116 protein-coding genes, 2 tRNA genes and 1 pseudogene (1 of these 119 cut by a window edge) are annotated in these 109,828 nt (G+C 67.4%); 48 read left to right on the forward strand and 71 right to left on the reverse strand.

From position 1 onward, the window contains the following. Positions 1–546, forward strand: a pseudogene (locus E6N53_RS01905) (thioredoxin reductase); the annotation flags it as partial. 96 nt (positions 547–642) lie between these two features. Continuing rightward, positions 643–1,827 (forward strand): bifunctional phosphopantothenoylcysteine decarboxylase/phosphopantothenate--cysteine ligase CoaBC, encoded by a 1,185-nt coding sequence (coaBC, locus tag E6N53_RS01910; RefSeq protein WP_142856460.1) that lies wholly within the window; start codon positions 643–645, stop codon positions 1,825–1,827. 30 nt (positions 1,828–1,857) lie between these two features. Here the strand turns inward: coaBC and E6N53_RS01915 are convergent, their stop codons facing one another. The 17 genes from E6N53_RS01915 to hpt form a co-directional block, all read right to left on the reverse strand. After that, a complete protein-coding gene (locus E6N53_RS01915) occupies positions 1,858–2,259 on the reverse strand; it encodes a DUF7322 domain-containing protein (protein ID WP_142856462.1) in 402 nt (133 codons plus the stop codon). 106 nt (positions 2,260–2,365) lie between these two features. After that, positions 2,366–4,132 (reverse strand): Na(+)/H(+) antiporter subunit D, encoded by a 1,767-nt coding sequence (locus tag E6N53_RS01920; RefSeq protein ID WP_142856464.1) that lies wholly within the window; start codon positions 4,130–4,132, stop codon positions 2,366–2,368. Continuing rightward, the gene (locus tag E6N53_RS01925; protein WP_142856466.1) at positions 4,132–5,856 is read right to left on the reverse strand and encodes a cation:proton antiporter; all 1,725 of its coding nucleotides are present in this window, start codon (positions 5,854–5,856) and stop codon (positions 4,132–4,134) included. The genes E6N53_RS01920 and E6N53_RS01925 overlap by 1 nt, the downstream gene beginning before the upstream one ends. Next, complete coding sequence (locus E6N53_RS01930; protein ID WP_142856468.1) at positions 5,853–7,394, reverse strand: monovalent cation/H+ antiporter subunit D family protein; 1,542 nt, start codon at positions 7,392–7,394, stop codon at positions 5,853–5,855. Before E6N53_RS01930 ends, E6N53_RS01925 begins: the two co-directional genes overlap by 4 nt. After that, positions 7,387–7,743: a cation:proton antiporter subunit C gene (locus E6N53_RS01935; protein WP_136588761.1), complete on the reverse strand. Its 357-nt coding sequence runs from the start codon at positions 7,741–7,743 to the stop codon at positions 7,387–7,389. The genes E6N53_RS01930 and E6N53_RS01935 overlap by 8 nt, the downstream gene beginning before the upstream one ends. Continuing rightward, positions 7,740–8,234, reverse strand: coding sequence for an MnhB domain-containing protein (locus tag E6N53_RS01940; protein WP_136588762.1), 495 nt, complete (start codon positions 8,232–8,234; stop codon positions 7,740–7,742). The genes E6N53_RS01935 and E6N53_RS01940 overlap by 4 nt, the downstream gene beginning before the upstream one ends. Then, positions 8,231–8,767, reverse strand: coding sequence for a DUF4040 domain-containing protein (locus E6N53_RS01945; protein WP_142856470.1), 537 nt, complete (start codon positions 8,765–8,767; stop codon positions 8,231–8,233). The genes E6N53_RS01940 and E6N53_RS01945 overlap by 4 nt, the downstream gene beginning before the upstream one ends. Then, a complete protein-coding gene (gene mnhG, locus E6N53_RS01950) occupies positions 8,764–9,156 on the reverse strand; it encodes a monovalent cation/H(+) antiporter subunit G (RefSeq protein WP_142856472.1) in 393 nt (130 codons plus the stop codon). The genes E6N53_RS01945 and mnhG overlap by 4 nt, the downstream gene beginning before the upstream one ends. Positions 9,157–9,159: 3 nt before the next feature. Then, positions 9,160–9,435, reverse strand: a complete 276-nt coding sequence (locus E6N53_RS01955; RefSeq protein ID WP_136588765.1) for a cation:proton antiporter — start codon at positions 9,433–9,435, stop codon at positions 9,160–9,162. Further along, entirely contained in the window at positions 9,432–10,478 is a 1,047-nt protein-coding gene (locus tag E6N53_RS01960) for a monovalent cation/H+ antiporter subunit E (protein WP_201741053.1), read from the reverse strand. The genes E6N53_RS01955 and E6N53_RS01960 overlap by 4 nt, the downstream gene beginning before the upstream one ends. A 233-nt stretch (positions 10,479–10,711) precedes the next feature. Then, on the reverse strand, positions 10,712–11,404 hold the full coding sequence (locus tag E6N53_RS01965; protein ID WP_142856474.1) for a type 1 glutamine amidotransferase domain-containing protein: 693 nt from the start codon (positions 11,402–11,404) through the stop codon (positions 10,712–10,714). A 68-nt stretch (positions 11,405–11,472) separates the two neighbouring features. Beyond that, the gene (locus E6N53_RS01970; protein ID WP_142856476.1) at positions 11,473–12,786 is read right to left on the reverse strand and encodes an ABC transporter ATP-binding protein; all 1,314 of its coding nucleotides are present in this window, start codon (positions 12,784–12,786) and stop codon (positions 11,473–11,475) included. After that, the gene (locus tag E6N53_RS01975) at positions 12,786–13,862 is read right to left on the reverse strand and encodes an ABC transporter ATP-binding protein (RefSeq protein ID WP_142856478.1); all 1,077 of its coding nucleotides are present in this window, start codon (positions 13,860–13,862) and stop codon (positions 12,786–12,788) included. Before E6N53_RS01975 ends, E6N53_RS01970 begins: the two co-directional genes overlap by 1 nt. After that, entirely contained in the window at positions 13,859–15,094 is a 1,236-nt protein-coding gene (locus E6N53_RS01980; RefSeq protein WP_142856480.1) for an ABC transporter permease, read from the reverse strand. The genes E6N53_RS01975 and E6N53_RS01980 overlap by 4 nt, the downstream gene beginning before the upstream one ends. Beyond that, a complete protein-coding gene (locus tag E6N53_RS01985) occupies positions 15,094–16,062 on the reverse strand; it encodes an ABC transporter permease (RefSeq protein ID WP_142857244.1) in 969 nt (322 codons plus the stop codon). The genes E6N53_RS01980 and E6N53_RS01985 overlap by 1 nt, the downstream gene beginning before the upstream one ends. Positions 16,063–16,099: 37 nt before the next feature. Further along, positions 16,100–17,992, reverse strand: a complete 1,893-nt coding sequence (locus tag E6N53_RS01990) for an ABC transporter substrate-binding protein (protein ID WP_142856482.1) — start codon at positions 17,990–17,992, stop codon at positions 16,100–16,102. A 141-nt stretch (positions 17,993–18,133) separates the two neighbouring features. Then, on the reverse strand, positions 18,134–18,700 hold the full coding sequence (gene hpt, locus E6N53_RS01995) for a hypoxanthine/guanine phosphoribosyltransferase (protein WP_142856484.1): 567 nt from the start codon (positions 18,698–18,700) through the stop codon (positions 18,134–18,136). Positions 18,701–18,960: 260 nt separating this feature from the next. Here hpt and E6N53_RS02000 point away from each other — a divergent pair, with 260 nt between their 5' ends. After that, a complete protein-coding gene (locus tag E6N53_RS02000) occupies positions 18,961–19,806 on the forward strand; it encodes an SRA domain-containing endonuclease (RefSeq protein ID WP_142856486.1) in 846 nt (281 codons plus the stop codon). Between the two features lie 6 nt (positions 19,807–19,812). On the opposite strand, the gene E6N53_RS02005 is transcribed toward E6N53_RS02000, so the two are convergent. Then, on the reverse strand, positions 19,813–20,100 hold the full coding sequence (locus E6N53_RS02005) for a transcriptional regulator (protein WP_142856488.1): 288 nt from the start codon (positions 20,098–20,100) through the stop codon (positions 19,813–19,815). A gap of 147 nt (positions 20,101–20,247) precedes the next feature. Here E6N53_RS02005 and E6N53_RS02010 point away from each other — a divergent pair, with 147 nt between their 5' ends. The 4 genes from E6N53_RS02010 (at position 20,248) to E6N53_RS02025 (ending at position 22,752) form a co-directional block, all read left to right on the forward strand. Beyond that, positions 20,248–21,213 (forward strand): nucleotidyltransferase family protein, encoded by a 966-nt coding sequence (locus E6N53_RS02010; protein WP_142856490.1) that lies wholly within the window; start codon positions 20,248–20,250, stop codon positions 21,211–21,213. Between the two features lie 168 nt (positions 21,214–21,381). Continuing rightward, positions 21,382–21,639, forward strand: coding sequence for a DUF8028 family protein (locus E6N53_RS02015; protein WP_201740101.1), 258 nt, complete (start codon positions 21,382–21,384; stop codon positions 21,637–21,639). Continuing rightward, on the forward strand, positions 21,636–21,875 hold the full coding sequence (locus E6N53_RS02020) for a DUF7123 family protein (protein ID WP_136588775.1): 240 nt from the start codon (positions 21,636–21,638) through the stop codon (positions 21,873–21,875). Before E6N53_RS02015 ends, E6N53_RS02020 begins: the two co-directional genes overlap by 4 nt. Before the next feature lie 55 nt (positions 21,876–21,930). Continuing rightward, positions 21,931–22,752: a cytochrome c oxidase subunit 3 gene (locus E6N53_RS02025; RefSeq protein ID WP_136588776.1), complete on the forward strand. Its 822-nt coding sequence runs from the start codon at positions 21,931–21,933 to the stop codon at positions 22,750–22,752. Positions 22,753–22,788: 36 nt separating this feature from the next. Here the strand turns inward: E6N53_RS02025 and E6N53_RS02030 are convergent, their stop codons facing one another. Next, a complete protein-coding gene (locus tag E6N53_RS02030) occupies positions 22,789–23,316 on the reverse strand; it encodes a DUF7979 domain-containing protein (RefSeq protein WP_136588777.1) in 528 nt (175 codons plus the stop codon). Between the two features lie 2 nt (positions 23,317–23,318). Then, on the reverse strand, positions 23,319–25,595 hold the full coding sequence (locus E6N53_RS02035) for a DUF6789 family protein (protein WP_142856492.1): 2,277 nt from the start codon (positions 25,593–25,595) through the stop codon (positions 23,319–23,321). Between the two features lie 177 nt (positions 25,596–25,772). Between E6N53_RS02035 and coxB the strand changes: the two genes are divergently transcribed. Further along, on the forward strand, positions 25,773–26,504 hold the full coding sequence (gene coxB / locus E6N53_RS02040; protein WP_142856494.1) for a cytochrome c oxidase subunit II: 732 nt from the start codon (positions 25,773–25,775) through the stop codon (positions 26,502–26,504). 46 nt (positions 26,505–26,550) lie between these two features. Here coxB and E6N53_RS02045 read toward each other — a convergent pair whose 3' ends face one another. From E6N53_RS02045 to E6N53_RS02055, 4 genes are all read right to left on the reverse strand, one after another. After that, entirely contained in the window at positions 26,551–27,267 is a 717-nt protein-coding gene (locus tag E6N53_RS02045; RefSeq protein ID WP_142856496.1) for a diphthine--ammonia ligase, read from the reverse strand. Positions 27,268–27,308: 41 nt separating this feature from the next. Further along, on the reverse strand, positions 27,309–27,449 hold the full coding sequence (locus E6N53_RS20605) for a hypothetical protein (protein ID WP_161570067.1): 141 nt from the start codon (positions 27,447–27,449) through the stop codon (positions 27,309–27,311). Between the two features lie 99 nt (positions 27,450–27,548). Continuing rightward, a complete protein-coding gene (locus E6N53_RS02050; RefSeq protein WP_142856499.1) occupies positions 27,549–28,496 on the reverse strand; it encodes a phosphoadenosine phosphosulfate reductase family protein in 948 nt (315 codons plus the stop codon). Between the two features lie 282 nt (positions 28,497–28,778). Then, positions 28,779–29,744, reverse strand: coding sequence for a phosphoadenosine phosphosulfate reductase family protein (locus E6N53_RS02055; RefSeq protein ID WP_142856501.1), 966 nt, complete (start codon positions 29,742–29,744; stop codon positions 28,779–28,781). A gap of 245 nt (positions 29,745–29,989) precedes the next feature. On the opposite strand from E6N53_RS02055, the gene E6N53_RS02060 reads away from it, so the two are divergent. Beyond that, entirely contained in the window at positions 29,990–31,681 is a 1,692-nt protein-coding gene (locus E6N53_RS02060; RefSeq protein ID WP_142856503.1) for a DUF4013 domain-containing protein, read from the forward strand. Positions 31,682–31,687: 6 nt separating this feature from the next. Here E6N53_RS02060 and E6N53_RS02065 read toward each other — a convergent pair whose 3' ends face one another. The 5 genes from E6N53_RS02065 to purB all read right to left on the reverse strand — a co-directional run bounded on the left by E6N53_RS02065 (position 31,688) and on the right by purB (position 36,226). Continuing rightward, a complete protein-coding gene (locus tag E6N53_RS02065; RefSeq protein ID WP_136588784.1) occupies positions 31,688–32,251 on the reverse strand; it encodes a DUF7110 family protein in 564 nt (187 codons plus the stop codon). 160 nt (positions 32,252–32,411) lie between these two features. After that, positions 32,412–32,753 carry a glutaredoxin family protein gene (locus tag E6N53_RS02070; RefSeq protein ID WP_136588785.1) on the reverse strand — a complete coding sequence of 114 codons (342 nt, stop codon included), beginning with the start codon at positions 32,751–32,753 and terminating at the stop codon, positions 32,412–32,414. Between the two features lie 95 nt (positions 32,754–32,848). Then, the gene (gene gfcR / locus E6N53_RS02075) at positions 32,849–33,499 is read right to left on the reverse strand and encodes a transcriptional regulator GfcR (RefSeq protein ID WP_136588786.1); all 651 of its coding nucleotides are present in this window, start codon (positions 33,497–33,499) and stop codon (positions 32,849–32,851) included. Further along, entirely contained in the window at positions 33,486–34,556 is a 1,071-nt protein-coding gene (locus E6N53_RS02080; protein WP_142856505.1) for a glucose 1-dehydrogenase, read from the reverse strand. The genes gfcR and E6N53_RS02080 overlap by 14 nt, the downstream gene beginning before the upstream one ends. 254 nt (positions 34,557–34,810) lie before the next feature. Further along, complete coding sequence (gene purB, locus E6N53_RS02085; protein WP_142856507.1) at positions 34,811–36,226, reverse strand: adenylosuccinate lyase; 1,416 nt, start codon at positions 36,224–36,226, stop codon at positions 34,811–34,813. Between the two features lie 168 nt (positions 36,227–36,394). Here purB and purH point away from each other — a divergent pair, with 168 nt between their 5' ends. The 6 genes from purH (at position 36,395) to E6N53_RS02115 (ending at position 43,372) form a co-directional block, all read left to right on the forward strand. Then, the gene (purH, locus tag E6N53_RS02090) at positions 36,395–37,969 is read left to right on the forward strand and encodes a bifunctional phosphoribosylaminoimidazolecarboxamide formyltransferase/IMP cyclohydrolase (RefSeq protein WP_142856509.1); all 1,575 of its coding nucleotides are present in this window, start codon (positions 36,395–36,397) and stop codon (positions 37,967–37,969) included. A 297-nt stretch (positions 37,970–38,266) separates the two neighbouring features. Next, positions 38,267–38,806 (forward strand): universal stress protein, encoded by a 540-nt coding sequence (locus E6N53_RS02095; protein ID WP_142856512.1) that lies wholly within the window; start codon positions 38,267–38,269, stop codon positions 38,804–38,806. A 153-nt stretch (positions 38,807–38,959) separates the two neighbouring features. Further along, positions 38,960–39,397 carry a universal stress protein gene (locus tag E6N53_RS02100; protein ID WP_136588791.1) on the forward strand — a complete coding sequence of 146 codons (438 nt, stop codon included), beginning with the start codon at positions 38,960–38,962 and terminating at the stop codon, positions 39,395–39,397. A 110-nt stretch (positions 39,398–39,507) separates the two neighbouring features. Then, the gene (gene folP / locus E6N53_RS02105; protein ID WP_142856515.1) at positions 39,508–42,003 is read left to right on the forward strand and encodes a dihydropteroate synthase; all 2,496 of its coding nucleotides are present in this window, start codon (positions 39,508–39,510) and stop codon (positions 42,001–42,003) included. A 195-nt stretch (positions 42,004–42,198) separates the two neighbouring features. Further along, on the forward strand, positions 42,199–42,987 hold the full coding sequence (locus tag E6N53_RS02110; protein WP_142856517.1) for an NRDE family protein: 789 nt from the start codon (positions 42,199–42,201) through the stop codon (positions 42,985–42,987). Between the two features lie 25 nt (positions 42,988–43,012). Then, on the forward strand, positions 43,013–43,372 hold the full coding sequence (locus E6N53_RS02115; RefSeq protein WP_136588794.1) for a helix-turn-helix transcriptional regulator: 360 nt from the start codon (positions 43,013–43,015) through the stop codon (positions 43,370–43,372). Between the two features lie 104 nt (positions 43,373–43,476). Here the strand turns inward: E6N53_RS02115 and psmA are convergent, their stop codons facing one another. From psmA to dapA, 10 genes are read right to left on the reverse strand one after another with little or no spacing between them, the layout of a single operon-like run. Then, positions 43,477–44,241 (reverse strand): archaeal proteasome endopeptidase complex subunit alpha, encoded by a 765-nt coding sequence (gene psmA / locus E6N53_RS02120; RefSeq protein WP_142856519.1) that lies wholly within the window; start codon positions 44,239–44,241, stop codon positions 43,477–43,479. Positions 44,242–44,257: 16 nt separating this feature from the next. Next, a complete protein-coding gene (locus tag E6N53_RS02125; protein ID WP_136602286.1) occupies positions 44,258–44,737 on the reverse strand; it encodes an Rpp14/Pop5 family protein in 480 nt (159 codons plus the stop codon). Positions 44,738–44,744: 7 nt separating this feature from the next. Beyond that, positions 44,745–45,371: a class I SAM-dependent methyltransferase gene (locus E6N53_RS02130; RefSeq protein WP_142856521.1), complete on the reverse strand. Its 627-nt coding sequence runs from the start codon at positions 45,369–45,371 to the stop codon at positions 44,745–44,747. Further along, complete coding sequence (locus E6N53_RS02135; RefSeq protein WP_142856523.1) at positions 45,355–46,053, reverse strand: RNase P subunit p30 family protein; 699 nt, start codon at positions 46,051–46,053, stop codon at positions 45,355–45,357. The genes E6N53_RS02130 and E6N53_RS02135 overlap by 17 nt, the downstream gene beginning before the upstream one ends. A gap of 32 nt (positions 46,054–46,085) precedes the next feature. Then, positions 46,086–47,186, reverse strand: a complete 1,101-nt coding sequence (locus E6N53_RS02140) for a M20 family metallopeptidase (RefSeq protein ID WP_142856532.1) — start codon at positions 47,184–47,186, stop codon at positions 46,086–46,088. A gap of 2 nt (positions 47,187–47,188) precedes the next feature. Next, positions 47,189–48,052: a diaminopimelate epimerase gene (gene dapF, locus E6N53_RS02145; RefSeq protein WP_142856534.1), complete on the reverse strand. Its 864-nt coding sequence runs from the start codon at positions 48,050–48,052 to the stop codon at positions 47,189–47,191. Further along, positions 48,049–49,317: a diaminopimelate decarboxylase gene (gene lysA, locus E6N53_RS02150; RefSeq protein ID WP_142856536.1), complete on the reverse strand. Its 1,269-nt coding sequence runs from the start codon at positions 49,315–49,317 to the stop codon at positions 48,049–48,051. The genes dapF and lysA overlap by 4 nt, the downstream gene beginning before the upstream one ends. Next, a complete protein-coding gene (locus E6N53_RS02155) occupies positions 49,314–50,156 on the reverse strand; it encodes a 2,3,4,5-tetrahydropyridine-2,6-dicarboxylate N-succinyltransferase (protein WP_142856539.1) in 843 nt (280 codons plus the stop codon). The genes lysA and E6N53_RS02155 overlap by 4 nt, the downstream gene beginning before the upstream one ends. Before the next feature lie 9 nt (positions 50,157–50,165). Next, positions 50,166–50,942: a 4-hydroxy-tetrahydrodipicolinate reductase gene (gene dapB, locus E6N53_RS02160; RefSeq protein WP_142856541.1), complete on the reverse strand. Its 777-nt coding sequence runs from the start codon at positions 50,940–50,942 to the stop codon at positions 50,166–50,168. After that, positions 50,939–51,856 (reverse strand): 4-hydroxy-tetrahydrodipicolinate synthase, encoded by a 918-nt coding sequence (dapA, locus tag E6N53_RS02165; RefSeq protein ID WP_142856543.1) that lies wholly within the window; start codon positions 51,854–51,856, stop codon positions 50,939–50,941. The genes dapB and dapA overlap by 4 nt, the downstream gene beginning before the upstream one ends. Before the next feature lie 553 nt (positions 51,857–52,409). On the opposite strand from dapA, the gene E6N53_RS02170 reads away from it, so the two are divergent. Further along, positions 52,410–52,907, forward strand: coding sequence for a LabA-like NYN domain-containing protein (locus E6N53_RS02170; protein WP_136588805.1), 498 nt, complete (start codon positions 52,410–52,412; stop codon positions 52,905–52,907). Positions 52,908–52,931: 24 nt separating this feature from the next. On the opposite strand, the gene E6N53_RS20895 is transcribed toward E6N53_RS02170, so the two are convergent. Further along, entirely contained in the window at positions 52,932–53,102 is a 171-nt protein-coding gene (locus E6N53_RS20895; RefSeq protein ID WP_201740102.1) for a hypothetical protein, read from the reverse strand. A gap of 116 nt (positions 53,103–53,218) precedes the next feature. Here E6N53_RS20895 and E6N53_RS02175 point away from each other — a divergent pair, with 116 nt between their 5' ends. After that, positions 53,219–53,701, forward strand: coding sequence for a PUA domain-containing protein (locus E6N53_RS02175; protein WP_142856545.1), 483 nt, complete (start codon positions 53,219–53,221; stop codon positions 53,699–53,701). Positions 53,702–53,861: 160 nt separating this feature from the next. On the opposite strand, the gene E6N53_RS02180 is transcribed toward E6N53_RS02175, so the two are convergent. From E6N53_RS02180 to srp19, 3 genes are all read right to left on the reverse strand, one after another. After that, positions 53,862–54,881: a presenilin family intramembrane aspartyl protease PSH gene (locus E6N53_RS02180; protein ID WP_142856548.1), complete on the reverse strand. Its 1,020-nt coding sequence runs from the start codon at positions 54,879–54,881 to the stop codon at positions 53,862–53,864. A 71-nt stretch (positions 54,882–54,952) separates the two neighbouring features. Then, a complete protein-coding gene (locus E6N53_RS02185; protein ID WP_136589254.1) occupies positions 54,953–55,177 on the reverse strand; it encodes an H/ACA ribonucleoprotein complex subunit GAR1 in 225 nt (74 codons plus the stop codon). Between the two features lie 13 nt (positions 55,178–55,190). After that, on the reverse strand, positions 55,191–55,469 hold the full coding sequence (gene srp19, locus E6N53_RS02190; protein WP_136588808.1) for a signal recognition particle subunit SRP19: 279 nt from the start codon (positions 55,467–55,469) through the stop codon (positions 55,191–55,193). A gap of 154 nt (positions 55,470–55,623) precedes the next feature. Between srp19 and btuC the strand changes: the two genes are divergently transcribed. Together btuC and E6N53_RS02200 are read left to right on the forward strand one after the other, a co-directional pair. After that, the gene (gene btuC / locus E6N53_RS02195) at positions 55,624–56,643 is read left to right on the forward strand and encodes a vitamin B12 ABC transporter permease BtuC (protein WP_142856551.1); all 1,020 of its coding nucleotides are present in this window, start codon (positions 55,624–55,626) and stop codon (positions 56,641–56,643) included. Next, complete coding sequence (locus tag E6N53_RS02200) at positions 56,640–57,977, forward strand: heme ABC transporter ATP-binding protein (RefSeq protein ID WP_142856553.1); 1,338 nt, start codon at positions 56,640–56,642, stop codon at positions 57,975–57,977. Before btuC ends, E6N53_RS02200 begins: the two co-directional genes overlap by 4 nt. Here the strand turns inward: E6N53_RS02200 and E6N53_RS02205 are convergent. Beyond that, positions 57,950–58,231, reverse strand: coding sequence for a hypothetical protein (locus E6N53_RS02205; protein ID WP_142856555.1), 282 nt, complete (start codon positions 58,229–58,231; stop codon positions 57,950–57,952). The two genes, E6N53_RS02200 and E6N53_RS02205, sit on opposite strands and share 28 nt — an antisense overlap. A gap of 96 nt (positions 58,232–58,327) precedes the next feature. On the opposite strand from E6N53_RS02205, the gene E6N53_RS02210 reads away from it, so the two are divergent. Next, positions 58,328–59,488 carry a tubulin/FtsZ family protein gene (locus E6N53_RS02210; protein WP_142856557.1) on the forward strand — a complete coding sequence of 387 codons (1,161 nt, stop codon included), beginning with the start codon at positions 58,328–58,330 and terminating at the stop codon, positions 59,486–59,488. 100 nt (positions 59,489–59,588) lie between these two features. Further along, on the forward strand, positions 59,589–60,431 hold the full coding sequence (locus tag E6N53_RS02215) for a ZIP family metal transporter (protein ID WP_142856559.1): 843 nt from the start codon (positions 59,589–59,591) through the stop codon (positions 60,429–60,431). Positions 60,432–60,503: 72 nt separating this feature from the next. Here the strand turns inward: E6N53_RS02215 and E6N53_RS02220 are convergent, their stop codons facing one another. Continuing rightward, complete coding sequence (locus tag E6N53_RS02220; protein ID WP_142856561.1) at positions 60,504–61,493, reverse strand: ring-cleaving dioxygenase; 990 nt, start codon at positions 61,491–61,493, stop codon at positions 60,504–60,506. Positions 61,494–61,652: 159 nt separating this feature from the next. Here E6N53_RS02220 and E6N53_RS20900 point away from each other — a divergent pair, with 159 nt between their 5' ends. Further along, positions 61,653–61,817: a hypothetical protein gene (locus E6N53_RS20900; RefSeq protein WP_201741055.1), complete on the forward strand. Its 165-nt coding sequence runs from the start codon at positions 61,653–61,655 to the stop codon at positions 61,815–61,817. A 196-nt stretch (positions 61,818–62,013) separates the two neighbouring features. Here the strand turns inward: E6N53_RS20900 and E6N53_RS02225 are convergent, their stop codons facing one another. Together E6N53_RS02225 and E6N53_RS02230 are read right to left on the reverse strand one after the other, a co-directional pair. Beyond that, positions 62,014–62,298: a DUF7545 family protein gene (locus tag E6N53_RS02225; protein ID WP_142856563.1), complete on the reverse strand. Its 285-nt coding sequence runs from the start codon at positions 62,296–62,298 to the stop codon at positions 62,014–62,016. Positions 62,299–62,436: 138 nt separating this feature from the next. Beyond that, positions 62,437–63,504, reverse strand: coding sequence for an NAD(P)/FAD-dependent oxidoreductase (locus E6N53_RS02230; RefSeq protein ID WP_142856565.1), 1,068 nt, complete (start codon positions 63,502–63,504; stop codon positions 62,437–62,439). A 152-nt stretch (positions 63,505–63,656) separates the two neighbouring features. Here E6N53_RS02230 and E6N53_RS02235 point away from each other — a divergent pair, with 152 nt between their 5' ends. The 3 genes from E6N53_RS02235 to E6N53_RS02245 all read left to right on the forward strand — a co-directional run bounded on the left by E6N53_RS02235 (position 63,657) and on the right by E6N53_RS02245 (position 64,703). After that, on the forward strand, positions 63,657–63,938 hold the full coding sequence (locus E6N53_RS02235; protein ID WP_136588817.1) for a DUF357 domain-containing protein: 282 nt from the start codon (positions 63,657–63,659) through the stop codon (positions 63,936–63,938). An 83-nt stretch (positions 63,939–64,021) separates the two neighbouring features. Continuing rightward, the gene (locus tag E6N53_RS02240) at positions 64,022–64,297 is read left to right on the forward strand and encodes a winged helix-turn-helix domain-containing protein (protein ID WP_136589255.1); all 276 of its coding nucleotides are present in this window, start codon (positions 64,022–64,024) and stop codon (positions 64,295–64,297) included. Between the two features lie 100 nt (positions 64,298–64,397). Next, positions 64,398–64,703, forward strand: coding sequence for a DUF8036 family membrane protein (locus tag E6N53_RS02245; RefSeq protein ID WP_136588818.1), 306 nt, complete (start codon positions 64,398–64,400; stop codon positions 64,701–64,703). Between the two features lie 31 nt (positions 64,704–64,734). Here the strand turns inward: E6N53_RS02245 and cysS are convergent, their stop codons facing one another. From cysS to E6N53_RS02260, 3 genes are all read right to left on the reverse strand, one after another. Beyond that, a complete protein-coding gene (gene cysS / locus E6N53_RS02250; RefSeq protein ID WP_142856567.1) occupies positions 64,735–66,213 on the reverse strand; it encodes a cysteine--tRNA ligase in 1,479 nt (492 codons plus the stop codon). 246 nt (positions 66,214–66,459) lie between these two features. Continuing rightward, on the reverse strand, positions 66,460–68,190 hold the full coding sequence (locus E6N53_RS02255; protein ID WP_142856569.1) for a globin-coupled sensor protein: 1,731 nt from the start codon (positions 68,188–68,190) through the stop codon (positions 66,460–66,462). A gap of 123 nt (positions 68,191–68,313) precedes the next feature. After that, a complete protein-coding gene (locus tag E6N53_RS02260) occupies positions 68,314–68,814 on the reverse strand; it encodes a DUF7523 family protein (RefSeq protein WP_142856571.1) in 501 nt (166 codons plus the stop codon). A gap of 131 nt (positions 68,815–68,945) precedes the next feature. On the opposite strand from E6N53_RS02260, the gene E6N53_RS02265 reads away from it, so the two are divergent. Together E6N53_RS02265 and E6N53_RS02270 are read left to right on the forward strand one after the other, a co-directional pair. Next, positions 68,946–69,821 carry a CbiX/SirB N-terminal domain-containing protein gene (locus tag E6N53_RS02265; RefSeq protein ID WP_142856573.1) on the forward strand — a complete coding sequence of 292 codons (876 nt, stop codon included), beginning with the start codon at positions 68,946–68,948 and terminating at the stop codon, positions 69,819–69,821. Between the two features lie 194 nt (positions 69,822–70,015). Further along, positions 70,016–71,119: a DR2241 family protein gene (locus tag E6N53_RS02270; protein WP_142856575.1), complete on the forward strand. Its 1,104-nt coding sequence runs from the start codon at positions 70,016–70,018 to the stop codon at positions 71,117–71,119. A gap of 6 nt (positions 71,120–71,125) precedes the next feature. Here E6N53_RS02270 and E6N53_RS02275 read toward each other — a convergent pair whose 3' ends face one another. The 3 genes from E6N53_RS02275 to E6N53_RS02285 all read right to left on the reverse strand — a co-directional run bounded on the left by E6N53_RS02275 (position 71,126) and on the right by E6N53_RS02285 (position 73,380). After that, positions 71,126–71,707, reverse strand: a complete 582-nt coding sequence (locus tag E6N53_RS02275; RefSeq protein WP_142856577.1) for a DUF7524 family protein — start codon at positions 71,705–71,707, stop codon at positions 71,126–71,128. 93 nt (positions 71,708–71,800) lie between these two features. Continuing rightward, positions 71,801–71,986, reverse strand: coding sequence for a methytransferase partner Trm112 (locus tag E6N53_RS02280; RefSeq protein ID WP_136588825.1), 186 nt, complete (start codon positions 71,984–71,986; stop codon positions 71,801–71,803). 62 nt (positions 71,987–72,048) lie between these two features. Continuing rightward, complete coding sequence (locus E6N53_RS02285; RefSeq protein ID WP_142856579.1) at positions 72,049–73,380, reverse strand: adenylosuccinate synthase; 1,332 nt, start codon at positions 73,378–73,380, stop codon at positions 72,049–72,051. Between the two features lie 272 nt (positions 73,381–73,652). Between E6N53_RS02285 and E6N53_RS02290 the strand changes: the two genes are divergently transcribed. Next, positions 73,653–73,958 carry a hypothetical protein gene (locus E6N53_RS02290; protein WP_103425160.1) on the forward strand — a complete coding sequence of 102 codons (306 nt, stop codon included), beginning with the start codon at positions 73,653–73,655 and terminating at the stop codon, positions 73,956–73,958. Positions 73,959–74,034: 76 nt separating this feature from the next. On the opposite strand, the gene E6N53_RS02295 is transcribed toward E6N53_RS02290, so the two are convergent. From E6N53_RS02295 to E6N53_RS02305, 3 genes are all read right to left on the reverse strand, one after another. Next, positions 74,035–76,488: a DUF7527 domain-containing protein gene (locus E6N53_RS02295; protein ID WP_142856581.1), complete on the reverse strand. Its 2,454-nt coding sequence runs from the start codon at positions 76,486–76,488 to the stop codon at positions 74,035–74,037. Positions 76,489–76,615: 127 nt separating this feature from the next. Then, positions 76,616–76,891 carry a CDGSH iron-sulfur domain-containing protein gene (locus tag E6N53_RS02300; protein ID WP_142856583.1) on the reverse strand — a complete coding sequence of 92 codons (276 nt, stop codon included), beginning with the start codon at positions 76,889–76,891 and terminating at the stop codon, positions 76,616–76,618. 25 nt (positions 76,892–76,916) lie between these two features. Then, positions 76,917–77,279 carry a hypothetical protein gene (locus tag E6N53_RS02305; RefSeq protein WP_142856585.1) on the reverse strand — a complete coding sequence of 121 codons (363 nt, stop codon included), beginning with the start codon at positions 77,277–77,279 and terminating at the stop codon, positions 76,917–76,919. Between the two features lie 52 nt (positions 77,280–77,331). Between E6N53_RS02305 and E6N53_RS02310 the strand changes: the two genes are divergently transcribed. Next, positions 77,332–78,987, forward strand: coding sequence for a potassium channel family protein (locus E6N53_RS02310; RefSeq protein WP_142856587.1), 1,656 nt, complete (start codon positions 77,332–77,334; stop codon positions 78,985–78,987). 275 nt (positions 78,988–79,262) lie between these two features. Here the strand turns inward: E6N53_RS02310 and E6N53_RS02315 are convergent, their stop codons facing one another. Then, complete coding sequence (locus E6N53_RS02315) at positions 79,263–80,120, reverse strand: cytochrome c oxidase subunit 3 (protein WP_142856589.1); 858 nt, start codon at positions 80,118–80,120, stop codon at positions 79,263–79,265. Positions 80,121–80,208: 88 nt separating this feature from the next. Between E6N53_RS02315 and E6N53_RS02320 the strand changes: the two genes are divergently transcribed. Then, positions 80,209–81,633 carry a hypothetical protein gene (locus tag E6N53_RS02320; protein WP_201741056.1) on the forward strand — a complete coding sequence of 475 codons (1,425 nt, stop codon included), beginning with the start codon at positions 80,209–80,211 and terminating at the stop codon, positions 81,631–81,633. Position 81,634: 1 nt separating this feature from the next. Continuing rightward, positions 81,635–81,979, forward strand: a complete 345-nt coding sequence (locus E6N53_RS02325; protein WP_236639677.1) for a DUF7410 domain-containing protein — start codon at positions 81,635–81,637, stop codon at positions 81,977–81,979. A 32-nt stretch (positions 81,980–82,011) separates the two neighbouring features. Here E6N53_RS02325 and E6N53_RS02330 read toward each other — a convergent pair whose 3' ends face one another. Beyond that, positions 82,012–83,229, reverse strand: a complete 1,218-nt coding sequence (locus tag E6N53_RS02330; RefSeq protein WP_142856591.1) for a TolC family protein — start codon at positions 83,227–83,229, stop codon at positions 82,012–82,014. A 149-nt stretch (positions 83,230–83,378) separates the two neighbouring features. Then, complete coding sequence (locus tag E6N53_RS02335; protein WP_136602311.1) at positions 83,379–84,455, reverse strand: phytoene/squalene synthase family protein; 1,077 nt, start codon at positions 84,453–84,455, stop codon at positions 83,379–83,381. A gap of 164 nt (positions 84,456–84,619) precedes the next feature. Here E6N53_RS02335 and E6N53_RS02340 point away from each other — a divergent pair, with 164 nt between their 5' ends. Next, on the forward strand, positions 84,620–85,765 hold the full coding sequence (locus E6N53_RS02340; RefSeq protein ID WP_136602312.1) for an acyl-CoA dehydrogenase: 1,146 nt from the start codon (positions 84,620–84,622) through the stop codon (positions 85,763–85,765). Positions 85,766–85,793: 28 nt separating this feature from the next. Here E6N53_RS02340 and E6N53_RS02345 read toward each other — a convergent pair whose 3' ends face one another. Beyond that, positions 85,794–87,293, reverse strand: coding sequence for an ATPase domain-containing protein (locus E6N53_RS02345; RefSeq protein ID WP_142856593.1), 1,500 nt, complete (start codon positions 87,291–87,293; stop codon positions 85,794–85,796). Between the two features lie 122 nt (positions 87,294–87,415). Here E6N53_RS02345 and E6N53_RS02350 point away from each other — a divergent pair, with 122 nt between their 5' ends. Continuing rightward, positions 87,416–87,691 (forward strand): DUF7111 family protein, encoded by a 276-nt coding sequence (locus E6N53_RS02350; RefSeq protein ID WP_142856595.1) that lies wholly within the window; start codon positions 87,416–87,418, stop codon positions 87,689–87,691. Between the two features lie 20 nt (positions 87,692–87,711). Here E6N53_RS02350 and E6N53_RS02355 read toward each other — a convergent pair whose 3' ends face one another. After that, positions 87,712–88,392, reverse strand: a complete 681-nt coding sequence (locus tag E6N53_RS02355) for a protein sorting system archaetidylserine synthase (RefSeq protein WP_142856597.1) — start codon at positions 88,390–88,392, stop codon at positions 87,712–87,714. Between the two features lie 122 nt (positions 88,393–88,514). Between E6N53_RS02355 and E6N53_RS02360 the strand changes: the two genes are divergently transcribed. After that, positions 88,515–88,958 carry a plastocyanin/azurin family copper-binding protein gene (locus E6N53_RS02360; RefSeq protein WP_136588837.1) on the forward strand — a complete coding sequence of 148 codons (444 nt, stop codon included), beginning with the start codon at positions 88,515–88,517 and terminating at the stop codon, positions 88,956–88,958. A 523-nt stretch (positions 88,959–89,481) separates the two neighbouring features. Here E6N53_RS02360 and E6N53_RS02365 read toward each other — a convergent pair. From E6N53_RS02365 to E6N53_RS02380, 4 genes are read right to left on the reverse strand one after another with little or no spacing between them, the layout of a single operon-like run. Then, positions 89,482–90,126 carry a 30S ribosomal protein S3ae gene (locus tag E6N53_RS02365; RefSeq protein WP_136602316.1) on the reverse strand — a complete coding sequence of 215 codons (645 nt, stop codon included), beginning with the start codon at positions 90,124–90,126 and terminating at the stop codon, positions 89,482–89,484. Continuing rightward, positions 90,119–90,436 carry a KEOPS complex subunit Pcc1 gene (locus E6N53_RS02370; protein WP_142856600.1) on the reverse strand — a complete coding sequence of 106 codons (318 nt, stop codon included), beginning with the start codon at positions 90,434–90,436 and terminating at the stop codon, positions 90,119–90,121. Before E6N53_RS02370 ends, E6N53_RS02365 begins: the two co-directional genes overlap by 8 nt. Continuing rightward, positions 90,433–91,626 carry a hypothetical protein gene (locus tag E6N53_RS02375; RefSeq protein WP_142856602.1) on the reverse strand — a complete coding sequence of 398 codons (1,194 nt, stop codon included), beginning with the start codon at positions 91,624–91,626 and terminating at the stop codon, positions 90,433–90,435. Before E6N53_RS02375 ends, E6N53_RS02370 begins: the two co-directional genes overlap by 4 nt. After that, positions 91,627–92,091 (reverse strand): 30S ribosomal protein S15, encoded by a 465-nt coding sequence (locus tag E6N53_RS02380; protein WP_136588841.1) that lies wholly within the window; start codon positions 92,089–92,091, stop codon positions 91,627–91,629. It abuts the gene before it with no gap. A 256-nt stretch (positions 92,092–92,347) separates the two neighbouring features. On the opposite strand from E6N53_RS02380, the gene E6N53_RS02385 reads away from it, so the two are divergent. Together E6N53_RS02385 and E6N53_RS02390 are read left to right on the forward strand one after the other, a co-directional pair. Continuing rightward, positions 92,348–92,632 carry a hypothetical protein gene (locus E6N53_RS02385; protein WP_136588842.1) on the forward strand — a complete coding sequence of 95 codons (285 nt, stop codon included), beginning with the start codon at positions 92,348–92,350 and terminating at the stop codon, positions 92,630–92,632. 86 nt (positions 92,633–92,718) lie between these two features. Beyond that, positions 92,719–92,790 (forward strand) — tRNA-Ala (locus E6N53_RS02390). Positions 92,791–93,007: 217 nt separating this feature from the next. On the opposite strand, the gene E6N53_RS02395 is transcribed toward E6N53_RS02390, so the two are convergent. Both E6N53_RS02395 and E6N53_RS02400 read right to left on the reverse strand, forming a co-directional pair. Next, positions 93,008–93,925: a hypothetical protein gene (locus E6N53_RS02395; RefSeq protein ID WP_142856604.1), complete on the reverse strand. Its 918-nt coding sequence runs from the start codon at positions 93,923–93,925 to the stop codon at positions 93,008–93,010. A 285-nt stretch (positions 93,926–94,210) separates the two neighbouring features. Then, positions 94,211–95,185 carry a hypothetical protein gene (locus E6N53_RS02400; RefSeq protein WP_142856606.1) on the reverse strand — a complete coding sequence of 325 codons (975 nt, stop codon included), beginning with the start codon at positions 95,183–95,185 and terminating at the stop codon, positions 94,211–94,213. 107 nt (positions 95,186–95,292) lie between these two features. Here E6N53_RS02400 and E6N53_RS02405 point away from each other — a divergent pair, with 107 nt between their 5' ends. Then, complete coding sequence (locus E6N53_RS02405; RefSeq protein WP_142856608.1) at positions 95,293–95,736, forward strand: hypothetical protein; 444 nt, start codon at positions 95,293–95,295, stop codon at positions 95,734–95,736. Positions 95,737–95,781: 45 nt separating this feature from the next. Here the strand turns inward: E6N53_RS02405 and E6N53_RS02410 are convergent, their stop codons facing one another. Next, positions 95,782–96,915 carry a glycosyltransferase gene (locus E6N53_RS02410; protein WP_142856610.1) on the reverse strand — a complete coding sequence of 378 codons (1,134 nt, stop codon included), beginning with the start codon at positions 96,913–96,915 and terminating at the stop codon, positions 95,782–95,784. A gap of 64 nt (positions 96,916–96,979) precedes the next feature. Next, positions 96,980–98,038, reverse strand: a complete 1,059-nt coding sequence (locus tag E6N53_RS02415) for a glycosyltransferase family 4 protein (protein WP_142856612.1) — start codon at positions 98,036–98,038, stop codon at positions 96,980–96,982. A 96-nt stretch (positions 98,039–98,134) separates the two neighbouring features. On the opposite strand from E6N53_RS02415, the gene E6N53_RS02420 reads away from it, so the two are divergent. The 3 genes from E6N53_RS02420 to E6N53_RS02430 all read left to right on the forward strand — a co-directional run bounded on the left by E6N53_RS02420 (position 98,135) and on the right by E6N53_RS02430 (position 99,690). After that, positions 98,135–98,410: a ribonuclease P protein component 4 gene (locus E6N53_RS02420; RefSeq protein ID WP_142856615.1), complete on the forward strand. Its 276-nt coding sequence runs from the start codon at positions 98,135–98,137 to the stop codon at positions 98,408–98,410. 126 nt (positions 98,411–98,536) lie between these two features. Next, entirely contained in the window at positions 98,537–98,785 is a 249-nt protein-coding gene (locus E6N53_RS02425; RefSeq protein WP_142856617.1) for a YhbY family RNA-binding protein, read from the forward strand. Further along, the gene (locus tag E6N53_RS02430; protein ID WP_136602321.1) at positions 98,782–99,690 is read left to right on the forward strand and encodes a mechanosensitive ion channel family protein; all 909 of its coding nucleotides are present in this window, start codon (positions 98,782–98,784) and stop codon (positions 99,688–99,690) included. The genes E6N53_RS02425 and E6N53_RS02430 overlap by 4 nt, the downstream gene beginning before the upstream one ends. 18 nt (positions 99,691–99,708) lie before the next feature. Here the strand turns inward: E6N53_RS02430 and E6N53_RS02435 are convergent, their stop codons facing one another. After that, positions 99,709–100,512 carry an HD domain-containing protein gene (locus E6N53_RS02435; RefSeq protein WP_142856619.1) on the reverse strand — a complete coding sequence of 268 codons (804 nt, stop codon included), beginning with the start codon at positions 100,510–100,512 and terminating at the stop codon, positions 99,709–99,711. 80 nt (positions 100,513–100,592) lie between these two features. Next, positions 100,593–101,069 carry a redoxin domain-containing protein gene (locus E6N53_RS02440; protein ID WP_136588851.1) on the reverse strand — a complete coding sequence of 159 codons (477 nt, stop codon included), beginning with the start codon at positions 101,067–101,069 and terminating at the stop codon, positions 100,593–100,595. Positions 101,070–101,224: 155 nt separating this feature from the next. Here E6N53_RS02440 and E6N53_RS02445 point away from each other — a divergent pair, with 155 nt between their 5' ends. From E6N53_RS02445 to E6N53_RS02480, 8 genes are all read left to right on the forward strand, one after another. Continuing rightward, entirely contained in the window at positions 101,225–101,848 is a 624-nt protein-coding gene (locus E6N53_RS02445) for a class I SAM-dependent methyltransferase (RefSeq protein ID WP_142856621.1), read from the forward strand. A 141-nt stretch (positions 101,849–101,989) separates the two neighbouring features. Beyond that, positions 101,990–102,274 (forward strand): Sec-independent protein translocase subunit TatA/TatB, encoded by a 285-nt coding sequence (locus E6N53_RS02450; protein WP_136588853.1) that lies wholly within the window; start codon positions 101,990–101,992, stop codon positions 102,272–102,274. Positions 102,275–102,347: 73 nt separating this feature from the next. After that, a tRNA-Arg gene (locus E6N53_RS02455) sits at positions 102,348–102,420 on the forward strand. Between the two features lie 544 nt (positions 102,421–102,964). Beyond that, complete coding sequence (locus tag E6N53_RS02460; protein ID WP_142856623.1) at positions 102,965–105,640, forward strand: type II/IV secretion system ATPase subunit; 2,676 nt, start codon at positions 102,965–102,967, stop codon at positions 105,638–105,640. Between the two features lie 3 nt (positions 105,641–105,643). Continuing rightward, the gene (locus E6N53_RS02465; RefSeq protein ID WP_142856625.1) at positions 105,644–107,662 is read left to right on the forward strand and encodes a type II secretion system F family protein; all 2,019 of its coding nucleotides are present in this window, start codon (positions 105,644–105,646) and stop codon (positions 107,660–107,662) included. Further along, complete coding sequence (locus tag E6N53_RS02470) at positions 107,662–108,174, forward strand: DUF7287 family protein (RefSeq protein ID WP_142856627.1); 513 nt, start codon at positions 107,662–107,664, stop codon at positions 108,172–108,174. Before E6N53_RS02465 ends, E6N53_RS02470 begins: the two co-directional genes overlap by 1 nt. Positions 108,175–108,177: 3 nt before the next feature. Continuing rightward, a complete protein-coding gene (locus E6N53_RS02475; protein ID WP_236642295.1) occupies positions 108,178–108,831 on the forward strand; it encodes a DUF7288 family protein in 654 nt (217 codons plus the stop codon). Beyond that, positions 108,819–109,828, forward strand: the 5' portion of a protein-coding gene (locus E6N53_RS02480; protein ID WP_142856629.1) for a DUF7261 family protein. It continues 40 nt past the right edge of the window; the window shows 1,010 of its 1,050 coding nt (coding positions 1–1,010); it begins with the start codon at positions 108,819–108,821; the stop codon falls past the right edge of the window. The genes E6N53_RS02475 and E6N53_RS02480 overlap by 13 nt, the downstream gene beginning before the upstream one ends.

Here is a 109,828-nt window from a genome sequence, read left to right on the forward strand (position 1 = left end):
ATCGAACCGGGCCGCGTCGAACGAGTCGTCTCGACGGCGTCGGGCTTCCGGGTCTCGACCGCCGCGGGCGACTCGTTCGACGCCCGGTACGTCGTCGCCGCTTCGTGGAGCGATGCCTCGTATCTCCCCGAGGACGTCGCGGCGCGTGCACGAGGCTCGAAGACGTTCGTTGACGAGGACGGCGTCGGCCGAACCTCGGTCGCGGGCCTCTACGCCACGGGTCGCCTCGCCGACACGTACCATCAGGCGGTCGTCGCCGCGGGTCACGGGGCGGCCGTGGGCATCACGCTCGTCCACGACTCGAACACGCCCTTCTACAACGACTGGGTCACGCCCGAGGGGTACTTCACCGACCGGGGAAGAGACGTTCCTCCCGGATGTGAGGAAATCGACGCCGAAGAACAGGCGCGGCGGCAGGCCGAATCGAGAGCGGTTATGCGCGAACAGTTCGCCGAACCACACGAGCAGCGACAACGGACTCACCCCTCGCTCGTCGACGACGACCGGGGGCGCGTCGACCCGTCGTGGGACGTGACGGTCGACTGATAGCTCTTCGTACGCGAGGGCGCAGGCGCGACCGTCGGGGGGTCCCCCTCGACCGACCCGACGGTTTTTATCGGGGACCGACCCACTTCGTGGTAGATGCTCGAAGGAGTCAACGTCGCGCTCGGCGTCTCGGGCTCGATTGCGGCCGTGAAGTGCGTCGAACTCGCGCACGAACTCCGCCGCCACGGTGCCTCGGTTCGAGGCGTGATGACGCCCGCAGCCCGTGGCATCATCCACCCCTGGGCGCTGGAGTTCGCCACCGAGCGCGACGTCGTCACCGAGATTACGGGACGCGTCGAGCACGTCGAGTTGTGCGGCAGAGAGGGCTGGGCCGACGTCCTCCTCCTCGCGCCGGCCACCGCCAACACGGTCGGGAAGGTCGCCGGTGCGGTCGACGACACGCCGGTGACCACCTGTGCGACGACGGCTCTCGGGGCCGGCGTGCCGGTCGTCTGCGCGCCGGCGATGCACGAACCGATGTACGACCACCCGGGCGTGATGGACGCGCTGGGCCAGTTAGACGAGTGGGGCGTCGAGTTCGTCGACCCTCGTCTCGAAGAGGGGAAGGCGAAGATCGCGACCGAGGACGCCATCGTCACGGGCGTCGCCCGCGCGGTTTCGGAGCGACCCCTCGCTGGCCGGCACGTCGTCGTCACGGCGGGAGCCACTGCCGAGTCGGTCGACCCGGTCCGCCTCTTGACGAACCGTTCCTCGGGGAAGATGGGCCGGGCGCTCGCCCGAGCGTGCCACGCTCGGGGTGCGACCGTCACCCTCGTCCACGGCACGGGGAGCACGAAACCCGACGTCGATACTCACTACGCCGACGTCGAGTGGGTCGAGTCGAGCGAGGAGATGCTCGACGCGACGCTCGACGCCTGTGCGGGCGCGGACGTGCTGGCGTCGGCGGCGGCGATTTCGGACTTCACGGTCGAGATGGCGGACGAGAAGATTCGCTCGGGCGAAGCCCGCACGCTCGACCTCCACCCCGCGCCGAAGCTCATCGACACGGTCCGAGAGCGGTATCCTGACCTCGCCATCGTCGGCTTCAAAACCGAGACGTCGGGGGACGACGAGGCGATGGTCGAGGAAGCCCGGCGCATCATGGACCGGTCGGCCCTCGCGTTCGTCGTCGCCAACGACGCGAGCGTGATGGGGAGTGAGGAGACCCGGGCGCTCTTCGTCTCGCGCGACTCCTCGGACGCGTTCGTGGGGTCGAAGCTGGCGCTCGGTGTCGAGATTACCGACGAACTGGTCCGCGTGCTGGCGGACGGGACGCCGTGACCGGCGACCACCCGTGAGGCCACGTGCGACTCAGGACTCGACCGTCGCGTCTTCTTCGGCCGGGGGGTCGCCGGCGTCCGCCCCGGCTGACTCGCTCTCGCCGTCGGCTTCGCCCTCTTCGCTCTCGCCGTCGGCTTCGTCTTCACGCGGCCACCGGTAGAGGCCGTAGAGGGACAGGATGCCGCCGGCGACGAGCAGCCGGCCGCCGGTCGTCCAGTCGTTGCGGAAGTAGATCAGCATCGCGCCGAGGCTCACGAGCAAGACGACGGCGTTCCAGACGAACACGTGCAGGACGAACAGTCGAGCGATCTCCGAGCGCTGGAAGACGTCACCCGTCGCGGACGGGACGTCGACGGACGGGGTCTTGACCCTCGGTCCGTCCATCCCCTCCGGATACAGGCTCTCGGAATCGTCGAACCAGTCATCGTCCATCATCGAGGGATGTGAGGCGGAGCTAATCAGGGTTCGGGTTCACTCGTCGGGTCAGGGGCCGTGTCGGCGACCGTCGGTCCCGAGTGTCGTGAACGGTGCATTCGAATCAGATGAGTAACACGGCGACGGTCACCGCGAGGACGAGCGTCACGAGCACGATACTCGTCCCGATGTCGGCAGTCAGTCGGGTCGGCTCCCCGTCGCCGAGCCGTGCGAGCACCGACCGGGGGTCGGTGACCACGGTGTGTGCGAGGCGCGTCGTCGCCACGGCCGCCCGGTCGACCGCCGCGTACAGCTCCGTCGTCCCGACGACGAGGGCGCGGCTCCCGTACAACACGGCCGGGTTGTAGAGGTCGTCGACGTCGGGCACCCGTTTCACTCGGGACAGCGGTTTCTTGACGAGGACGAAGCCCACGAGTCCAGCCACCGCGAGGGCCAGTCCCTCCACGATGTGGTCGACCGTGTACGTCGTGTACGCGTGCGAGACGACCGCCTCGGAGGTCACGTCGTACGGCAAGAGCCCGAACAGCGCCGAGTCGACGACGCCGAAGAAGACACAGAGGACGGCCACGGTGACCATCGCGACCGACTGACCGATGTTGGCGTCGGCGACGCTGCCCTCGTACTCGCCGTGGAAGAAGGCGTAGTAGCCGAACTTGATGAACGACATGAACGTCCCGACGCCCCCGACGAGGAGAAGCCACTCGAGGGTGGTCCGCCCGCCCACGTAGAGCGGTCCCTTGGCGAAGTCGTAGTGGCTGGCCGCGATGACGATTCCCTTGCTGACGAAGCCGTTGAACAGGGGAAAGCCCGCGATGGAGAGCGCGGCGACGACGAACGCGACGGCGGTCAGCGGCATCTCGCGACCCAGCCCGCCGAGTTTCTTGAGGCTCTCGGTCCCGGTCCGGTAGACGACGACGCCGGCGGTCATGAACAACAGCCCCTTGTAGAGGATGTGGTTGAACACGTGCGCCATCGCACCCGCCTGTGCCAGCGTCGTCCCGATGCCGACGCCGGCGATCATGTAGCCGACCTGTGACTGGATGTGGTACGAGAGGAGCCGCCGCATGTCGTTCTGGAACAGCGCCATCGTCGCGCCGAAGACGGCCATGATGCCGCCCATGTACGCGATGGCGAGCTGTCCCTCGGGGAACGCCCGGTACATCCCGTAGACGCCGGTCTTGGTGGTGAACACACAGAGGAAGACGCTCGCGGCGATGTGCGGCCGCGGGTAGGTGTCGGGCAACCAGGCGTGCAGACCGACGAACCCGACGTTGACGCCGATGCCGACGGCCGCGAGAATCGGCGCGACGGGGCCCGCGATGCCGCCGTCGGTCGCGGTGAAGAGGAACGAGCCGACCTCGACGTAGTGCCAGATGACGGCTCCCAAGAGGAGCGTCCCGCCGATGCCGTGCAGTATCGCGTATCGGTAGCCCGCTCGCACCGCCCGGCCGCCGTAGTGCCAGACGAGCAGCGTGCTCGTGACCGCCATGAGCTCCCAGAAGAAGACGAGCGACAGCCAGTCGCCACCGAAGACGGCCCCGAGGCTCGTCCCGACGTACGAGAGCGCGAAGGCCGTCTGGAGCGAGTCGGCCTCCGAGTACCACGAGTAGAGCACGGCGACCGCGCCGATGAGGCCGAAGACGAGCCCCATCAGCGTCGAGAACGCGTCGACGTTGTACAGCACCGCGTCGAACCCGAACAGCGCGACGGGGAGGTGCTGTCCCGCCGGCGACAGCCAGACGTACGGGACGACGACGCCCGTCGCGACGATTCCGAGGACGTGGCCGGCTCGCCGACCGAGGAACGGGATGACGAGCGCCGCCAGCAGGACCGGCACGAACGGCGGGAGGAACGGTTCGACCGAGACCATCAGACGCTCACCCCCGTCGCGCCGGCGACGACGAGCCTGACGATTCGCAGGAAGACCGCGGTGTCGGGGACGATGCCGAGCACGAGCGAGCCGGTCGCCGCGAAGAGGATGGGGCCGAGCATGAACCAGGTCGACTCCGCCCCGTTCCACGCGCGGTGTTCCCACGCGAGGCCCGAGTCGTGACCGTGGTCGCGCTCGATCTGTGCTGCGGCCTCCGCGTCGTCGACAACCCCCTGGCCCTCGTGGTCTGCGGCGTAGCCGTGGTCGTCACGGACACCGTCGTCGTCCGGTGTCGAGCCACCGTCGGGTGCCGTCTCCGGTGCGCCGTACCGGCCGCCCAGCACGTTCTCGACGACGGGCTTCGGGTCGGCCTCGCCGGGTGACTCGAAGAACGCCGTGTACACGACCGGCCAGAAGTACGCGATGTTGAGGACGCCCGAGACGAGGAGTGCAACGGTGAACACGATGCCGCCGGACGACACCGTGCCGATGAGGAGGAAGTACTTGCTGACGAAGCCTGCGACCAGCGGGATGCCGGCCATCCCTAGCGCCGCCACGCCGAACGCGGCCATCGTCAACGGCATCCGCCGCCCGATGCCCGCCATGTTACTGATGTCGTCGGTGTGGGTCTCGACGTGGAGCGCGCCGGCACAGAAGAACAGCGTGAGCTTCATGAACGCGTGAGCGGGGATGTGGAGGAGTCCCCCGACGAGCGACAGGGGGTTGAGCACCGCGAGGCCGAGCACGATGTACGACAGCTGACTCACCGTCGAGAACGCCAGCCGGCGCTTGAGGTTGTCCTGTCGGAGCGCGATGACGCTCGAGACGACGAGCGTGAACGCCGCCACGGCCGCCAGGATGACGCCGACGCCGAGGTCGGCGACGAGGTCGGGGCCGAACACGTCGAGCACCACGCGCGCGATGCCGAACACGCCGGACTTGACGACGGCCACCGCGTGTAGCAGTCCGGAGACGGGCGTCGGCGCGACCATCGCGTCCGGCAGCCACGAGTGCATGGGCATGAGCGCGGCCTTCACGCCGAAGCCGACGACCAGCAGCGCGAACGCGGCGCGGGCGAACACCGGGTCGGCAGCGGCCAACGCGGCGATGCCACCGGCGGAGAACGCCGTCGTCCCCGGCACGCCGGGCGCTCCCGTGAGCCAGAAGACGAGGATCGCGCCGGAGAGGACCGCGACGCCGCCGCCGAACGTGTACGCGAGGTACTTCCGGCCGGCCGCCCGCGCCTCGTCGGTCTCGTCGTGGGTGACGAGCGGGTAGGTCGCGACGGTGAGGAGTTCGTAGAAGACGAACAGCACGAGCAGGTTCGAGGCGAAGGCGATTCCGATTGCGGCCGAGAGGCTGCCGGCGAACGCCGCGAAGTACCGCGTCTGTGCGTGCTCGTCGAGGCCGCGCATGTAGCCGATGCTGTAGAAGCTCGTCACGAGCCACAGCATGCTCGCGAGCAGGCCGAAGAGGATGCCGAGCGGGTCGGCTCGGAGCGCGAACTCCACCCCGGGGACGAACGTCCCGAGGTTCGTCACGTACACGTCGCCGGCGAGGACGCCGGGGACCATGCTGGCGACGAGGCCGAACTTCGTCACGGCCGCGAGGACGGTCCAGGCCTCCCGCAGGTTCGGCCGTCCGCGCGACGCGAGAATCGGGACGATGATCACTGCTGAGACGAGCACCGCGGCGAGTGGTCTGAGAGACGTGAGTTCAGTCATGCGAGAAGCCGTTCGATGGTTGGTTCGAGGAGCTGTCCGTATTCGAACGCGGCGACGCCGAGGACGACGGCCAGAACGGCCGCCGCCAGCACCGTCGCCCGCATCCCGGTCGACACCCGCGCGGCCCGGGTGACGGTCTCAGTGCCGACCCCGTCGGTGACGACGGTCCGGGGCTGCCCGGTGTCGGTGTCCACGTCGGCGCTGGCCCCGTCGACTGTCGCCGACGCCGCGTCGCGGAAGTATATCCGTTCGAGGACCCGCGCGAAGTACGCGAGCGTCAACAGCGTGCTCGCGAGGATGACGACCGCGAGCGGCCACGCGCGCCCCTCGACCGCGCCGAGCGCGATGTACCACTTGCCGACGAAGCCGACCGCGGGCGGGACGCCGACCATCCCGAGCGCGAGGACGCCGAACGCGGCCGCACCTATCGGCGTCCGCTCCGCGAGCCCCTCGTAGGCGTCGATGGTTCGCGCGTCGGTCTCGTCGGCGATGAGTCCGCTCGTCAGGAACAGCCCGCCCTTCATGATGGCGTGGCCGACCAGGTGGATCATCGCGCCCGTCAGCGCGGTCCCGTTGGCCACCGCGATCGCGCCGACGACGAGGCCGAACTGCGAGACCGACGAGTACGCCAGCATCCGTTTGATCTCGCGCTGGGTGACCGCGAGGACGCTCCCGACGACGATGCTCACCACGGCCCCGGCCACGAGCACGGTCTGGGCGAACTCGTTCGCGGCGAGGAAGTCGACGGTGAACACGGTGAAGACGATGCGGATGAGGGCGTACGCCGCGACGGTCGAGACGAGCGCCGAGATGAGCCCGCTCACCGAGTCGGGCGACCCGGCGTACGCGGCCGGCTGCCAGGTGTGGACGGGGAAGACGGCGATTTTGACGAACAGACCGACGACCAGCAGGCCGAACGACGCCCGGACGAGCGGCGAGGTGTAGCCCACCGCCGCGAGTTGCGCCGAGAGGTCGGCCATGTTGAGCGTCCCCGTTGCCACGTACGCGTAGCCGATGCCGAGGAGGAACAGCGACGCACCCACGGTCCCGACGAGGAGGTACTTCAGCGCCGCGCGGGCGGAGCGTCCCCCATCGCCGCTCGCGACGAGTGCGTAGGCGGCGAGCCCCGTGATTTCGAGGAAGACGTACATGTTGAACACGTCGCCGGTGATGCTCATTCCCGTCAGCCCGGCGACCAAGAGCAGATACGTCGCGTAGAAGGCGTTCGACCGCGGGCCGGCGCGCCGGGCGTATCCGAGCACGCCGAGGGCGACCACGGCGACGAGGACGGCCATCGTCGCGGAGAGTCCGTCGACGACGAGTTCGATGCCGAACGGCGCGGTGAAGCCGCCGACGACGTACGCGACCGGTTGGGAACCGAACGCGTCGACGGCGAGGGCGACCGCCGCGGCGGTCTGGACCGCCGACGCGACGACCGCGATGGGCCAGCCCGTCTCCGAGCGGACGAGCCCGCCGAGTAGCACCGCGATGGAGCCCAGAATCGGGAACGCGACGAGGAGGGCGGGGAGGTCACTCATCGGCGATCACCTTCCGGATGCCTTCCTCGGTCAGCGTGCCGTACTCCTGGTAGATCCGGACGATTAGGCCGAGGGCGACGGCGGTGAGGCTCACGCCGACGACGATGGCGGTGAGGATCAGCACGTGCGGGAGCGGGCTGACGTACGGCTCGGGCGCGGTCAACAGCGGGGGACTGCCGCCGTCGACGAACGCGGTCACGATGAAGAACAGGAAGATACCCGTCTGGAAGACGTTCATGCCGATGACCTTCTTGACGAGGTTCTGGCTGCCGATCATGGTGTACGTCCCGACGCCCAGGAGGAGGAAGGCGACGAGGTAGTAGAGGCGGTCGGCGAGGAGGTCGATCACGCCGCATCACCTCCGTTCTCGTCGCTCCGCGGCCCGGCGGCGATGACGAACAGGAGGCCGCTGACGACCCCCGCGACGATGAGCCCGATGGCGAGTTCGACGAGTTCGATGCCGTACTTCGAGGCGTCTTTGATGCCGTAGGTGGTGTACTGCAGGAAGTCCCCGCCGAGGAAGACGGACCCGAGGCCGATGAGTAAGAACGCGAGAACACCGAACCCGATGAACGCGACGGGGAGCGTCGGGCCGATCCACCGCCGAGTCGTCTCGATGCCGAACGCCAGTCCGAGCATGAGGACGACCGTCCCGACGATGACACCGCCCTGGAAGCCACCGCCGGAGGAGTCCGCGCCGTGGAACATCACGAACAGCCCGAAGGTGAAGACGAACGGCGTGATGACGCGGACGGTCGTCATGATGATGGGGCTCTCGACGTACGGACTGCCCGCTACGTTCCCGGGGAGGTCGCCGGCGGACCGGTCGGCGTCGCTCATCCGAACACCTCCCTGTCGAGGACGAGCAGCAGGCCGACACCGGCCGCGTAGACGACGACCGCCTCCCCGAGCGTGTCGAACCCGCGGTACGCCGCGAGGACGGCAGTGACGGCGTTCTCGACGCCGGCCTCGGTGTAGGCGTTGGCGAGGTAGTAGTTCGTCACCTCGTCGGTCGCGACCGCCGAGTCGGCGGAGCCGACAGCCGGGAGCGCGAAGAGGGTCGTCGAGAGGACGGCGACGAGGGCGATGGCCACCCCCGCCGCGCGGAGGTCGACCCGTTCGAAGGTCCGCTCGCCGGCAGGGCGGACGGTCTTCGCGATGGTCAACAAGAAGAGAATCGTCATCACGCCGGCTCCGACGGCCGCTTCCGTGAGCCCCACGTCGGGCGCTCGCAGGAACACCCAGATAATGGCGATGCCGAGGCTGTACGCGCTGAACGCGATGATCGAGCCGAGGACGTCACGGAGGAGCGCGGCCGCGACCGCACAGCCGAGGACGAACACGAACAGCCCTGCTTCGAGTGCCGTGATCACGACTCGTCCACCTCCGTCGAGGGGGATGTCTCGGCGTCGGGCTCCGTCCCCGTCTCGGACTCGGACTTCGACTCCGACTCGGCGTCGGTCGTGACGGTCCACGGTTCGATACCCTGCTCGGCCGCGGCTCTGGTAATCGCGTGTGCGGCAGTCGGATTCGTGAGGAACATGAACAACAGTAACAGTCCGGCTTTCAGCGTCGACAACCCCGCGTCGACGACCAGCGCGACCGCCGCGAGCGTCAACACTGCGCCGAGCGTCTCGCTCTTCGAGGTCGCGTGGGCGCGGGTGTAGAGGTCAGGTAGTCGGACGAGGCCGACGGCCGCGACGGCGGCGAAGAAGACGCCGCCGGCGGCGAGCACCACGACGGCGATTTCGGTCGGCGTCATCGCTCAGAGCACCCCCCCGCGCTCGACGGAGAACTTCGAGATGGCGATGCTCAACACGAAGTTCAACAGCGCGTAGACGAGCGCGATGTCGAGTGCGCCCGGTTCGCCGATGGCGGCCGCGAGCAGCGCGATGACGATGACGGTGTTCGAGCCGATGACGTTGACGGCGATGACTCGGTCGGGCATCGTGGGGCCGCGGACGATCCGGTAGACGCCGACCAGCGAGGTGAGGACGAACGCCGCCGCGGCGACGAGGAGGACGTCTTCGACGAGCGTCATGCGTCCTCCCGTTCCTCACGGCGTTCGAGCGGGCTCGGGATGCGGGCGACGTCACGGCCGTAAAACACGAACCGGACGGCACGCTCTAACGAGCCGGAGAAGAGGTCCTCGCGCGAACTGCGGGTGAGCGTGTGGACGGTGAAGTGGCTCCGCGTGACGTCGACGGTCAGCGTTCCCGGCGTGAGCGTGATGCTGTTCGCGAGCGTCGTCACCGGCAGCGCCGACCAGACGGCGGCGTCGAACTCGACGACCTCCGGGTCGATCGGCAACGACGGGTGGAGGACGACGTAGGCGATAGCGAGGTTCGCCTTGGCGATCTCCCACAGGAGGTAGGGGATGTAGAGGGTGACCCGAGCGAGCCGCTTCACCGCCTGCGTCGGCCGGATGGGCGTGGTGAGCGAGACGCCCCAGAGCGCGACGGCGACGACGGTGGCGCTGATCGCTCCCGTCACCAGCTCGAACGGTACGACCGACCCGGCCAAGAACAGATAGAAGAGAAACGAGACCGAGAAGAGCCCGAGGAACTGTGTGACGTTCCCGGAGCGGACGAGCAGCGGGTTCTGCCGTTCGCGGGTGGCCGGTGCCTCCCGTACCTCGAGACCGGCCCGCCGTACCTCGTTCTCGAGCGGCGGGAGCAGCGGCGTCGTGCCGAGCGGGGCGAACCCCGGGTCGAACACGGCGAGGTGGAGGTCGTTGTTCCGGGCGTATCGCGCGAGCACGTCGGCGTAGTCGCCGGGGCTGAAGAGGTACTCTCGCCCCCCGACCAGCGCGGTCTCTAACTCGACCGCGTCGGCGTTGTCACCGAGGTCCTCGCTGGCCCAGACCATGACCCGGTCGAGGAGGGACTGGGCCGTCTCGAACTCGGTCGTCTCCGTCTCTGACGGGAGCCGTTCGGAGGCCGGATAGACGAAGTGAACCGACGGCGTCTCGCCGGTCTCCTCGGCGCGGTCGAGCGCGTGTTGGACGACGTACCCCACGGTGTTCCGGAGCGTGTTCGACTCGGAGACGGGAACGAGCAGTCGGGTGTCAGTCAGTGGGACCACCTCTGTCGTGAAGGGCGACAGTCCGAACGTGAACGCTTGACATCGATACCTAGCCTAGGCGTTCAGCCACACCGATTAAAGGGTTTCTTTTCCCCGTGTTTCGGGGGTTCCGTCACGAACGTCACCGACAATCGAGCGGGACCGAGCGCGCCTCCACGACCGACTCGCCGTCGCGGTTTCGTGGGGGAGCCCGGCACCGTCGCACCGCTCCGGTCTCCGACGTTCCGGTCGGTTCAGGCGCTCGGCGCGTCGAGGCCCAGCTCGTCGAGGAGCGTCAGCGCCGCTTCGTGCGAAGAGGGCGGGCCGCGTGCGGTCACCAGGTCGCCGTCGACGGTGACGGAGGTGTCCGCGTCGAGTTCGGCGTCCCAGTTCACGCCGACCGCCTTCACCTCGTCTTCGACCCAGTAGGGGAGTTTCCGCCCGTCGGGCATCCGGTCGAGGTCGTCGACGATGCCCTCCTCCCAGGCGTTCGGGAACCCGGTCACGTTCCGGCCGGTGGCGAGGAAGTCGCCCTCGGAGTCGCGGGTGAACGCGAGAATGCCGACGGCGTGGCAGACGACGAGCGCCTTGCCGTCACCCTCGACGGCCTCCCGCAGCGCGGCGCGGGCGTGGCGGTCCTGATTGATGTCCCACTCGGTGCCGTGGCCACCGGGGAAAACGACGGCGTCGTACTCGCTCGCGTCGACGGACGCGAGCGGCTCGGGGTCGTTCAGTCGTTCGTCGTTCGCGTCGCACTCGGTGACGCGAGTGGCGAGCTCCTCGCCGACCTCGCCGGGGTCGACGGAGCGCTCGTCGACCACCGGCGGGTTGCCGGTCGGCGTCGCGACCGTACACTCGACGCCCGCGTCGGTGAGCGTCTGCAGCGGCTCGATGCACTCTTCTCCCCAGTAGCCTTCCTCCGTCACGACGAACAGTGCGCGTGTCATCGGTCTAACTCGGGCGGCGACGCGCAAAAGCGGCCGGTCCCCGGAAAGCCCAGCCTCCTCTCTGTCACCTACTCGTCCGCGCCCGGCGCGGTCTCTTGTGTCCTCTCCCCGTCGACCGGGGCGCTCTCGTATCCGCGGTGGAGGTGACAGGCCGCCTCGTGGCCCGTGTCGGTCGGTTCGAGCGCCGGCCGGTCGCCCGCACAGACTGTCGGGAACGCCTCGGCGAGACGGTCGCGTGCCGCATCGTCGTCACCCGAGACGACGTCGTCGAGTGCGTCTCGGAGGACGCGCTCGGCGCTCGGGTCCGACAGAGTCTCGGGTAACTCGAACTCCGCGCGTACCGCCGCCGCGACCTCGTCGTCCAGACGCTCCCCCGACGCCTCACCCGTGACGAACTCGCGGACGGCGTCAACGTCGATTCCCTCCCGTTCGAGCCGGATGCGGAGGTTCATCACCGCGCGCCACTCCGCCCGCGTGAACTCGTACCCCTCGGGCGGGACGAGCTCCGGACAGCGGGTGTGGAACCGACAGCCAGCCGGGGGGTTCGCGGGGCTCGGCACGTCGCCGGTGAGGACCGTCCCGAGGCCACGCGACCACGGGTCGGGCTCCGGAATCGACGAGAGGAGGGCTCGCGTGTAGGGGTGTTGCGGGGAGTCGAAGACGTCGGCTGTCGGCCCGAGTTCGACGATTTCCCCGAGGTACATCACGGCGACGCGGTCGCACACCTCGCGAACGACGCCCATGTCGTGGCTGATGAAGACGATAGCAAGTCCGAACTCCGCCTGGACTCGTTCGATGAGCGTGAGAATCTCGGCCTGCACGGAGACGTCGAGCGCGCTCGTCGGCTCGTCGGCGACGACGAGGTCGGGGTTGACGACGAGTGCCCGCGCGAGCGCGATGCGCTGGCGCTGTCCGCCCGAGAACTCGTGGGGGTAGCGGTCGATGTCCTCCGCGGAGAGCCCGACGCGTTCGAGGAGGTCCGCCACGATACGACGACGGCGCTCGCGTCCTCCGACCCCGTGGATGACGAGCGGCTCCGCGACCGCCTCGCCGACGGCCATCCGCGGGTCGAAACTCGACGTCGGGTCCTGGAAGATCATCTGCGCCCGTCGCCGGAACCGCTTCAGCTCCGCCGGGGTGTACGAGGTGATGTCCTCGCCGTCGAACAGCACCTGCCCACCGGTCGGCTCCTCCAGTCTGAGGAGCGAGGTCGCCGCCGTCGACTTCCCACAGCCGGACTCGCCGACGATGCCGAGGGTCTCGCCGCGCTCGACGGTGAACGAGACTCCGTCGACCGCGCGGACTCGACCGACCTCGGTCTTCAACAGCCCCTCCGTGACGGGGTAGTGTTTCTCGAGAGCACGCACCTCCAAGAGTGGCATCAGTCGTCACCTCCCGTTCCCGTCGCTGGGCCGTCCGACCCGGTCGTCTCCGCTCGCTCGCCGAGGACGACGCTCGGGTCCCCGCCGGGACCGAAGTGGACGCAGGAGACCTCGTGTGCGACGGCGTGCTCGTCACCCGTGCTCACCGCGTACTGCGGCGGCTGTTCCCCGTCGGTACAGGCGTCGACGGCGTGTGGGCACCGCGCGGCGAACCGACAGCCCGGCGGCGGGTCCGTCGGGTCCGGCAGCGTCCCGCCGATAGAGCGCATCCGCCCGCCGCGGCCGGGGAGACAGTCGAGGAGCGCCCGCGTGTACGGGTGCGACGGCCGGTCGAAGAGGTCGTAGACGCCCGCCGTCTCCATCACCTTCCCCGCGTACAGCACGACCACCCGGTCGGCCACCTCGGCGACCACCCCCAGGTCGTGGGTGATGAGGAGGATGCTCATGTCGAACTCCTCTTGTAGCTCCACGAGGAGCCGGAGGATCTGTGCCTGGATGGTCACGTCGAGCGCCGTCGTCGGCTCGTCGGCGATGAGGAGTTTGGGGTTCGACGCCAGCGCCATCGCGATGACGACCCGCTGTTTCATCCCGCCCGAGAACTCGTGAGGGTAGTCGTCGAACCGGGTGGTCGCGTCGGGGATGCCCACCCGGTCGAGGAGTTCGAGCGCCCGGTCTCTCGCCTCCCGTCTGGTGACCTCGTCGTGGAGACGGACCGCCTCGACCAGTTGCCAGCCGACGGTGTAGACCGGGTTGAGCGCCCCCTGTGGGTTCTGGAAGACGTGGGCGATATCGCCGCCTCTGATCTCGGTGAGCTCCGCGTCGGAGAGTGTCGCGAGGTCGCGACCCTCGAACCGGACGGTCCCTCGAATCTCGCCCGGCGGCGTCCGAATCAGGCGGGTGATGGACTCGGAGGCGACCGTCTTGCCGGACCCCGACTCCCCGACGAGACAGACGGTCTCGCCCCGCCCGACGGAGAAGGAAACCCCGTCGACCGCGCGGACGACACCCTCGTCCGTCTTGAACCGCGTGCGGAGTTCCTCGACGTCGAGCAGTGGGTCCCGTCGCGTTCCGCTCATCTGTCTGCCCTCGGGTCGAGCGCGTCTCGAAGCGCGTCGCCCATGAAGTTGAACGCGAGGATGGTGAAAAAGAGGAAGAAGCCGGGGAACGTCGAAATCCACCACGCGCTGTCGAGGTCGGAGCGCCCGGCGGCGATGACCTGCCCCCACGAGGGGATGGTCGGGTCGCCGAGCTGGAGGAACGACAGCGCCGCCTCCGCGAGGATGTACCCCGGAATGGCGAGGGTGGCGGCGGTGATGACCGTCGAAGAGACGTTCGGGACGAGGTGTCGCCGGATGACGTAGGCGGCGTTCGCCCCGGCGCTCTTCGCCGCGAGGACGTACTCCTCTTCTCTGAGCTGGAGCGCCTCCGAACGGACGAGGCGGGCGATACCCCCCCACGACGTGAGGCCGAAGAGGACGATGAACATGAACAGCGAGCCGCCGAAGAGGAACACCAAGAGCAGATAGAGCAGGAAGGTCGGGAAGGTGAGCTGGATATCGACGTAGCGCATCAGCGCCTCGTCGACCATCCCACCCGAGTAGGCCGCGACGGTGCCGACGGCCGTCCCGATGGAGATGACGAGCAGCGTCGTGATGAGTCCGAGCTTCATGCTCACCTGCATCCCGTAGATGACGAGGACGAGGATGTCCTTGCCGTCGGACGTGGTCCCGAGCGGATGTGCGAGCGAGCCGTGACAGACGTCCCCCGTCACCTCGCCGACGCACTGGAGCGGCACGGACGAATCGACGGTCGTGAACAGCGGGGGCTGGTACTGCCGGGTGAGTTCGAGTTCGGGCGCGGGGATGAACACCGGCCCGACGATTCCGACGAGGAAGACGACGACGAGGTAGCCGAGGCTCACCACCGCGAGTCGGTTCTTCCGGAACTGTCGCCAGTAGTACGCCGTCAGCCGGCGGTTGTCGGACAGGGGGACCACGACGTAGAACACCATGACGACGAGCGTGAGGAGGAACAGCCAGTCCAGTTGGGTGACGTCCCAGAGGAACGTGTCGCCGAACAGCGGCACCGACGGCGGGAGCGCGAACTCGACCGTCGGTGTGTTCGGCAAGACGACGGCGTAGTCGTAGGCGAAGACGGCCGCGAGAACGGCGACGACCGCCCCGACGCCGAGGTCCCGGCGCGAGAGGACCGTCCGCCCGCCCTCGTCGTCCCAGTCGATGTCCTCGAACGTCTCGTGCTGTGTTCCGTCACCGCCGTACCCCTGTCGGGAGTCGGTCTCCGTCGCCATCAGCGGTCACCGTATTCGATGCGCGGGTCGAGAATGGTGTACGCGAGGTCCTGGAACAGGTTCCCCACGACGGCGATGAACACGCCGATGAGCACGGTTCCGAGGACCAGGGCCGTGTCCTGTGCGACGATGGCGCGGAACGACAACTGGCCGAGACCGGGAATCCCGAAGACGACCTCCACGAGGTACGAGGCGGCGATGAAGATGCCCAGGAGGTCCGAGATGAGGATGGTCACCAGAGGGGGTGAGGCGGGACGAAGGATGTGGTGTGTGAGGATGCGCCGCTCGCTGGCCCCCTTCGCCCGTGCGGTCTTGACGAAGTCCGCCTGGACGAACTCGAGGGTTCGTGCCCGTGAGTAGCGCATCAGGCCGGCGATGGTCCCGGTCGTGAGCACCACGACGGGTAACACGAGTTGGCGGGCCATCTGCAGCGAGAAGAAGGGCACGTCGGGGTCGAAGACGACCGGGAACCACCCTAACTGGACGCCGAACACGAGCAGGAGGATGATGGCGAACCAGAAGTTCGGAATCGCGAAGCCGAAGAAGGCGAAGAACGTCGCCGCGTAGTCGGCCTTCGTGTACTGGTGGGTCGCCGAGTACAGCCCGATAGAGAGGCCGAGCAGGATGGAGAGGACGGTGGTTGGTACAGAGTAGATGGCCGTGTACGGCAGAGCGGCCCAGATGGCCTCAGTCACTGGCTGTGAGCGGCTGTCCGACCAGCCCCAGTTGAGCGTCACCATGTTCTGCATGTACGTGGTGTACCGCTCCCAGAGCGGTCGGTCGAGTCCCCTCGCCCGGCGGAACGCTTCGCCCGCGGTCTCAGCGCTTCCCCCGCTCTGGGCGACCTGAAACTGGAGTTCGGCGGCCTGCTGGTTCGGGGTGGCCGCGAGCAGGCCCCACGTCACCGAGAGGATGATGAACGTCGCCACGACGGTCCACAGGAGCCGTCGGACGACGTACCAGCGCATGCTCATCGGTGGTCCTCCGGCGCTGGCGTGAGAGCGGTCACTCGAAGTACCACGTCTGGCTGTCCCACCCGCTGGCGAAGTCCTCGATGGGGCCGACGACCTCGGACCGGTAGCCGCTGATGGCGGAGGTCATGGTGACGAAGCCGAACGGCTGCTCCTCGTTGATGTAGCCGAACGCCTGCCCGAGCAACCGTCTCCGTTCCTCCTCGTCGACCGTCCGGGAGGCCTCCTCGTACAGGCCGACGATGTCGCGCTCGGGGACGTAGCCGTAGTAGTTGATCCCGCCACGCTCCTGGAAGAACGCGCTCGAGGAGGTCGGTGTGTACGGGTAGGTGTTGAACCCGAGGTTCACCGACATGTCCCACGGCTCGGGGCTCGTCGAGACGTCGCGGGGGCCACCGTTGAACTGACCGGCGGTCCACTCGGCTTCGGTCCCCTCGGGTGGGGAGTTGGTCGCGAACTTCTCGATGAACGACGAGGTGGGCCGTATCTCGACGCGGATGCCTGCGTTCTTCTGAAACTCCTGGGCGATGAACTCCGCCGTCGTCCGCTCGGTGTCCTGCCCCTGATCGAAGTACAGAGAGAGCGTCACCTGCTCGCCCGCCCCGTTCTTCAGCACGTCGCCGTCGTAGCTGTACTCGGTGCCCGAGAGCGCCTCCGCGAGCAGTCGCCGCGTCACCTCGGGGCCGTAGTTCTCGCCGACGCCGTAGTTCGTGATCTGGTCGTCGACGTACCACTTCGTCCACTTCGGTTGCATGGTCTGAGCGACCTGTGCGTAGCCGCGATAGATGCTCTCGGCGATGGCCTGCTTGTCGACGGCGTGCCCCAGCGCCTGTCGAACCGCCTTGCGGCGGAACGGTCGCCACCCGTTGGCGCGCTGGTTGTACGCCAGCACGGAGACGAACGGCTGGGGTGTGACGTTGAGGTAGACGTCTTCGAGGTCCTGAAACTGGTTCGCCTTGTTCGGCGGGACGCCCGCCGTCGTCACGTCGCCGTTGCGGAGGGCTCCGAGGCGGGCGCTCTCCTCTTTGATGACGCGCACGATTCGGCGGTCGAAGGTGGGTGCCTCGGTCCACGCCTCGGCGAAGCTCTGGTCGACGCCGTCGATGCCAGCGAAGTCCAGGTCGCCGTTCTGTGCGAGTTCGCGCATGTAGTACTCGTCGTTCCGGGTGACGACGAACTGCGACTCGCGGTCCCACCGCTCGTAGGAGTACGGGCCGAGGTTGCCCGTGTACGCGAGGGTGTTCACCTCCTCGTCCTGCCGCAACCCCTCGACGTCCCCCGAGGGGGCGTACTTCTCGAGGATGCCCTGCGGCATGCAGTTCTGTCCCCACAGCACCGGTTTGAACGGGAACGACGGGTCGACCTCCGGGAGCGAGAGCGTGAACGAGCGGTCACCGGTCTTCTCGACCGGGATGGGTTCGCCGTTGCGGACCCAGTCGTCGGCGTTCGGGTAGCCGGACCAGTTGTCGGGGTCCTGGAACACCTCCTGAATCATGTACACCCAGTCGTCGGCGGTCATCTGGCCGTAGCCGGCACCCCATCGGAGGTTCTCCCGCAACTGGACCTCGTAGACGCGGCCGTCCTCGGTGGAGATGTCCGCCCAGAGTGGGAATATCTCCTGTTCGGGGGTGATGACCCAGGTGGCGTCCATCGTGAGGCCGATAAAGCCGCCCGACGTCGCATCGGCGATAGAGATCCAGTTGAGCGAACTGGCGTCGACGGACGAAGCACTGACGTAGTCGGTCGTCGACCCCCCGGAACGCGCTGTCGTCGTCGCCGACGCCCCCGCCTCCTCGCTCTGGTTCCCGCTGCTCGAACAGCCCGCGAGGCCCGCGGCCGCCCCCACGCCCAGTAACTTCAGAAGGTCTCTGCGACCCGGCCGGTAGAGCGCGTCCGGGTCGCCGTCGCCTCCGTAACCGGATGGCATGGTGTGTGAAAACAGCCTCCAAAGTAAATATCCATCGGTGGGGGGCGTAATCAGTGCGCCATCGTTCGATTTACCTCCGGTCGAGGGGTGCGAGACGAGCGCGTCCCGAGAGCACACAACGTCGGCCGACCGCAGGTCCCGTCAGCCGTCGCCGAACTCGTCGACGATGACGACCTCGCCGTCCTCGACGGTGACGTTGATGAGGGTCTTGACCGAGTAGTCGGTGTCGTCGAGCTGGTTCGGCCCCGCCTTCTTGATGACGGCGACGACGTCGACGACGTCGGCACCGATGTGGCTCAGCGCGTCGAGGATGGCCGTGATGGTGCCGCCGGTGGAGAGCACGTCGTCGAGGACGAGCACCTTGTCGCCCTCGTACACGTCGTTGATGTACATCTCCGAGTCGGAGTAGCCCGTCGTCTGGTGGAGCGACACCTCGCCTGCGAGGCCGTACTGGCGCTTTCGGATGACGACGAGGGGGATGTCGGTCATGAGCGAGACCGCGGTGGAGATGTGGATGCCCATCGCCGCGGGCGTCACGATCTTGTCGACGTCTTCGATCTCGGCCTTTCGGATGATGCGGATGACGATCTCGCGGAGGAGTTCCGGCTTCAGCATCGGGACGCCGTCGCTGATCGGGTGGACGAAGTACTCGTAATCGCCTTTCTCGATGATCGGTGCGTCGAGGAGCGACTGCCGCAACTGGTCCATGGCGTCGGTTCTGCCGGTGAGGGATAAAACGTGGCGGTTCACCGGCTGCATGCGAGTGGGTGTCTGTAACGGGGAGACGCGCCCACACTCCTGACGCGCACTTAGCGGCTCCGTCCGCCAGGATGGGTGTGCGAGGGTGAGGCAGCCCACTGCACCCGTGTGTCGTGTGACTACCGACTGGTCGACCGCTCCCGACCAGCACCCCGCCAGCGACGACTGTCGCCCCCTGCACTTTTTCCAGCGAGAGACGAGTGAGGTGTATGAACCTCTCCGATCTCAGCCTCACTGTCGGCAGTCGGTTCTCTCGGTCTGACCTCGAAGCCGCGTTCGACCGTGGCATGACCGGGCGTGGGATCGAAATCTGCTACGACGAGGACGACCAGCGCTATCTTCGGCTGTTCTCGAAAGAGACTGGACCGTACGCTGACGACGTCACCGCCGGGCAGTTCACGTACATCGGCGAAGGACGGACGGGTGACCAGACACTGACAGCAGGCAACCGTCTCCTCGCGAGTGCGAAAGACAGCCCTCTCCCGATTTTCTTCTTCTACCAATCCCCTGGGGACGATACGTGGGAGTATCAGGGACTCGTCGATGTCGTCGACTATCGGCAGGTACACTACGACCCCGAAGACCGACTCATATTCGAGTTTACACTACAGCGGCGGAGCGAAGCGCACGAACGAGTCGACGCCGAAGAGCACGCTCGGGACCTCGCCCAGCCCAGTCGCGTCGAAACCACACGAAGTCGCGTCGTCCGGAACACGACCACGAGTCGACAGTTGAAGCAACTGTACGGACACCAGTGTCAACTGTGCGGTGACGTTCGACAGCGGACGCCCGAAGCGGCGTATGCCGAGGCTCACCATCTCCAACCGCTCGGCCGTCCGCACGATGGCCCGGACGTCACGGCGAACCTGCTTGTTCTCTGCCCGAACCACCACGCAGATTTCGACTACGGGATGGTCTCAGTCGACCCTGTGCACCTGACCGTCGCTCACGCGTACGACCACTCACTGTCCGGGACGAAACTCAGTGTTGCCGCAGCGCATCCACTCGAAGACGAGTTTCTCGACTACCACAATCGAGAGATCGCCGACTTCTGACTGGCGCTACACCGCCTCGATCTTGAACACGGCCTCCTCGATTCCCTCGCTCCGACAGTCGGGGCATCTGGAGGGGTAGTTGACGGGGTCGTCGAACGCGCTGAACCCGCAGTTGCGACACTCCGGCGGGGCGACGAGGAACTGCTCGTCGCCGTCGAGCGAGCGAGCGACGTGCTGGAGGTGGTCGTACACCGTCGAGGCGGGGACGCCGACGCGGGTCGAGAGGTCGCTCGCCGTCTGGGGGTCCGCCCGAAGTTCGTCGGCGATTCGCTGGCGCGTCGTGTGCTCGGTCATAACAGGGGTAGCGACTCGACGATAATGCGTCTTGTTCTCCGCACCGTCGACGCCCGCGCTCGACCGGCCGGGCACCTCGACGCTGGTGAAGTATCAACGTAACATAGCAAAGACGAAATGACCCTGTGCTGAAATGGGGGATGGACTATGAAAGCAGTTGTTCTGGCAGGCGGGTACGCGACACGACTCTGGCCCATCACGAGACACCGTCCGAAGATGTTCCTCCCCATCGGCGACGGGACGGTCATCGACACCATCTTCGAGGAACTCGAGGCGGACGACCGCGTCGACGAGGTGTTCGTCAGCACGAACGAGTACTTCGCCGACGAGTTCGAGGCGTTCATCGAAGAGAGCGACTACGAGAAGCCGACCCTCTCCGTCGAGGAGACGGTCGAGGAGGACGAGAAGTTCGGCGTCGTCGGCGCGATGGCGCAGCTCATCGACCGCGAGAACGTCGACGACGACCTGCTCATCGTCGCCGGTGACAACCTCATCAGCTTCGGGCTGTCCAACTTCATCGACTACTTCGAGGAGAAGCAGTCGCCCTCGCTCGTCGCTTACGACGTCGGCTCGCGCGAGAAGGCCAAGTCGTACGGCCTCGTCGAACTCGACGGTGACAAGGTCGTCAACTTCCAGGAGAAGCCCGAAGACCCCAACAGTACGCTCGTCTCCATCGCGTGTTACGTCTACCCGCAGGACACGCTCCCGCTGTTCGACGAGTACCTCTCGAACGACAACAACCCCGACGAGCCCGGCTGGTTCGTCCAGTGGCTCCAAGAGCGCGAGGACGTGTTCGCGTTCACCTTCGACACCGCCTGGTACGACATCGGGACGGCCGCGTCGTACCTCGACGCCGTCGAGGGCTACCTCGAGGGAGACAACTACGTCAACGACGACGCCGTCGTCGAGAACTCCGAACTCGGAGAGAACGTCCACGTGATGGCCGGCGCGCACATCGAGAACTCGACGGTCGACCGCTCGGTCGTGTTCCCGAACGCGACCATCGTCGACTCCGACATCCGCGCGTCCATCGTCGACGAGGAGGCACAGGTCGAACACCTCGACCTGACCGAATCGCTCGTCGGTGCGTACTCGAAGCTGAAGCCCGAGTAGCCACCCCGACGGCCACTCCCGTCGCGGCCTCCGTGCTCACCCCTGCTTCGCTTCTGCACCGTCGCGCGCGGCGGTCGGCCCCGAACGGCGTGTGACAGTGGGTCACACAAAGAGCGTGTTGAGTCTTGAACAGGTTTTGATGCCCGGCCCGTGAAGAGGGGGACACGCATGTACGAGTACGACAGTCTCGCTTCCCCGGTGGTCGAACAGTCACTGGGTCGGAGCATCGCCCTCCTGCGGTGGGTCGGGTTCTGGAGCGCCATCTGCCTCCCACTGGCTCACGTCCCGCTCCTCATGGCGCGCGGGCTCACCCCGTCGTCGACGCCGGTCCTCCTCGCGCTGTGGCTCGCGAACGTCCTCGCGCTGGTCCTCGGGCGGGAGCACTCGCCACGAGCGACCGTCGACACCAGAGGTGGTCGACCGTGAGCGCGGGGTCGGCGTCCCGGCGGAAGCGCGACCGACTCGAACGGTACCTCCGCCGTCGCGCCGAGGGCGGCGAGTTCTACTTCAAGAGCAAGTACATCGCCGACGCGGTCGGCCTCTCGACGAAGGAAATCGGCGCGTTGCTCCCGGGACTCTGTCAGTCGGCGACCGGCTTCGACCTCGAAGAGTGGGGCTACGCGAACGCCACGACGTGGCGGGTCGTCCCGACGACAGAGTGAGACGAGTGCGGCGCGTGCGCGATGGCTATTTGTCACGTGAGCCAGACGAGAACGTATGGACGGCACCGACGTGGCGACTCACGGCGAGCACGACGCGGGCGGAGGACAGCACCAACACCGGAGTCGCTGGCCCATCGTCGCCGCTGTCGGTGCCGCTGCGCTGTACGGTGGCGTCGGACTCCTGCTCGGTGGGGGGTCGCTCGTCCCTCGACTCCCGCTCGGTGCGCTCGCCGCCGTCGGCGGCGTGGTGCTGGCCGTCGGACTCGTCGGGTGGGCGTACGAGGCGTTCGTAGCCGACTACTGGGCGACGCAGGTCGACCGGTCCGACCTCTACGTCGGTGGGATGGTCCTCTTTCTCATCTCCGACGTGGCGACGTTCGCAGCGGGCTTCGTCTACTACGCTTTCGTCCGCGTCGGACCGTGGCCCCCGAGCGAACTCCCGCCGCTCGTCGGCTCACTCGTCCTCGTCAACACCCTCATCCTCGTCGTGAGCAGCGCCACGATTCACCGCAGCCACGGCGCGCTCGAGGCGGGCGACCGGACGACGTTCATCCGCTGGCTCGCTGTGACCGTCGGCCTCGGTGTGGTCTTCGTCGGGGGACAGGTGTACGAGTATTACGAGTTCGTCACCCACGAGGCGTTCACGCTCTCGGGCGGCGTCTTCGCCTCGGCGTTCTACGGCCTCACGGGTCTGCACGGCCTGCACGTCTCGCTCGGCGTCGTCTTACTCGGGTCTGTGCTCGTCCGGGCGCTCCGCGGTCAGTACACCGACGGGCGCGACGCGGGCGTCCGCACCGTCGCCCTCTACTGGCACTTCGTCGACGTCGTCTGGCTCTTCTTGGTCGTCGTGCTCTACGTCGGCGCTGTCGTCGGCTGAGGCGTGGACGCGGCGGACGCGCCGGAGAGCGCGACTTCACTCGCGCCGCCGACTGGCCCGCTCGTCTAACTCGACCAGTTTGCGGTACACCGGCGGGATGAGCACGGCGACGGTTCCGAGGCCGATGGCGAACACCCCGAGCGGGAAGCCGAGCGCCGGTGCCCGGAAGCACGTGTTCTCGGCGACGATGGTCGAGTAGTATCGTTCGCCCTGGTAGGTGACGATGACACCCGATTCGAAGGCGGCTCGATTCGCGAAGGAGCCGTGGATGTGCGCCTCGCGTCGTGGCGCGTCGAGCGCCTCGACGAACGCCTCCTGCTCGGCGTCGGTCAGGTCCGCGAAGGCGAGCCGCTGGAGCTGTGGCCCGTCGTTCTCGACGAGTTCCGTCGCGCGCTCGGGCGGTTCGACCACGATGGTCGGCGAGTCGCAGTCGCGGAGTTCGTCCTGGATGAGCGCGTACCCACCCGGCACGGCCCCGCCGATACCGATGGCGATGAGCAAGACACCGACGAACGGCGTCACGTAGGTGAACAACAGTGAGGTGTCCTCGCCGTCGTCGGCCATCGTCAGCCCCCTCCCCAGAAGCGCTCACGGCGCTTCGCCTGGAGGAACTGGAACGTCACGGCCAGACCGATGCCGTACGCCCAGTGGGCGACGAGGACGAACCCGACGTAGCCGACGAGCGCCAGCCCCGACTGTCCCGAGTAGAAGGCGATGAGGAAGCCCGACGAGATGATGGTCGCGAACACCAGCCCGGTCTCGAACAGCAGCCGCCCGGGGAGGTAGTCGGAGAACGCGAGGAACAGGAGCGGCCACGTGACGGTCCCGCCGGCCAAGAAGAGCGCCGCCCCGACCGCGGGGGTCTGTGGGAGGCCGACGAGTTCGCCGAGTTCGGCGAGCGCGGCGAGGTCGAAGACGCCGACGAGCGCCGCGGTGCCGAGTCCGCCGGCCATGAGGAGGGTCCCGACGAAGCCGCCGATGGCCGCGAAGGACGCGTTCGACGCCACGACCTGCCACGTCGAGCCCACGGCCCCGGCGGTGAGCGAACTGGTCGCCTCCGCCTCGGGGGCGTACGAAGGCCGGGTCGTCTCCGGTTCGTGCGGCGTCACGTCGTACTTATCGACCATCCGTGACTCGAACCACTGCCACTCGTTGGTGAACTGGTTCGTCCGCTTGAGGTCCCAGGGGTCCGTCGTCTCCACCTGGTCGCCGGTCCAGTACGACGCGAGCATGTTGTAGAGCCACAGGAGAGCGCTGATGCCGACGACGTACGAGCCCACCGTCGCGATCTGCTGGGCGAGTTGGTACTCGGCCGGGTAGATCGCCTGCCGGCGCGGGAGGCCGAGGCCGCCGATGACGAGGAGCGTCATGAACGCGACGGTCCCGCCGAACACGAGGAGGATGGCCTGAAAACGCGCGAGGCGACGGTCGTACCATCGTCCGGTGATGAGCGGATACCAGTAGTAGCTCGCGGCGATCATCATGAACGGGATGATGCCGACGACGATGAGGTGGAAGTGGCCGACGACGTAGTAGGTGCCGTGGTACAGGATGTCGATGGGGATGACGGCCAGGAAGACGCCGGTGACGCCGCCGATGATGAACGTGCCGATGCCGCCCGCACAGAGGATGAGCGGCGCGGTCATCCGGATATCGCCGTCCCACATCGTCGTGAGCCAGTTGAACACCTTGATGGCACTGGGCACGGCGATGGCGATGGAGACGGCCATGAACGACGCGCGGATTCGCGGGTCGACGCCGGTGGTGAACATGTGGTGCGCCCAGACGCCGAACGAGAGGACGCTCAGCCCGAGCGTCGAGTAGACGACAGCGCGGAACCCGAACAGCTTCCGCCCGACGAACTTGGGGAGGATGAGGCTCATCAGCCCCGTCGCCGGTAAGAAGAGGATGTACACCTCGGGGTGGCCCCAGAACCAGAAGAGGTGTTGCCAGAGGATGGCACCCCCGCCGTCGGCGGTGAAGAACGTCGTCCCGAAGTTCCGGTCGAGCAGCAGCATGATGATGGCGCTGCCGAGCAGCGGGAACGCGAACAGGGCGATGCCGCTCGTCACGAGCATGTTCCACGAGAAGATGTCGAGTTCGGCCCAGGTGACGCCCTCGCCCCGCTCGTAGAAGACGGTCGCGATGAAGTTGATGGCACCGACGGTGGTGGCGATGCCGCTCAGGTGCAGGCCCAAGAGCAACAGGTCGAGCTGGGGGTTCGGCGACTGAATCGAGAGGGGCGCGTACAGCGTCCACCCGACACCGACCTCCCGGACGGTGAGGAGAAAGCGGATGGCGTCGGCCTCGACGAACGTGTTCAGCACCTGCCCTCCGACCTGGATGAACAGGCCCGCGCGGGCGAACAGCAACGCCGGCGGGAGGAGCCAGAAGCCGATGGCGTTGACCCGGGGGAAGGCCATGTCGTCGGCCCCGAGCAGCAGGGGAAGAAAGTAGTTCCCGATGCCGAAGAAGACGGGGGCGACGAAGAAGATGAGCATCGTCAACCCGTGGGTCGTAAAGAGCGCGTTGTACGTCTCCGGCGTCCAGATGTCCGCCGCGGGGGTCAGAAGCTCCGTCCGCATCATCATGGCGTCGACGCCGCCCCACAGGCCTGCGACGGTACCGAACGCGATGTACAGCAGTCCGACGTCCTTGTGGTCCGTCGTGGTGAGCCACCGGACCGCCTCGTTTTGGAGCCGACTGAACTCGGAGATGACCGCGTCGCGCTGGACGGTGCCGCCGTCGCTCAGCACGCCCCGTCCGCGTGCGCGCCACCAGACGGCTGCCACGCCGGCGAAGAGCACACAGAGCGCGACCAGTTCGACGACGACTGGGTTCATGCGTGTCCGCGCTCCGGGTAGATGGCTCGCGCCGCACTGTCTCCTTGCATTGACACGACGTGACAAGCCGAGGCGTATAAAACCATACGTCGGAGCAGCCCCCTGTCGCTCGGTTCTCACGCTCCCGGCGCGCACTCATGCTAACTTATAACACAAGCGGGGCCGAACCGGCTGTCGATGGGTCGCGTTCGTGTCACGCGGGTTGCACAGTTCGTCGTCGTCGCGCTCGGCATCGCGCTGATTGCGGGACTCCTCGCGAGCCCGGCCGCCGCGCAGTCGGTCAACCGGAACGCGATCGACGACCTCAACGAGCAGTTGCTCTACGTCGCGCTCCCCCTGGTGCTGTTCGTCGAGGTCACGCTCGTCTACGCCCTCTACCGGTTCCGGAACAACGAGAACCCGAAACCGACGGCGAAGGACTCCGCGCTCGAGATCACGTGGACGGCCGCGACGGGCGTCATCTTGTTGTTCGTCGGCATCTCGGCGTTCTTCGTGCTCGCGAACCCCTACATCTCCCCGGCCGCCGCCAGCCAACCGGCCGCCGAGACGGCCGGGGACCCGGTCGAGATCGAGGTCGTCGCCTACCAGTGGGGCTGGGAGTTCCGCTATCAGGGTGAGAACGTCACCACGCAGAAACAGCTGGTGCTCCCGGTGGACCGCGACGTGCGCGTCTCACTCACGACGCGCGACGTCATCCACTCGTTCTACGTCCCTCAGTTGGGGCTGAAACAGGACGTCATCCCCGGCCAGACGACGGAACTGCGGACGCGAGCGACGGAGACTGGCGAGTACACGCTGTACTGTGCGGAGCTCTGTGGAGTCGGCCACACGCGGATGCACGGGACCGTCGTCGTGCTGTCGCAGGACGACTATTCGGCGTGGCTCGACGACCAGCGGACCGACACCTGAGTCGCCGCTTCCCTCTTCACCGGCCCTCGCGGACGACGTCCCCCACTCAGCCGAGATGCGCGTCGGTCACGCGGATCCGCCCGCGCGTCCCGCTCCACTCCGTCTCGTACGTCAACTCGATGGGCCGAGACATGTGTGGGCCGTCGGTGACGAGCGTCTCGAACTCGCCGCCCTCGCCGAGGACGTGGACGCCGTACTCCTCGTTGAGCGCGCGGAGTTCGTCGACGGCCTCGGCGTCGAGCGTCCGCCCGAGCCACGATTCGTCGAGGCCGTGGGCGGCGACCTGCACGATGAGTATCTCGAACCTGGCGTCGAGCATCTCCTGCGCCAACTCCTCGGGGTCGCGCTGCCAGAGGGGGGCGAACAGGTCGACGCCGAGGCGGTCACACATCGCTCGGATGCGCGACGTCTGGAACTCACTCTCGATGGCCCCGGCGGTGACGCCGACGAGGTCGACCTCCTCCCGAAGCTCTCGGAGGGCGGTTTCGAGGGGTTCGACCTCTCTGTCGCCCTGGGCGGCCGAGTCGGTCGCGTCCGTCGCTTCGAAGTTCCCGGGGTCGACCTCGACGAGGTCGATTCCGATGCTCTCGGCCGCCAGGCTCGCCAGCTTCGTCTCGGGCACGTGGTACATGTACGACCCCGAGTCCTCACCCGGGTGGACCGTGAGGAGTCGCGTGACGTTCAACCCCGCTTCGAGCGCTCGGTACAGCGCCCACGAGGAGTCCTTACCGCCGGAGAAGAGACTGACCCAGTCGTCCGTCATCGGCGGAGATAGATGCGAGGCGGGTAAACGCTCGTCGGTTCTTACTCCCGTTCCCTGCCGCCGTCCGCTCGGGGGTCGGCCTCGTACAGTTCGGCGTACACGGACGCCCACGCGTTGGCGCGACAGCGACGCGGGACACGACGGAGGCGCAGACGCGACAGGAGGGACGCGATTCGAGACATCTTTAGGCCCGCCTAAAACGTCGGGGGACAAAACGGTGTCGGTCAGTCACACGGCCGGCGAGCGCCGGTGGTCGGGCGCGGACGTGTGTGACGTCGACGTCACATGTAGCCCAGGTCGCGGAGGCGCTCCATGAGGTTCTCCTTGTCCTGGGCGCGGCCGGCGCGTTCGGTGGTGTGCTCGAGGTCCTGCACCCACGCGGGGCGGTCGTCGGACCGCTCCGAGCCGGTCTCGGTGCCGAGCGACCGGAAGCCCTCGAAGTACTTCTCGGGCACTGGGATGTCGTCGAGGGCGACCCCGTCCGGGAGGTCCGTCCGCGACTGTGGGGCGTGGCCGGCGGGGAACTCGTCAACCGAATCGGGGACGACGAAGTGCCAGAACGCCTCCCAGAGGTCGGCCTCCGTGAACTGGAGGATGGGGTTGACGCGGTCGTGTGGCGGGTACTTCTCGGCGTCGTGCCGGGGGGAGAAGAACGTCTCTTTCGCGCGGGAGGCCTGCTCGTCCCAGCGGACGCCCGAGAACACGCCGTCGAAGTCGTACTCGACGATGGCGTTGTTGAGCGCGATGGTCTTCAGCAGGTGGTTACCCTCGAACGAGTCGGGATCGACGACCATCGTCTCTCCCTCAAACTCGATGCGGTCGAGTTCGCGGCGGTTCTGCTCGTTCAGTTCGTCGACTCGAACCTCGTCGCCGAACGCCCAGCCGTGCTCGAAGAAGTCCTCGTTGCGGGCGACGACGAGGTCGAGGTCCCACTCGTCGACCCAGTGGTCGACGAAGTCCCGGACGTCGTCGAGACCCTCGAAGTGCTCGATGTAGACGACCGGCGGCACCGGAACACCGAGGTCGGCGGCCACCTCGCGGACGACGTAGAGCACGAGCGTCGAGTCCTTCCCACCGGTCCACATGACCGCGGGGCGTTCGTACTGTTCGAGCGCCGTGCGAGTGACGTCGGCGGCGACCTCGAGTTTCTCCTCGAGGGTCGGATAGTCCGCAGCCGTCTGGCCAGCACCGAACTCGTAATCCACGGCGACGTGGTCTAAGGAGGTCATCGACTGACGGTGGCGGTGAGGGGGCATAGCTATAGGTGGGCTATCCCTCCCGGTAGGTCCGTCCTACGCCCGCTCGACGCAGGTCTCGGCACGGTAGGAACGCCATACCGCAGCACGGGTAGTCGATTCCGTGCGAACTGCTGTAACCGTGATACTGGATGTGTCTCTGCCCGCGACTCGACAGTGGATGTTTCGAAACCACACGGCGAAAGAGGAAACGTCGGTTGCAGTCAGGCCGAGGTGTCCGCGTCCGTCAGCTCCGTCGCAGCGTGTGACCCGTCGTCACATGTAGCCCAGGTCGCGGAGGCGCTCCATGAGGTCCTCCTTGTCCTGGGCGCGACCGGCGCGCTCGGTGGTGTTCTCCATGTCCTGCAGCCACGCCGGTTCCTCGGCGGACTTGTCGGTGGAGACCTCGCTGCCGAGCGAGCGGAAGCCGGCGAAGTACTTCGGCGAGACCGGGATGTCCGCCATCTCCAGCCCCTCGGGGAGGTCCTCGTCGCTCTGGGGGACGTGCCCGGCGGGGTACCCCTCGACCGTCTCGGGCACGACGAAGTTCCAGAAGGCGTCCCAGACGTCGGGCTCGGCGAACTGGAGGATGGGTTGGACGCGGTCGTGCGGCGGGTAGATGTCCGGGTCGTGCCGCGGCGAGAAGAACGTCTCGTCGGCGCGGGCTTCCTGTTCGTCCCAGCGAACCCCGGAGATGACGCCGTCGACGTCGTACTCCTCGAGCGCGTCGTTCAGCGCCACCGTCTTCAGCAGGTGGTTGCCGACGTAGGTGTCGAGCAGGAAGGGGAAGGTGTCCTCCTCGTACTCCAGCAGGTTGCGGATGTGGTGCTGATTGTGCTCGGAGAGCCCACTGACCTCGATGTCGTCGCCGGGGCTGAGGCCGTGTTCGTCGACGTAGTCGCCGACGTCCTCGTTACGCGCCCAGATGACGTCGAGGTCCCACTCGTCGGCCCAGTGCTTGCAGAAGTCGATGAGTTCGTCGAAGTGCTGGTAGTGGTCGATGAACACGACAGGCGGCACGTCGAGGTCGAAGCGGTCGGCGACCTCTTTGACGAAGTACAGCGTCAGCGTCGAGTCCTTCCCACCGGTCCACATGACCGCGGGGTTCTCGTACTGCTCGAGACCCACCTTCGTGACTTCGATGGCCTTCTCGATCTTGTGCTCGATACTCGGGTAATCCTCGGGACTCTCGCCCTCGCCGTCGGCGTAGTCGACGTCGATGTAGTCGGGGAACGCTGACATCGTATAATGAGATGTAATTACGATGCTTCAAAGGCTTTGTGACTGACCAGTGGTGTGGGTATCGATACCACACGACGCTTCCGACCCGTCCGAGCCCGCGAGACTGGGCGAGCCTGAGACTCACCGCCGGCCCGGATGCCCCAGGGGGCCACGGTAGGACGTTGGCCGTCGGGTGCAGTTATATAAATACAATAACATTTATGAGCTGACATCGATACCGAGGAGTCGGGTGGTCGAGAGCGCGCATGATACGGGATTCACTGACGTATCTGACCCGGAGCGACGACGCGCTCAAGGTCGTCCTCATCGGCGCGTTACTCAGCTACTTCGGCGCACTCGTCGTCCCGGTCGTTCTCGTCGCCGGCTACAACCTGCTGGTGCTTCGCCGGACGGTGACGGCGGTTCGGTCGGACGCGGACGCGGAGCACCCGGCTGAGAGGGCCGAGACGCCCCCGACGTTCGAGAACTGGACGAACTTGGCCGTCCTCGGGGTGAAAGCCGGCGTCGTCAAGCTCGTCTTCACGACGATTCCCGTCGTCGTCCTCTACCTGCTCGGCCAGGGTGCGCTCGACCCGGGGGAGGCGACGGGGCAGTTGCTCGGGTTTCTCGTCACCGGCGGCCTCGCGTCGGAGTATCTCGCGTATCTGAGTCGCCTCTCCGGGGTGTCGGAGGTCGCGTCGGTCTACGCGAGCTTCGAACCGCTCGTCCTGTTCGCCATCGTCTCCTACGTGTTCCCCGCCGCACTCACGTCGCTCGCCGAAGAGAACGAACTCCGGGCGGCGTTCGACCCCGACCAGTGGCGACAGAAGCTCACGACCCCTGGGTACGCGGTGGGGTGGGCGCTGTACCTCGTCTACGTCTCGGCCGGGTGGCTCTTCGTCGCCGAACTCGTTCCGCGTGGGTACGACCTCCTCGTCGCGTTCTCACACGTTCGCCTCGTCGACCAGTTCCGCCCTTTCCTCGGAATGGCCCTCCAAATCGGGGGCTACGCGGTCAACTTCGCCCTCCTCGTCGCGGGATACCGCGCCATCGGGGTGGCGTCGGTGCGCGGCGTTCCGGCGTTCGGCGTCGACTTCGACAGGCAGTCGCTCCTGTTCGGGACGATACTGCTCGCCGCGTGGGTCCTCGTCGTCCCCGCCGTCCTCGTGGTCGGGTATTTCGTTCGGTCGATCCGGACCGCACACGACGGACAGGCCGCCCCGCCCCCCTTCGAGCACCTGCGTCGGCTGTTCGTCACCGGGCTCAAGGGGTCGGCTCTCTGGCTCGGGTACGCCCTGGTCCCGTACGCCGTCTTCCACCTGTTCGACGTGGGGGCGACCCTGAACAGGCCGGGGGGCTTCGCGGGCGGGTCGAGCGAGGCAGTGGGTAACTTCCTGTGGCTGTCGCTCGGGGCCACGGTCGGTCCACCACTCATGCTCTGGGTTCGCTACGCGCTGACCGGTGTCGTCGACAGCGTGCTGTTTCTCGTCTTCACCGGCCTCGTCCCGGCGTCCGGCGCGCGGGTGCTCTTCGAACGCTGGGACGTGTTCGCGGTGGTCTATCTGCTCTTACTCGCCGCGGTCACGTACCTCGTCCCGATTGCTCTCGCCTCGCTCGCGAAGACCGACAGCCTCCGCGCGGCGCTCGTCCTCGCCGACACCCGTCACCTCCTCCGGGAGCGGACGTGGTTCGTGAAGACGCTCCCCTACTGGGCCGCGAGTGCCGCAGTCACGGTTACCCAGTTGACGATCACGACCCGATATCTGCCTGCCGAGACGGAGCCCACCCTCATCCCTGGCCCACCGTTCGGCGTCGTTGAGAACGTCCCGTTGAACGTCGTGTCGGCCAGCCAGCCGCTCTACGCGGCGCTGCAGATCGTTCCGTCCCTGCTCGTGTTCTACCTACTGACGAGAGCGTATCTGGTCGTCGGCAGGCACGCGCGGGACGAGGTGGAGTGAACGGGATTACGAGATGAACTTGTTGTCGCGCCAGTTCACCGTGTTGCCGCCGCCGTTGTTCTGCTGGGGGTTCTCGACGACTTCCACCGACGCGGCCCGTTCGTCGCCCTCGACGATACGGGTCGCGTGCAGGTCGCCGTCTTCCTCCGTGACGGCCGTCAGCGTCCCCTTCTCGGCGAGTCGAGCGAGGTCGCGCAGGACGAGGAACATCGGGTACTGCAGCGCCGTGTTCTGCAGGACGGTCTCGCGGTCGCCCTTGAAGCAGGCGAACTCGACGAGTTCGGAGGGAATCTCCTCTTCTTCCTCGCCCCAGCGGGGCGCGCCGGCGCGGGGGGGCTCTTCCTCGTAGACGCGGTTCTCGGTGACGCTCGCTTTCAACTGGGCCGTCGGCGTGTACTTGCTGAGCGATTCGTCGGTGGCGACGGCTTTGATGATGAGCGTGTTGTTCCGGCGGGTGATGTCGATGTCTGCGATTTCGGGCGGGAGTTCGGGGTCTCCCTCGAAGTAGTCAGTGACTGTTTCGAGCGGCAGTTCCAGTGTCGAGTGAAGTCGGAATACGCGGCCTGACATTGTTTGACGATGAGGGGTGACAGCGGGCGGGGCGCACTGCAGTCGTACTCGTGTTGCTCTAGGGTACGTGGGTTTATATGGACTGTCCTTTGCGCGTCGACAGGTCACGGAGATCACGCGGGTCCCGTCCCGAGTCTCGTCTCGGGCCGGGGGAGGACGCTCAGGCGGTGAGCGTCGCCTCGAGCTCGCCGCGCTCGTCGAGTTCAGCGAGGATGTCCGACCCGCCGATGAACTCGCCGTCGACGTACGTCTGGGGGGTGGTCTCCCAGCCCGAGTGTGATTCGAGCGCCGCACGGAACTCCGGAAGCGCGGGGAGAACGTCGACCGTCTCGAACTCGTCGACGTACTTCCCCACGAGTTCGACCGCGCGCTTCGAGTAACCGCACTGCGGCATCAGACGGTTCCCCTTCATGAACACGACGATGTCGTTGTTCTCGATGGCCTCGTCGACGCGTGTCTGGACCTCTTCCGCGGAGAGTTCCGACTCGGGACTGAACGTCATACGCGAAACTAAAGCGAGCCGCGTTCAAAGGCGTTGCGCCCCGGGCTGCTGGACGGCCGGACGGGCGGTCGTCCGCCGTCGGTGTCCGACGTGGTTCAGGCGTCCTCGCCGACGCGGACGACGTTGATGAGCGAGTAGACGGGGACGTCGACCATCTCCTCGACACCCTGCTTGTCGACGAGGACGACGCAGCCGACTGGGTTGCCGCCCTCGGCGCGGACGGCCTCGATCGTCTCTTGCATCGTCGTCCCGGAGGTGATGGTGTCGTCGACGATGTAGCAGTCACGCCCGCGGATGGTCGCGAAGTTGCGCGAGAACGACCCTCCGAGTTCCTCGATGTCGCCCTCGTCCCACTGGTGTTTCGCGGGCGCGTACGCGCCGAGGTCGGTGTCGAGTTCGCGCGAGACGACCGTCGCGAGGGGGACGCCGGCCTTCTCGATGCCGATGGTCAGGTCGACCTCCTCGCCCTCCTTCGAGAGGAGGTCGGCCATCGCCTGCCCCGCGTACGTCAGGCGCGCGCTGTCGCGCCCGAACGCGCTCCAGTCGACGTGGATGTCGTGTGGACCGCCGTTGTCTCGCGGCTCGGCCGCCGTGCCCGCGCCGCTCTCGCTCTTGGCCCCGCTCTTTTCGACCAGCCAGGAGGCCGTCTCCCGCGAGACGTTGAGTTCGTCGGCGATTTCGCCCTTCGAGAGGCCGCGCTTCGCCAGTTCCTCGGCGCTCTCGATGAGGTCGTTAACGTTCTTCATACGCGCTGAATTCGACGGCCGTTTTTATAACGGTGTTGTCGTCTACGAACGCTTTCCGGAAGTCGTCGACGCCGTAGATACCGGTGACGAGGTCGTCGAGCAGCCAGTCGGGAAGCGCGTCGAGGCTGTCGGTCGCCGCCTCGAAGTGCCGCACGTTGGAGTTGACGCTGCCGACCATCGCCTTGTTGTGCAGGACGAGTTCGCCGTGCATCGCGCCGACGTCGAACTCGTACTCCTGTGAGCCGGGCACGCCGAGGAGCGCGACGACGCCGTTCGGCGCGAGCGCGTGGACCGACTGGACGGCGTGGGGCGCGTAGCCCGTCGCCTCGAAGACGAAGTCCATCGGTTCGAACGCCTCACCGACCTCGTCGACCGGTGTCTGCCGGGAGTCGACGTAGGTCGCGCCGAGTTCGTCCATGATGTCGATGGTCGGATCGGGCCGGTCACGGCGGCCGAGACAGTAGACGCGGTCGTACACCTGGTCGAGCATCCCCAGCGTGAGCAGGCCCAGGGAGCCGTTGCCGAGGACGAGCGCCGAGTCGGGCGTCCACTCGAACGACGAGCGCGAGGCGTACGCGAGTTCGAGCGCCTTCTCGGTGATGGAGATGGGTTCGATGAGGAAGCCAAGCGGGGCCTGGTGGTCGGGGATAGGGACGAGGTCCTCGGCGGGCGAGGTGAAGTACTCGGCCATGTAGCCGTGCGCGCCGACGATGCCGCGCTCGTGGTACTCCCCCTCCGGGGCCATGTCGGCCTCGCCCCGCTCGAAGTACGGGTTCGTCCCGTTCGGCGGCCGCCGCACCGTCGGGACGACCACGTCGCCCGCCTCGAACTCGGTTCCGTTGGGCTCTTCGACGACGCCGACGGCCTCGTGACCGAGCACGAGGTGGTCTTCTCCCTCGGGGAAGCCGCCGTGACCGCCCGAGATGACCTCGTGGTCCGTCCCGTCCACGCCCACGCGGAGCGTCCGAACGAGGGCCTCACCGGGGTCGGGGGCCGGCCGTGGCTTCTCGATGACGACGGGTTCGTCGCTCCCCCGTCGAACTGCGATTGCTTTCATACTCTCACCGTTCGATCCGGAGCACCAAAACATTTATTCTATGTCGAGTAAACACTATCAGTAGGTGAGCAGCCGGCCGCGTCATCCAGCCCAGACGCGCCACACCAGTGGATTCCAGCCCAACGCAGTCCAACCCAGCCATGCCAGTCGGCGCTCACCGTTCTCTCTCTCTCTCTCTCTCTTCGGAGCGATAGTTCACTGACGCGACTGTCGCCACCAGCCACACACGAGCCGACGCCGAACGGCCCCGCGCTCTACTCGACGTCGTCGGCGAGCGCTGCGGCCACGCCCGTGTACCCTGTCGGAGTGAGGGCGATGAGCTCGTCGCGAACCGCCTCACTCACGTCGAGGTCCGCGAAGAGGTCGTGGAGGTCCGAGAGGGTCACGCGCTGTCCTCGCGTGAGCGCTTTCACCCGCTCGTACGCGTCGGTGTCGCCTTCGCGGCGAAGGATGGTCTGGACGGCTTCGCCGAGGATTTCCGGCGTCGACTCCAGTTCCTCGCGCATCACCTGCTCGTTCGGGACGACCTTCGACAGCCCCGTGGCGGTCTTCTCGTACCCGATGAGGCTGTGTGCGAACGCCGCGCCGACGTTCCGTTTCACCGTCGAGTCCGAGAGGTCGCGCTGGAGCCGCGAGGTGGTGACGTAGTCGGCGAGGAAGGTGAGGTCCGAGTTGGCCTTCGAGAGGTTCCCCTCGCTGTTCTCGAAGTCGATGGGGTTGACCTTGTGGGGCATGGTCGACGACCCCGTTTCCCCCTCGACGGTCTCCTGCCCGAGATACCGGTCGGAGACGTACAGCCACACGTCGCGGTCGAGGTCGACGAGTGCGTTGTTCGCGCCGCGAACCGCGTCGAACAGTTCCGCGAGGTCGTCACAGGGGTTGACCTGGGTCGAGAGCGCCTGGTGCTCGAGGCCCAGGTCGCGGACGAACGACTCGGAGAAGGCACGCCAGTCGACGTCCGGGTACGCCGCGACGTGGGCCGCGTAGACGCCCGACGCGCCCGCGAGCTTGCCCGAGAGACTGTCGGTCGCGCGCCGAATCCGCCCCATGGTCCGGCCGAGTCGGGCGGCGTAGACGGCCATCTCCTTCCCGAACGTCGTCGGCGTCGCCGGCTGGCCGTGCGTCCGAGCCAGCATCGGGAGGGCGCGGTGCTCGTGGGCCATCTCGACGAGTGCGTCTCTGACCTCACCGAGCGCGGGGAGCAGTACCTCTTCGGTCGCGCCCTCGACGAGGAGCCGCTGAGCGAGGTTGTTGACGTCCTCGCTGGTGAGCCCGAAGTGGATCCACGGGAAGAGCCGTTCGGCGTCGGCGACGCGTTCGGAGAGCCGGACGCGCAGGAAGTACTCGACCGCCTTCACGTCGTGGTTGGTCGCCGCGTACTCGTCGGTCCCCTCGCGTTCGATCTGTTTGACGAGGCGCGCGTCGTCGGCGTCGAACGACTCGGGCAGTGAGCGGAGGACCGCCCGGGTGTCGTCGGCGAGTGCGACGTCGGTCGCGTCGAGGTCGGCGAGTGCGATGAGGTACTCCACTTCGACGCGAACGCGCGCACGCATGAGCGCTGACTCGCTCGCGTACGGCACGAGCGGCTCCGTGCGCGCGGCGTAGCGGCCATCCAGCGGCGACACCGCCGCGAGGGGGTCCGTCCGGGGGAGCTTCGAAGGCTCGGTCATGGCGGGAACTGCCCGTGGCGCCAGCAAAAGGGTGTCGATGGCGGGAGGCACTTTCGTGCATACTCGAAGCCGAGCCGACGGTTCGAACCGGGGCCGATACCCACTTTCGTGTACACACCCCGTCCCGGGACCGCAACTGTTTTTCCGTCTGCACGAGGCCTCACAGGTATGCTCAAGATCGCTGGTCTGGCGAGCAACCGCGGCCGGAACCTCCTGCACATCGCCGACAGGGCACCCGGCGGTGCCGAGCTCTCGGTCGTCCTGACGAACCGCGAGGGGGCACCAGTCCTCGAAGACGCCTCCGAACGTGGGATTCCGACGGAGGTCGTCGAACGTGGCGACGACACGAGAAAAGACCACGAGCGACGCGTCCTCTCACGACTGTCTGGGTACGACTTCGACATCGTCTGTCTCGACGGCTACATGCGCGTCCTGACCGACGCGTTCCTCGACGAGGCACCGACGACGCTGAACGTCCACCCCTCGCTGCTCCCTTCCTTCCCGGGCATGGACGCCCACGAGCAGGTGCTCGAGTCGGGCGTCCGGATGACGGGCTGTACGGTCCACGTCGTCACCGAGGCGGTCGACGCAGGCCCCATCGTCACCCAGGAGGCGGTCCCCGTCTACGAGGACGACGACGAGACGAGCCTGAAGGCGCGCGTCCTCCGCGAGGCGGAGTTCACGGCGTATCCCCGGGCAGTCCGGTGGTTCGCCGAAGGCCGCGTCGAGGTGACCGACGACGGCGTGCGCGTCGACGGCGACGAGGGCGGCGACTTCCCCGACCGCCGGCTCGTCTCCGACGACCGCGTCTCGGGGCTCCGGTACGGCGAGAACCCCCACCAGGAGGCTGCGGTGTACGCCGACGACTCCTGCGCGGAGGCGAACGTCGTCCACGCGACGCAGTTGAACGAGGGCGCGAAGGCGCTGTCGTACAACAACTACAACGACGCCGACGCCGCGCTCTCGCTCGTCAAGGAGTTCGACGAGCCCGCGGCGGCGGTCATCAAACACACCAACCCCGCCGGCTGTGCGACCGCCGACTCCCTCGCCGAGGCGTACGACCGCGCGCTGTCGACGGACCCGATGAGCGCCTTCGGCGGCATCGTCGCCCTGAACCGCGAGTGCGACGCCGCCACCGCCGAGTCCATCGTCGAGTCGTTCAAGGAGGTCGTCGTCGCACCGGCGTACTCCGACGCCGCCCTGGACGTCCTCACCGAGAAGCAGAACCTCCGCGTCCTCGACGTCGGCCCGCTGGGCGACGTGACAGACCATCTCACGGAGAAGCGCCTCGTCGGCGGGCGACTGGTGCAAGAACGCGACACGTGGGCCCCCTACCGCGAGGACCTCGAGGTCGTCACCGAGCGCGAACCCACCGACGACGAGGTCGAGTCGATGCTGTTCGCCTGGCGCGTGCTCAAGCACGTCAAGTCGAACGGCATCCTCTTCGCCTCGGGTACCGAGACGGTCGGCGTCGGGATGGGGCAGGTCTCCCGTGTCGACGCCGTCCGCCTGGCGGCGATGAAGGCCGACGAGCACGCCGAGGGCAAGTCGGCCGAGGGGGCCGTGATGGCGAGCGACGCGTTCTTCCCGTTCCCCGACGGCATCGAGGAGGCCGCCGAAGCCGGCATCGAAGCCGTCATCCAGCCCGGCGGGAGTGTGAACGACGAGGACGTCGTCGAAGCCGCCGACGACCACGGCATCGCGATGGTGTTCACCGGTCGGCGGTGTTTCCGGCACGATTAATGACGGAACTCGTCACGAGTAGTAGTGGAAACTCGCCACGAGCGAGTGAAACGAGTGAAGTGACGGTGTTTCCGGCCCGACCGAGACCCGTGAAAGCCCAGTAAACGCTCGAACGGGAACGGGGGTCGGTGTCTCCGTCACGGCGGACCGACTGCCGACCACGTCTGTCACACCCTCCCACTGATAAGTTATACGCCAGTTTCGAACCGAGTTTTATCCTCGAAAGCGACTGAATCAAGGCTCGAAGCCGGTGAATCCCGTTTTGGGGTTGAAGTGCCCCGGGTGTAACTACGAGGTATGTACGATACGATTCTCGTACCCGTCGACGAAACCGCGGAGACGACACGGCTCACGATGCACGCAATCGGACTCGCCGACATGTGGGGTGCGACCCTCCACACGGTCGGCATCGTCGACGGACCGACGGCGCTGAACGCCGAGGCGACCGACCGAGGCGACCGTGTGAGCGGGGCTCGCGAACGAGCGCGACGAGCGTCGATGCGCGCCGCAGAGCGGGCACAGCGGGCCGGTGTCGACGCACGGACCGCCGTTCGACGCGGCGTCCCGCACGCCGAAATCGTCGACGAAGCCCGGCGGATCGAAGCCGACCTCGTCCTCCTCGGGTCGCCGGGTCGTGAGACGACGCAGGGGGCTGTCTGCGTCGGGCAAGTCACCCGCCGTGTCGTGGAGCGCGCCGACTGTGCGGTCCTCGTCGAACAGTCCGGCGAGGAGCCCGACCGAGACTCGGCGGCAGCCGAGTCAGTGGCTGACAGCGCTCTCTCGGTCACACGTGAGGCGTCGACGGACGAGCGGCCGCTGCTGGTCGGCCCGCAGTAACGGCGGGCGTCTGGCCGCTCCCGCGGCGTGGCTCCTCCGTCGCGGTTCGTCCCCGTTCTGGTCGCTGGCCTGACGTCGCCGACCAGGGTCGGCCCACCGGTGTCGATTCGACACCGCCCATTATTACAACCGCGCACGAGAGTCTCGGACGAGATGTACGACGACATCCTCGTTCCGACCGACGGGAGCGGTGGCACGGACGACACACTGACACACGCGCTCGACATCGCGACGCGGCGAGGCGCGCGCGTGCACGCGCTGTCGGTGGTCGACCGTCGGATCTACCTCTCTGCGGCTCGCGACCAGCAGGACGACATCCTCGAGAGTCTGACCGAGAGCGCCGAATCGGCCGTCGACGCCGTCGAGACGCGAGCCGCGGGGGAGGACGTCGAGACGGTGGGTGCGGTCCGAGACGGCGTCCCCCACTCCGAGATATTGAAGTACGCTGACGAAGCGGGAATCGACCTCATCGTCATCGGGACTCACGGACGGACGGGGCGTGACAAGCTCGTCAACATGGGGAGCGTGACCGAACGGGTCGTCGAGAACGCCACACAGCCCGTCCTCGTCGTCCACATCGGCGACGACTGACGCCGGTTCACTCGATCCGTCGACACATCGCCCGACATCGCGGGTCCACGCCGCCCGACTGAACCGACCGAAGAAGAAGCATTAACGGAGGGGCACCGCGTGGGCGAGATATGGAGTATCACGAGGCGGTGAACTTCCTCTTCGACCTGCGCCGCTTCCGGATGAAGCCCGGTACCGAGGCGGTTCGGGGCCTCCTCAACCACCTGGACGACCCGCACGAGGACGTCGCGTTCGTCCAGGTCGCCGGATCGAACGGGAAGGGCAGCACCTCCCGGATGGTCGCGTCCCTCCTCCGGGAGTCGGACCTCTCGGTCGGCCTGTACACTTCTCCGCATCTCGATAGCCTCCGCGAACGCGTCACCGTCGACGGCCGTCAGATACCGAAGCGAGCCGTTTGCGAGTTCGTCGAGCAGGCGAAGCCGTATCTCGTCGATCGGGCCGCCGCGGGGGAGCCACTCACGTTCTTCGAGACCGTGACCGCGCTCGCGCTCTGGCAGTTCGGCCGCGCCGACACCGACGTCGCCGTCCTCGAGGTCGGGATGGGCGGCGAACTCGATGCGACGAGCGTCGTCGACCCGGTCGCGGCGGCCGTCACGAACGTGACGCTGGAACACACCGACGTCCTGGGGGACACCGTCGAGGAGATCGCCGCGACGAAAGCGGCCGTCGCTCCGTCGGACGGCCCGCTCGTGACCGCCGCGACCGGAGCCGCGCTCGCGACCATCCACGACCGAGTCGAGGACGTCGTCCGTGTCGGCGACGCCGACGCGGCCGGTGCCGAGGAGTCGGCGGGTACCCCCGACGTGCGGGTGACGTATCACGGTCACGGCGGACCGACGCTCGAGGGACGCGTCACGCTCGAGGGAGACGGCTGGCACGTCGAATCGCCGCTTGCACTCTTGGGTGCACACCAGGCCCAGAACGCGGGGGTCGCCGTCGTGTTGGCTCGACAGGTGGCGGCCCGGTTCGGCGTCGAACTCACCGAGTCGATGGTCGTCCGGGGCCTCAGAGGGGCCCACTGGCCGGGGCGATTCGAGGTGCTGTCTCGAGACCCTCTCGTCGTGCTCGATGGCGCGCACAACCCAGGTGCGTGCGAACAGGTCGCGGCCGTCCTCGAAGCGTTCGACTACGACCACCTACATCTGGTGTTCGCCGCGATGCACGACAAGGACCACGAGGGGATGGCGGAGGCGCTCCCGTCGCCAGACAGCGTGGTGACCTGCCGTCCGAACATCGACCGGGCGGAGACGTCCGAGATTCTCGCTCGCGTCTTCGAAGCCCACGGCGTCGACGACGTCACTGCCGGCGACACCGTCGCATCGGCAGTCGAATCCGCTCGTCGTCGAGCCGACCCCGACGACTGCGTGCTCGTCACCGGGTCGCTCTTCTGTGTCGGCGAGGCGCGGACCACGTGGACTCGACGGGTGGTGCCCAAGCGCGTTCGGGACCTCGACGAGGCGGCGTCGACGTTCGCACACGCGTCCGTCCCCGACGAGCGAGCGCACGATGCACGGGCGGACGCCGTCCACCGCGTGATCGAAACGCGAGTCGACCGCCGTCAGGCAGCGGTGCTCCAGCGCGAGATGGTTCGGGTGGGCGGGAACTGCGTCGTCTCCGGCCACGAGAACGACGGCGAACTCGTCTCGGTCGTGGTGATGGGGACGCTCGCGCAGTTCTCGGCGCTCGTCGACGCGCTCGCGTCAGTCCCGTACGGACTCGACGACGTTCGGGCGCGCCTCCGACGTCGACTCGGCCTCGACACGTCGTCGACGGCGTCCGAGTCGGCCACGACGTACCCGTGGTCCGACGGGACGGCCGTCATGGGTATCCTCAACGTCACCCCCGACTCGTTCCACGACGGGGGCGCGTACTACGACCTCGACGACGCCGTCGAACGGGCGACGGCGATGGTCGAAGCCGGTGCCGATATCGTCGACGTCGGCGGCGAGTCGACCCGGCCGGGAGCCGAACCGGTCCCCGCCGCCGAGGAGATCGACCGAATCGTCCCCGTCGTCGAAGCGGTCGCCTCACTCGACACGCTCGTCTCCGTCGACACCCGGAAGGCGGCCGTCGCCGAAGCGGCGCTCGACGCGGGTGCCGACATCATCAACGACGTGACCGGACTGGACGACCCCGAGATGCGCTTTCTCGTCGCCGAGCGGGACGTCCCCGTCGTCGTGATGCACTCTATCGACGCCCCGGTCGACCCCGACAACGTCGTCGAGTACGACGACGTCGTCAGCGACGTCATCGCCGAACTCACCGAGACGGTCCTCCGGGCCGAGGCGGCCGGCATCCCCCGAGAGAACGTCATCGTCGACCCCGGCATCGGCTTCGGCAAGCGCGCCGCGGAGAGCTTCGAACTCATCGACCGCGTCGACGAGTTCCACGCGCTGGGCTGTCCGGTCCTCGTCGGCCACTCTCACAAGTCGATGTTCGGCCTCGTCGGACGCGACGCCGACGAGCGCGGCCCCGCGACCGTCGCGGCGACCGCCCTCGCCGCCGACCGCGGTGCCGACATCGTCCGCGTCCACGACGTCCCCGAGAACGTCGCGGCCGTCGGTGTCGCCCGGGCCACGCGCGGAACTGACGACTGGTCAGCGTAGTCACTCCGGTCGAACAGGCTGACAGGCGACACGCTCGCTCGGACGGACAGTGTGTCACCGTTTCGCGGTTGTCCGTCCGCGTGTGCTACGTCACGGCTCTCGCGTCGGTGGCCGCGGCATCGTCCTTGAACCTCGTGGCGCGTCCCACCGGCCGCCGAGCGGACGCTTATACCTCTCGCCGTCTTATTCCGCCGCGTGTGCACTCTCACCCTCGCGTGGCAAGCGTTCACCGACGCACCGGTGGTCGTCGCGGCGAACCGCGACGAGGCGCTGGACCGCCCCTCTGAACCGCCCGGACGGCACCACGGGTCGCTCGGGTTCGTCGCGCCGCGCGACCTCGATGCGGGCGGCACGTGGGTCGGAGTGAACGATGCCGGCGTCTTCGTCGGCATCACGAACCGCTGGGTGGACGTCGAGGAGGGAGGCGAACGCTCGCGGGGCCTGCTCGTCCGCGACGCGCTGAACACGACGTCGGCCGAGGAGGCGGCACGCCTCGTCGAGCGCGCGGTACGCGAACACCAGTACGACGGCTTCAACCTCGTCCTCGCCGACGAGGCCGCGGCGGTGCTCGTCGAGTGGGACGGACGGCTCCGCGTCCGGAACCTCTCGCCCGGCGTCCACGTCGTCGTCAACGTCGGCGCAGACGGGGAGTTTTTCGAACCGGAGCGTCGTCCCGAGATGGGTCCCGAGCAGGGCGACAACGCCGCCCGTATCCAGGAGACGCTCTGGCCGGACCCCGGTGAGGGACACGAGGCGTGGCTCGACCGTGCCACGGCCGTCCTCGCAGACCACGAGTACGGCGTCTGCGTCCACAGCGACGGGCCCGAGGGACGCTACGGCACTCGCTCGTCGTCGCTCGTGACGGTGTTCGACGACGGGCGTGTCGACTACCAGTTCGCCCCTGGACCGCCGTGTGAGACCGCCTACGAGCCGGTCGACACGGACGCGGAGACCTCGGCCGAGGCGGACGAAGGTCAAGTTTAAACCACCCGCGGGCCGTCTTGGCTGTATGAGCGCGGCCGAAGCCGAGGCGGAACTCGCTGACGACGAGCGCCAGGCACTCGAACTCATCCGCGACGAGGGTGGGATTCACCAGAGTGACTTCTGGAAGGCGCTGGATATCTCCTCGCGCAAGGGGAGCCGAATCGCGGAGAAGCTCGAGGGACTCGGGCTCATCCAGCGTTCGAGCACCGTCTACGACGGACACAACACGTACTATCTCGAACCCGCTGCGCGCGACCTCGAGTTCTCGCTGTTGATGGCGGGTGACCTGCTCTCACCGTTCATCGGCGAGGAGGAGGTCAACGCCAACAGCGACGCGTTCTCGCAGTGGCTGATGAACCTCGCGTACGAGGAGTACGACATCTGAGCGCCCGCTCCGGAACGTCCCTCTGACGTCCGGTGCTGGGTGAGAAGACCGAAACGGACCCGGGTTCTGTTCTCTCTGCACGTCCCGTGACGCGAGTCGCCGGCTCAGGCGGACTCGTCCTCGCCCTTGTCCTCCTCACTGGGGAGCAGGTCGAGTTCGGCGAGGTGGCTCTCGACGTGGTCGTTCGAGAGCTCCTCGAACATGGGCTCGTCGACGGGAACCTTCGCGACGTCGACGCCCTCGGGCGCGAGTTCGTCGTCGTTCGTGGAGGCGATGGCCTTCAGCGCGAGTTCGACCCCGTCGTCGAGCGAGAGGTCGTCCGCGTACGACTCCTCGAGGTACTCCTGGAGGTCGCCGCGGTTCGCGCCGATGGAGACGGCCTTCCACTCGTAGGGCGTCCCGGAAGGGTCGGTCTCGTACAGCCGGGGCGTGCCGTTCTCGACGCCGGCGATGAGGAGCGCGACGCCGAACGGGCGGGCGCCGCCGACCTGCGTGTACTGCTGGATGTGGTCGGTGATCTCCTTCGTGAGCGTCTCGATACCGATGGGCTCGCCGTAGCGGAGCTGGTTGATCTGTGCCTGTCGGCGCGCGAAGTCGATGAGCTGGCGTGCGTCCGCGACGTGACCGGCCGAGGCGATTCCGATGTGGTCGTCGGCCTTGTGGATCTTCTCGACGCTCGTCGGCTCCATCAGCGGCGAGCGCGAGCGCTTGTCGGCGGCGAGGACGACCCCTTCAGGGGTCCGGATACCGATGCTCGCTGTCCCCCGCTTGACGGCTTCACGGGCGTACTCGACCTGATACAGACGGCCGTCAGGTGAGAAGATCGTGATTCCGCGGTCGTACGCCTGCTGTTGGGCTTGTCCCTGCATGATGTGATGTTACGGATTACTCGAAATCGAGTTCGGTCGCACCCGTGAAGCCGCCCGGGCCGGCCACGTCGACGACGGGTGGACGGGCGACGGCCGACCGGGCGTCTTCATCGACCACGACGGTTCTCTCCTCGGGATTTCCGGGTCCGCGATTTAAATACCTTTCCTCAGCGGCACGCACTGTGCCCGACACGCCGCGGACCCGGACGCCGAGCGGGTGGCCGTCGACCGACGCGACACACGCGAGCACCGCCCGCGCGACACCGACCTCGCCCCGGCGGGCGCGCACCAGCGTCTCCCCGCGCCCGCGGTCGAACTCGAAGCCGAGCACGGTGAGGTCGACGTCCGCGCTCGCGACGTCGCCGACGAGGTTCTGTGCCGCGTACCACACCTCACGCTGGAACGCGCCCCGGGACAGCGAGGCGTCGGGCCACCCTTCCAGTTCGACGGCCAGATAACGCCACCGCGGTCTGAGATGTTTCGGGAGGTGTCTCATGGCGGCGTCACTCCGCGCCCGCCGTGGACTCGCCGGCGCGTTCCCCCACCAGGACGCCCACCTGGTCGTGGACGCGTTCGACGGCCGTCAGCGCGAACCCGCAGTCGGTGAAGATGTCGGCGAGCGTCCCGACCGTCGCGGGGTCGTCGACCTCGGGGGAGTAGAACGGCTCGTCGGGGTCGGCCTCGCCGAAGAACATCACGTCGCCCAGCACCAGCCGACGCGGCCCGAGGGCGGCGATGACCGCCACCGCCTCACGCTTCTCCGCGTCAGAGAGGTGGTGCAGCGCGAAGTTCGAGGTGACGACGTCGACCGGCCCGTCGTACTCGGGCGCGCGGAACTCGCCGTAGCCGAACTCGACGTTTGCGGCCCCCTGTTCGTGGGCCTTCTGCCGCGCACGGTCGAGCATCCCCTCGCTGATGTCTCGCCCGACGACACGCTTCGCCCGTGGAGCGAGCGCGAGTGCGATGGCACCGGTTCCGGTCCCTAGGTCGAGGACGACGTCTTCGGAACCGGGCGCGGCGTGGTCGACGACGAGGTCACAGCAGGCGAGATACTCCTCTGAGGCGGTATCGTCGTATTCCCCCGCGAGGTCCGAAAAGCGCGTGGCGTGTTCCTCAAGCGTCTTCTTCATATCTGCCACGTTCGACACCGGGAGCAATGAACGACTCGGACAGCCGCTCCCTGTTCCGCTCGGCGAGCCGACCCCACTCGCGCAGGCCCGCCCTCATCGCCCCGGCCTCGAACCCGAGCGTCTCCCCCAGCGCGTCGAGTTCGCGCGGCGCTCGCAGCTGGAGGTGCGAGCGGGGCGTCGCGCTGACGACGTACGGTGCGTCGTACGCGCCGACGAGTTCGCGGAGCTTCCGGAGCTTCCGGAGGGCCTGCACCCGTCGTCCGCCGTCGAGTCGGAGCACCGGACCGAGGTCGAACTCGATGCGGACACCGTTGTCACGGGCGGCCTTCACGAGGACGTGGTTCACGTCACCACCGTCGTCGAACGGCCGGGTGAGCACGTCGACCCGCGCTTGCTCGACCGCGAACCGGTTCAGCGTGTCCGTCCCCCCGCGGACGAGAAGCAGCGTCCGCGACCCCCGGTGTGCACCGACGGCTCCCGCCGCCGACTCGGGGTTGTCGGCGACGACTTCGACGCCGTCGACGACGTCGACCCCGAACCGGTCCCGAATCCGGTCGTACTCGTCGTCGGGCGTGCTCGTCGCGCGAACGACGACGCCGTCGTAGCCGTAGCGGTCGGCAGCGTGAGCGAACCGCGCGACGGTGGTCTCACCGTCGGGCGTCGCGGAGACGGCTTCGTACATGCCCCGGAGAACGACACCGGTCGGTATCGGGTTTACGCTTCCGCGACGAGGGTCGAGAGCGCGGCGGTCAGCGCCTCGGCCGCCCGTTCGACCGACTCGACGGAGACGTACTCCCGCTCGGCGTGCGCCACGGCACCCTCGTCGTCCGCGAGGACGCCCGGCCCGAAGACGACGGTCGGCGCGGGCGCGAAGTACGACGCCTCCGTCGCGGCCGTGAACGGTCGGACCGCCCCGCGTCCACCGGCGTCTCTCGCTGCCGCCGCGAGCGTCCGGGCCAGTTCGTGGTCGGGGTCGGTCGCGAACGCCTCGAGGAAGGGCGTCGGTCGCTCCGTGAGAGAGAACTCGACGCCGACCCCGTCGGGGACGGCTTCGCGGACACGCGCTTCCAGTTCGTTTCTGAAGCCGTCCGCGCGCTCCGGCGGGACGCTCCGCCGGTCGAGAACGAGCGAACACGCGGCGGGCACCTGATTGGTCGCCGCGCCCCCCTCGACGACCGTCGGCGTGAGCGTCGCCGGCCCCAGTTCGGGGTGTGGGTCGCGGTCGGCGTCGAACTCGCGAACGATTCGCAGCACCGGTTCGAGCGCGGCGACCGCGTTCGCGCCGGTGTCGGGCTCGGCCGCGTGGGCCGCGACGCCCGAGAGCGACAGCGTCCCCTGGAAGCGACCCTTCGCCGCGGTGCAGACGTCGAGACCGGTCGGTTCACCCACGATGTACAGGTCGCCGTCGAGGTCGAGCGCCGCCGCGCCCGTCGACAGGACCTCCTCGTCGGGGGTCACCGCGAGAGTGACACGGGCGTCGCCGGGGTCAACGGCGAAGAAGGCGGCCAGGAGCGCCGCGAGCGGCCCTTTGGCGTCACAGGAGCCGCGGCCGTGTATCGTCTCCCCGTCACGTCCGTACGGGACGTGTGGGGGGACGGTGTCGATGTGGGTGTTCAGGACGACGTGGCGGGTACACTCGTCGGGCGAAGCACCGCTCGACGCGAGCGTGTTGCCGGCGTCGTCGACAGTCGCCTCGACGCCTCCCTGTTCCAGGGTCTCCACGAGGAACGAACGCATCTCCGCGACGTCCTCGTCGGTGGAGTCGATTCGAACCGCGCTCGCGAGGAACTCGACAGGGTCGAACGTCGCCGACACGGTCAGGGTTCGGGCGTCGGTACCGTCTCGAGTTCGCCCGCGAAGTCCCGGACGACGGGACCGCGGAGCGTCGCCTCGTCGGCCTCGGGCACACGAATCATCAGGTCGCCGCCCGGCGGCGACACCCGAACTTCCTCGTCACCGGCGAGACCGAGACGCTTCGCCGCGGCGACGACGGCGACCGCGCCCGTCCCACACGAGCGGGTCTCGCCCTCGACGCCGCGCTCGAACGTCCGCTGGCGGAAGCCGCCGTCCGCCTGCGCGGCGACAGTGACGTTCGTCCCGCGCGGGAACAGGTCGGCGTGTCTGATGGGGGGTGCGAGGACGTCGAGGTCGACGTCGTCCACGTCGTCGACGAAGGCGACGGCGTGGGGGACACCCGTGTTCACCGCGGTGACGGTGAGGCCCTCGACGTCCTCCTCGACGAGCGGGTCGTCCCGGGCGAGGGGGACGTCGCGCGGTTCGAACGACGGGACGCCCATCTCGACGGTCACCTCGTCGTCGTCGAGCACGGCGCGACGGGTACCCGCCGGGGTGTCTATCATCACGACGTCGGCACCGGTTCGGTTGCGTGCCCACGCGGCCGCACAGCGCGCGCCGTTCCCGCACATGGCGGCCACGGAGCCGTCGGGCTGGACGAGCGTCATGACGACGCGCGGCGGGTCGTAGCTCGACTCCAGCGCGAGAAAGAGCACGCCGTCGGCGCCGACGGTGTCCGAGTCGGCGTCGGTGACGCCGGTGGTCCGGTCGCAGTGGGCGGTGGCGAATGCGGGTCGGTTCGGAACGGGGTGGTCGGCGTCGACGACGACGAAGTCGTTGCCGGTCCCGTGGTACTTCTCGAAGGGGATGGTGTGTTGTTGCGTCATTGTTCCAGCTCGGTCAGCGCCGCGAGCGATTCACGTCGGCGGGCGAGACGGGGCTCCGGGTCGAGGACGACCTCCGCAGGCCGCGGACGGGAGTTGTACGTCGATGCCATCTCGTAGCCGTACGCGCCCGCGTTCCCGACGGCGAGGACGTCGCCCCGTGTCGGTGCAGCGAGCGGTCTGTGCTCACACAGCACGTCGCTGGTCTCGCATATAGGTCCAGCGACGGTGACCGGTATTGCGCTCCTGTCGTCTCCTGCCGACAGGTTCCGAATCGCGTGGTAGGCGTCGTACATCGCCGGTCTGAGCAGGGTCGTCATGCCGGCGTCGATACCGACGACGGTTTCGTACTCCGCGGACGTCTTCACGGTGTTCACGGTCGTGAGCACGACGCCCGCGTCGGCGACGACGTACCGGCCGGGCTCGACGGCGAGCTGGGCGTCGACCTCGCCGAGGGCCTCGCGGGTCGCCTCGGCCACGGCAGAGAGGTCCAGCGGCGGTTCCTCCTCGCGGTAGGGGACACCGAAGCCGCCGCCGACGTCGACGAACTCCAGGTCCACGTGGGCGGCGACGTCCCGGGCGAGGTCGCCCATCCGCCGCACCACTTCGCGGTGTGCGGAGAGGTCGTCACCCGAGATACCCGACCCCGCGTGAGCGTGGATGCCGACGACGTCGAAGTCGTCGCGGGCGTCGCGGACGACGGCTTCCGCCTCGGAGGAGGGGACGCCGAACTTGGCGTGTCCCCCTGTCGTCACCTTCTCGTGGTGGCCCGCGCCGACGCCGGGGTTGACGCGGACGCAGAGTCGGCCGTCGAAGCCGCGTTCGCGGAGTCGGTCGACGGTGTCGCGCGCGCCGACGGTGACGGTCAGTTCCGGTTCCGACAGCCACCGGTCGACGACGACGTCGAGGTCTCTGTCCGGCGGGTTGACCGCAGTGTACTGCACCTCCTTTCCCGCGGCACCGGCAGCGAACGCACGTTCGACCTCGCCGGCGGAGGCACACTCGATACCGAGGCCCGCCTCGCGGACGGCTTCGAGGACCGCCCGCCCGGTGTGGGCCTTCGCGGCGTATCGAACGTCGGCGTCGGGGAACGCCGCCCGGAGACGCTGGCAGTTCTCCCGGACGCGGCCGAGGTCCATCACGTACAGCGGCGTCTCGTACGCGGCGGCGAGGTCCCGCAGTTCGTCGCCGTCCCACGCCGACAGCCGCCTGACGGGCGGGTTCTCGGCCGCGTGCTCGGACTGCTCTGCTCCCTCGCCCGCGTTCATTCCCGCAGGGCCTCCTCCCGCCGCGTGGCGTCGCGGGTGTCGTCCTCGATGTCGAGGGCGACCACGGCGGGTTTGTACGCGCTCCCGGCGAAGAGGTCGTGGTCGCCGATGGACGACTCGACCATCCGGGTGAACGCGCGGCGCTCCGAGGGGAGGTGGCCGTAGACGACCTCCTCCGCGACGAGGTCGTAGACGGGAATGCGCGGCGTGAGCAGCGTGTTCTCGCCGACGATGGTGTTCTCGCCGACTCTGAAGCCGGAGGTGACGCGACACCCCGCCCCAAGTGAGACGCCGTCTTCGAGGACGACGGGTGCGTCCTCGACGGGCTCGAGGACGCCACCGACGAGCGTGTTCGCGCCGAGTTTGACACCCTCGCCGATCTGCGCGCAGGAGCCGACGGTGTCACAGGAGTCCACGAGGGTGCCGTCGCCGACGTACGCGCCGACGTTGACGAACGACGGCGACATCATGATGCAGTCCTCGCCCAGGTAGGCACCGCGGCGGATAGCCGTCCCGTCAGGGGTGTTGCGCGTCCCCTTCTCGGCGAGGTCGTCCGTCTCTCTGAGCGGCAGGACGTCGTGGTAGGTGACGTCGCCGTACTCGCGCGGGTGGGTCTCGCGGAGCCCGAAGTTCAGCAGGATACCCTGCTTGACCCACGCGTTCGCCTCCCACGATTCGACCGTGTCACCGGTCTTCTCCGCGGCGCGGACCTCGCCCGCCTCCAGCGCGTCGAGGAACGCGTCGAGTGTCGCTAACTCCGTCGCCGTCGTCGACTGCGCGTCGATCTCGTCTGCCTGATACTGTTCCCACAGGGCCTCGACGTCGGTCTGCAGCGTCATGCGTGTGAGTCACTCCTCATCGTTGATTACGGCTCCGAAGTCGTACCAGCCCGCACCCCGTCCCGAGAGCCACACGGCCGCGTCGAGCGCGCCGTCGGCGAAGACGCCCCGGTCGAGTGCGGTGTGTGAGAGCGAGAGGTACTCGTGGTCGCCCCCCAGGAGCACGTCGTGTTCGCCCGGAACCCCTCCGGCCCGTCGGGCGTGAACGCCGATTTCGCCGTCCTCGCGGGGCTGGTCGCCCTCGCGGCCGTGGACGCGCGGGTGGTCGCCGCGGAGTTCGTCGATATCCTCCAGGAGTGTGTTGGCCGTCCCCGACGGCGCGTCGCGCTTGCCGTTGTGGTGTGTCTCGGTCACCTCGACGTCGAAGTCGGGCAGGGCCGCGACCGCCTCCCGGACGGCCCGCCGCAGGGCGGCGATACCTCGCGAGAAGTTCGACGCCTTCAGGACCGGCACCGACTCGCTGGCCTGGGTGAGCGCCGCCTCCTGTTCGACGTCGAAGCCGGTGGTTCCGACGACGGCGGCGACGCCGGCGTCGGCGCAGGCCGCGACGTACTCGGCGCTGGCGGCTGGCGCGGTGAAGTCGACGAGGGCGTCGACCTCGTTCTCGACGAGGAGTCGCGGGAGCGCCTCGGCGTCGGCGACGCGAACGCCGTCGACCTCGTCTTCGGCGGAGCCGCTCACCGCGAGCACGAGGTCGAGGTCTTCCCGTTCGGACGCGAGCGCGAGCAGTTCGCGCCCCATCCGACCGGTCGCCCCGGTCACCGCGATTCGAGGAACCTCGCTCACCGGTCGGCCTCCGCGGCGACCGGTTCCCGCTCCAGGTCGTCGAGGATGTGCCCGAGTTCCGTGGCGTGCTCATCGGACAGCCGGGTCAGCGGCAGCCGGAGGTGCGGCGCGCTGTAGCCGCGGATGCCCATCGCCTCCTTCACGGGGATGGGGTTGGTCTCGACGAACAGCTGACGGACGAGCGGCGCGAGGCGGTGGTGGAGCTCACGCGCCCGTTCGTAGTCGCCGTCGAGCGCGGCGTGGACCATCTCGACCGTCCGCTCGGGTTCGATGTTGGCCACGACGCTGATGGTTCCCGCTCCGCCGACCGAGACGACGGGCAGGGTGAGGCCGTCGTCACCGGAGAGGACCTGGAAGTCCTCGTCGCGCGTGCGCTCGATGACCTCGGATATCTGGTTGAGGTCGCCGCTTGCGGCCTTGTACGCCCGGATGTTCGGGTGTGAGGCGAGTTCGACGGCCGTGTCGGGGAGGATGTTCCGGCCCGTGCGCGAGGGGACGTTGTAGACGATCTGCGGGAGGTCGACCGCGTCCGCGATGGTCCGGTAATGTTCGATGAAGCCGGCGGGTTCGGGCTTATTGTAGTACGGCGAGATGAGGAGCAGGGCGTCGGCACCCGCTGCTGCCGAGCGCTGTGAGAGGTCGAGCGCCTCGCGGGTGTTGTTCGAGCCGGAGCCGGCGATGACCGGTACCTCGTCGCCGACCTCGCTCACGACACACTTGACGACCTCGATGTGTTCGTCGTGGGTGAGCGTCGCCGACTCGCCGGTCGAACCGACCGGGACGACGCCGTCGACGCCGGCGTCGACGAGGCGTCGGGCGTCCGCGCGAAGGGTCTCGAAGTCGATGCTGTCGTCCTCGTGGAACGGCGTGCACATCGCCGGGTACACGCCGCGGAATTCGTCGATTGCTGTCATTGGTTGTGGATGGGTGTCGTCTGTGGATGGTTGTGAGTGTTCTCGGACCAGTCACTGCTGACCGTCGAAGGTCGCCCGAAACGGGGTCGCCACTCCCGCCACGAGCGTCAGAAAACGCGTTTTTTCGGTTTCGGCGGCGTCGACCCACGCGGCGCTCCCCACGGGCGAGCAGCGGCGTGCGCAGGTCGGTTCACGTTTGCACACACGTCAGCTTTCCCCCTTATACCTTGCGGGCGCAGTCGACACACGTCAACACGACCCACATTCTATCGCATCCCGCGCTCACGCGCGCGCGCTCCAGCGCGGCGCGCACTGCTTGAGTGCGTGGCGTTCCGGTCTCGCTCGTACGAACGAGGCCTGGATTCTCCACCTCCGGGGACCTCCCGCTCTTGCCGGTCGTCTCCGTGGCTCACTCCGCCGGGACGGTTGGGGGCCGCGTCGACCCACCGAGCGCTTCCGGATGACCCTGAAGACGGCCTGACCGGACCACCCTCGTCGGCGGCCCGTCGCCGGGACCGACAATCGTTAGTCCGTGCGCCCGCGTCGTTGGGCAATGACCGAGATTCACCCCCACCAGCGGGTTGCCGTACTGGTCGACGCACAGAACCTCTACCACTCCGCTCACAGCCTCTACTCGCGGAACATCGACTACTCTTCGTTGCTCGAGAAGGCCGTCTCCGGGCGTGAGCTCGTGCGTGCGATCTCCTACGTCATCCGCGCGGACTCGCCCGACGAGGAGCGCTTCTTCGAAGCGCTCGTCGACATCGGCTTCGAGACCAAGATCAAGGACATCAAGACGTTCGGCGATGGGTCGAAGAAGGCCGACTGGGACGTCGGGATGAGTCTCGACGCCGTCACGCTCGCCTCCCACGTCGACACTGTCGTCCTCTGTACGGGCGACGGCGACTTCTCGCGACTCTGCTCGCATCTCCGCCACGAGGGCGTCCGCGTGGAGGTGATGGCGTTCAAAGAGTCCACCGCGGACGAGCTCGTCGAGGCGACAGACGCCTTCTTAGACCTCTCGGAGCGACAGGACACGTTCTTGTTGTAAGGCGGCCGGAGAACGAACGTCGATTCAGCGGGTCGCGTCGCGGTCGGTTCCGAGGCGCGCAACGGCGGCGGTCGCACCGACGACGGCGGCCGCGGCGAGGACGACGGGAACGCCCTGGGGCGCGTTGCCCGCGGCGAAGAGGCCGCTACTCGCCAGCAGGAGGCAGACGCCGGCGAGGGCGAGTCTGAGGTTCATGTCCGTTCAACGGCAAGTCGCTTATATATGAGTTTCTCTCTCGAACGAGCGTGTCAGCAGGCGACACACGGTGACGAAGCCGAAGCGTTTTGTCCCGACCCCGGCGAGAAAAGGGCATGACCGACGCGGACACGCGCGACCGCCGTCAACTCCGGACGGTCGCCGACTACCAGTTCGGCCGCGGCGCGGGGGCCGCGCTCTTTCCCGCGGAGGAGGACCTCCGCATCGACCGGACGTCGAGCGGACGGCCCAGTCAGGTCCACGCCGACGGCGGTCGAATCGTCACCTACGCCGTCGATGGGCGATTCACGCTCGGCGTCGAGGGAGGACGGCGACTGCTCTCGGCGCTCGACGCACCCGCTTACCGCGTCGTCGTCGGCGACGAGTCCGAACCGTTCGTCCGCGACGGCAAGAACGCCTTCGCGAAGTTCGTCCGCGACGCCGACCCGGGAATCCGGCCCGGCGACGAGGTCGCCGTCGTCGACGAGACCGACGCCCTGCTCGCTGTCGGCCGCGCGGAGTTGTCGGCCGACGCGATGGCGGACTTCAACACCGGGATGGCGGTGAAGGTCCGCGCGGGCCACGCAGACCCGGCCTGACCGAGACGTCCGACAGCGGTCGCGCCGTCCGAACGTTCTTAGCCGAGGCCGCGGCCACCCGTCCCCGTGACCCAGTAGGTGCAGTGACGGGACGTCCGCGAGTGTACGGCACGCCGTCCCGTCCGTCCCCCCGAGCGTGCCGTCTGTCCGCGACAGCCAGTCACAGGTACCGGGCCAGTCCGAGCGCTTCGACAAGGGGGACGCCCGCGACGAGCGAGCCGAGCAGGTAGCCACCGACGGCGCCGCCGTTGAGCAAGGGGAGCCCGGCGTGTGCCCGACCTTTCATGACCGCCCACATGAGGACGAAGAAGCCGAGGAACGTCCCGACCATCGCCGTCAGGGCCGGGAGGTTCAACGACGGGAGGGCGGAGAGGCCAAGCGACGCGGCCGGTGAGAAGAACGCCCCGCTGGCGACCATCACCGTCGGCATGACGGCGTCACCCAGCCCGATGAAGAAGGCGTCGCGGACCGACTCTTCCTCCGTCTCCCGGTCGGTCGGCTCCGTCTCCCCGCGCTCACGCCCGTCGGCTTCGACGCCGCCACCGTCTGCCGTCGCCTCGGCTGCTTCGTCACCCTCGTGGACGTCGTTCGCGCCCGAGAAGTCGGTGTCGAGGAGCGAGTACGACAGCGTGGTCGGGATGACGAGCACGACGGGGATGCGCAGGTCCATCACCCCCTCGGCGAGTTCGAGCATGTGCTCGGTTCCGTAGACGGAGATGGCGTCGTAGACGGCGAGCACGGAGAGCAGAACGACCGCCGGCAGGACGCCGAAGCTGATGCCGAAGAGGGCAGCCGCACCCGCCCCCATCAGGACGCCGGCGGCGTCGATGACGTACCACTCGGGATGTGCCAGAAGTGCGACCGCCACCGCGGCCGCGAGGACGACGGGCACCAGTCCGGACAGGACGGCGCTGAAGACGTACCACGAGAGGAGCCCGGAGGTGAAGACGACGACGCCTCTCACCGCCCAGTCGAAGTCGTACTTGAACGCCGCGAGCATCAACGCCGTGGCGACGAGGATCGCGCCGATGTACAGGAGGCTGTTCGTCGGGTCTGTCGGGTCTTCGACCTGCTGATACCCCTCCGCGTAGAAGGTGGGAACGAGCGCCAGCGCCCCCAACTGCACGAGGAGAAAGAGGAGGGCGGCGAAGGCAACCCCACCGTAGACGCGTGGTTTCATGCCCCGACGTTGCGAGGGGGAGGGCTTGGGCCTTTTCGTTGCGAGGGGCGCAACCGCGTGGGATGGAGCGGCTACCGCGCGTACAGCTTCGACCCGACGAGTGACGCCGGCGAAGCGCCACCCGAGGGCGCGATGGCCACGTACGGCCCGTCGACCGGGCCGAAGACGTCGACGACGCGGCCGACCTTCGACAGGGAATCGTCGACGACGACGGTGCCGATGTCCGGCGGGTCGTCGTCGAGGCGGACGATGGCGACGCCCTGGGCGGTTCGCGAGACGGTTCCGACGCGTTTCATCGGCATCGTGTGTTCAGTCCCGGAGGATGTTGACGTAGGCGGCGACGGCCTGGACGAGGTCGTTCTTCGAGGCGTCGTCGGCCCCCTGCACGAGTACTCTGCCGCGCTGTTCGTACTCCCGCGCGTAGGTCTTGTCGCGCTCGATGACCGCGTCGTATCCGACCTGCTGGACGGCCTTCGCGAGTTCGTCGACGGTCGGCTCTTCGACCGCCTGGTCCAGGGGGACCCGTCGTCCCTCCGACCGGGTCCGGGCGGCGTCGAAGTACGCGGGCCAGATGACGTTCTCGACCATACCCGAGTGAGAGAGACCCCGCCGTAATACGGTTGTGGTCCGGCCGTGCCGGCGAGAGACCGAGCCGCGACCGACGGCTGGGGGCCGAGAGGCGAGTCGAGACCGCGTGTACAACACGTATTTATGTATTGCAACTACGGTTGTGTTCACACCGATGTCTCGCGACGTACGCGTTCGGGCAGTGGGCTGGTCGGCTGGTCTCGCAGCGGCGTGTGCCGTCGTGATGGTGCTCAGCGCCGGCATCGGCCCCATCCGCGTCCCCCCGACGACCGTCGCACAGGTCGTGCTGGACGCCCTCCCGGGGGTCGCCTTTGACGTCCCCCGGGAGGCGGCGATCATCGTCCAGCGGGTCCGGATGCCGCGAATCGCGCTCGCCGCCGTCGTCGGGTTCGCGCTCGCGACCGCCGGCGTGGTGATGCAGGGCTTTTTCAGGAACCCGATGGCGGACCCCTCCATCGTGGGCGTCTCCTCGGGGGCCGCCGTCGGCGCTGTCGCCTCGATTGCCCTCCCGGCGCTGCCGTTCGGGCTCGGCCTGCAAGCGGCGGCGTTCGTCGGTGCAATCGTCGCCGCCTTCGGCGTCTACCTCATCGCCACCGAGGGCGGTCGGACACCCGTCGCGACCCTCCTCCTCGCGGGCGTCGCCGTCCAGACGTTCCTCGGCGCGGTCATCTCCTTTCTGCTCTTGCAGTCGGGGCAGAGCCTCAACCGCGCGGTGTTCTGGCTCATGGGTCACCTCCACGACGCCTCGTGGGGTGACGTCCGGACGACGCTCCTCGTTCTGCCGCCGACGTTCGTCATCCTCCTCGTGTACGCACAGGACCTCAACGTCCTCCTCCTCGGCGAGGACGACGCCCACTCGCTCGGTATCGAAGTGGAGCGGACGAAGCGTACCCTCCTGGCACTGGCGAGTCTCGTCACGGCCGCGGCCGTCGCCGTCTCCGGCGTCATCGGCTTCGTCGGCCTCGTCGTCCCGCACATGATGCGGCTCCTCGTCGGGCCCGACCACCGCGTCCTCCTCCCGGCGTCCGCGTTCGGCGGTGCCGCGTTCCTCGTCCTCACCGACACCGTCGCCCGCTCGGGGCCCGCAGAACTTCCTGTCGGTATCGTCACCGCCGCGGTCGGTGCCCCCTTCTTCATCTACCTGCTCCGGTCACGGGAGGTGCGGCGGCTATGATTTCCGTCGATGCCCTCGCCGTCGACCTCGGGGACGAACGGGTGCTCGACGGCGTCTCGCTCACCGTCAACGAGGGCGACTTCGTCGGGCTCATCGGCCCGAACGGGGCCGGCAAGACGACGCTCTTGCGGACGATGAACGGCGGACTCACGCCGCGGCAGGGGACCGTCGAGATCGACGGGAGGGACGTCCATCAGCTCTCCTCGCGGGGAGCGAGCCGGCTCGTCGCGACCGTCCCGCAGACGACACAGCTCTCGTTCGACTTCAGCGTCAGAGAAGCCGTCGAGATGGGTCGGACGCCACACCGGTCGCGCTTCGACACCTGGAGCGCCACGGACCGAGAGGCCGTCGACGCCGCGCTGGCACGGACCGCGGTCACCGACCTCGCGGACCGACCGGTGACGGACATCTCCGGCGGCGAACGGCAGCGCGTCCTCATCGCGCGAGCGCTCGCGCAGACCACCCCCGTGATGTTGCTCGACGAGCCGACGGCGAGTCTCGACATCAACCACCAGGTCCGGACGCTCGAACTCGTCCGCGACCTCGTCGAGGAGGGGAAGACCGCGCTCGCGGCCATCCACGACCTCAACCTCGCCGCTCACTACTGCGACCGGCTGGTGTTGCTGTCGGACTGCCGGGTGCTCGCCGCGGGGCGTCCCGCGGCCGTGTTGACCGAGCCCAACCTCCAGGCCGCGTTCGACACTAACGCCGTGGTCTCCCGACACCCCGTGACGGGCTCGGTCTACGTCACCGCGCTCCCCGACGTCGGCGTCACCCCCGGCGAGGACGTGGCGGGCCGAATCCACGTCGTCGGCGGCGGCGGGAGCGCGGCCCGCGTCCTCTACTTGCTCTCTGCGGCCGGCTACACCGTGTCGGCGGGCGCGCTCAACGAGGGTGACACCGACGCCGAGACGGCCAGACACCTCGGACTCGACCTCGTCACCGTTCCGCCGTACGCCGGCGTCGACGAGTCCACACGCGCGGCCGTCGAGTCGAAGGTCGCAGCCGCGGACGCCGTCGTCGTCACCGACATCGAGGTCGGGGAGGGGAACCTCCCGAACCTGGACGTGGCGGCGGCGGCCGACCACGTCGTCCTCGTCGAGGAACGCCCGTTCGAAGAACGCAACTTCGCGGGCGCGGCGGGGACGAACGCGTACGAACGGCTCCGACGCGACGCGACGGTCGTCGACACCCGCGACGTGGTCGGCGCGGTACAGGCGGCGCTCGGCGAGGCTGACCCGGTCGACGGAGCCGAGACGCCGGTCGATGGCGGAGCGAGCAGTCCGCGCCGCACGCCCTCGTTCCCTCACTCGCCGTCGTCGAACGAGTCGTAGACTCGATCCCCGACCAGCGTCCCGACGACGCCGGGGAGGACGAGAAACGAGACGAGGAGCACGGTCACGAGCCCGAACCAGCGCGAGAACGGCTCCGTCGGCGGCCACAGGAGCGGGAGCAGGCCGGTCACGACGTCGCGGAAGACGACCAGCGAGCAGAGTGCCGCGACCGCCGTGCAGCCGAGGCGGACGGCGAGTCGCTCCCGGCAGGGGCCGGGCTGTGGCTGTGGAAACGGGTCGAACGAGTCGGTCACAGCGTCCCTTCCGTCCCTGCCGGCTAAACGGCTCTGTTCGTCCCCGCCACCGCTGCGTTCATTACCGTGCGAATCATAATTCGTACGACATATTTCATGAAACTCGCACTCATCGGGGTCGGCCAGGCCGGCGGCAAGGTGGTCGACGCCCTCATCCGATACGACCGGTCGGCCCGGGCGGACTTCGTCACCGCCGCCCTCGCCGTGAACACCGCGCGCGCGGACCTCGCGGGGCTGGAGCTCGTCCCGCCGGCAAAGCGTATCCTCGTCGGGCAGTCACGGGTCAAAGGCCACGGCGTCGGCGCGGACAACGAACTCGGCGCCGAGGTGATGGCCGAGGACGTCGGCGAAGTTCTCGCCGCCCTGGACGACGTCGCGTCGCACGAGATCGACGCGTTCCTCGTCGTCGCCGGACTGGGCGGCGGGACCGGTTCGGGCGGCGCACCGGTCCTCGCCCACGAACTGAAGCGGCTCTACACCGAGCCGGTGTACGGGCTCGGACTGCTCCCCGGGCGCGACGAGGGCGGTATCTACACCCTCAACGCCGCGCGGTCGTTCCAGACCTTCGTTCGCGAGGTGGACAACCTCATCGTCTTCGACAACGACGCCTGGCGGCACACCGGCGAGTCGGTCAAGGCGGGCTTCGCCAGTCTCAACGAGGAACTCGCGCGACGGCTCGGCGTCATCTTCTCCGCGGGGGAGGTGACGGACGGACAGGTCGCCGAGAGCGTCGTCGACTCCTCGGAGGTCATCAACACGCTCGCCGGTGGCGGCGTCTCCACCGTCGGCTACGCGGCCGCGCAACGAGAGCGTCGGCGCGGCGGACTCCTCTCTCGGTTCCGGTCGGCTCCACCCGAGGTCGACGACGGTGGGGCGATGAACCGGGTGTCGAGTCTCGTCCGTCGGGCGACGCTCGGCCGACTCACCCTCCCCTGTGACGTCAACGGCACCGAACGCGCGCTGGTGGTGGTCAGCGGCCCGCCCGAGGCGCTCTCCCGACGCGGCATCGAGCGCGGGCGGAAGTGGCTCGAAGAGGAGACCGGGACGATGGAGATTCGCGGCGGCGACGCGCCCGTCGACTCTGACTTCGTCGCCGTCGCCGTGCTCCTCTCGGGCGTGACGTCGGTCCCGCGCATCAAGGAACTACAGGCGGTCGCCATCGAAGCCCAGCGCGAGGGCTTCGAACGCGACGCGGTGAGCGCCGACAACCTCGCGTCCCTGCTCGACACCGACGAGGAACTCGACGCGCTGTTCTGACCACTTCCCCTGGTCCCGGACGCCGGCCACGGTTTAGGTCTCCCAAAACTTATCGGGGAAATGATAATACTTATCGACGTCCTGGTGGTACCGTCGACCGATGGTCGAACTCGCGAACCTCACGTTCGTCTTTCTCGCGGGACTCGTCACCGCTCTCGCGACGGGAATCGGCGCGTTCCCGTTCTTCTTCGTCGACGACGTCGGCGACCGCTGGAACGTGGCGCTGTGGGGTCTCGCCTCCGGCATTATGGTCTCGGCATCGGTGTTCGGGCTCGTCCTCGAGGCGTTCGGGTCGTCCGTGACGCTCTCGCTCGCGGGGTTCTCTGTCGGGAGGGTACCCCCTCGTCTCGTCGGCCTCCTCGTGGCGGGCTTGCTGACGGGTATCGTCCTCGTCGTCGCGGCACATCGCGTCATCGACGATTACGAAGTGTCGCCGAAGAGATACGAAGAGGCGGACTTCAAGAAGCTCCTACTCATCCTCGGCATTCTCACCGTCCACTCGTTCCCCGAGGGGGTCGCCGTCGGCGTCGCGTTCGCGGACCTCGGCTTCTCCGGGCCGACCCTGTTCGGGTTCGTCGTTCCGGTGTTAGGGGTCTTCATGACCGTCGCCATCTCCATTCACAACGTCCCCGAGGGCCTCGCCATCTCCATCCCGCTGCGGGCGATGGGCGTCTCCGAGTGGCGGATGGTCTGGTGGGCCGTCTTCTCCTCACTGCCGCAGCCGGTCGGCGCGGTCATCGCCTTCTACTTCGTCCGCATCGCCCGCGAGTTCCTCCCGTTCGGTTTCGGCTTCGCCGCGGGCGCGATGATCTACCTCGTCCTCACCGAGTTCATCCCCGAGGCGCTCGAACTCGGCCAGGGTCTACCAGGGGGCGGCAAGCGGGAACTCCTCGCGGGGCTCACCGCCGGCTTCGCGGTGATGGTGCCGCTGGCGTTCGTCTGACGCCGGCCCTCGTCGGGGCGCTCGCTCGTTCGCGCCTCGGTGGCCACCAGTGAGAGCGGACGGGAGCGGTTCTCAGTCGTCGGCTTCGACCGGTCGCGCCCGCGGAACCGTCACGTCCGCCAGTCCGGCCTCTATCTGGTCACGGCGGGAGTCGAACTGCCCGGGGAGGACGAGGCGCTCGCCGAGTTCGTCGAGCGGTTCGTCGCTGTCGTACCCCGGGTCGCTCGTGGCGAGTTCGAAGAGCACGCCGCCGAACTCACGGAAGTACACCGAACGGAACCAGTGACGGTTGATCTGCGACGTGGGATTCAGCCCCTTCGAGCGCACCGCGGCACGCATCGCCTCCTGGTCCGCGTCGGTCGGCGTCTGGAAGGCGACGTGGTGGACCGTCCCGTGACCCTGTCGCCCGCCCTGGATGGTGGGGAGGACGTCGACGTATCTGCCGACCGAACCGCTCGCGGCGAAGCGCGTCCGCTCGTCGCCGGGGGTGTCGCCCTGTGTCTGTTCGGTGCCGACCTCCTCGAACCCCATCGTGCGCAGCAGGTCCATCGTGGGCTCGGGGTCGGCCTCCCACAGCGTCACCGAGTGGAAGCCGCGAATCGCCGCGTCCTCCGGGACGAACTCGGTCCACGGGACGGTCGGGTCGTCCGCGGGTATCTCGACCGCGACCAGTTCGACGGGGAGGCCGTCCGGGTCGCGGAACGGGAGGACGGTCTCGCCGAACCGCTCGACGCGCTCGTCGTAGTCGACGCCGTACTCGTCGAACCGGTCCTCCCAGTAGTCGAGACTCCCCTCCGGGACTCGGAACGCCGTCCGGGAGACCTGTCCGGAGCCGACCTTTCCCTGCGGGAGGTCCTCCCACGGGAAGAAGGTCATGCTCGTCCCGGGCGTGCCCTCGGCGTCGGCGAAGAAGAAGTGGTGGGTGCCGGGGTCGTCCTGGTTGATGGAGCGTTTGACGAGGCGGAGTCCCAGCGTCTCGACCCAGAAGTCGAGGTTCCGCTGGGGGTCGCCCGCGATACACGTGACGTGGTGGATGCCGGGTGTCGGGGTGGGTTCGGGCATGCTCTCCGGTAGGGACTGGAAGGACTTGAGTTCGCGCTGACGTGAGTGTTACCGGGTCACGACGGGGATATCGGCCTCCTGGCAGACCGAACGAGGCGCGCCGTGGTGTCGGTTGTCCGAAAGGTTGTCGTGTGTCGAGCGACTATGTGTCTGTGTACCATGTGTCACCACATCGACGTTCGTCGGTGGGACGAGCGAACGGACGACAGCGCGACCGACCGAGAAGCGGAGGACGCCGAGCGGGACGACGAGATGCCGGAGTTCCTCGACGAGGAACGGGCGACCGAGGTCGACCTGCTGACCGACGGCGGCGACGAGGAGTGACGCGCTGCTGACGGGTCGTTCGACCTCGTACACGTCGCTTCTTTCAGTGTGATTTGCGCCCCGAAGAGGAGTCGCTCGGCAACCTCGTGAGACCGGCCCGCTCGGATGTGACTACGACGCGGCGCGGTACCTGAATGCCGGCCTCGTGTGCGCCGGACAGTCGGGGCTTCGCCGTCGGTGCGGGAAAAAACGGAACTTAGTGTGAGTGACCCATCGCGTCGGCGAGCGAGACGCCGAAGCGCTCCTCGAAGATGTTCTCCATCTCGTCGTTCAGTTCCTCGAGGTCGCCGGGGACTTCGCCCTCGGCGTGGTGGACGACGACGTGTGCCTGCTGTGCGAACGCCTGGACGACGATGTCGCCGACGACGTCCGTCGGTTCCTCGCCTTGCTCGGCGAAGATGTCGACGAGGCCGCTCGGGAGCTGAATCTCTTCGACGTCGCCGTCGGGTCCTTCGATGGTGTACGTCTCGGTTTCGACCATACCCCCTCTGGGAGGTCACCACTAAAGGGTCTGTGGGAATCGGACGCCGTGAGCGTGAGGCGACCCGCCCGAGTCGAACGCTCACGGCGGTCCGCGCACGCCGTTCGCGGCACGGCAGCGAAGGGCCAGCGGCGCAGTTCAGTCGTCGGACTCGGCCGCGGCGGCCTCTTTGGGCTTCGCCGCCGTCCGGTCGAGGTCTTCGAGGTAGTCGTCGGCGTCGAGGGCGGCCTTCGAGCCCATGCCGCCGGCGGTGACCGCCTGCTGGTAATGGTAGTCGACGACGTCGCCGGCGCCGAACAGGCCCTCGACGTCCGTCGCGGTCTGGCCGCCGCCGGAGCCCCCCTTCGTCTTCAGGTAGCCCTCGTCGTCCATCCGTGCGTCCGTCCCTTCGAGATACGCGGTGTTCGGCGTGTGACCGATGGCGTAGAAGACCGCGCCGACGTCGAAGTCGAACTCCTCCGTCTGGGGGTCGTCGAGCCTGTCGGTCGGGTGGCCCTCCGGGTGGCGCACGAGCGTGACGTGGTCGACGCCCTCCTCGGGTGTACCGTGCAGTTCGGTCACCTCGGTGTTACGCATGATCTCGATCTCTCCCTCGTCGACCTTCTCCATCGTCCGGTCGATCCAGTAATCCTCGGCGCGGAACTCCTCGCGGCGGTGTACGAGATACACCTTCGAGGCGAACTTGGTCAGGAAGTTCGCCTCCTCCATCGCGGCGTCGCCGCCGCCGACGACCATGATCTTCTCGTCGCGGAAGAACGCGCCGTCACACGTCGCACACGTCGACAGCCCGTAGCCCATCAGGTCGTCCTCGCCGGGGATACCGAGCGTCCGTGCCGACGCACCCGAGGCGGCGATGACCGCGTCCGCGGTGTAGACGTCGCCGTTCTTCAGTTCGACTCTGAACGGGCGCGAAGAGTCGTCGAGCGAGGTGAGGATACCGTGTTTCACCTCGGCACCGAAGCGCTTCGCCTGCGTTTTCATGTTGTTCACCAGTTCCGGCCCGGAGATGCCCTCGGGGAAGCCGGGGTAGTTGTCCACCTCGGTGGTGAGCGTCAACTGTCCACCCGGTTCGTCGCCCTCGAAGACGAGCGGGTCGTTGTTCGACCGCGCCGCGTAGATGGCCGCGGTGAGCCCTGCGATACCCGAACCGGCGATGATGAGCCGACGGTGTTCGACCACGTCGGCGTCCTGCGACGTCCCTGTCATTAGCGTTGAGTACTCCGTGGCGGGGTATTACGCTTGTGCTGTCGTGCAGCAATCGGCGTCCACGCGGTTCGTGATACCACACCACAGTCTGCGAGGCGGGGCTGCCTCGACACGCCGAAGCGCTCTTGTCGTCTCTCCCGGGTGTGTCGCACATGGCCGACCTACAGGAGAAGACCGACCGCTACGAGCGGATGCTCGCCGACGCCCTCTCGGCGGCCACTGTCGCCGTCCCGCCGGATACGCCACTCGGTGCGGCCGCCGGGGAGTGTGAAGAGATGGCTCGCTCGTACCTCGAGGACGGCCGGCACTTCCGAGCCGACGACGACCTCGTGAACGCGCTCGCCTCGTTCTCGTACGGCTACGGCTGGCTCGACGCCGGCGTCCGCATGGGGCTGTTCGCGGTCCCCGACGACTCACACCTGTTCACGATGTGAGAGACGGCACCCGGGCGACGGCCGGCGGTCGTGACTGTCCTCTGTCGATGACCTTACGTATCGGGGGTGTGTCGAGAGGGGTGATGGAGGCGGTCCTCTGGTACGTGTTCACCGGGACGCGAGGTGGAAAGAACCGCCTCCGTATCCTCGAGACTGTCGACGAGCGACCGCGTAACGCCAACCAGTTGGCGGAGGCGCTCGACCTGGACTACAAGACCGTCCGGCATCACCTCGACGTCCTCGTCGACAACGACGTCGTGCAGAAGAGCGGTGACGGCTACGGAGCGGTGTACCTCCCCTCCGACCGCGCCCGGCACCACTGGGAGACAATCGAGCAGATTATGGAGCAGGTGACGTAACCGTGAGCGTAATCGTGCGTCCGTCCGCGTCGAGTCGTGCGCCGACTATGGAGAGATTTGGGAAAGTGTATTTGCCGCCCCGGTTGCAAGGAGAGCCTAGATGAGTCTCTGGTTCGACGTGGCACGGCTGGCAGCGGGGCTCAACATCCTGTTGCTCGCCGTGTTGCTCTTCATCTGGGGACGCAACTACCTCGACCTCCGTTCGAAGCACGCGCTCGGACTCATGGTGTTCGCCGTCCTCCTCCTCTTGGAGAACGCCGTCGCACTCTACATCTACTCGCTCGACCCGACGCTCTCGGTGTGGTTCGCCTCCGCGGTCCCTCCCATCGCCTGGCGCGGCCTGATGTCGCTCCACGTCCTCGAGACGGTGGGAATCGGCTTCCTCGTGTGGATCACGGTCGACTGAGGCGTCTCTCCTCGGCGGTCAGTCCTCGTCCCTACGGCAGTCGGTACGTCGGCCCCTCCGGTGAGTCGCCGACCTCGACACCCAGCGCCTCGAGTTCGTCGCGGAGCGCGTCCGCCCGGTCGTAGTTGCCTGCCTCGCGTTCTTCCGCACGCACCTGTAACACCAGTTCGACGAGGTCCGCGGCGAGACCGACGTCGCTCTCGTCACTCGCACCGAGCTGGAGGCCGAAGACGTCGCCGCCGAGGTCCTCGAACGCCTCGATAGCCGCCTTCAACCCCCGGTAGTCGTACTCCTCGCTCGAGAGGTGGTTGTTGACCGCGCGGGTGAGTTCGAGGAGTGCCGCCATCGCCTCGCGGACGTTGAAGTCGTCGTTCATCGCCGCGCGGAAGTCCCCTCTCGCAGTGTCGACCGCCGTCCGGAGCGCGTCGTCTTCGACCTTCGTCCGCGCGTCGACGCTATCGCAGGCGGCGACGGCGTCCTCGTAGGTGCGCTCGAGGCGCTCCCAGCGCTCTTCTGCCTCCCGCATGGCGGCCTCCGAGAACGTCTGCTTCGTGCCGTACTGCGTTCCCAGGTAGAACGTCCGGAGGACGTTCACGCCCCAGCGCTCCAGCGCGTCGGCGACGTAGAAGTAGTTGCCGAGCGACGACGACATCTTCTCGCCCTCGGTCTCGAGCAGGCCGGTGTGGAGCCAGTATCGTGCGAACTCCTGGCCCGTGGCCGCCTCCGACTGGGCGATCTCGTTCTCGTGGTGCGGGAAGACGAGGTCGTGCCCGCCGACGTGGATGTCGATGGTCGAATCGAGATGCGTCATCGACATCGCCGAGCACTCGATGTGCCAGCCGGGCCGCCCCTCGCTCCACGGCGACGCCCACGTCTGGCCCTGCTCGCCTTCGAGCGGCGGCAGGTCCTCACTCCGGTGGGCTGCGACTTCGTCGGGCGTGACGCCGCCGGCCTTCCAGAGCGCGAAGTCGGCCGGGTGGCGCTTTTCACCCTGCTCTGCGACGCCCTGCGCCTCCAGTTCGTCGACCTGCTGGTTCGAGAGCTTGCCGTAGTCGTCGAAGGTGGTGACGTCGAAGTAGACCGAGCCGTTGGCCTCGTAGGCGTACCCCTTCTCGACGAGCGACGCGACGAGGTCGATTATCTCGGGAACGTGTTCGGAGACGCGCGGGTAGACCGCGGCGCGCTCGAGGTTGAGCCCGCGCATATCGTCGATGACCGAGGCGGTGAACCCCCGCGCGACTGCCGACTCGCTGTCGCCGAGGTCGTCCTCTCCCACCCTCGCGACGATCTTCTCGTTGACGTCGGTGAAGTTCTCGACGTGTCTGACCGAGAAGCCCTCGTGTTCGAGCCACCGGTGCATGACGTCCGCGTGGGTCCACACACGGGCGTGGCCGAGGTGGGCGTCGTCCGAGACCGTCAGCCCACAGACGTACAGGAGTACCTCGTCGCCGACTGGTTCGAACGGTTCCTGTTCCCCTGTGAGGGTGTTGGTCACGGACAGGTCGTGCATCGCCGGAGAGTTGACGCGCGGCTTTTTTGAACTCGTCGGAACTCGTGTGGGACGGAGACGAGGGGGTGTGAGCGCTCACGTTCGCGTCGCACGCGTGATGCGCGCCCGTGTTCGACCGGTGCTGGAGTGGCGTGTCGGTGTCGGGAATCGTCTCGCTCCCGCGCGCCGACCGCCGCAGGACAGGAGGGTGGCGTGTGAGGCGATACCTTCCCTCAGAACAGACACCCCACGAACCGAACCCCCGACTCAAACCCCGTCGGGTCGCTCGAGCTCACCCCGTCGAACCTTCGCCTTCGTCTCCTCGTCGAGCATCTCCTTGACGAAGTCCGGCATCTCCGCGGGAAGGCCGTCGGGCGTGTCGTACAGCGACGCTGTCGCGTTCTCGGCGTCACCGGTGACGTCGACGCCGCCGTCCGACCGCGGGCGACTCGTCCCTCCTCCGCCGTCGGTCGCCGCATCCCGCGTCCGGTTCAGCGAGTCGAGGTCGGCCTCGGTGTTGATGCTCTCGACGGCGTCGTCCATCTCGACGGCCCGTTCGGCCTGCTCGGCGACGCTGTCGTTCATCTCGTCGAGCCGGGTGGACACCTCGTCGGCCTGTTCGGCCGCGGTGTCGACGTATCGGGCGATTTCGGAGGACATCTCCGCCTGTTCTTCGGTCGCGCGGGCGACCTCCTCGATTCCGTCCGTGACCTCGGTGACGGCGGTGGTGATGTCGTCGAGCCGTCCTGTGACCTCCTCGACGCGGTTGACGCCTGTGTCGATGTGCTGGTCGGCGTCCTCGAGGTTCACCGCCGTCCCTTCGATCTGCTCTGTCACCTCGCCGATCATCCCTTCGACCCGGCTAGCCTGCTCTTTCGACTCGTTCGCCAGCGCCTTCACCTCGTCGGCGACGACGGCGAACCCCGACCCGGCTTCGCCGGCGCGAGCGGCTTCGATGCTCGCGTTGAGCGCCAGCAGGTTCGTCTGTTCGGCGATGCTGTTTATCATCTCGACGATCCCGTCGATCTCGTCGATGGTGTCGACGAGCGTGTCGACCTTGGTGGTGATCTCGTCGCGCGACTCCGAGAGTTCGTCCATCGCGTCGATGGCTTCCTCGGCGAACGACCGGCCGTTCGCGGCCTGTTTCCGCGCGTCGTCGGTCTGGCGGGCGACCTCGTCGGCCGTCGCCGCGACCTCCTCGACAGTCGCACTGAGCTGAGAGACCTCGTTCGCGATCTGGTCCGTGTTCGACGCCTGCTTCGCGGCGAGGCTCTCGATCTCCGAGATACTCATCGCCGTCTGGTTCGTCTCCGTCTGGAGGTTCTCGACCGTCTCGTCGACGTTCTCGCGCAGTTTGCGGGACTCTTCGATCTCTTCGCGCATCTCCTCGGCGAAGGAGTTGAGGTAGGTGTCGTTGACGACCTGCATGTCGAGGTTCAGCCCGCGGACGACCGCCATCGCGTCGGCGAACGCCTCGTCGAACGCCGCGTCGACCTGAGCGGCCGCCTCGGGGTCGAGCCCCTCCGTCGCCGCCTCGGTCCCCGCCTGGTTCAGCGCGTCGAAGACGATGCCCGTCGCGTTGGCGAACATCCCGCCGAAGAAGTGCAGCGGCATCCCGACGGTGTCGTGGAGCCGGCCGATGCGGGTCCGCGCGGCGTAGTAGCCGAGGTCGTACGTCCCACCGGTGAGCGACGTGAAGTAGCCGCCGACGACCCGGTCCATGTACGTCCGGTCGTCGACCCGAGCCACGTCGGACCGGGCGAGCACCTCACGCGTCTTGTCGTGTCCGTAGAGGTAGTCGTTGAACGCGTCGACCAGCGCGTCGAGGTTCTCGTCGACGACGGGACTCAGCGACGCCAGGCGCTCTGCGTCCGCGTCGTCGAAGCCGATGAACTCCTTTCGCCAGCGGAGCTCCGCACTGTCGATTCCGATATCAGCGAGGAGTTCTCTGCCAGAGACCCCGAGCGTCCCGTCTCCGATCGCGTCCCGTGTTGCCATAGGTTTCAAATCGCCAATCCGTCCATAAAGCTACGCTCCAGGATATCAGCGAGGATAACTGCGTGACACGGCCTCCTGTCCGCTCCCCCCGCCGCGGTCGACCGCGGCGGGGGGCGGTCGGCGTCAACGCTCCTCGACGCACGCCTCGGCGAGACGCAGCGCCGTCGCCCCCTGTCGACGCGGCACGACGAGGACGAGTTCGTCGCCGGCGACGCCCGCGGCGTCGACGAGCACGCGCTGCACCCGACACCGTTCGACGACGGCCGTGAGCAGCGTCGCGTCGACGTCGCCCGAGACGCGAATCGCCGTCAGTTCACCCCCTCGCGTGACACGGGCGTCGCCGGCACCGACGACCACGTCGTCGCTCGTGTGCCCGTCCGCGACGCCGTCTTCGTTCTCGTATCCGACGCCGTTCTGCATGCGAACCGCTGCCGTCGCCCCCCGGTCGTCCACGGGGTCGAGTTCCTCCGCGAAGCGGCGGAGCGCCGTCGCCACCGCCTCGGGGTCGCCGTCGAGGTCGAGGTAGTCGGCGGCGGCGCGGTAGTTGACGACCCCGGCACAGAGTGCGTCGTAGAGGAACGGTCGACGGCGAACAGCGTCGCGGGCTTCGGCTGCGAGGGACATGGTCCGGTGCTCGCCGCCGAGGGGCAAAAACCCGCCGGCGTCGCGTCTCTGGGACGGTCGACCCCGGCGTCGTCTCCCCGCGCGAGCCGAGAGCCGAAGTCCATAAGGACGCGCCGTCCTCTCGTTCACGTATGAGCGCGCTGGTCATCGTCGCACACGGGTCGCACCTGAACCCCGACTCCTCGACACCCACGTACGACCACGCGGACACGATTCGCGCCGTGGGTGCGTTCGACGAGGTCCGCACCGGGTTCTGGAAGGAAGAGCCCTCGTTCCGGGAGGTCCTCCGAACCGTCGACTCCGACGAGGTGTACGTCGTCCCGCTGTTCGTCTCGGAGGGGTACTTCACCGAGCAGGTCATCCCTCGCGAACTGCGACTGCGCGAGTGGGACCCCGAGGCGTGGGAGTCGGACGGCACGAGCGCCACGGACGTGACGCTCACCGCAGAAGACACGGGACAGACCATCCACTACTGTGGGCCGGTGGGGACACACGACTCGATGACGGACGTCATCGTCCGCCGCGCGGAGTCGGTCACCGGCGACCCCGACGTCGGGGATGGGTTCGGCCTCTGCGTCGTCGGCCACGGCACCAAGCGCAACGAGAACTCCGCGAAGGCGATCGAGTACCACGCCCGTCGCGTCGAAGAGATGGACCGCTTCGACGAGGTCCGGGCGCTGTTCATGGACGAGGACCCCGAAATCGACGACGTCACCGACTACTTCGAGGCCGAAGACGTCGTCGTCGTCCCGCTGTTCATCGCCGACGGCTTCCACACCCAGGAGGACATCCCCGAGGACATGGGTCTCACCGACGACTACCGCACGGGGTGGGAGACGCCCGCCACGGTCGACGGCCACCGCATCTGGTACGCCGGCGCTGTCGGCACCGAGCCGTTGATGGCCGACGTCGTCCTCGAACGTGCAGCCGACGCCGGGGCCGACGTCGGAAACGCGGTCGAGACGGTCCGCGAACGGACCCGACAGACCGGCTCTCCGGCCGACTGACCCGGCCGGCCTCGGTCTCGGCCACCTCGTCTACGCCCTCGACGTCGAAGCCGACCTCGGCGACGAGGTCGTCGGGGGCGACCTCGCAGAGGAGGACCGACCCGTCGCCGCCCGAGCGGCCCGTCGTCGCCCCGTGGACGGCGGGGGACGGACGAACCGGCCGACTTTTTCCGTTCGACTCCCTGCCCTCGACTATGACTGCCGAACGCGTGGACGCGCTGGTGGCCACCGCCTCTGACGGCATCGACTTCGACGGCCTCCGCGTCGAAGCGACCGACGACGGCTACGCCTTCGAGACGCCCGACGCCGACCACGCCGGGCTCGACGAGGCCGCCCTCCGCGACGTCGCCGCGGGGTCGGACTACGTGTCGAACTGGTACGTCTGGCACGCCGTCGTCCCGCAGAAGCCGGACCGCTGGGCGTTTCTGCGGTGGCTCGAAGGTGCCGACGTCGGCGCCGACGTCGACGGGTCGGACGTCGTGGCGCGCTACGACGCCCTCACGGAGGGCGTGACGACCGAGTGGGGGCAGCTGTCGATTACCGCGCGTCTCGACGACGACGAGGGCGGACGGCGTCGGTACGAGGTTCGCCACGTGGACGACGTCGGGCGGGACGGACTCGACAGGTACGACGACCCGCTCGAGGCTCGCGACCTCGCGACGCACGACGAACGCGGGCGGTACCGGCCGCTGAAGGCCGCGCCCTCGCTCCGGACCGGCTGGCAGTTCGCCGCGCTGGACCCGACGGCGCTGGTCGAGGTCGTGGAGGCGTTCTACCCCGCTTCCGTGCCGAACTGGTACCGCGAGCGCGAGGGTGAACTGGACGTGACCCACTGGCGCGAGACGATGGGTCGTCAGACCGGGATGTACGGCGTCGTCAAGACCTGGGACCGCGGCGAGGGGTACGAACACGTCAACTGGGTCGCCGAGGCGACCTGCGACGACTCGCAGTGTCTCAAACGGCGCGAGTGGCAGTACGACGACGAGACGGACCTCGACGTCGACGGCGGCGACGGTCAGTTCCCCTGTCGTGAGCCCTGTTCGGTCGTCGTCTCCGGGGCGCGGAAGTGGACCAAACTCGAGTCCGAACAGCCGCGGACGTACGAGTTCGAACTCACGCCGTCGGAGAAGGAGCAACTGGAGGAGGTCATCGACGCGGTGGCCGACGGCCGGACCGACGAGATCAGAGAGGCCGACGTCTCCGACGGGGCGAACCGCTTCCGGGCGCGGTTCCTGCGCGCGAAGCTGTTCGACGACGAGGGCAACCTCGCGGGGACGCCGACCGACCGCGAAACGTAGCGTCGGTCACCTGATGCTGTAGACGAGCGCGGCGACCGCGCCGCCGATGACGACGCCGACGCCGACGAGGACCGCCGGACTGCTCGCGCCGACGAAGTAGACCGCACCGGCGGCGATGACGACCGCCAGGAGGACGAAGAGCACGAAGGGGAGCGCATCCGGACCGGGAAGCGCCGTGAGCCCCTTGCTCACGGCCGACTGCTGGGGTTCTCTGGGTTTCGGTTTCGAGAGGGACTCGTCGACGGCGACCTGCTGTGTCTCCTCTTCGAGGGGTTCGATGGTCACGTCGACGTTCGTCGTCTCGGCGCCGTAGCCGGTCGACACCTTCAGCCGCCCGGAGACCGCCGTCGAGGGTCGGTCGTCGACGACGATGTCGATTCGCGACGTGGTGTCGCCGGCGACGAAGACGTTGCTCTCGCCGAGTCGCGCGACGCGCGAGAGGGCGTCGTCCAGGTGGAGGTGGACGTGGACGCCTTCGCCGTGATTCGACAGGTCGACGTAGAAAGAGCCGTCGCTCGTGAACTCCACGGGTGCCTCGATGGCGTGTAAGCGTCCACGATTGAGTTCGACGGGCAACGACGCTGGCACACCTTGGTCTCTGCTCGGGGGGGCAAAAAGGTTGAGGCTCGGACGAGTCAGCGACCAGTCTGCCGTCCGTGACTCACACCCCGACTCGACGGCTTACTCGTCGCGCATGTCCGGCGGCCGGAGGTCCGGGATGCCGTCCTCGATGGGGTACTCCTCGCCCGTGACCGTACCGACGAACTTCCCCTCGATAATCTCGTCCCCGTCGCGCTTGGTGACGTGGAGTTCGAGTTCGCTCTTGTCGAGCGGGTCGCAGAGGATGTCCACGAGTGACTCTTTCATCACTCTTCTCTTCGTGGGTGCCGACAAAAAGCGTACGGCTTCGCCCCGAGGCGCGAACGTCTCTACCCCTCGAAGGGGTCGTGGAGTTCGATGGTCTCCGCGCGGTCGGGACCGATACCGACGGCGTACACCGGCGCACCGACCTCGTCCGAGACGTAGTTCAGGTAGTCACGTGCGCCCGAAGGCAGGGCGTCGTACCCCTCGCCCGCGACGGCCGTCCAGTCGACCTCCGGCCACGGTTCGAACTCCTTCAGGACGGGCTCACACCGCGCCCAGCGCTCGGTGGTCGACGGAATCGTCTCGACCTCCTCGCCGTCGAGTTCGTACGCGTGGCCGACCTGCACCTCGTCGAGTCCGGCGAGCACGTCGACGTGGTTGACGGCGATTCCGGTGAACCCACTCACTCGGGAGGCGTGTCTGAGCATCGGGATGTCGAGCCAGCCGATACGTCGGGGCCGGCCGGTGACGGTGCCGAACTCGCCGCCTTTCTCGCGGATGTGGTCGGCGAGCGTCTCCTCGCGGTCGTCGCCGTCCAGTTCCGTCGGCATCGGCCCTTTGCCGACCCGTGAGAGGTACGCCTTCACGATACCGACGACCTCGCCACGGCCGGTGACGGTCGGTCCGACGCCCGACCCGGTGGCAGCGCCGCCGGCGGTCGGGTTCGACGAGGTGACGTACGGGTAGCTCCCGTGGTCGATATCGATGAGCGTCCCCTGTGCACCCTCGAACATGACCTCGTCGCCGGCCTGCCGGCGTTCGTAGAGGAAGTCCGAACAGTTCACGGTCATCCCCTCCTCGGCGAGTCGCTCGCCGATCTCGCGGTACTCCTCGTAGAGGGCGTCGACGTCGAACGCTTCGTCGGCGTCGAGACCGAACACCTTCTCGACGAGCGCCCGCTTCTGCGGGACGACGTACTCGAGGCGGTCGCGGAGTACTTCGGGGTCGAGGAGGTCGCCGACGCGAACCCCGCGGCGACCGACCTTGTCCTCGTACGTCGGGCCGATTCCCCGGCCGGTCGTGCCGACCTCGTCGCCCGACTCGGATTTGGCCTCCTCCTCGATTCCGTCGAGCCGACGGTGGTACGGCATGATGACGTGCGCGCGCTCGGCGACTCGGACGTCCGGGTCGAGGCCGCGCTCGCGCAGGGCGTCGATCTCGTCGAACAGGGTGCGGGGGTTGACGACGCAGCCGTTCCCCAAGACTCCGACTTTGTCGCGAACGGCACCACTGGGGACGAGCGAGAGCTTGTACTCCTCGCCTCCCTCGACGACGGTGTGGCCGGCGTTGTCGCCGCCCTGATATCTGACGACGACATCCGCCGCGCCACCCCACAGGTCGACGAGGGCGCCTTTGCCCTCGTCACCCAACTGAGAGCCGACAATCGTGACGGTCATAGACGCGGCTTTCACGCCATGGGTCAAACCGGTTACGGTCCACTCACGCGACAGTCGGTGTGCGGCGAGAGTCGCCCGCGCGACGAACGCGGCCGGCGCGACGGGGGCGCGCGAGGGCTGGTCCCCGATGGGCCGCGAACCTCCTCGCACTCTGACGTGTTACCACACAGACGGAAGTGTTAACATGGTGTACCGTGTCTGTGCAATCGGCCTGTTTTACTCCGCGGTGGAGGGCAACGTTTAAAACCTCGAAAGACAAGTTAACAAATGGCATGATAGATCGACTCGAGAAGGAAGTGGATATGTTGGAACGGCATCTGCAGGTGCTGAAGATGGTCATCGACAACGAGCCCATCGGCATCGTCAAGATGTCTAATGAGACCGGGTACCCACACCACAAGGTCCGGTACTCGCTGCGCGTCCTCGAAGAGGAGAACCTCATCGAACCCTCCAGTCAGGGTGCAATCACGACAGAACGAACCGAAGAGTTCGTCGACGAACTCGACGAGAAACTCGACGACATCGTCCAGAAGCTCCAGTCGATGAAGATCGAGGACGCCGCCGAAATCGAGTCCTAACGCGACGCGAACACCGTACTGCTACTCTCGTTCTCACACGGACGTCCGACGCGAGGAGCGACGCCCGTCTCCCGCCTCACAGCTCCGGCACCGTCAGGTGGAACTCGCCGTCGCGGGCCTCGACCAGACAGAGGTGATACCCCTGTTTCCGTGAGAGCTTCACGAAGCTCTTCTTCGAGCTTCGGCTCAAGAGGCCGCTCTTCGTCGCCTCACCGACGGCGTCGAGCGCGCCGGGTTCGAAGAACGACGTCGTGACGGAGAAGGCACCGCCGAGGGTGTCCTTCGACTCGCCGACGGCCCGCGCTCCGTCGATGAGCGACCCGACCATCTCCTGTGTGGTCGCGTTCCGACTCGTGTCGACGTCGACGACGAACAGCGGGTCGCCCATCGAGTCCCAGAAGACGAGGTCGAACGTGCGGCTCTCGTGACGCTGGCTCTCCCCGTCGTCGACGGTCACCGGGACGGCCCCATCGAACTCGATTCGGTCGACCTTCGGGATGCGGTCGAACAGCGGGGCCAGGTCGACGCGGTGGCCCGACCGACCGATTTCGTAGAGGAGTTCCTCGACGACCCACTTCGTGAACTGCCACTCCGTCGTCCCGTAGAGGAACGCCTCGTAGGGCTCGCCGTCGACGGTCGTCTCGTCGCTTTCGAACGTCGTGTGGTACTCCAGTCGGAGGTTCTCGACGACCGCCGACTGTTTGGCCTCGCCAGCCTGCGCTTTCTTCAGCGTCGGCTGCCCCTTGCTCCGGTATCGAACGAAGAGGTTCGTCCCCTCGCGGGCGGCCGCGGGCGACAGCCGCTGGCCCTCGTCTCCGTGACCCGCGTCCCCTTCCGCGGGCGTGGTCGCTTCGCGGCGGGCCGACAGCTCCGATTCGAGGTCCGCGACCCGTGCTCTGAGGCGGTCGCGCTCGCGAGTGACCGACTCGAGGTCCGACTCGAGCGCCCGAGCGTTCGAGGCGAGTTCGTCCCGCTCCGCCCGCACCCGCTCGAGACGCGACTGCAACTCGCTCGCGTCCGCTGCCGACCCCATCGGTGCCGCAGACCCCGCTGCGTCTGCACGCCCACCGGGGGCCGGCTTTCGCTGGCTGTCAGTCGCTTCACTCTCCGTGTCGGTCGCGCCCTCGTCGCCCCCCTCGGCCGTCGCCGACGCCGCCTCGCGTTCGAGCGACTCGTCGGGGGAGAGCGCCGGGATGCGCCGCGTCTGCTGCCACTGTCGCTCCGCGGAGAACGCGCCGCTCTCGTCGGCACCAGCGGGCTCCGTTTCCGCCGGCTCGCCGTCACCCGCCTCCGGAGCGGCCTCTGGTGTCGGCTCTGCGGCCGAGACCGGGTCTGCGTCGGTGGCGTGCTCCGCGGCCTCCCCGTTCGTCGCGGCGACGGCGTCTTCGGAGTCGTCGGTATCGGCGTCGGTGTCGCCGCTCGTGGGGTCGGTTCCCTGCGCCGAGGGGCCCTCCGCCGTTGCCTCGTCCTTTCTCTCCGTCGATTCCTCACGGGCTGCCGGCGTCGACGCCGCGTCGAGACCGGTCCCGACCGCTTCGGCGTCGTGTCCGACGTCTTCGGTCCCGTCGTCGGCTTCGGATTCCCGGTCAGGCTCGTCCACCTCGTCAGCCTCGGCCTCCCGGTCAGGCTTGTCCACCTCGTCGGTTCCGTCCGTCGCGTCGGCCTCGTCCGCCTCCTCGCCCGTCGTGACGTCCCCGAACGTGTCTTCGTCGGTCGCGTCCGTCGCCCCGTGTCCACCCTCGTCGGCCGGCGCGTCGGCAGTCGACGGTTCGGCCGCCTCGTCGCTGTTGAGCCCGATTCCCATCCCCCCGGTGAGGCCGTCGTACCGGTCCGGGTCGGTGTCCGGCCCGGTCGCGGCCTCGGTGCCGGGGTCCTCGGTGGATTCGTCGGCTGCCGCCCCGAACGTCACGCTCTCCTGGTCGGGGGCGTCGGCGTCGACTCCCCCCGCCTCGGCACTGTCACCGTCCGCGCCGGCGACGTCGCCGCGGCCCGCCCCATCGGGGAGGTCGGTGACGGTGACCTCGACGGCGTTGACGGCGTAGATGCCGACCTCGTCGGCGGCGCGGTCGAACGCCTCGTCGCCGGTGACGAGGCGCTCGCTCGCCCCGACGTAGGCGACGCTCATCGACCGACCGCCGTGGTAGACGACGTAGTAGTCGCCCGAGAGGACGTTCTCCGACAGTTCGACGTAGCCGGTGAACTTCCCCGACGAGAGCGTCCGGTCGACCTCCCGGAGCGAGGTCTCCTCGGAGTAGTACTTCGCGCGGGTCTCGCCGCCGGTCTCCTGCATCGCGAAGAGCAGCGGGAGCGCGGGGTCGGGAGCCCGGTAAACGGTGACGTCGCCGCCCTCGAAGTCCTCGAGTGTCCCGTCGAAGAGCCCGACGACGCGGCCGTTGAGGAGGAACGCCCACGCGGCACCCGCCGTCACCGCGCCGGAGAACTCGTCGCGAGCGAGCGACGGGAGGTCGCCAGCCCCCCGTCCCGTGACCGTCTCCCACCCGGTCACTCTGTCGACGATTAGTGAGTCCATTTGGCACAGTTTCGCGGTAAACGCGTGAAATACTTTCCCCCGTTCTCTCGTCCGTGATAACGACCCTCGTCCGCAGTGGGTGTTTTCGTCGCGCTCGTCGCGCCCGTCGGCTCGCTCGCGTGACTGCTCAGCCGGACGCGTCGGTCTCGGCGTCGCCGCCGTCCCCGTCGCTCCCGGCGTGCTCGTCGACGTAGCGTAGTTCGACGACGCGGCGTTCTCCGTCGACGTACTTGTACCGGACCCCGTCCTCCTCGTCTTCGGCCTGCCGGTGAGAGCCGTCGCAGAACGGCCGGTTCGCGCTGAGTCCACACCGACAGATGGCGACGTCGCCGTACTTCTCGTCGATGTCCTCGGCGGTGAGTCGGTACGGTCCGTCGGCGGTGTGGGTGACCTCTCGTGACACGGTCGCTGGTGCGACCAGCAGCGAGTTAGTCGTTTGGCCGTCCGCCACGACGCCACAGCACGCTCGCGGCGAGGACCAGGAGGTAGGTGAGAAGCGCCGCGACGAGCGCCGTGAGCACCCACGGGCCGACGAGGAGCGCGAGGCCGACCCCGCCCACGAGGCCGACTACGACGGCCGTCGCCTGCACCGCTCGCCGTCCCCAGACGGCTCGGACCCACGCCGACCGGAGCGACAAGAGGAGTTCGGCGACGACCGTCGCGGCGGCACCGGCCGCCAGCGCCGTCGGTGTGACCGGTGCGCCGACGAGAAACGCCGCGCTCGCGACTCCCCCGAGCACGACCCCGGTCAGCGCGGCGTCACGCCGCGCGCTCGCGTCGCCGTCGGCCATACTGGTCGGTGGGACGGTGTGCTTTTATCCCCCGCGGGTCGAAGCCGGTGGTATGTCGCAGGCCAGCGTCGACGGTGCCCTCACCGAGGCCCGTCGGCGTGCCCTCCTGTACCTCGGCGTCGCCGCCGCGGCGATGTTCGTGTACGCGCTCCTCTACCAGTACGGGATGCGGACCCTCGAGGGTGTCGACGTCGGCTACGTCGAGTCCCTGCACGTCGTCGTCGAGACGTTCACCACCACCGGTTACGGCGAGGACGCCGCCCGCTGGTCGACGAACGGGATGTTCCTCCTGATGATGGTGATGCAGTTCACCGGGGTGGCGCTCATCTTCACGACGCTCCCGCTCTTTCTGGTTCCACTCGTCGAAGAGTCGCTCCGGACCGCGCCGCCGACGGCGACGTCGCTCACCGACCACGTCGTCATCTGCGAGTTCACCCCCCGAGGCGACACGCTCGTCGGGGAACTGGAATCGATGGGCACCGACTACGTCATCGTCGAATCCGACCGCGAGGTCGCCCGCGAACTCGTCGACGACGGGTACGCCGTCGTCCACGGCGACCCCGAATCGGTCGGTGACCTCACCGCGGCCAACGCGGACGAGGCGGTCGCCCTGGTCGCCGACGCGGACGACGAGACGAACGCGAGCATCATCCTCTCGGCGAAGCAGGTCGACCCCGACATCCGCGTCATCAGCCTCATCGAGAACGCCGACCTCGCCGACTACCACCGGTACGCCGGCGCCGACCGGATCGTCTCCCCGCGCCGACTCCTCGGCGACAGCCTCGCGAGCAAGGCCGCGACCTCCATCTCGACGGACCTCGGCGACGCCGTGGAGATCGCCGAGGACTTCGAGGTCGTCGAACTGCTCGTCCAGCAGGGGGCCGAGGTGGAGGGAAAGACCATCGCCAACTCGGGCATCGCCGCCGAACCCGGCGTCACCATCATCGGCGCGTGGTTCCGCGGCGAGTTCGTCTCCCCGCCGCCGCCCGAGGAGGTCATCGACGAACACACCATCCTGCTCGTGACGGGCCGCGAGCCGCAGCTCGACCGGCTGAAGGAGCTCACCCTCTCGGAGGCCCGCCGCTACCGCCGGGGGACGGTCGTCGTCGTCGGCAACGGCGAGGTCGGCTCGACGGCGGCCGACGCGCTGGCGGCCGCGGAGGTTCCGACGGTCGTCGTCGACCTCGAGGAGGGACCCGGCGTCGACGTCGTCGGCGACATCACCGACAGACAGACCGTCCAGAAGGCGGACGTCGAGAACGCCCGTAGCGTCGTCCTCGCGGTCGACAACGACACCACGGCGGTGTTCGCGACGCTCGTCATCAACCAGGTCGCGCCGGGTATCGAGGTCATCGCCCGGGCGAACGAGGCCGAGAGCATCCCCAAGCTCTACCGCGCCGGCGCGGAGTACGTCCTCGCGCTGGCGACCGTCTCCGGTCGGTTGCTCGCCTCGAACCTGCTCGACGAGGAGGTCATCGCGCCGGAGGCACAACTGGAGATCGTCCGGACGACCGCCCCGGCGCTCACGGGGAAGACGCTCGCGCAAGCCGACGTCCGCGCGCGAACGAACTGCACCGTCGTCGCCGCCGAGCGCGACGGCGAACTCATCACCGAGGTCGGACCGGACTTCGTCGTCCGAACGGGCGACACGCTCGTCGTCGTCGGCCCCGACCGCGACGTCAACCGGTTCAACGAGATCGTCAGTTGACGGCGACAGGGGCAGGCGTGGCGTTCAACGAGCGGGCTGACACACTGTGCGTGGGGGGTGCTGGGGCTGGTTCGGTGAGCGCACGACTGCCGCGCCCGTGCGCGGTGCGGTCTGCTTGTTTGCCCTGGCCGACTCCTCGGGAATCCGACGCGCTGCCGACATCAAGTACACTCACTTCACTGCACACGAGTCCGGGAGTCGCACGGCAGAAGAGCCCACACCGTCCAGTGCGTCACCGACCGCGAGAAAACCAGTCCGAACCCACTCGACCGCGATTATGCGACTTCCGCGCCGACGTAGAGGACGACGACGAGGAACACCCAGACGACGTCGACGAAGTGCCAGTACATCGAGGCGGTCGAGACGGAGACGTGCCGTTCCGCGGAGTACTGCCCGAGCAGGGCGCGGACGAAGACGATGCCGAGGATGACGGCACCGAGCGTGACGTGCAGGCCGTGCAGCCCCGTCAGACCGAAGAACGCCGACGAGTAGATGCCGGAGGTGAGCGTGAATCCTTTCCCGATGATGAACTCGTAGTACTCCAGCACCTGCCCGCCGATGAAGACGACGCCCAGGAGGAGCGTTACGGCGAGGCCGAGGATGAAGTTCCGGCGGTCCTCGTTGCGGATGGCGACGTGCGCCCAGTGGAGCGTGAACGAAGAGGCCACCAGCAACGCCGTGTTGGCGATGACGAGTGAACTCGTCAGTGGCGGGAGCTCCTGGGGCGGCCACGTCCCCGCGCGGATGAAGAAGTAGTACGTGAACACGGCACCGAACGTCGCGAGTTCGGAGCCCAGGAACGCGATCATCCCCCACCGGAGCTTGGTCTCGGAGTGGTGGTCGATACCGCGGTCCCAGAAGTGGACGACGAAGGCGTGGTAGAGCCAGCCGTAGATGCCGACGAGGAACAGGCCGATGGAGCCGACGGTGACGCCGGGACCGAGCATCGGGCCGACGATGGAGCTCTCTCCCTGTCCCATGATGTACAGCGCGGCACCGACGTAGATGCCCGCGCCGCCGAGCGCGGTGACGAAGGGCCACCAGCTGGCTTCACCGAACCCCCGGGGCCAGTCCTCGACGGCCGGGAGGTGGTGACCACCGTGACCGTGGTCGTCGTGTTCTTCCAGACTCATGGCCGCCAGTTACGATTCGACTGGTAAAAATCCACCCAAACGACCGCCGAGTCGCAACCTACTCTTTCCCCCACCCCCAACCGCGCGTATGGAGCGTCTCTTTCGCGTCGCGTCCGGCGGTCCTGGGGCCCGCCGTCCCGCGGCCCGCTGGTTCGCAACCGCGTTCGTCGCGCTCGTCGCGCTGGTCGCGACTGCGGGCGTCGCGGCCGCCCACGGCGGGGCCGTCCGCGGGGCCGCCCGCGAGTCGCTCGCCGTCCCCACCTGGCTGTTCCTCCTCACGGGCGGGGGCGTCGTCGGCGCGTCGTTCCTCCTCGCGAGCTTCGTCACCGACCGGGCGTTCATCGCCAGCATCCACGCCTGGCGTCGCGCGCTCCCGGCACCCGCTCGTCTCCTCTCTCGACTCGGACAGGTGGCCGGCGTCGTCTCCCTCGTCGCCGTGGTCGTCCTCGGCTTCGTCGGGCCGGACACGCCGACCCGGAACCTCGCCATCCTCGTCGTCTGGGTCGGCTGGTGGGGGGGGTACGTCGCCTCGACGTACCTCGTGGGCAACACCTGGCCGAGCGTCAACCCCTTCCGGACGCTGGCCTCCCCCCTCCCGTCGCTCGACCGGCCGTACCCCGAGCGCTTCGGCACGTGGCCGAGCGTGGTCGGGTTGCTCGCGCTCGTCTGGCTCGAGGTCACCTCCCCGCTCGCGGAGGACCCCGTCCTCCTGTCCACCGTCGTCGTCGCGTACACGGTCGTCACTCTCACGGGTGCGGTCGTCTTCGGCACCGACACGTGGTTCTCGATGGCCGACCCGCTCTCGCGGGCACTGCGGTACTACGGTCGCGTCGCCCCCGTCGAACGGACCGACGAGGGACTGCGCCTCCGGCTTCCCGGCGCGGCGCTGTCGGAGACGCGACTCGTCACCGGCCGCGACGAGGTGGCGTTCGTCGTCGCCATCCTGTTCGTGACGACCTACGACGGCCTCATCGCGACGGAGCTCTGGGCCGGCGTCGTCCGGACCGTCGTCGGCGTCGGCGTTCCGCCGCTCGTGGTCTACCTCGGCGCGTACCTCGCCGGCTTCGGCCTCTTCCTCGTCGCCTACGACCTCGCGACCGCCGCGGCCCGACGGACGTGCGACACCTATCTCTCCGCCGCCGAACTCGGCCGGCGGTTCGCTCCCGCGCTCCTCGCCATCGCCGCCGGCTACCACCTCGCGCACAACCTCGGCACCGTCCTCACACTCACACCGACGTTCCTCCAGGTGCTCGCCGCGCCGCTGTCGCCGCCGGCGAACCCGACGGTGCTGGTCGTCCCCGGGTGGTTCACCGCGCTCGACCTCGGGTTCGTCCTCGCGGGCCATCTGGTCGCCGTCTGGGTCGCCCACGCGACGGCCTACGACCTCTTCCCCAGTCGGCTCCAGGCCGTCCACAGCCAGTACGGCGTCACCGCGGTCATGATCGCGTACACGATGGTGAGCCTCTGGGTCATCGCCGAACCGTTCGTCGCCCCACCGTTCCTCTCCACCTGAGATGTCCTCGAACACCCAACCGCCGACGGATGCCGCATCGCCAGTCGAACCGACGACGAGAGCCGAGGCGACGGCGTCGCCACGGACCACCGTCGAAACCGACGTTCCCGAGGGGGGGCCGGTGTATCGCTGTGCGTACTGCGGCCGCCCCTTCACCGAGGAGTCGTACCTCGTCTTGCACCGCGGACTCGCCCACGGCGACGTCGTGACCGCGGACGAGCGCGAGGCGTTCGAGGCGGCCTACGCGGAGGAGAACGCGTCGCTCCGGCGGTTCCGTATCATCGCGCTCGGGCTCTTGGTCCTCCTCTACTTCGGCTTCCTCTTCGTCTTCGCCGTCGTGACGTGAGGCTGTCGGCGACGCCGAGCCCGAGACGTCGGTCACTCAGTCGGCGTCTTGTCAGCCCTTGGGCGATGCTCCTCCGCCTGTCGCTCGTATCGGAGAAGCGACTCGACGTCAGACTCCGAGTCTTCCCCACTGACTGTGAACATCGTCCGGGTGAGGAGTCGCTCGGAGAACCCGGCGACGAATGCAAGTAGGAGCGCGGTCGGGGCGTTCGAGACATCGACGGGGAACGAGAAAACCAAGTCGGGCAGACCGCTCTCGACGAGTGTTACCAGCACTAGCGCTGCCCCGACTCCGGTGTACAGTCGAGCCCACGCCAGCATACGCAGGTCGATGGTGACGACGGGAACCCGTGCAGAGGGTGCGGTTCCGCGGAGGGTGAGCAACCCGCTGATCGACGCGCCCAGCAGTCCGAACAGCGCCACCGCGACGTAGAATACCGGCCCGTACTGGAGCGTCAGCCCACCAAACAGTCCGAGCAGTTCGTTGCCGGAGGCGAACCCGACGAACCACCCCGACAGCCAGGACACGAGCGAGGCGAGGTACGGCGAAACGACGGCGAGGGCGACGACAGCGAGGGCGCTGGCTCCTGCGGCGTTCATGAACAGACTGTACTGCCGTTCGAGGATATCGGCTAACTCGATCTGTCTGAGCGTCTGCTCGTCGTACACCTGTCGTGCCTCGATAACGGTGCTGATTTCGAGGTGCTCACGGAGCTGTGAGCCGTCCGCCGTGAGCATCCGCACGATCACGTAGAACGCCCAGCCGGAGAGTTCGTTCTCCGCTCGTGTCAGGAGCTTCGTGGCCTCTTGGCGGACGAAGTCTTGTGAAGACTTCACCCCCTCGCCCGCGTTGGACGACGTGGACGGTTCGACGAACGCGAACCAGCGAAGGTGGAGCAACTCACGCTTCGCCGCAAACAGCGCCTGATACGCCGACACGATATCTTCTCCTCCGGAGATCTCCTCCGTCGGTTCCTCACTCGCACCAATCGACCGGTACGCTACGTCGAGGTGACTCCGGCACGCCTCCACGTCTGGTAGCGCTCTCGTGTCGGCTCTGCCTTCCCGGATTTGTTTGTCCAGCCGTTCGAGTTCCAGCTTGGAGATGTCGATTTTGGTCTTCAACTGCCGGATTCGTGGGGAGGTGTACAGCGGGAGGTACGTACGTATCCCTCCCAGTGTCGTTTCGGGCTCTCTTATCTGGGCCTCCTCGCCGGTCGAAAACTCCGGACGGTTCGTTTCGTCGGTCATCGAACTCATCTGTTACCCCCTCCAGAAAAAGTACGCTATGTGACATCATAAGCGGTCGGGTCGTTGGTTCCGAACACGACCCGCGTCGAGGCGTGGTCTGCGAGGGGAGCGATGGACCGATTCGAGGCTCTGTCCAGCGACCCGCCGAATCAGTCGGCGCTCGTCCGCGCGAGGTGGTACGGCTGGCGGTAGATGAGCTCTTTCAGCTCCGCGAGCGACTCTCTACCCGTACTCCCCGTCATCGCGCCGACGACGGCGAACACCTCCTGGCGGGAGATCTTCACGCCTTGCGAGGAGACCGCGTCCTCGGGGCGAGCGAGCAGTTCGCGGAGGGTCCCCACCGCGAGGAGGAACGGGATGGCCCACGCGGCCAGCGTGTTGCCGTCGGTGAGTGGGACCGTCTCGAGGTACGTCTGCGCGTCGTCGAGGAAACCGGTCGCGTGGTCGGCGGTGCGCTCGACGACCGCGGCGGTGCCGGGGGCGTTCTCCGGGGCGAGGACGGCGTCCTGAGCGATGCCCTCCTCGGCGAGCCACTCCGCGGGGAGGTAGACGTTGTTCTCCTCCTCGTAGTCGTCGCGGACGTCCTTCGCGATGTTCACGAGCTGGAGGAGCAGACCGAACTCCTCGGCGGTCTCGTACAGCTTGGCGCGGCGCTCGGAGGCGACGTCGCCGCGGGTGACGAGGTTCGTGATGAGGTTGCCGACGGTGCCGGCGGCGTAGTAACAGTACTCTTCGAGTTCCTCGCGGGACTGGATGCGGAGCCCACCCTTCTCGGCGTACCGCTCGACGAACATCGCCATGCCCTGGACCAGTTCGCGCGCGGGCGGCGTCACCGCCTCGCGGACGTCGTGTGGGAGCCCCTCGAAGGTTCGGACCACCCGCGGAGCGTTGGCGACGACGTCCCAGTCCTCGGAGCGGTCGTCTTCGGGCGGGAGATACGGGTCGACGTTCTCGACGAACGTCTCGATGGTGGTCTCGTCCTCGGGGTCGAGCGCCGCGTCGTACAGCCGGAGGAGCCGCGCCTGCGCCTCGGGCGGGATGTCGTCGGCGTCCTCGACGGTGTCGGCGATGCGGCAGACGAGGTAGCCGACACAGATGTACGACGACATGGGCTCTTCGAGCACGTCCACGGTCAGGGCGAAGGTTCGTGAGACGCCCTGGACCGCCTCGTGACACCACTCTATGTCGGCGTCGGCTCCCGGCGGACGGTCTGCGTGTCTAGACATTCGAGATAGCCGGATGTAGGCATGGGGGCATAAAAAGTTCGTGGGACATGGATTCGTTCCCGCGCGCGACGGTCGAACGGCCGGTGCGACGGCGAGCGACGTCGCGGGTCCACACGACGTCACGGCGCGCCAACATTCAAGCCGCGACCCCTCGAAGCGCGGGTATGGACTTCGCCCTCACGACGGAGCAACGACAGATTCGAGATATGGTCGCGGAGTTCGTCGACGAGGAGATCGCGCCGCGCGCGGCGGAGATCGACGAGACCGACGAGTTCCCGTGGGACCTGGTGAACGAGATGGCCGAACTCGGCCTCATGGGGATGCCGTTCCCCGAAGAGTACGGCGGGGCCGGCCTCGACTACCACTCGTACGCCATCGGCCTCGCGGAGATATCGCGGGGGAGCGGCGGCCTCGGCACCGTCGTCGCCGCACACACCTCGCTCGCGGGCAACATGCTCTACGAGTTCGGGAGCGAGGCGCAGAAGAACGAGTACCTCGAGCCGCTGAACCTCGGCGAGGACATCGGGGCGTTCGCGCTCTCGGAGGCCGGTGCCGGCTCCGACGTGCCCGCGATGGAGACGGTCGCGCGCAAGGAGGGCGACGAGTACGTCGTCGACGGGTCGAAGCTGTGGATCTCGAACGGGTCGGTCGCGGACACCGTCACCGTGTTCGCCAAGACCGACGAGGAAGCCGGCAACCGCGGCATCTCGTCGTTCGTGGTCCGGCCCAAGGAGGACACGGGCTTTCACGTCGAGGGGACCGAGCACAAACTCGGCGACAAGGGCTGTCCGACCGCGGAGTTGCGGTTCGACGACATGCGCATCCCCGAGTCGCGGCTCATCGGCGAGGAGGGTGAGGGGTTCGTCCAGGCGCTGAAGACGCTCAACGGCGGCCGCATCACCATCGCGGCGCGCGGTGTCGGCATCGCCCGCGCGGCGCTGGACGAGGCGAAGCAGTACGCGAACGACCGCGAGCAGTTCGGCCAGCCCATCGGCGAGTTCCAGGCCATCAAGCACAAACTCGCGGACATGGACACCAAGCTACAGGCGGCCACACTCCTGATGCACCAGGCGGCTGACCTGAAGATCAAGAACGAGTCGTACATCAAGGAGGCCGCACAGGCGAAGCTGTACGCGTCGGAAGTGTCGAGAGAGGTGGCGAACGAGGCCATCCAGATTCACGGCGGCTACGGCTACACGAAGGACTTCCCCGTCGAGCGGTTCTACCGCGACGCGAAGCTCAACGAGATATACGAAGGGACCTCGGAGATTCTCCGGAACACCATCGGCGACCAGGTGCTGGACTCGTGAACGGGAACGAGTCGACGCTACACGGGGCTCACTCGCAGGCGTAGGGGTTCTCCCTGGTCTGTGGGGGGTACTGCACGCGGAGATACGGCGGCTCCTCGACGTACTCGACGAGCGACGTCGTCCCGACGAAGCCACAGGGTGACTTCCTGAGCGTGACGTACTGGAGGCCGTCTTCTTCCATCCAGACGTCGAGCACCTGGTCGGCGGCGTTCCGGTAGAAGGCACTGATCTGGTCGCCGATGGTGTCGGGGTTCGACACGTGCAACAGCGTGTCGCCGTCCTCGACGAGTTGGGCCTCCTCGAAGTAGCGGACCTGCCGCGCCTCCTCGTCGCCGAACGCGTGTGTCACGGCGTCGGCGTTGACGATGTGGAACCGGTCGCGGTCGGTCCGGTTGTCGAGGTCGGAGATGAGGTCGGTCAGTTCGGCCCCGCTGTCGGGTGAGCCGTAGACGTTCGGCACGGACTGGTCCCACGCGCCGATGAGGTCGACGACGAAGAGACGGTCCTCGGCGAGGAGTTCGTCGAGCGCGAGGCCGTGGCCACCCAGCAGCGACTCGACGCGCGACTGCCGGAGCGCGATGGTGGGCACGAGCAACACGGTGTGGTCGGTGTCGAACGCGTGCGCGAGCAGGACCGAAAAGAGCGCCGCCAGGTTCGCTTGCCCGTCGTGCTGGAGGAGGACGCCCGCACCGCGGACGAGTCCGCCGCCACAGAGCGCGTCGAGTCCCGGGATGCCGACGGGCGCGTGGCGGTGGTCCTTCAGCGCCGGCGGCTGTGAGCGTCGGAGCGGCCCGACGCGGACGCCGTCCGGCGCGATCTCCAGCTCCATCGAGCGATGGTCGTGGTCGACGCCTCGCATCTTCGACACCTCGAGGAAGCGGTGAGTGTCCGAGCGGACCGTCCGCCGCGAGAGTTCGATGACGCCGTGGCTGGTGAAGCGGAGGAGATCACTCCCGGTGAGTGAGTCGGTCCCGTGGGCCTCCGCGGTCAGGAGCGTCGTCGCACCGGCGTCGTCGCTGAAGAAGCGGACGAGGTCCAACACGGTCCGGCGGTAGAGGTTCTCGTCGCTGGAGATGGCGGAGAGGCCGGAGGTGCTGTCGAAGACCACACGGTCACACGGGACGTACCGTTCGAGGTACTGCCGGATGTACTCCCCGGTGAATGGAGCGTCGAACCCGGGTCCGAGAATCTCTTGGTCGTCGAGCGACTGGAGTGTGAGTTCGTCGTCGCCTTCGATGGTCTGTCCCGGCGTGGCGTGGATGGAGACGAACGTGAGGTGGTCGTGGTCGATGTCGAACGTGAACGACGCGAAGGCGTCGTGGAGTTCGTCGAGCGTCTGTTCGGTGCTGACGTACAGACAGTCCTCGCCCGCGTCGAGTCCTGCCTGGAGGAACTGCATCGCGAGCGTGCTCTTTCCGGTCCCGGGCCCACCGGTGACGAGCACCGCGCGGTTCCGGGGAAGTCCACCGCCCAGCATCTTGTCGAGGACGGAGTCGCCGACGCCGACCCTCGTCTCGGTCTGTGACATAGGTCACTTCACACCTGTCGCGTATATAGCTCTACGTCCCCGATTCTCACGACTCACCACGCGTGTCCGTCGGACACTGCGGAAACCGACAGGTTTGGGTTCACAGAATCCAAGCGGCGGTCATGAGCAGCGCCAGCGCGGACGACATCGGCGTGACCGCCCGCTACTACGAGACCGACACCGAACGAGTGCTGGAGTTCGACCGCGACGGCCGGACGGCGGCCATCGCCCAGAACCGCGAGGGATACGCGATGTTGAAGGTGCGCCCCACCGCGGACGGCGACGAACTCGAACGCTACTACGGGTTCGACATGGCGCTCGACCACGCCGGCGAACTCCTCGGCGTCGACCCCTACGCGCTCCCGGTGCCCGAGGACGCTACGGACATGGGGATGTAGCCGAGGGTGGTGTCGGGCGGTCAGAGCCCGTCGCGCCAGTAGAACACCGGCCCCAAGAGGAGGTAGCCGAGCGCCAAAAAGAGCAAGGCGTAGGCGAACCCGCGGCCGTACCAGCCGGGGGCGACGATGGCGACGAACTGGACGACGCCCATCACGAGCGCGTCCTGGGCGTGCAAGTCGGGGTAGACGACCGTCGTCACCATCAGCGCGGCGAGGACCAGGGTGAGCACCACCAGCACGAGCGGGTCGACGAATCCGGCGAGGACGGTGGCGGCGATGACGGTCGCCGCGAGGGTCGTCTGGACGCCCTGGGTCTCTTTCACGTCGGTGTCGTAGGCCGTGTAGAGGCCGAGGCGGACGACGGCCATCACGACGAACACTGCGGTCACCGCGAGGCCGACGCCGACGCGGAGCGTCTCGGACGCCCACGCCTCCCGCACGACGACGGCGACGAGGAGCGCAGGGGCGACGCCGAACGAGGCGACGTCCGCCAGCGAGTCGAGATACGGGCCCGCGGGCGTCGAGCCGACCCGGCGGGCCACGACGCCGTCGAGCGCGTCAGCGATGGCCGCGAGCAGGATGAGCCGCGCCGCGAGCCCCGCGTCGACCGTCGCCGCGGCGGCGGCCAGAAAGCCCAGGCCGGCGTTCCCGACGGTCACGGCATCTGCGAGGCCGAGTCGACCGACGAACCGCGGCTTCATACCTCTCGCGTGAACGAGGGCGGTTTTACGTCTTTACATCCGCACCCGGCCGCGCCGTCCGTCTTTCTCGTCGGCTCAGACGAACCACGCGACATTTACGCACGCGCTCCTCACCTTCGGACATGAGCCGTTTCACCGACGCGACGTCGCGGCGACGGGTTCTCGGTGCCCTCGGGGCGGCCGGCGTCTCCTCGCTCGCCGGGTGTACCGCACTCGTCACGGGCGGGAGTGGCGGGGAGTTCGACGTCGGCATGACCGCGGCCGCGTTCAACCCACCACAGATCACGGTGCAGGTGGGCGAGGAGGTCGTCTGGCACAACACCAGCGCCCGCGGCCACACCGTCACGGCGTACGAGAACGCCATCCCGGACGACGCCGTGTACTTCGCCAGCGGCGGCTTCGCGAGCGAGTCCGAGGCGCGCGACGCCTGGCAGGACCGTCTCGGCGGGAAGATCGACTCCGGCGAGTCGTACAGCCACACGTTCGAGGTTCCCGGCCGGTACGACTACGTCTGCCTCCCGCACGAACCCGGCGGGATGATCGGGTCGGTCATCGTCGAGGAGTAATCGAGACGCTCCGTGTTGACAGGCGACGTCCTACTCGTGGAGCGGGCTTTCGGGGGTATCTCGACGGATGCTGACGACACGACGACCGCGTGGTGCACGGGCGCGATGGACCGCAGTCACGAGCCTCCCCAGCCGACTCCTTCACTCCCTTCGGTCGTTCAGTCGTCCCTCGCGCGTGAGTCACGCGGACGGACCGCGTGACGTCACGCGCCACCGCACCACGCTGTGACGGTCGGCGCGCGGAAACAGACCGCGCGAAGCGAGTGCGTGACTCGTGCGAGGGGACTGTGTTCGCGCCTCCGCGCGCGAGCACCCGGCTGGGGAGGGACGAAACCGCGGTCCACCACCCTGGCGACTCGTACTTCGTCTGTCCTCTGTCACACCACCGAGACGAGCCTCTACTCACCGAGACACACGTACTCTGCTCCTCACCGACACCGTCCAGCCGTCGCTGTCACTCGCAGTCTGGGGCTGGAAAAAACGCGAAGTCGTGTGTGTATCCGTCTCCGCTGAGCCCGCGTCTTCAGTCCTCGTCGACGGCCACTTCGTCGGCGTCGACGTCGACGGCGGCTTCCTCTTCGGCCTCGACCTCTTCGGGGCGGGCTTCGAGGGTGAGCTTCTGGACCTCCACCCGGCGGAGCGGGTAGATGACCTTGGCTTCGCCGTAGATGGCGGAGGAGAGACGGCCCTCAACGACGCTGTCGACGAGCTGCTCGTACGTCCGCTCGCGGGCGGCCTCTTCGACGATGTCGATCATGACCCGGCGGATGGCCTGCTCCTGGCTGCGGTCGGCCTTCTTCGTCGTGAAGGCGGCCGGCTGCAGCTGGACGCGGTGGTCGTCCGTCGTCAGGACGGTGATGTTCGCGTCGATCTTCGACGCGCCGCGGCGCACGAGGCTCCGCAGGTAGTCGCGGGTGAGTTCGTGCTTGATGAACTCGGTGTAGGCCGTGTCCGAGGCGACCTCGGTGATCTTGAACGTGAGCTTGGTGTTGTTGGCACCGGCGTCGCCGGTGATCTCACCGAGCGTCACGTCGATGGTGCGGCCCTCTACTTTCTCCGGTTCGTCGGCGAAGGTGGTCCCCAGTTCCTCGCGGTCGAACTGCTCGGGGGCGAGGATGGTGTACCAGCGCTTGCCGCGCTTCTGTCTCGAAACTGATCGTTCACTCATGATTGTCGTGTGTTGTGTCTGTGTGGTCGGCTGTCGGTTCGTCTCGCGTGTCCGTCACTGCCGTCGTGTCCGTCTCCACCGTGTCGGAATCGTCCGTTCCGGCCAGTCGGTTCGCCACCGTGAGGTTCACCACGTAGTCGTCGACCGACGAGTGGAGTCCACCGGTGGTCTCGCGCTCGATGGTCGTCTCGACGGTCGACCCCTCGACGCGCGTCGTCATCGAGTCGGTGTTGTCCGGTTCGATGGCTCCGGCGACGATTTCGGCCGTCGCGGGCGTGGCGTGCGTCGTGCGGACGGTCGCTCGTCTCACGACAGGGCCTCCCTGGCCGCCGTCTCGAACGACTCCGGCGGGCCGTCGAACCGGGCGTCGGCCTCACGGGCCGTCCCGTCGGCCGTGCCGGTCTCGTCGGGTCCGAGGCCCGTCGTGAGCGCGCTCGTCACGTCGACCGCGTCGTCGTGGGTCGCCGCGGCGGCGACTCCCTCACTCACGACCAGCACCGTCGGTTCTGGCGAGCGGAAGTCGCGAGCGAGTCGCGCCACGGTCCGGAGGCGGCCGGCCGCGCGTCGGCGTTCGACGTCGTCGGTCCCGTCCGCGCTCGCCTCGGCCGAGGCAGCACGGACGACGAAGACGCCGCCGTATCGGGCCGTCTCGGCCTCGCGAAGCGTCGTGTGGACGTGGTTCGCGTGTGTGCGCCACGCCTCCAGGGCTCCCGTCCGCGCGTCGTGACCCAGTGCGAGGGCCACTCCGGTGCCGGGGTCCTCGCGGGCGACCGCCGAGAGCACGTCGCCGTAGCCCTCGACCGTCGCGAAGGGCGCGTCTTCGCCGAGGTGAAGCGGGTTCAGCGCACGGGCGATGGACTCGGCCGCCCGAGGTGTCGCGCCGGGCGCGGTCGTCGTCTCGACCGCGACGAGCGAGGCGAACTTCCGGCGAGCGTCCGCGTCGAGTTCGGCGGGCAGGTTCCACTCCGCGAGCGTCGCACCCGCGGCGTCGGCACCGCCCGAGACGGGCCCGTGCAGGAGCGTCGTGTGTCCGAGGCCGTCGGCGAGGTCCGTCACCGGGAGGCCGACACCGGGGGCGCGCTCGAGGCCCGCCCTGTCGGCGAGCGTCGACGCCGCCGGGTCGGCTTCGCCGGCCGCGATGCCCGCGAGTGCGAGAGACGGGTCGGCTGCGGTCTCCAGCGCCCGCGCGACCTCGAACGCCACTGCCGGCGTGCGTGCCGCGTCGCCGAGCGTCAGGTCTGCGGGGCCGGCCGAGCCGATTCGAAGCGTGAGGGCGTCGTCGTCGACCGCGTACGCCGAGGCGCGGCGGACGCGCACCTGGAACGGCACGGTCCGCTCACGCAGGGCGCGGGCGATGACGCCGCTGGCCGCGAGGGCACCCCCCGTCGGCGCGACGACGACCCGGACGAACGGGGCGTCGGCGAGCCGCGCGGCGAGCTCCTCGGGGCTCGGTGTCGGCGCGGCGGTGGATGGCGATTCCATGACGGCGGTGGTGGACATCTACTCCAGCAGTTCGACGGCGACGTCGTAGCTGTAGGTGAACTCCTCGTCGAGCTTCCCGCCGCGGTAGTACTTGACCAGACGGCGAATCTTCGACTCGGTGTTCTGCAGCGCGCGCTTGTTCTGGGCGTCCTGGGGGTTCTGCTCCATGTGTTCGCGCAGGCGAATGGCGCGCTCCATCAGGTTGGTGAGGTCTTCGGGGAGCTCCGACGCGGCGTCGTGCTCCTCGAGAATCGTGGTGACCTTCTTGCCGGTCGCGAGCTTGACGTTCGGGACCGGCGTACCCTTGACGCCCTCGTCGCGGAGCTTCATCCCGATCTGGGAGGGGTCGTGCCCCTGCTCTGCGAGTTCGACGATGCGTGCTTCGACGTCGTCCGCGTCGACGTCGCTCCATTCGGGGGGGTCGTCTGCCACCGGCTTGTCCGAACTGGACGAGCCGCGGCGGCGGGTGTGCATTCGTGCCATTGGTTGAATTGGAACCCACAGACCGCAGGAGAGCGTCGAATCTACCGACGCACTTCCGCAATCTCGAAGCCCGACGCCGACGCCGAGCGAGTCAGATTTGCGGCCGTGCTGGTTCCCTACCTATCTTCCTTCTCGCGCCGAACTAAACGGTTACGACATCCCGCGGCGTGAGGAGCGAACGGCTGTCGTCGGAGACAGTCGAAGATAGTGTCATACACCCAATCACTATTTATGTAGGCACGGACACACTACTCACATGAGTTCCATTCGAGACGACCTCTCGGCTGCGAGTGACGACCTCGCGAAAGCCCTCGACAGTGCGGGTGACGAACTGAAGTCCGGCGTACAGAGTGCCTCTTCACAGGTCTCGAAGCTCGTCGACGACCTCGAGGCAGGAGCAGAAGACGCCGAATCACAAGCGCGAGAGCGACTGGACGAGTTACTCGCCGACGTCGACCGCCTCATCGACGAGGCGAACGAGGAGACGACAGAGCACCTGCAAGCAGTCCGAAATCGACTCCAGTCCGCGAAAGAAGACTGAACCCCTCACCTGTGCCAGTCTCTGTCGCAACCCCGCCGAGTCGAAGCCCTTAATACTCCCTCCCGGATACGATTGGATGCGTTCGAGGGCTCGTAGATCAGGGGTAGATCACTCCCTTGGCATGGGAGAGGCCCCGGGTTCAAATCCCGGCGAGTCCATCAGGATTCTGCGCAGAACTAAATTGAACAGACAGCGGCGGTTCTATACCTCGATGCCACTCCGTCTGAGGGGGCAGTTACTACCTGAAACCGGCAAGTGCGTCTGAGAGCATTTGCACCCTTTGAGGTGTTCGCCCTCCTGAGACACATCGATTTCATCCAGTGAGTCATGATGCGCGACATAATTCTCACCCTGAATTCAGCGAGGAGTGCCAAATCAAAGTGGGAGTAGATTGAGATTGTACGCATGCGAGATATGTGCTCCAATCATGAGATAGAGGAACGTGGACAGAACAAGAGTTTGTTTAAATGATGACAACTCTCCAAAACTCACGATACCATACCGCCCATACAGGAATCGGAAAGAAACCATGAGATAATTTACACAAAGGAAAGAGAAGATTCCAAGACCGAATATTGCTATTCTACCCACAATCGAATCTGCAGGCAATAACCACACAAATACGATTCCAGAAATGACAAAAAGCGAAAGCATCCCGGCCACTGCCAGTAGGACTCCGAGGTTTCCCCCTACTCGCTCCCATTTCTCAACCTCCTGGACAGACATTCCCTCCGAGTCAAGAATTACGTCTACTTCTGGAGGATAGTCCTTCGCGTCCAACAGACCAATCTTAAGAGTGTTCTGTATGGCCTCAATAACCTGGTCGCCATATTTTGTTTTCTCGATACTTCCGTCGTACTTGTCGTATGCAAACGCGGCCATCATCAGCATGAAATCTCTGAAATACAGCTCATACGGTACTATTGACAACAAAATAATTATGAAAGTGAAAACCAGCGCAAGAATCAACGGGCTGAGCGGGACAACCACTGAAGCGTAAGTTCCCAAAGCGAGAGCGAAATACAAGCCTGAGTAGGTGCTGAGGATAACGAGAGCCGATGTTGTATTTTGAATCACCCGCTTTGACAAGGCAAACTGATTGATTACTGCCATCCGCCGTATCAGAGTTATTAGTAGAAGTGACATGGCAACACCGTATGTTGGTATCCGTAGAGGTGAGCTGATGTTTGGATCTGCAAGAAGGCCCGTTGCGAGAAAAGCCGCCAAGGTAATCTCAAAATCTACGGAACTAGCTTTGTCATCGAATACATTTTCAACCAGACTGTCACTCATAATATAAAGGATAGGCTAGGCCCTCATCAAGCATGGGGAGTGGTACATCTATTCTTTAGATATTATCCAAGAAGTCCCGCTGTAACCTCCGCTTGTCCTCCTCTGTCTGCACGTTCTAGTGCTCCGAAGCACCTCTGGACTCATAGCTATCCTATCGCTCGCCATCTCTTCGGGCATCCCGTCGTTCAAGTTCTTGCTCGCCGCTACGCCGCAGGGCGTGCGCCGAGTGTGACGATAGACGCTTTGCGGCGTTGTTGTAACAGCGGAGTCCGCCAACAAGCCGAGTTACGCTGCTGAGCCGCACTCCCCGTACCGCTCCTCGGCCTGGGTCCGCCGTCGCTCGGCCCGGTCGGGGTTCCCGTCCAGGTGTTCACGACACGCCGCGCGATACTCCACACACGCCAGTCGCGCCGCCCCGACCTCACACCGGTACTGCTCCAGCGCGGGGGCCAGCGGGCCGGACATCCCCTCGGCACCTTCGAACCGGTCGCGGGCGTCGGTGAACTCGCGGACGAGGTCGGCGAAGGTGTTCTGTGCGTCGCGGTACGACTCGTTCTCGTAGCTCGCGACGGCCTGCTGGTACCGCTCGCGCGACTGCATCGCCTGCTGGAGACCGCGGGCGAACGGCGTGAGCGCGTTGGCCGTGTCGCTGACGCGGAACACCTGTGCTTCGAACGCCTCGTAAGAGACGTCGAGTTCCGGGTCGAACGACTCCATCGAGTCGTACCGCGAGGTCGCGGTCCCCGCGGAACTGGCCGCCTCGGTCGCGAGGGTCTGTAGCCGGGTCAGTGCGGTCGTCGCCTCCGACGTGAGCTCGCTCGCCGCGTACGGCTCACGAAGCTGTTCGTGGACGGTGTAGGCCTCGTCGAATCGGACGAATGCTCGGACGAGACGGTCGAAGATCCAGCGCGTGTCCGACAGCGACTGAAGTCGGTCCGCATCGGCACTCTCCGACTCCCGCTCGTTCGCGATGGCCGCCTGGACCGCTCCGAGGCGGTCGGCGAGTGCGTCCGTGTCGAGGTCGCTCACTTCGAGCGTCTCGAGCGCGGGTTCCAGCGTGGCGTACACCTCGTTCAGGGCCGTGACGATGCCGTCGATTCCCCCCATCGCGACAGCCGGTGTCGGGGTCGCTGTTGCCGTCGCCGAGGCTGTCGCCGTCTCCGTCGCTGTCGACTCCGGCGTCGCCGTCGGCTCCGAGGACTGTGACGAACAGCCGGCGACGGCGCCGATGAGGAGCCCGAGCGCGTGTCGTCGATGCACACTCCCACGTCTCTTGTCGACGAGATAACTGTTTTGTGGTCGGCCCCGGTCGGCGACGGAACCCCGAGACCAACAACCATTTCGGGCACGACGGCGAATCGCCGCGTATGGCAGACGACGCCACAGACGAGACGGAGGACGTGCAGGAGTCAGCCGACGAGCCTGCGGACGCGGGCGAAGGCGACGGAGAGGAGAAGTCGTTCCGCGAGCGCGTCGAGGAGATCCGCGAGCGACGCGAGAAGGAGCGCGAGGAGGGCGAGCGTCCCGGCCCCGAGGAGATGATGGGCGGCGAGGGCGGTCCCGGCGGACCGGGCGGCATGGGCGGCGGCAACCCCTTCGCGCAGATGATGTCCGGGATGATGGGCGGTGGCGGCCCCGGTGGTCAGGGCGGCATGGGCGGCGGCCCGCCGGGCATGGGCGGTCCCGACCGCGGCCGCGAGGAGAGCGCCGGTAACGAGGAACTCGTCCGCGAGGTCCGTCAGCTCCGCGACGAGGTCCGCGACATCACGCGGCAGCTCCAGCGCATCGGCGACGCGCTCGAGGACGACTGACGCCGCCGCGTTGAGCGCTCGTTCGACGGGCGCTGCCCCGTCGTCTCACACGCGAGGCGAGGCGACCTGCCGGACGCGGTCGTAGACCGCCTCGAGGTCGTCGACGGCCCGTTCGACGCTGATCGGTTCGCGGCGGGCCAGACAGTTCTCCCGGAGCGTGTCGTACTCGTCGAGCGCTCGCCGAATCCCGTCGCGGAACCCGTCGATGTCACCGGGCTCGTAGTGGTAGCCGGTGACGCCGTCGTCGATGGTGTCCCGGAGTGCCCCCTCGCGCACGCCGACGACGGGCGTCCCGCAGGCGATGGCCTCGAGTGCGACCAACCCCTGGGTCTCGACGGGGCTCGGGAACGCGAACACGTCGAGGGCGCTGTAGAACGCCGGCAGCGCTTCGCGGGGGAGGAAGCCGAAGAACCGCGCGTCGATGTCGTGTCGTGCCGCCAGCCGCTCTACCGACTCCCGGGCGGGGCCGTCGCCGCCGAACACGACGGTGACGTCGTCGAGGCCGTCGGCGGCCCGGACGATGTCAGGCAGGCGCTTCTCGAAGCCGTGCCGACCCGTGTAGCCGACGAGCGTGTCGCCGTCGAGACCGTGTCGTTCGCGGAACGCCGTCGCGTCGACGGGCGCGAACTGCTCGATGTCGACGCCGTTCTGCACGACCGAGATGTCGCTCTCGACGCCGACCCGGGCCAACCGGTCGCGAGTCTCGTCGCTGGGGACGATGACGGCGGCGGCGTGAGAGAGAAACCAGCGTTCGTACCGCGTGCTCAACTGCTCGATGCCGTTCTCGAGCCGCGCGTTCGAGGTCAGGTAGTCCGCGTACTCCGCCGTCGGGGTGTGGTACGAAGCGACGAACGGGACGTCCCGGCGGGAAGCGAGCCGCAGCCCCGCGAGCCCGAGACTGAAGGGCGTGTGCGAGTGGACGACGTCGACGTCGCCGCGTCGGACTCGCCGCGGGACGCGCGGGGCCGCGACGCGAAAGCCGTCGTAGAAGGGAAACGCGATCGACCGGACCGGATACTCGCCGCGGTCGGGGTCGTGGTCGGTCGTCTCGGGGAACACCACGTCCATCCGCCCGCCGCGCCGCTCCCAGCGTTCGCGCCACGTCTTGATGGTGTAGGTGACGCCGTTGACGGTCGGCAGGTAAGTATCGGTGAAGGCGACGACCGACGCTCCGTCCATGTCGACGGCCCTTCACAGCACGGGGGTTAATCGCTTCCGACTCGGTGACGTCCGGCCAGCGTGGTCAGCGACCGGATTCGCGGACGTCGGTGTACGCCTCGACGAGTCGCTCGCCGACCCGGTCGAGCGAGTGTTCTCTCGCCGTCTCGCGGGCGTTCTCACCCAGGCGACGGCGGAGGGCGGGGTCCTCGTTCAGCCGGCGGAGTGCCGCGCGGAACTCCCCGTGGGTGTCGCACTTCAGGCAGTCCTCGCCGTCGGTGTAGAACTCCTCGAACACCGGGATGTCGCGGAGCACGCAGGCTTTCCCGCAGGCCATCGCCTCGAGCACGGCGATACCCTGGTTCTCGTTCTTCGTCGGGAACAGGTAGACGTCGCCGGCAGCGAACGCGCCGCGTTTGTCGTCGACCCACCCGGTGAACGTCACGTTCTCGGGGGGGTTCTGTACCCAGTATCGCACGACGGACGACGCGTGTGGACCGGTGTCGTAGGGACCGAACCACGCGAAGTCGTAGTCGGTCTCCTGTGCCAGTTCGCAGAACGTCGAGAGCCCCTTCCGCTCGAAGACGTTGCCGACGGCGAAGACGACCATCCCCTCCAGCCCGAACCGTGTCCGGTACTCGTCACGGAGCCCCTCGAATCCGGCGAGCGAGTCGAGGTCGACGCCGTTCGTCATGGGACGGATGGGTGCGTCGACGGGGTACGACTCGAGCACCCGTTTCGTGTACTCGCTCGGACAGAGCACGAGGTCGGCCTGTGAGTAGAACCATCGGAGGTACCGGCCGAGCGGGCGCGAGACGTACGTCGACCCGCGGAACGATTCGGCGAAGTCCTCGCGCGTGACGTGTGCGTGCAGCACCAGCGGCGTCCCCGTCCGCTTCGCGTGACGGGCGACCGCGACCGTCCCCGGCCCGATGAGATTGCAGTGTGCGACGTCGTACGCGCTGAAGCCGCCGCGCCCTCGAAGCGCGTACTCGGCGGCGGCGACGGGCGAGTCGCCCTTCCACGGACTGGTGACGACGTCGACGTCCGTCGTCCGGAGCGCGGCCCGCTGCTGGTCGGCCGCCGTCCCGATACCACTCCTGTCGAGCCGGGATTCGAGTTCGAGGTAGTTGAGGACCCGCACGAGCGGGTGCTCGCCGTTCAGCGGTTTGACGCTGTCGCTTCGCCCTCGCTCGCGTGCTCCGGAACGACTTTATCGGTCACGGAACCCACCTGAGACATGGGCATCCCGGAAGAGCGGATCGAGCGACTCGAGACGCTCGCGCGCGACGCCGTCCGCGCTGGCGATGAGGACCGCGCACGGGAGTACGTCCGCCTCGCTCGACGGATCGCCGAGCGACACCGGCTTCGCCTCCCGCGTCACTTTCGGCGGTTCACCTGCGACCGGTGCGACGCGTATCTCCGCCCGGGCGTCAACGCACGGGTCCGACTCCAGTCCGGCACGGTCGTCGTCGCCTGTGACTGTGGCGAACTCGCGCGCTATCCGTACCGGTGAGGGACGAGGCGCTCCGCTTCGGTGCCTGCGAACTCGCACCGTCGGACCGTCCTGCCTGAGTATTCAGGCTACAAAGCCGTCATTAAAGCCAACATACAAATGTGGAGCGTCCGAACCGGCGGTATCATGTGTACACAGGAGCTGCGGAAGCGGGCGCACGACCTCGACGTGACCGTCTGGGTCGGGAAGGCGGGCATCGAGTCGGTCGTCGACGAACTCGCCGACCAGTTGAAAGACCGTGAGCTGGTGAAGGTGAAGTTCCTCCGTGCGGCTCGCGGCGGGACGACGACCGAGGAACTCGCCGAGGAACTCGCCGACCTCGTCGATGCCGAGCTCTTCGAGACCCGCGGCCACACCGCGGTGATGCATCAATGAGCGCGGGCGTCCCGCTTCAGGCGGCCGGCGGTGGCGGGTTCATCGGGCGGTTCCTCGCGCAGAACGGCGTCCCTTACGCGGACGCCATCGGGGGAATCGTCTCGTTCGTCGTCGCCTTCGTCGCCATCTACCTCGTCGGACGAGCGGTCCTCTTCCCGGTCCTCGACCGGGTCTTCGAGGCTCGTGGGCTCGAACCACACGCCATCAAGCCGTTGAAGAAAGTCGCCGGCGTGCTCGTCGTCTTCGTCGCCATCGCCGTCGCGTTCGGCTTCGCCGGCTACGGCAACTTCCTCACGTCGCTGGCGACCATCGCCGCCGCGGCGACGCTCGCCATCGGCTTTGCGATGCAGGACGTCATCAAGAACTTCGTCTCGGGCGTGTTCATCTTCACCGACCGTCCGTTCAAGATCGGCGACTGGATCGAGTGGGACGGGGAGTCGGGCATCGTCGAGGACATCTCGTTCCGGGTCTCCCGCGTGCGGACGTTCGACAACGAACTCTTGACCGTACCGAACTCGCAACTCACCGACGGCGTCGTCAAGAACCCCGTCGCGAAGGACAAGCTCCGCCTGAAGGTGCCGTTCGGTATCGGCTACGACGACGACATCCCGAAGGCCACGGAGATCATCATGGAGGAGGCCGAGGTCCACGAGGGAATCATGGCCGACCCCGCGCCCTCGGTGCGGCTGACCGAGCTGGGTGACTCCTCCGTCGTCCTGCAGTCGCGCGTGTGGATCGACAATCCCAGCCGCGCCGACTTCGTCAAGACGCGCGGCGAGTACGTCACGAACGTGAAAGAGCGGTTCGACGCCGAGGACATCAACATCCCGTACCCGAACCGCACGCTCCACGGTGCGCTCCAGGTCGAAGGCGTCCAGGCGGTCGCGCCGTCGGCGGACGACTGACCCCGTCGGAGCCGTCCGTTACAACTCGATTCGCTCGACCAGCTGTGAGTCGTCGGACTTCGTGTTGACCGCGACGATGCGGATCTCCTCCTCGAGCATCGAGTCTTTCAGTTTGGCCTTCAGCAGGTTGTCCACCTGGTAGACACCCGCAGCGTTGACCATCTCGATCTCGACCTGGACGGGGACGCCGTCGCCCCGCCGGAGGAGGACGTTCGTGATGGCCTGCGAGGAGAGCGTGTTGATACCCCGTCCGCCCTTCTCGTAGGGGATGCGTGACCGTCCACGCTCCATGTCCAGCGCGTCGGCGACGCGGATGACGCCCGCCTCCTTCGTGAGCGGCGTCTCCTCGGTGTGGTGACAGAGGATGGCGTGGAGCGTCTCGGCTTTGACGCGCACGGCGTTCGTCGTGTCGTAGAACTGTGGCAGGAGGCGGTCGAGGATGTCCGACGCCAGCGGAATGGAGTAGTACGCGTGGTCGTCGCGGTGGACGATGTGGCCGATGTCGTGGAGGGTCGCCGCGAGCGCGATGATGACGGGTTCGTCCGTCTCGTCGAGTCCCTGGTCTGCGGCACCGTTGAACTCGCAGCCGCCCGCTTTCAGCAGTTCGTACAGCCGCAACGCGCGGTTGCGGACGATGGAGATGTGTTTCGGGCCGTGGTCGTTGTACCCCTTCCGCGCGACGGCGTTGACGTTCTGCGCCTCGAGGAGGGTCGTCACCTCGGGGTCGTCGAGTAGATGCGGGAGGATCTCGTTGAGCTTCTGGTCGGGGAACGCGTGGTCGTCGTCGGGGTCGTACGCGCGACCACCGGTTGTATCGCTCATCGTCTCTTCGACGACAGGCGACGAAAAAAACCCGACGGATGCGTGCGTCCCGACGGAGATACGCCGCCGGACGCGGCTCCTCACTCCGCGGCCGCGGCCGCCTCCTCGACGGCCTCGTAATCCGGCTCGACGGTGGGGTCGTCGGACACCCAGGCGTAGGTGACGACGCCGTCACCGTCGACGACGAACACCGACCGCTTGGCGAGGTCGTAGACGCCGTACTTCTCGAAATCCATCGAGACGTCGTACTTCTCGATGAGCTCGCGGTTGGTGTCACTGATGAGGGGGTACTCGATGCCGTGTTGCGTCCGGAGCTCGTTGAGCGTGAACGGTGTGTCGATGCTGATGCCGTAGACGGTCGCGCCGACCTCCTCGAACGCCGCGAGTCGCGCTTGGAACGTCGAGAGCTCCGTCATGCAGGTGGTGGTGAACGCCGCGGGGAAGAACGCGAGGACGAGCGGTGCCTCGTCGAGGTGGTCGGAGAGCGTGAACGACTCGACCTCTCCAGTGGCCATCGGTGCGGTGAAATCGGGGGCGGTGTCGCCGACGTTGGGCATAGTTACTGTGTCGTCGGTGGGTCGTTTGATGTTTGCGCTCTCGGTTGCGGCGTGCGACTCCTCTGACGAGGAGCCGCTGGTCCCCATCTCGGGACGTACTGGCCCTTCTCGACGACAGAAAACTGGTTTATGCGTTGATTCACTAGCCGCCACTAATGACAGCGGGAGAACAGGAGCTGTCTGCAGGAGAGATCATGGAATACTTTCTCGACCCAGACGACCCCTGGGAGCAACCACGTGCCTACGTCGGGGCGTTCGAGCGGAGCCGTCTCCTCCACGAGCTCGTCGCTTCGCGGAACGATTCGTCGGATCGTGTCCTAGAGCTCGGCTGTGGTGCGGGTGCGAACCTCGCACACCTGTACGACCACGGCTATCGGGACCTCGTCACGATCGAGGTCAACCCTGACATGCTCTCGTTGTTCGAGTCACACCATCCCCAGACGTTCGAGACGGCCGAAGTCGTTCGCGGGACAATCCAAGACGAGATAACGACCATCCCGACCGACGGGGTCGAGGTGACAGCCGCGGTCGCCGTGTTGACTCACCTGCACCCGGACCACGAGTTCGTGTTCGACGAACTCGTCCGTGTCACCGCGGAGACGCTGATAACGATCGAGAACGAGGAGACCGTTGACGACATCTTCTTCCCGCGCAACTACGGCGACGTGTTCGAGTCGCGGGGCTGTGAACAGGTCGACGTCGTCGATTCGGAGACGCTCTCGCGTCGGACGGAGTTGAGCGACAACTGCTACGCGCGCGTCTTCAGCGTCGACACGTGAACTGGACGGCCACCGTCGCAACTCGCTCGGTGTCTCCGAACGGGCGTCAATCCCACACGGGCGGCCAGCGAGGAGTCGGCGCTCACGGCGGCCGCGGGAGCAAAAAGCCTATAATTGCTACTTGGTTAAGCTGAGATAGCGATGTTCGATGTCATACTGTTCCCGGGGCTGCCGGGTGGGCCGGAGCTGCTCATCGTGCTGTTCGTGCTCGTCCTGCTGTTCGGGGCCAACAAGATCCCCAAGCTCGCTCGGTCGACCGGGCAGGCGATGGGCGAGTTCCAGCGAGGCCGCCAGGAGATAGAAGAGGAACTGAAAGAGATGGAGAAACAGCCGGACGAGGACGACGAGGAGTTCGAGGCGCGCAAGCGCGAAAAGGAGCGCGAACTCGAAGAGGCCGAGACCGACGAGACCGCATCCAGCAGCTAACTCGCAGTCTTCTGTCTTCTTGCCACCACTGCCGACGGTCAGCTTTTAGTCGGCGGCTTCGATACACCGGCCAGGGCGTGTGGCCTAGCGGATAGGGCGAGAGGTTCCTAACCTCTCGATCGCGGGTTCGAATCCCGCCACGCCCGCTTACTCGCTGTCGCTCGTTCGCGGCCGTGGCGAACATCGCGGAATCGACGGTTCCGCTCAATCCCGCCACGCCCGTTTCGACCGAGCCACAGCGAGGTGTGAGGCGGCCAGGAGATTCGAGCACGGCAAGTCGCAGCGCCGGGCGAAGCGAGGCGACCGTCTCGCTCCGGTTCGAATCCCGCCACGCTCGCCCCCTTCAGGTCGTTCAGCCGACGGCGGTGCGGTGAACTCGGTGAACCGCTGGTGAGGGGGAACTCGCAACTCGACGAGCCAGCGACGGGTTCTGTCCGTTCATGCTATCTACGGGACAGTTCTGCTCACTATATAAGGGGTACTTGAACATGATTTATAAGAGACGACGGTGCGTTCGATATCAATATTGATATCTCATTTCCGAGCGTTCGCTCAGTGTTATTATAAGATAAAATATGTATAGAGCTAAAACAAGCATACAGTAACGTAGTAATCTATAAAATATGTCTGGTATGACTGCCCCTCCCGCCGCAGAAGCCTTTTTGATGGGTTCTCTCTTGAAGGAGAACAATGGCTATCGACGACGCTGACACAGCCGGCGCGACTCAGTCGGAGTCAGCGCCGTCGCAGTCGGCCGGGGTGACGCTCGGCGAGTACACCTGGGAGCAGTACCTCCGCGAGTACGGCGACCCGGGGGACGCCGAGGCCGCTGCGACGACGCGCCGTCGTGGCGACATCGACTGGGAGGAGGTCGCGGCCGAGGACAGGGCCGCGACGGACCTGGGGGTCCACCCGACGGAAATCGAGACACGGCTGGCCGCCGCGGCGACGGCGGCAACCCGCGTCGAGGACTCGCTCGAACCGACCACCGACCTCTCGGACCCACCGGTCGTGAAGGACTGGTACGCCGAGGAGCATTTCGCGGCCGACCACCCGGAGACGGCACTCGACGAGGCGCTCGGCTTCGACGCCGAGGACGTCGAGGGCGTCCTCTCGCACGCCGAGAACCTGGCCGCGGAACTCGACGACGTCGTCGACCAGCGGACGGTCACGGTCCAAGACGACTTCGACGAGGACGCGTTCTTCCGGACCGACGAGGGACACTCGACCGTCGTGACGCGGTACGACCTCGAGAAGACGGTGCCGCTCGCGAAGAAGGTCCACTTCCGCGAGGTCGAGCGCTACTGGGTGAACGAGCCGTACTCGTTCGTCATCATCTTCCACTCGACGAAGGAGAACGAGAAGAAGTACTACGTGGTCCAGCCGTACATGAATCGGATCGAAGACGACCTCGTGGACTACCTCACGGGGAAGCTTCGGACGGCCATCAAGTACTCCGACGACGACGTCATCGCCGCCAACACCGAGGACCGACAACACGTCATCGAGTCGGAGACGCTCAACCTCCTCGACCGGTACGGCCTCTTCGCCGCCCCTGCATCGGCGGTCGGCGGCTCCGAGCCGGGATTCCTCCGCCAGGGCCCTCTCGGTGCGCTCGCGGACTTCTTCGGCCTCGGCGACGACGACGAACCCGAGTCGTCGTCGACTGCGCTCGGCGTCGGGAGGCTCGAGGGCATCGAGGCCCGTCCCGAAGCAGCAGTGCTCGAGGAAGACTCCGAACGACTCAACGAGTACCAGGTCGAGAAGCTGCTGTACTACCTCCGCCGCGACTTCATCGGCTACGAACGCATCGACGGCATCAAACACGACATCAACGTCGAGGACATCTCGTGTGACGGCTACAACTCGCCCGTCTTCGTCTACCACTCCGACTACGAGCAGATCATCTCAAACATCTACCACGGCCGCGAGGAGCTCGACGACTTCGTCGTGAAACTCGCCCAGCGGTCGGGGAAGGGTATCTCGAAGCGGAGCCCGCAGGTCGACGCAACGCTCCCCGACGGGTCGCGCGCCCAACTCACCCTCGGCCAGGAGGTGTCGGACCACGGGACGAACTACACCATCCGGCAGTTCAAGGACGTCCCCTTCACGCCCATCGACCTCATCAACTGGAACACGTTCTCGCTCGACGAGATGGCGTTCCTCTGGCTCTGTATCGAGAACCACAAGTCGCTCATCTTCGCCGGGGGGACGGCGTCGGGGAAGACCACCTCGCTGAACGCGGTGTCGCTTTTCATCCCGTCGAACTCGAAGATCGTCTCCATCGAGGACACGCGCGAGGTCGAACTCCCCCAGCGCAACTGGATCGCGTCGGTGACTCGTCCCTCGTTCGCCGACGACGACGGCGGCGACGTCGACGAGTTCGCCCTCCTCGAAGCCGCCCTTCGACAGCGACCCGACTACATCGTCATGGGTGAGATTCGTGGCGAGGAGGGGCGGACGCTGTTTCAGGTCATGTCGACGGGACACACCACCTACACGACGTTCCACGCCGACTCCGTCGGTGAGGTGCTGAAGCGATTCACGACGGAGCCGATCAACGTCTCGAAGACGATGTTCACCGCGCTGGACCTCGTCTCCATCCAGACGTCCACCCGGGTGGGTGGGAACAAGGTCCGACGGAACAAGTCGCTGACCGAGATCAACCACTACGACGCGGAGAACGACGAGATCAACGTGCAGGACGTCTACCAGTGGCAGGCGGAGACGGACGAGTTCCTCAAGATGGGGAACTCGAACACGCTGGAGGAGATCATGTTCGACCGCGGGTGGACTCCCGGGAAGCTCGACCGAGAGCTGTTCAAACGCCAGCTCGTGCTCGCGTATCTCATCGACCGCGAACTCAGTTCGTACGCGCAGGTCGCGGCGACGTTCCAGGCGTTCATCAACGACCAGGAGACGATCCTCTCGCTCATCGCCGACGACCGCCTCGAGCAGTCGCTGGAGGACCTCCGCGAGATGGAGTCGGTCCAGATCAACATCGAGCCCGAGAAGGAGGCGATGGTCCCTCGGCCCTCGCCCGACACGGAGACCGCGGCGCTCGCGGCGGGCATCCTCGGCCGCGCCGAGGAGTCGCTGCTCCCCGAGTACCGGGGGAACGTGACCGCGGACGTCGCGGCGGCGCTGGCCGACATGGAGCCGGCGACGGACGTGACTGTCGGCCGCGGCGAGAGCGAGGGACCGACGGCCGTCGGTGCGGACGGCGGCGACGCGTTCACCGATGCCCTCGATGACGCGACGAAGGCAGAGACGGACGAGCCGGGCGGGGGAGACGCCGGGGAGGACGAAGAGACCGGCGGCTTCGGCTTCGGCTTCGACACAGACCGGTCGGACGGTGCAGAGTGACAGATGAGTCTCGAATCCAAACGCGGCCTCGACGGCAGCACCGACGCACTCGGTGACGCGTTCTACCCCGCGTTCCAGTTCCTGTTCGACGAGAACAGCGACTTCGTGAGCGACGTCGAAGAGCGTCTCGAACAGGCCCGGATGGGCGAGAACGTCGAGCTGTACATCTCACGGGCGCTCGCCATCGGCGTGCTGCTCGGCGGTGCGCTGTGGCTCTTCGGGACGCTCGTGGGCTTCGGCCTCGTCCAGTTCGGTATCCTGACCGAGGAGGTCGTCAGCCTCGGGATTCCGGTCCCCGACGAGCAGACCGCCGCGACGCTCTCGGCCATCGCCGTCCCCGTCGCTGTCGGCATCATGGGAGTGGTCTTCGGGAGTATCGGGTTCGGCGTCGGCTTCGGGACGCTCATCGCCATCCCGTACTCGCGCGCGTCGGCCCGGAAGCGCGAGATCAACATGTTGCTCGCCGACTCGGTCTCGTTCATGTACGCCCTCTCCGTCGGGGGGTTGAACCAGCTCGAAATCCTCGAGGCGATGGCGAAAGCCGAGGACACCTACGGCGAGGTCGCTCGGGAGTTCCAGAGCATCGTCCAGGAGACGGAGTACTTCGGCACCGACTACCGAAACGCCATCCGCCAGCAGGCCATCGTCACCCCCAGCGACGACCTCTCGCAGTTCCTCACCGACATGCTCTCCATCGTCAACTCCGGCGGAGACATGCAGCAGTTCCTCTCCGACAAGAAGGAAAAGCATCTCCGGACGTCGAAGCAGGAACAGGAGATGACGCTCGAGACGCTGGAGCTGTTCGGCGAGATGTACATGACGCTCTCGCTGTTTCCCCTCCTTCTCATCATCATCCTCGTCATCATGTCGATGCTGGGCGAGGCCCAGGACATGCTGCTGTTCGGGACCATCTACCTCCTGACCCCCCTCATCGGGTTCGGCTTCCTCGTGCTGGTCTCGACGGTCAAACAGGACGAGCCCGGCGACGGGTACCTCCAGCTCTCGGACGAGCCAGCCCCCGACGGCGCGAGCCAGCGCGACGGGGCGCTCCGACTCGGACTCATCAACCGGTTCGTCGGCGAGTTCGCGCTGTTCTCGCATATCAAGCATCGCGAACTGCTGCACAACGTGCGCGGTATCCTCGCGGCCCCGCACGTCTTCTTCCGTGACAACCCGATGTACACGCTCGCGCTGACGGTTCCGCTGGCGCTCGTTGCGCTCGTGGTTCCGGCCGCGCTGGGGGTCGCACCGACCAGCTGGGACGCGCTCGTCGCCCGCCCCGTCTGGGGGACGTTCGTCTGGGTGTACCTCCCGGTGTATCTCGTCGCGTTACCCCTCACGGTGTTCTACGAGTGGAACGTCCGGCGCCGGGGTTCGATCACCGGGAAGCTCTCGGAGAACCTCCGCAAGCTCTCCTCGGCGAACGACACGGGACAGACGCTCCTGGAGTCGGTGCGGACGGTGTCGTCGACCTCGTCGGGACAGCTCGCCGACGAGTTCGACATCATCTACGCGAAGGTCAACTACGGGACGAGCCTCCGCGAGGCGCTCATCGAGTTCAACAACAAGTACCACATCCCGCGGCTGGCACGGACCATCAAGCTCATCTCGAAGGCCCAAGAGGCGTCCTCGCAGATCACGGACGTACTCTCGACGGCGGCGCAGGCGTCGGAGAATCAAGACGACATCGAGCGCGAGCGGCGCTCGCGGACGATGATGCAGGTCGCCATCATCCTCATGACCTACTTCACCCTGCTCGCGGTGATGGCCATCCTGAAGACGCAGTTCCTCGACGTGATGGCCGGCCTCACCGAGCAGGCCGGAAGCGGGGGCGGCGGACAGTTCAGCGGCGGCGTCGACCCGAACCAGCTCTCGCTGTTGTTCTTCCACGGCGTCACCATCCAGGCGATCATCTCGGGGCTCATCAGCGGCTACATCCGGACCGCCGACGTCCGGTCGGGGCTCAAGTTCACGCTCATCCTGATGACGGTCGCGCTCGGCACGTGGACGGTGGTGGGCTGATGACCTCCCGGCGGCCACCAGCGGTCGCGTCGGCGACGACACCGACCGACGCCGACCGCGGCCAGACGACGATCGACTTCGCCGTCGGGGCGACGCTGTTCCTCCTCACGATGGCGTTCGTCTTCGCGTTCGTCCCCGTGATGTTCCAGCCCTTCGCGACCAGCCAGTCCGACCCGCTCGTCGCCGACCGCGTCGCCAACCGGTTGGCGACGGACGTTCTCGGCGACTCCGGGGAGCCGTACGTCCTCAACGCGACGTGTACGCAGGAATTCTTCGCCAGCAACTCGCCCCCGGCGGGCTGTTCGTACGCGTACGACACCGCCAGCGATCATCCGAACCTGGCGCTCGGCGTCGACGCCGACACCACCCTCAACGTGACGGTCGTCGACCCCTCCGGGAGCGTCGTGTTCGACGCGGGCGACGACACGGCGAACGCTCAGGACGTCATCACGGCTCAGCGGCGGGTCCTGTACGACGGACGGTCGTACGAACTGTTCGTCAGGGTGTGGTGAACGATGCGCGAGCCGAGGACACACACACGACTACGACCCCGCCGGCCACCCCGACCAGCGACGCGACGGGCCGAGCGCGGCCAGGCCCACACGCTGGAGGCGTTCGCCGCCGCGACCATCCTGCTGGCGAGTATCGTCTTCGCCCTGCAGGTGACGGCCGTGACACCGTTGACCGCCTCGACGTCGAGTCAGCACATCGAGAACCAGCAGGAGGCGGTCGCAACCGGCGTCCTCGCGGCGGCGGCGGAGAACGGGACGCTCGAGCCGACGGTCCTCTACCTGAACAACTCGAGCGGGAGCTTCCACGGCAACACGTTCGAGGGACAGTACGTCTCCGGCGGGCCGCCGACACGGCTCGGTGAGACGCTCAACGCGACGTTCCTCGAGCGGGGAATCGCGTTCAACCTCTACGTCCACCACCGGACGAGCGACCGAACCATCCGGCGTGAGACGGTCGTCAGGATGGGCGGGCCGAGCGACAACGCCATCTCCGCGCGGTGGCGGGTGACGCTGTACGACGACGACGTGCTGTACGCCGCGGACAACACGCCGACGACCCACACGCTGGCGAACTCGACGACGTTCTACGCCGCCGACGTCTCACCGGGCCCGCTGTACAACGTGCTCGAGGTGGAGGTGGTCGTATGGCGGATGTGAGGCGTCCGCCGACTCGCCCGCGGCGACCGCTCGGGGGTGCGACCGGGAGTGACGGCGGGGGCGACGACCGCGGCCAGTTGTTCCTCGTCGGCGCGCTCTCGCTCGCCGTCCTGTTCGTCGGGTTCGCGCTGCTGTTGAACACCGCCATCTACACGGAGAACCTGGCGACGCGGAACACCGACCCGGGGACCGACCCCTCCATCAGCTACCGCGCGGCCGCCGAAGACGCCTCCCGAGAGATTCTGCTCCGCGAGAACCGGAACGGGACCGACCCGACGTGGAGTGAGAACACGCGGTGGTTCGAGTCGAGCATCCACGCGTGGAGTGACACCGCCGGGCTCCACGCCGCGCGACGCGCTCGCGTGGCGTCGGTCACCGTCGATTCGACCAACGGAACGCGGTTCCAACAGACCGACGCCTCGCGGAACCTCACGAACCGCAACTACGTCGAGGACTGGGAACTCGGGAACAACCCGTCGGCGGTTCGGGACGCGAGCCTCACCGTCAGCGCGGACTCGCTCGTCCAGCGGAACCTCACGAACCTCCTGACCGGCACCTACCCGTTCGCAGTCGAGTTCGAGGACACCGACACCGGCGACGAGTGGCACGTGTACGTCTACGACGACTCGGACACCGGGGGAGACGACGTGACGGTCGCCGTCCGCGACGGCATCACCGAACAGGAGTGCACACACGTCGGCCCGGCCGCACGTATCGACCTCTCGAACGGGACCATCAACGGCACCGCGTGCCCGGCGTTCGACCTGCTCGACCTCCCGGACGACGCCGTCGACGACAAGGACATCCGGCTGCGCTTCGAGAACGGCGACCACGCGACCGGGACCTACGACATCAAGGTCGCCGAGGGGGCGGACATCTCGAACAACGTCTACGACAACGAGAACACCGGTGACCACGACAACGGCGCGGCGTTCGCGACGGCCATCATCTACGAAGCCGACATCACCATCTCTTACGAGAGCACGGACGTCTCGTA

This window comes from Salinigranum halophilum, from assembly GCF_007004735.1.
Classification (GTDB): Archaea; Halobacteriota; Halobacteria; order Halobacteriales; family Haloferacaceae; genus Salinigranum; species Salinigranum halophilum.

Bases quoted from the DNA above. Each gene is read 5' to 3' on its own strand.
- coaBC (WP_142856460.1), top strand. From the start codon at position 643: ATGCTCGAAGGAGTCAACGTCGCGCTCGGCGTCTCGGGCTCGATTGCG.
- E6N53_RS01915 (WP_142856462.1), bottom strand. From the start codon at position 2,259: ATGGACGATGACTGGTTCGACGATTCCGAGAGCCTGTATCCGGAGGGG.
- E6N53_RS01920 (WP_142856464.1), bottom strand. From the start codon at position 4,132: ATGGTCTCGGTCGAACCGTTCCTCCCGCCGTTCGTGCCGGTCCTGCTG.
- E6N53_RS01925 (WP_142856466.1), bottom strand. From the start codon at position 5,856: ATGACTGAACTCACGTCTCTCAGACCACTCGCCGCGGTGCTCGTCTCA.
- E6N53_RS01930 (WP_142856468.1), bottom strand. From the start codon at position 7,394: ATGAGTGACCTCCCCGCCCTCCTCGTCGCGTTCCCGATTCTGGGCTCC.
- E6N53_RS01940 (WP_136588762.1), bottom strand. From the start codon at position 8,234: ATGAGCGACGCCGACCGGTCCGCCGGCGACCTCCCCGGGAACGTAGCG.
- mnhG (WP_142856472.1), bottom strand. From the start codon at position 9,156: ATGACGCCGACCGAAATCGCCGTCGTGGTGCTCGCCGCCGGCGGCGTC.
- E6N53_RS01955 (WP_136588765.1), bottom strand. From the start codon at position 9,435: ATGACGCTCGTCGAAGACGTCCTCCTCGTCGCCGCGGCGGCGTTCGTC.
- E6N53_RS01965 (WP_142856474.1), bottom strand. From the start codon at position 11,404: ATGACACGCGCACTGTTCGTCGTGACGGAGGAAGGCTACTGGGGAGAA.
- E6N53_RS01970 (WP_142856476.1), bottom strand. From the start codon at position 12,786: ATGCCACTCTTGGAGGTGCGTGCTCTCGAGAAACACTACCCCGTCACG.
- E6N53_RS01975 (WP_142856478.1), bottom strand. From the start codon at position 13,862: ATGAGCGGAACGCGACGGGACCCACTGCTCGACGTCGAGGAACTCCGC.
- E6N53_RS01980 (WP_142856480.1), bottom strand. From the start codon at position 15,094: ATGGCGACGGAGACCGACTCCCGACAGGGGTACGGCGGTGACGGAACA.
- E6N53_RS01985 (WP_142857244.1), bottom strand. From the start codon at position 16,062: ATGCGCTGGTACGTCGTCCGACGGCTCCTGTGGACCGTCGTGGCGACG.
- E6N53_RS01990 (WP_142856482.1), bottom strand. From the start codon at position 17,992: ATGCCATCCGGTTACGGAGGCGACGGCGACCCGGACGCGCTCTACCGG.
- hpt (WP_142856484.1), bottom strand. From the start codon at position 18,700: ATGGACCAGTTGCGGCAGTCGCTCCTCGACGCACCGATCATCGAGAAA.
- E6N53_RS02000 (WP_142856486.1), top strand. From the start codon at position 18,961: ATGAACCTCTCCGATCTCAGCCTCACTGTCGGCAGTCGGTTCTCTCGG.
- E6N53_RS02005 (WP_142856488.1), bottom strand. From the start codon at position 20,100: ATGACCGAGCACACGACGCGCCAGCGAATCGCCGACGAACTTCGGGCG.
- E6N53_RS02010 (WP_142856490.1), top strand. From the start codon at position 20,248: ATGAAAGCAGTTGTTCTGGCAGGCGGGTACGCGACACGACTCTGGCCC.
- E6N53_RS02015 (WP_201740101.1), top strand. From the start codon at position 21,382: ATGTACGAGTACGACAGTCTCGCTTCCCCGGTGGTCGAACAGTCACTG.
- E6N53_RS02025 (WP_136588776.1), top strand. From the start codon at position 21,931: ATGGACGGCACCGACGTGGCGACTCACGGCGAGCACGACGCGGGCGGA.
- E6N53_RS02030 (WP_136588777.1), bottom strand. From the start codon at position 23,316: ATGGCCGACGACGGCGAGGACACCTCACTGTTGTTCACCTACGTGACG.
- E6N53_RS02035 (WP_142856492.1), bottom strand. From the start codon at position 25,595: ATGAACCCAGTCGTCGTCGAACTGGTCGCGCTCTGTGTGCTCTTCGCC.
- coxB (WP_142856494.1), top strand. From the start codon at position 25,773: ATGGGTCGCGTTCGTGTCACGCGGGTTGCACAGTTCGTCGTCGTCGCG.
- E6N53_RS02045 (WP_142856496.1), bottom strand. From the start codon at position 27,267: ATGACGGACGACTGGGTCAGTCTCTTCTCCGGCGGTAAGGACTCCTCG.
- E6N53_RS20605 (WP_161570067.1), bottom strand. From the start codon at position 27,449: ATGTCTCGAATCGCGTCCCTCCTGTCGCGTCTGCGCCTCCGTCGTGTC.
- E6N53_RS02050 (WP_142856499.1), bottom strand. From the start codon at position 28,496: ATGACCTCCTTAGACCACGTCGCCGTGGATTACGAGTTCGGTGCTGGC.
- E6N53_RS02055 (WP_142856501.1), bottom strand. From the start codon at position 29,744: ATGTCAGCGTTCCCCGACTACATCGACGTCGACTACGCCGACGGCGAG.
- E6N53_RS02060 (WP_142856503.1), top strand. From the start codon at position 29,990: ATGATACGGGATTCACTGACGTATCTGACCCGGAGCGACGACGCGCTC.
- E6N53_RS02065 (WP_136588784.1), bottom strand. From the start codon at position 32,251: ATGTCAGGCCGCGTATTCCGACTTCACTCGACACTGGAACTGCCGCTC.
- E6N53_RS02070 (WP_136588785.1), bottom strand. From the start codon at position 32,753: ATGACGTTCAGTCCCGAGTCGGAACTCTCCGCGGAAGAGGTCCAGACA.
- gfcR (WP_136588786.1), bottom strand. From the start codon at position 33,499: ATGAAGAACGTTAACGACCTCATCGAGAGCGCCGAGGAACTGGCGAAG.
- E6N53_RS02080 (WP_142856505.1), bottom strand. From the start codon at position 34,556: ATGAAAGCAATCGCAGTTCGACGGGGGAGCGACGAACCCGTCGTCATC.
- purB (WP_142856507.1), bottom strand. From the start codon at position 36,226: ATGACCGAGCCTTCGAAGCTCCCCCGGACGGACCCCCTCGCGGCGGTG.
- purH (WP_142856509.1), top strand. From the start codon at position 36,395: ATGCTCAAGATCGCTGGTCTGGCGAGCAACCGCGGCCGGAACCTCCTG.
- E6N53_RS02095 (WP_142856512.1), top strand. From the start codon at position 38,267: ATGTACGATACGATTCTCGTACCCGTCGACGAAACCGCGGAGACGACA.
- E6N53_RS02100 (WP_136588791.1), top strand. From the start codon at position 38,960: ATGTACGACGACATCCTCGTTCCGACCGACGGGAGCGGTGGCACGGAC.
- folP (WP_142856515.1), top strand. From the start codon at position 39,508: ATGGAGTATCACGAGGCGGTGAACTTCCTCTTCGACCTGCGCCGCTTC.
- E6N53_RS02115 (WP_136588794.1), top strand. From the start codon at position 43,013: ATGAGCGCGGCCGAAGCCGAGGCGGAACTCGCTGACGACGAGCGCCAG.
- psmA (WP_142856519.1), bottom strand. From the start codon at position 44,241: ATGCAGGGACAAGCCCAACAGCAGGCGTACGACCGCGGAATCACGATC.
- E6N53_RS02125 (WP_136602286.1), bottom strand. From the start codon at position 44,737: ATGAGACACCTCCCGAAACATCTCAGACCGCGGTGGCGTTATCTGGCC.
- E6N53_RS02130 (WP_142856521.1), bottom strand. From the start codon at position 45,371: ATGAAGAAGACGCTTGAGGAACACGCCACGCGCTTTTCGGACCTCGCG.
- E6N53_RS02135 (WP_142856523.1), bottom strand. From the start codon at position 46,053: ATGTACGAAGCCGTCTCCGCGACGCCCGACGGTGAGACCACCGTCGCG.
- dapF (WP_142856534.1), bottom strand. From the start codon at position 48,052: ATGACGCAACAACACACCATCCCCTTCGAGAAGTACCACGGGACCGGC.
- lysA (WP_142856536.1), bottom strand. From the start codon at position 49,317: ATGAACGCGGGCGAGGGAGCAGAGCAGTCCGAGCACGCGGCCGAGAAC.
- E6N53_RS02155 (WP_142856539.1), bottom strand. From the start codon at position 50,156: ATGACGCTGCAGACCGACGTCGAGGCCCTGTGGGAACAGTATCAGGCA.
- dapA (WP_142856543.1), bottom strand. From the start codon at position 51,856: ATGACAGCAATCGACGAATTCCGCGGCGTGTACCCGGCGATGTGCACG.
- E6N53_RS02170 (WP_136588805.1), top strand. From the start codon at position 52,410: ATGACCGAGATTCACCCCCACCAGCGGGTTGCCGTACTGGTCGACGCA.
- E6N53_RS20895 (WP_201740102.1), bottom strand. From the start codon at position 53,102: ATGAACCTCAGACTCGCCCTCGCCGGCGTCTGCCTCCTGCTGGCGAGT.
- E6N53_RS02175 (WP_142856545.1), top strand. From the start codon at position 53,219: ATGACCGACGCGGACACGCGCGACCGCCGTCAACTCCGGACGGTCGCC.
- E6N53_RS02180 (WP_142856548.1), bottom strand. From the start codon at position 54,881: ATGAAACCACGCGTCTACGGTGGGGTTGCCTTCGCCGCCCTCCTCTTT.
- E6N53_RS02185 (WP_136589254.1), bottom strand. From the start codon at position 55,177: ATGAAACGCGTCGGAACCGTCTCGCGAACCGCCCAGGGCGTCGCCATC.
- srp19 (WP_136588808.1), bottom strand. From the start codon at position 55,469: ATGGTCGAGAACGTCATCTGGCCCGCGTACTTCGACGCCGCCCGGACC.
- btuC (WP_142856551.1), top strand. From the start codon at position 55,624: ATGTCTCGCGACGTACGCGTTCGGGCAGTGGGCTGGTCGGCTGGTCTC.
- E6N53_RS02200 (WP_142856553.1), top strand. From the start codon at position 56,640: ATGATTTCCGTCGATGCCCTCGCCGTCGACCTCGGGGACGAACGGGTG.
- E6N53_RS02210 (WP_142856557.1), top strand. From the start codon at position 58,328: ATGAAACTCGCACTCATCGGGGTCGGCCAGGCCGGCGGCAAGGTGGTC.
- E6N53_RS02215 (WP_142856559.1), top strand. From the start codon at position 59,589: ATGGTCGAACTCGCGAACCTCACGTTCGTCTTTCTCGCGGGACTCGTC.
- E6N53_RS02220 (WP_142856561.1), bottom strand. From the start codon at position 61,493: ATGCCCGAACCCACCCCGACACCCGGCATCCACCACGTCACGTGTATC.
- E6N53_RS20900 (WP_201741055.1), top strand. From the start codon at position 61,653: ATGTGTCACCACATCGACGTTCGTCGGTGGGACGAGCGAACGGACGAC.
- E6N53_RS02225 (WP_142856563.1), bottom strand. From the start codon at position 62,298: ATGGTCGAAACCGAGACGTACACCATCGAAGGACCCGACGGCGACGTC.
- E6N53_RS02230 (WP_142856565.1), bottom strand. From the start codon at position 63,504: ATGACAGGGACGTCGCAGGACGCCGACGTGGTCGAACACCGTCGGCTC.
- E6N53_RS02235 (WP_136588817.1), top strand. From the start codon at position 63,657: ATGGCCGACCTACAGGAGAAGACCGACCGCTACGAGCGGATGCTCGCC.
- E6N53_RS02240 (WP_136589255.1), top strand. From the start codon at position 64,022: ATGGAGGCGGTCCTCTGGTACGTGTTCACCGGGACGCGAGGTGGAAAG.
- E6N53_RS02245 (WP_136588818.1), top strand. From the start codon at position 64,398: ATGAGTCTCTGGTTCGACGTGGCACGGCTGGCAGCGGGGCTCAACATC.
- cysS (WP_142856567.1), bottom strand. From the start codon at position 66,213: ATGCACGACCTGTCCGTGACCAACACCCTCACAGGGGAACAGGAACCG.
- E6N53_RS02255 (WP_142856569.1), bottom strand. From the start codon at position 68,190: ATGGCAACACGGGACGCGATCGGAGACGGGACGCTCGGGGTCTCTGGC.
- E6N53_RS02260 (WP_142856571.1), bottom strand. From the start codon at position 68,814: ATGTCCCTCGCAGCCGAAGCCCGCGACGCTGTTCGCCGTCGACCGTTC.
- E6N53_RS02265 (WP_142856573.1), top strand. From the start codon at position 68,946: ATGAGCGCGCTGGTCATCGTCGCACACGGGTCGCACCTGAACCCCGAC.
- E6N53_RS02270 (WP_142856575.1), top strand. From the start codon at position 70,016: ATGACTGCCGAACGCGTGGACGCGCTGGTGGCCACCGCCTCTGACGGC.
- E6N53_RS02280 (WP_136588825.1), bottom strand. From the start codon at position 71,986: ATGAAAGAGTCACTCGTGGACATCCTCTGCGACCCGCTCGACAAGAGC.
- E6N53_RS02285 (WP_142856579.1), bottom strand. From the start codon at position 73,380: ATGACCGTCACGATTGTCGGCTCTCAGTTGGGTGACGAGGGCAAAGGC.
- E6N53_RS02290 (WP_103425160.1), top strand. From the start codon at position 73,653: ATGATAGATCGACTCGAGAAGGAAGTGGATATGTTGGAACGGCATCTG.
- E6N53_RS02295 (WP_142856581.1), bottom strand. From the start codon at position 76,488: ATGGACTCACTAATCGTCGACAGAGTGACCGGGTGGGAGACGGTCACG.
- E6N53_RS02305 (WP_142856585.1), bottom strand. From the start codon at position 77,279: ATGGCCGACGGCGACGCGAGCGCGCGGCGTGACGCCGCGCTGACCGGG.
- E6N53_RS02310 (WP_142856587.1), top strand. From the start codon at position 77,332: ATGTCGCAGGCCAGCGTCGACGGTGCCCTCACCGAGGCCCGTCGGCGT.
- E6N53_RS02315 (WP_142856589.1), bottom strand. From the start codon at position 80,120: ATGAGTCTGGAAGAACACGACGACCACGGTCACGGTGGTCACCACCTC.
- E6N53_RS02320 (WP_201741056.1), top strand. From the start codon at position 80,209: ATGGAGCGTCTCTTTCGCGTCGCGTCCGGCGGTCCTGGGGCCCGCCGT.
- E6N53_RS02325 (WP_236639677.1), top strand. From the start codon at position 81,635: ATGTCCTCGAACACCCAACCGCCGACGGATGCCGCATCGCCAGTCGAA.
- E6N53_RS02330 (WP_142856591.1), bottom strand. From the start codon at position 83,229: ATGACCGACGAAACGAACCGTCCGGAGTTTTCGACCGGCGAGGAGGCC.
- E6N53_RS02335 (WP_136602311.1), bottom strand. From the start codon at position 84,455: ATGTCTAGACACGCAGACCGTCCGCCGGGAGCCGACGCCGACATAGAG.
- E6N53_RS02340 (WP_136602312.1), top strand. From the start codon at position 84,620: ATGGACTTCGCCCTCACGACGGAGCAACGACAGATTCGAGATATGGTC.
- E6N53_RS02345 (WP_142856593.1), bottom strand. From the start codon at position 87,293: ATGTCACAGACCGAGACGAGGGTCGGCGTCGGCGACTCCGTCCTCGAC.
- E6N53_RS02350 (WP_142856595.1), top strand. From the start codon at position 87,416: ATGAGCAGCGCCAGCGCGGACGACATCGGCGTGACCGCCCGCTACTAC.
- E6N53_RS02355 (WP_142856597.1), bottom strand. From the start codon at position 88,392: ATGAAGCCGCGGTTCGTCGGTCGACTCGGCCTCGCAGATGCCGTGACC.
- E6N53_RS02360 (WP_136588837.1), top strand. From the start codon at position 88,515: ATGAGCCGTTTCACCGACGCGACGTCGCGGCGACGGGTTCTCGGTGCC.
- E6N53_RS02365 (WP_136602316.1), bottom strand. From the start codon at position 90,126: ATGAGTGAACGATCAGTTTCGAGACAGAAGCGCGGCAAGCGCTGGTAC.
- E6N53_RS02375 (WP_142856602.1), bottom strand. From the start codon at position 91,626: ATGTCCACCACCGCCGTCATGGAATCGCCATCCACCGCCGCGCCGACA.
- E6N53_RS02380 (WP_136588841.1), bottom strand. From the start codon at position 92,091: ATGGCACGAATGCACACCCGCCGCCGCGGCTCGTCCAGTTCGGACAAG.
- E6N53_RS02385 (WP_136588842.1), top strand. From the start codon at position 92,348: ATGAGTTCCATTCGAGACGACCTCTCGGCTGCGAGTGACGACCTCGCG.
- E6N53_RS02395 (WP_142856604.1), bottom strand. From the start codon at position 93,925: ATGAGTGACAGTCTGGTTGAAAATGTATTCGATGACAAAGCTAGTTCC.
- E6N53_RS02405 (WP_142856608.1), top strand. From the start codon at position 95,293: ATGGCAGACGACGCCACAGACGAGACGGAGGACGTGCAGGAGTCAGCC.
- E6N53_RS02410 (WP_142856610.1), bottom strand. From the start codon at position 96,915: ATGGACGGAGCGTCGGTCGTCGCCTTCACCGATACTTACCTGCCGACC.
- E6N53_RS02420 (WP_142856615.1), top strand. From the start codon at position 98,135: ATGGGCATCCCGGAAGAGCGGATCGAGCGACTCGAGACGCTCGCGCGC.
- E6N53_RS02425 (WP_142856617.1), top strand. From the start codon at position 98,537: ATGTGTACACAGGAGCTGCGGAAGCGGGCGCACGACCTCGACGTGACC.
- E6N53_RS02430 (WP_136602321.1), top strand. From the start codon at position 98,782: ATGAGCGCGGGCGTCCCGCTTCAGGCGGCCGGCGGTGGCGGGTTCATC.
- E6N53_RS02435 (WP_142856619.1), bottom strand. From the start codon at position 100,512: ATGAGCGATACAACCGGTGGTCGCGCGTACGACCCCGACGACGACCAC.
- E6N53_RS02440 (WP_136588851.1), bottom strand. From the start codon at position 101,069: ATGCCCAACGTCGGCGACACCGCCCCCGATTTCACCGCACCGATGGCC.
- E6N53_RS02445 (WP_142856621.1), top strand. From the start codon at position 101,225: ATGACAGCGGGAGAACAGGAGCTGTCTGCAGGAGAGATCATGGAATAC.
- E6N53_RS02450 (WP_136588853.1), top strand. From the start codon at position 101,990: ATGTTCGATGTCATACTGTTCCCGGGGCTGCCGGGTGGGCCGGAGCTG.
- E6N53_RS02460 (WP_142856623.1), top strand. From the start codon at position 102,965: ATGGCTATCGACGACGCTGACACAGCCGGCGCGACTCAGTCGGAGTCA.
- E6N53_RS02465 (WP_142856625.1), top strand. From the start codon at position 105,644: ATGAGTCTCGAATCCAAACGCGGCCTCGACGGCAGCACCGACGCACTC.
- E6N53_RS02470 (WP_142856627.1), top strand. From the start codon at position 107,662: ATGACCTCCCGGCGGCCACCAGCGGTCGCGTCGGCGACGACACCGACC.
- E6N53_RS02475 (WP_236642295.1), top strand. From the start codon at position 108,178: ATGCGCGAGCCGAGGACACACACACGACTACGACCCCGCCGGCCACCC.